This window comes from Saccharopolyspora flava (assembly GCF_900116135.1).
Classification (GTDB): Bacteria; Actinomycetota; Actinomycetes; order Mycobacteriales; family Pseudonocardiaceae; genus Saccharopolyspora; species Saccharopolyspora flava.
Map to the genome: position 1 here is coordinate 227,785 of NZ_FOZX01000007.1, position 99,180 is coordinate 326,964.

Sequence of the window (99,180 nt, forward strand, 5' to 3'; positions counted from 1 at the left end):
GGGCCGCGGCCTGCGACGTCGCGGATCGGGACGCGCTCGCCGAGATTCTGTCCTCAGTGGACGTCTCGGTTGTCGTGCACGCAGCCGGGACGTTGGACGACGCGACCGTGGAATCGCTGACTCCGCAGCGGCTGGCGGATGTCCTGTCCGCGAAGGTCGCGGGAGCCTGGAACCTCCACGAGCTGACGCTGCAGCACGACGTCCGCCGATTCGTGCTGTTCTCCTCCGCCGCCGGGGTGCTCGGCGGCGCGGGACAGGCGAACTACGCCGCGGGCAACGCCTTCCTCGACGGCCTGGCGGCCCTCCGCCGGTCGCACGGGCTGCCCGGCGTGTCCGTCGCCTGGGGCCTGTGGGAGCAGCGCTCGGCGATGACCGGAGGACTCGGCGACACCGACCTCGCCCGCATCGCCCGCACCGGAACGACACCGCTGTCCACACAGGACGGACTGGCGCTGCTCGACCGCGCGATCGACTCCCCCGAAGACCTCCTCCTCGCCGCGCGCCTCGACCCCCGCGCCGACCCGAACGCCCCGGTGCACCCGCTGCTGCGCGGGCTCGTCCGGCACCCGGCCGCCCCGCGCCGACGCGCGCTCGCCGCCTCCGGCACCGACGGGACCGAGGCGCTGCGGCAGCGGCTGCTCGCCCAGCGGGAAGAGGACCGCCGGACCACGCTCCGGGACCTCGTGCGCACCCAGGTCGCCGCCGTCCTCGGCCACGCCGACCCGACGGCCGTCGCGGCCGACACCGCGTTCAAGGACCTCGGCCTCGACTCCTTGACGGCCGTCGACCTGCGCAACCGGCTCGGCACCGCCACCGGGCTGCGGCTGCCCGCCACCCTCGCGTTCGACCACCCCAACACCGCGGCCCTCGCCGCCCACCTGCTCGGCGCGATCCTCGGCGAGAGCACGACCGGCACCGCCGAGCCGCAGCGGTCCGGCACCACCGACGACCCGATCGCCATCGTCGGCATGGCCTGCCGCTACCCGGGCGGCGTCAGCACCCCCGAGGAGCTGTGGCGGCTCGTCGCCTCCGGCGGCGACGCCATCGGCGGGCTGCCCGCCGACCGGGGCTGGGACCTCGACGCGCTCTACGACCCCGACCCGGACGCGCCCGGCCGGATCACCGTGCGCGAAGGCGGATTCCTCCACGACGCGGGCCGTTTCGACGCCGAGTTCTTCGGCATCTCACCCGTCGAGGCGTTGAGCATGGACCCCCAGCAGCGGCTCCTGCTGGAGACGAGCTGGGAAGCCGTCGAACGCGCCGGAATCGTGCCCGCCGCGCTGCGCGGCAGCAGGACCGGCGTGTTCGTCGGCGCCCACTACCAGGAGTACGGGCCCCGGCTGCACGAGGCGGGCGACGGCGCCGAAGGCCACCTGCTCACCGGCACCGCCGGCAGCGTCGTGTCCGGGCGCGTCGCCTACGTCCTCGGGCTCGAAGGCCCCGCGGTCACCGTCGACACCGCGTGCTCCTCGTCGCTGGTGTCGCTGCACATGGCCGTGCGCTCGCTGCGCAGCGGCGAGAGCGACCTCGCGCTGGCCGGCGGCGTTGCCGTCATGCCGGGACCGGGTGCGCTCATGGGTTTCAGCAGGCAGCGCGGGCTGGCCGCCGACGCCCGCTGCAAGTCCTTCTCCGACGACGCCGACGGCACCTCGCTGGCCGAAGGCGCCGGTGTCGTGCTCGTCGAGCGGCTCTCCGACGCCCGCCACAACGGGCACCGCGTCCTCGGCGTCGTGCGCGGCACGGCGACCAACCAGGACGGCGCCTCCAACGGCCTGTCCGCCCCGAACGGGCCGTCGCAGCAGCGCGTCATCCGCGCCGCCCTCGCCGACGCCCGGCTGGATCCGTCCGATGTGGACGCCGTGGAGGCGCACGGCACCGGCACCACCCTCGGCGACCCGATCGAGGCCCAGGCGGTGCTGGCGACCTACGGCCAGGACCGCGGCGAGACGGGCCCGCTGCGCCTCGGCTCGATCAAGTCCAACATCGGGCACACCCAGGCCGCGGCCGGCGTGGCCGGGGTGATCAAGATCGTGAAGGCGCTGGAGCACGGCGTGCTGCCCGCCTCGCTGCACCTCGGGACGCCCTCGACGCGCGTCGACTGGTCCGACGGCGACGTCGAGCTGCTGCGCGAGCCCGCGGCCTGGCCGGAGTCGGACCGGCCGCGCCGGGCCGGTGTGTCCTCGTTCGGGATCAGCGGCACCAACGCGCACGTCATTGTCGAAGAGGCCCCGCCGCAGGACGAACCGGCCGCACCCCGGGCCGGGACAACCCTGCCGTGGCTGGTGTCGGCGCGCTCGGCGGTCGCGCTGCGGGAGCAGGCCGCCCGCCTGCGCGACTCCGCGCTGGCGGCCGATCCGGCGGAGGTCGCCGCCGCGCTGGCGACCCGGCGGACCGCGTTCGAGCACCGCGCCGTCGTGCTCGGCGAGCGGCGCGAGGACTTCGACGCCGGGCTCGCGGCGCTCGCCGAGGGCAGGACCGCGCCCGGCCTGGTGACCGGCAGCCCCACCACCGGCAGGACGGCCGTGCTGTTCACCGGCCAGGGCAGCCAGCGCGTCGGCATGGGACGCGCGCTGCACGCCGCGCACCCGGTCTTCGCCGCCGCCTTCGACACCGCGTGCGAGCACTTCGACGCGCTGCTGCCCGGAATCCCGCCCGTGCGGGAGGTCGTGCTGGGCGAGCACGAGGACGCCGAACGCGAGCTGTCGCGCACCCTGCACACCCAGTGCGGGCTGTTCGCCGTGGAAACCGCGCTCTACCGGCTCGTCGAGTCCTGGGGCGTGCGGCCCGATGCCGTGGCGGGGCACTCGATCGGCGAGATCGTCGCCGCCCACGTCGCCGGGGTGCTCTCGCTCGGCGACGCCTGCGCGCTGGTCGCCGCGCGCGGCAGGCTCATGCAGGAGCTCCCGGACGGCGGCGTGATGGTGGCCGTGCGGGCGGCCGAGGTCGACGTGCTGCCGCTGCTGGACGGCCACGAGGCCGAGGTCGGCGTGGCCGCCGTGAACGGTCCGGAGGCTGTCGTGCTCTCCGGCACCCGCGACGGGGTCGAGGAGATCGTCGCCGTGCTGCGCGCACGCGGCGTCGAGACCAAGCGGCTCGACGTGTCGCACGCCTTCCACTCGCCGCTGGTGGAACCCGTGCTCGCCGCGTTCCGCGACGAGGTGGGCAAGCTGGACTTCGCCGCGCCCGAGCTGGAAGTCCTGTCCACCCTGACCGGCGAGCCGCTGCCCGAGGACCGGCCGTGCGACGTCGAGCACTGGGTGCGGCACGTGCGGGAACCCGTCCGCTTCGCCGACGGCGTGGCCGCGCTCGCCGCGCGGGGCATCACCACGTTCCTCGAACTCGGCCCCGACGGGGTGCTCTCGGCCCTCGGCCAGGACTCCGCACCCGAGGCCGAGTTCGTGCCCGCGATGCGCGCGGGCACCGACGAAACCGCCTGCCTGACCGAAGCGTTGGCGCAGCTGTTCGTCCGCGGCACCAACCCGGACTGGTCCGCCGTAGCACCGGGGACCGGGAGCGTGGCGCTGCCGACCTACGCCTTCCAGCGCGGGGACTACTGGCTGCGCGCCGAGGACACCGCCGAGGACGAGCTGCCCGACGTGGCGGGCTTCGCCGCCGAACTGGCCCTCGGCGACGAGGCGAAGGCGGCCGAGCTGCTGCCGCTGCTGGACGCCTACCGGCAGCGCCGCCGCGACGACGCCCGCGTCGACGGCTGGCGCCACCGCGCGGCCTGGACCCCGGTCACCGTCCCCGACGCCGCACCTGCGGGAACCTGGCTCGTGGTCCTGCCGGAGGCGGCCTCCGACGACCCGTGGGTCACCGGCATCACCGAGGCCCTGACCGCCGGAGGTGCCACGACCACGCTCCTGCCCGTGGCCGAACCCAGCGAGATCGCCACCGGAATCGCCGGAGCCGGAACGGTTTCCGGAGTCCTGTCGCTGCTGGCGCTCGCCGACGGGGACGACCCCGACCACGACGCGGTGCCGAGGGGCGTGAGCCTCGCGCTGGCGTTGACCCGCGCGCTCGACGAGGCCGGGGTGCGCGCACCCGTGTGGCACGTGACCAGGGAGGCCGAGGCCGTCAGCACCGCCGAACGGGTGCGCGGACGGTCCGGGGTGCGCGGGCTCGGCCGCGTCGCCGTGCTGGAAGAACCCGAGCGGTGGGCGGGCAGCGTCGACCTGCCCGCCGAACTCGACGGCTGGGTCGGCCACCGGCTCGCCGCCGTGCTCGCGCGCGGAGTCGGGGAGACCGAACTCGCCGTGCGCGGCTCCGGGGTCTTCGCCCGCCGCGTCGTCGCCGCCCCCGGCGCTCGGCCCCAGCCCGGAGCCGCCGCGTGGCCGACCACCGGAACCGTGCTGATCACCGGCGGCACCGGTGCTCTCGGCGCGCAGGTGGCCCGGCGGCTCGCCCGCGCCGGGACGCCACACCTGCTGCTGGTGTCCCGGCGCGGACCCGACGCCGACGGGGCGGAGGTGCTGCGCGAGGAGCTCACCGCGCTCGGCACCGAGGTCACCCTCGCCGCCTGCGACGTCGGCGACCGCGACGCGCTCGCGGCCCTGCTCGACGACATCCCCGCCGACCGGCCGCTGACCGCTGTCGTGCACGCGGCCGGCGTCACCGACCCCGGTGGGTTCTCCGAGACGACCCCGGCGCGGGTGCAGGCGGTCGCGCGCGCCACGTCGCGCGCCGCCCGGCACCTGCACGAGCTCACCCGCGACACCGACCTCGCCGCGTTCGTGCTGGTCACGTCGTTCGCCGCGGCCGTCGGAGCCCCCGGACGCGCCGCCGAGGCCGTCGCGACCGCCCTGCTGCACGACCTCGCCGACCAGCGGGCCGCCGAAGGACTGCCGGTGACCTGCGTCGCCTGGGGTCCGTGGGCGGGCGCCGAACCGGCGGGTGACGGCCTCACCCCGATGGAACCCGGCCTCGCCCTGCTGGCGCTGGAACGCGCCCTCACCAGCGGCGACAGCCGGATCGCCGTCGTCGACGCCGACTGGCCGCGCGTCGCCGGACACCTCGCCGACGACCCGAAGGCCCGCCCGCTGGCCCGGCTCCTCTCCGGCATCACCGGCGTCCGGCCGGCGAACCCGGCGACCGAGAACCCGCACGACGTCGAGGAATTCACGACCCGGCTCCGCTCGCTGGCCCCGGCCGAACGCGAAGCCGAACTGCTGGGCGTCGTGCGGACCCACGCCGCGATCGTCCTCGGCCACGACACCGCCGAGGCCATCAGCCCCGAGCGGGGATTCGTCGACATGGGCTTCGACTCGCTGACCGCCACCCGGCTGCGCAACCGGCTCGCCACCGCGACCGGCCTGCACCTCAGCGCCGCCACCGTCTTCGAATGCCCCACCCCGCAGGAGCTGTCCGCCCGGCTGGCCGAGATGTGCGCGGCCCCGCGAGCCCGGCCGCGCCCGGCGCTGCGACCCCGCGAGAGGGGATGAAGGCCCCGTAACGGCGGCGAGCACTGGTGTCACGCGGGGCCCGCTCGGAAAGAATTTCCCGGTCGCCGAGATGAGGCGGAGGACGGAGGACGAAGTGCGAGCAGCCACGACACCGGAACCGCACGCCCCGAACCTCGTCGGAGTCGGCACCGCCGTGCCACCGGACTCCTACACCCAGCACGAACTCCTCAGCACCTTCGGCATCACCGACCGCAAGATCCGCTCCGCGTTCCTCAGCGGCTCGATCGAACGGCGCAACCTCACCCTGCCGCCGATCGGACCCGACGGGACACCGGGCTTCGAGACCCAGGGCGACCTGCTGCGCAAGCACACCGAGACCGGGCTGCGGATGGGGCGCGAGGCCGTCGAGCGCTGCCTGGCCGACATCGGCGCCGACGTCGGCGACATCGGCTACCTGTGCTGCGTCACCTCCACCGGGTTCGTCACCCCGGGTTTCTCGGCGCTGCTCATCAAGGATTTGGGCATCGACCCGTCGTGCCAGCGGCTCGACGTGGTCGGCATGGGCTGCAACGCCGGGCTCAACGGGCTCAACGCCGTCTCCGGCTGGGCCTCCGGGCACCCCGGCGAGCTGGCGCTCATGGTGTGCGTCGAAGCGTGCTCGGCCGCCTACGTCTTCGACGGCACGATGCGCTCGGCGATCGTCAACAGCCTGTTCGGCGACGGGGCCGCCGCCGTGGCCGTGCGCGCCGGATCCGATGCCGCCGAACGCGGACCGGCCCTGCTGCGCTTCACCAGCCACATCATCCCCGAAGCGGTCGGCGCGATGCGTTACGACTGGGACGACGACCACGGCAAGTTCAGCTTCTACCTCGACCCCGAGGTCCCCTACGTCGTCGGCGCCAACGCCGAGACCGCCGTGGCGCGGCTGCTCGAGGGCACGGGGGTGCGCGCGGGCGAGATCGCGCACTGGGTGGTGCATTCCGGCGGCAAGAAGGTCATCGACGCGGTGCGGGTGAACCTCGGTCTGTCCCGGCACGACGTGCGGCACACCACCGGCGTGCTGCGGGACCACGGGAACCTCTCCAGCGGCTCGTTCCTGTTCTCCTACGAGCGGCTGCGAGCCGAGAAGGTCGCCGCGCCAGGCGATCTCGGTGTGCTGATGACGATGGGGCCGGGCTCGACCCTCGAGACGGCCCTGGTGCGGTGGTGACGGAAGGGGTGGCTGCGGACATGGACGCGGACGCGGGGATCGAGCTGACCGACGCGCTGGGCATCACGGTCCGGCTGGACGCCGGGATGCCGCTTCCCGAGCTGACCGCGGCGGTCAACGAGGTGTGCGAGCGGGTGGAGGACTCGCGGGAGCGGATGGTCGCCGTCCTGCGGTTCCCGCCCACCCCCGCCCACCCGCGCGAGTGGCCGGGCGACGTCTCCATCCAGGAGGTCAACCGCTGGGAACGCGCCGTGCGGCGGCTGGAACGGCTCGACGCCGTCAACATCGCCGTCGCCGAGGGCACCTGCGGCGGGCCGGTGCTGGACCTGATGCTCACCGCGGACTTCCGCATCGGCACCCCCGACCTGACGCTGATGCTGCCGGTCAACGACGGCCACTACTGGCCGGGCATGTCGCTGTACCGCCTGGTGCACCACATCGGCCTGGCGCGGGCGCGCCGGATCGTCATGTGGGGCACCGACATCCCGGCGTCCGAAGCCCTGGAGCTCGGCATCGTCGACCAGCTCAGCGAGGACCTCGCGGAGGCGGTGCAGGCCGCCGTCGTGCTGCGCGGGCGGCTGTCCGACCACGAGACCCGCATCCGGCGGCGCCTGCTGGAGGAAGCCGCCTCCGCCGAGTACGACGACGCGCTCGGCGCGCACCTCGCCGCCTGCGACCGCGAACTGCGACGGCTGCGGACGGTCGCCGCCGCCGACGACGCGGAGAGCGAGGACGGATGACCGGCTCGCTCGACCAGGACGCCGCCGGGCTCGCCGCGCTCACCGAGGAGGGGGAGCGGCGGCTCGCCGCGCTGCCCGCCCGGCCCGACCGCACCCCGGATCAGCAGCAGCGGGCCGATCGCATCCACGCCGACGCCCGCCGGGCCCGCCGGGACTTCCTCGCCCGCCACGTCGAGACGGTCTACGACCTGCTCACCGACGGCAGGACCCGCGAGGTCCGGCTGCCGGAGCTCGTCGAAGCCGCAGCCGAGCGCTTCCCCGGACTGGTGCCGACCCGCGAGCAGATGGCCGCCGAACGCGCCGTCGTCCAGGCGCACAAGGAAGGCCGCGAGATCGACCAGGGCCTGTTCTGCGGCGCCGTGCTGCGCTCGCCCACCGCCGGCCGCCACCTCGTCGAGACGATGCTGCGGCCCACACCGCGCGCCCTCGACCTCCTCGACACCTTCCGCGCCGACGGCCGGGTCGAGCTCGACACCGTGACCGTGACCCGCCAGGGCACCACCGCTCACGTCGAGTTCCGCAACACCGCGCGGCTCAACGCCGAGGACGAGACCCTGATCGCCGACCTCGACACGGCCGTCGACCTGGTGCTGCTCGACGACGCCGTCGCCGTCGGCGTGCTGCGCGGCGGGCCCGTCGAGCACCCGAAGTACCGGGGGCGGCGGGTGTTCAGCGCCGGCATCAACCTCACCGACCTGCGCGACGGGAAGATCCCGTTCGTCGACTTCCTGCTCGGCCGCGAGCTCGGCTACCTGAACAAGATGCTGCGCGGCCTGCTCACCGACCCCGCGCCCGGCGCGGGCACCCAGCGGTTCACCGGCAAACCCTGGATCGGGGCCGTCGACACCTTCGCCATCGGCGGCGGGATGCAGATCCTGCTCGTCCTCGACCACGTGATCGCGGCCGAGGACTCCTACGTCAGCCTGCCCGCCGCCGAGGAGGGCATCGTGCCCGGACTCGGCAACCTCCGGCTCACCCGGCACACCGGCGCCCGCCTCGCCCGCCAGGTGCTGCTCGGCGGTCGGCGGATCGCGGCGGCCGACCCCGAGGCGCGGCTCGTCTGCGACGAGGTCGTCCCGCCCGAGGAGATGGACGAGACCGTCGACCGCGCCGCGAAAGCACTTGCCGCACCGGCGGTCTCGGTCAACCGGCACATGCTCGCCCTCGCGGAGGAACCCCTCGACCTGTTCCGCGACTACCTCGCGGAATTCGCCGTCGCCCAGTCCGAGCGCGCCTACGCACCGGACGTGCTGGAGAAGGTCGAACGCAGGTGGCGGGAACGGGAGCGGCGCCGCGCCGCGGAACGGAGCGCATCATGACCGGCACACCCGACCTGCTGGCCGAGGACCTGCACGGCGCCGCCCGGGACCCCGCCCTGGGCGCCATCGGCTTCCTCAACGAGGTGATGAGCCGGTACCCCGAGGCCATCTCCTTCGCACCCGGCGCCCCGCACCCGGAGTTCATGCGCGACATCGACACCCGCGCCCTGACCGACCGGTTCGTCGACCACCTCGTTGCCGAACGCGGCTTCACGCCGGACGCCGCGCAGCGCGCCCTCTACGAGTACGGGCCCGCGCAAGGCCTGATCAACGACCTCGTCGCCGAGGCGCTCGGCACCGACCAGGGCATCCGCGCCGACCCGCGCGAGATCGTCATCACCGTCGGCGCCCAGGAGGCGCTGCTGCTGGCGCTGCGGTCGCTGTACCCGCGCTCCGGCGGCGACGACCTGTTCGCCATCGCCGACCCCTGCTACGCCGGCATCACCGGTGCCGCGCGGCTGCTCGACATCCCCGTCGTGCCGCTCCGCGAAGGGGAATCCGGGCTCGACCTCGACCACCTCGCCGCCCGCTGCCGCGAGGCCCGCGAGCAGGGCCGCCGGATCCGGGCCTGCTACGTCGCCCCCGATTTCTCCAACCCCGGCGGCGCCCGGATGCCGCTCGCCGCCCGGCACGCGCTGCTCGACCTGGCCGAGCGCGAGGACCTGCTGCTCGTCGAGGACAACGCCTACGGGTTCACCGCCCCGGAGGACGACGGCCTGCCCTGCCTCAAGGCCCTGGACCGGCATCGCCGCGTGGTGCACGTCGGCACGTTCGCCAAGGTCGGGTTCCCCGGCGCCCGCGTCGGGTACGCCGTCGCCGACCAGCGCGTCCAGAACGGCGCCGAGCAGCGGACTCTGGCCGAGGAACTGGCCGTGCTCAAGACCATGACGACCGTGAACACCCCGCCGCTGGCCCAAGCGGTGATCGGCGGTCTGCTGCTGGAGCACGGGCGTTCGCTGACCGCGCTCGGGCGCCCCAAGGCGCAGCGCTACCGGCGCAACCTGGACCACCTGCTGGAGGCGCTGGACAAGCACCTCGGCGACGACCTGCCGCCCGGCATCACCGTGCAGCGGCCCGCCGGTGGCTTCTTCGTCCGCATCGACCTCCCGGTCCCGGCCGACCTGGCGCTGCTGGAGGTCTCGGCCGCCGAGCACGGCGTGCTGTGGACGCCGATGAGCCAGTTCTCCCTCACCGACCGCTGCGACCGCCAGCTCCGGCTCTCGTGCAGCTACCTCGACCCCGACCAGATCGAGCAGGGCGTCAAGCGGCTCGCCGCCTTCCTCCGCGAGGAGGCCGTCGCATGACCCGGCTCGCAGCCTCCCGGACCGTCGCGAAAGGACACCGCCGATGCGCCTGAACTGCTACGACGACTTCACCCCGCTCAAAGAGGTCGTCGTCGGCTCCGCCGAGGGCTACCTCGACCGCGTGCGGGACATGTCCTTCGACATGTTCATCAGCGACAACGTCTCCGGCGCCCGCGGCTACTACCCGTCGCTGTCGACCTGGCGCGACAGCGAGGAACGCCGCGAGCGCAACTCCCCGCACCGGCTGGAGATGAAGCAGCGGTTCCTCGCCGAACTCGTCGAGGACGTCGAGGGCGTCGCCGAGCAGCTCGCGGCGCTCGGCGTCACCGTGCACCGCCCGATGCCGCTCGACGCCGGCCTCACCCGGGTCGCCACCCCGGCCTTCGAAGCCACGGTCACGCCGCCGCTCAACATCCGCGACAACACGCTGATCCTCGGCGACGAGATCGTCGAGTGCCCGCCGATGCTGCGCGACCGCTACTTCGAGACGCAGTTCCTCAAACCGGTCTTCCAGGACTACTTCCGGCAGGGCGCCCGCTGGACGACCATGCCGCGCCCGATGATGACCGACCACTCCTTCGACCCGGAGAACGTGGCCCACGCCGCCCCGAACATCGAGGTCCCGCTCGACCCGCAGGACTCGCCCTACGACGTCGGCGCGGAGCTGATGATCGACGGCGCGAACTGCCTGCGCCTCGGCCGCGACCTCATTGTCAACGTCTCCAACCGCAACCACGCGCTGGCCTACGACTGGCTGGAGCGGCACCTGCGCGGGCGCTTCCGGGTGCACCGGATGGACCGGCTCACCCAGAGCCACATCGACAGCGTCGTCGTCCCGCTGCGCCCCGGCACCCTGCTGCTGCGCGACCCCGCCGTCGCCGACTACCTGCCGGAAGCGCTGCGCAGCTGGGACGTCGTGGTGCCGCCGCCGCCCGGCATCGACGACTACCCGCAGTACGAGAACGGCGACCCGATCCCGGCCAGCCCCTACATCGACCTCAACGTCCTGTCCGTCGACGAGAACACCGTTCTGGTCAACGACGCGTGCAAGACGCTCATCACCACCTTGGAAGAGCACGGCTTCGACGCGGTGCCGATCCGGCACCGGCACCGGCGGCTCTTCGGCGGCGGTTTCCACTGCTTCACCTTGGACACCGTGCGCACCGGCGGTGCCGAGGACTACCTCGGCTGATCCAGCGCGAATCGGGCCGACCCGACCAAACCAGAGGAGTGTCCGTGATTCCTGCGTCGTACGCGCAGCGTCGGCTGTGGTTCCTGGACCAGTTGGACGGGGCCGGGGCCCTCTACACCATTCCGCTGGTCCTGCGGCTGCGCGGCCCGCTGGACGTCGCCGCGCTGCGGGCGGCGCTGACCGACGTGCTCGTCCGGCACGAGAGCCTGCGCACCCGCTTCCGGCAGCACGACGGCGAACCGGTCCAGGAGATCGTGGACCCGGCCGAGCTCGGCGACCCGCTGCAGGTCGCCGAGGTGCCCGCGGACCGGCTGGAGGCCGAGATCGCGGCCACCGCGCGGCACGTCTTCGACCTGGCCCGCGACCTGCCGTGCCACGCCCGGCTGCTGACCACCGGTGGCGACGAGGCCGTGCTCGTGCTGGTGCTGCACCACATCGCCGCCGACGGCTGGTCGGCCGACCCGCTGTGGCGGGACCTGTCGGCCGCCTACGCCGCCCGCAGGGCCGGGCGCGCACCGGAGCGGGAACCGCTGCCGGTGCAGTACGCCGACTACGCGCTCTGGCAGCGCGAACTGCTCGGCGAGGCGAGCGATCCGGACAGCGTGCTGGCCACCCAGCTCTCGTACTGGCGCGCGGCGCTGGCGGGCGCGCCGGGGGAGCTGTCGCTGCCCACCGACCGGCCCCGCCCGGCGACCTCCGACCGCGCGGGCGGCACGGTGAACCTCGCCGTGCCCGCAGGCCTGCGGGACCGGCTGGCGGACCTGGCGCGCGCCGCGAACGCCACGCCGTTCATGGTGTGGCAGGCCGCGATCGCCGTCCTGCTGTCGAAACTCGGTGCGGGTCAGGACATCCCGGTCGGCACTCCCGTCGCGGGCCGGGACGAGGCCGGGCTGGAAGAGCTCGTCGGGTTCTTCGTCAACACCCTCGTGCTGCGCACCGACCTCAGCGGCGACCCGGCCTTCACCGACGTCGTGGGCCGCGTGCGGGAGACCACCGTCGAGGCGCTGCGGAACCAGGACGTGCCCTTCGAACGGCTCGTGGCCGAGCTCGACCCGAACCGCTCCCTGACCCGGCACCCGCTGTTCCAGGTCAACCTGACGCTGCACAACGCCCCCGAAACCCCCGTCGAGCTGGACGGATTGACCGCCACCGCGCACGTCGCCGACCTGCCGCTGGCCAAGTTCGACCTCGACTTCCAGGTCTGGGAGCGCCGCGGCGCCGAGGGCGGCGACGACGTCGAGATCATCTACTCCGCCGACCTGTTCGACCGGGCCACCGTCGAGTCGTTCGCCGCCCGCCTGCTGCGGGTGCTGGAGACCGTCGCCGCCGAGCCCGGCACCCGGCTGCACGCCGTCGACGTGCTCGACCCGGCCGAGCACCGCGCGATCGCCGAGACCGCCGGACCCACCCGGTCGCTGCCACCGGCGACCGTTCCCGACCTCTTCGCCGAGCAGGCCGCGTCCCACCCGGACGACCCCGCCCTCACCGGGAGCCTCGGCTACGGCGACCTCGACGCCGCCGCCAACCGGCTCGCCCGCCACCTCATCGGCCGGGGCGTCGGCCCCGAGACGCGGGTCGCCGTCGCGATGGAGCGCACCCCCGACCTCGTCGTCGCGCTGCTCGCGGTGCTGAAGGCCGGTGGCGCCTACGTGCCGATCGATCCCGCGCACCCGGACGCCCGGATCGCCGCCCTGCTCGCCGACGCCGAACCCGCCGTCCTGCTCACCACCACCGGCCTCGCCGACCGCCTGCCCGCCGACACCGGCCGCGTCGTGCTCGACGACGTGGCCGTGCAGGCCGCCGTCGCCGCCTGCCGTCCTGAGCCGATCGCGCAGGACGAGCGGTGCCGCCCGCTGCTGGCCGACCACCCGGCCTACGTCATCCACACCTCCGGCTCCACCGGTGCCCCGAAGGGCGTCGTCGTCACCCACGCGCAGGTGACGGCCCTGCTGCGGAACGCGGCCGCGCGCTACGAGTTCGGCAGCGGCGACGTGTGGACCTGGTTCCACTCGCACGCCTTCGACTTCTCGGTGTGGGAGCTGTGGGGCTGCCTGCTCACCGGTGGCCGTCTCGTCGTCGTCGACCACGACACCTCCCGCTCGCCCAACGACTTCCGGCGGCTGCTCGTCGACGAGGGCGTCACCGTCCTCAGCCAGACCCCGTCGGCGTTCCACCAGCTGGAGCACGCCGACGCGCGCGAGCCCGGCACCGCCCTCGACGCCCCGCTGCGGCTGGTCGTCCTCGGCGGCGAGGCGCTCGACCCGGACCGGCTCGTCCGCCGGGACGGCCCGGCGCTGGTGAACATGTACGGCATCACCGAAACCACCGTGCACGTCACGCATCTCGACGTCGACGCCGCCACGCGGCCCGGCGCGCACGGTGCCAGCCCGATCGGCCTGCCGCTGGACGACACCCGCGTGCACGTCCTCGACGCCCACCTGCGGCCCGTGCCGCCCGGCGTCGTCGGCGAGATGTACGTCGCGGGCTCCGGTGTCGCGCGCGGCTACCTCGGGATGCCCGGGCTGACCGCGAACCGGTTCGTGGCCTGTCCTTTCGAGCCCGGCGGCGCCCGCATGTACCGCACCGGCGACCTCGCGCGGTGGGGGAGCGACGGCACCCTGGAGTACCTGGGCCGTGCCGACGACCAGGTGTCGCTGCGGGGCTTCCGCATCGAACCCGGCGAGGTCGAGGCTGCGCTGCTCACCGACGAGCGCGTCGCGCAGGCCGCGGTCGTGCTGCGCGAGGACACCCCGGGAGATCAGCGGCTGATCGCCCACGTCGTGCCCCGCGACCCCGCCGACGCGGGGGAGGCCTTCGCCCGGTCGGTCCGCGACGCCGTCACCGGGCTGCTGCCCGCCCACATGGTGCCCGCGGCGGTCGTCCCGCTGGAGCGGTTGCCGCTCACCGTCAACGGCAAGCTCGACCGCGCCGCCCTGCCCGCGCCCGAGTTCACCTCCTCCGGGGGCCGCGGCCCTGCGACGGAGCGCGAGGAGAGCATCTGCGCGGCCTTCGCCGAGGTGCTCGACGTGGACCGGGTGGGCGTCGACGACGACTTCTTCGCCCTCGGCGGGCATTCGCTGCTCGCGGTGCGGCTCGTCGAGCGGCTGCGCGCCGCCGGGGTGCGGGTCGACGTGCGCACCCTGTTCACCGCGGCCACCCCGGCCGGGCTGGCCGCCGTCGCCGGTCGCGCACCCGTGGAGATCCCGGAGGGCACCCCGCCTGCCGGAGCCACCCGGATCACCCCGGAGATGGTGCCGCTGGCCGATCTCACCGCCGCCGAACTCGACACCGTCACCGCCGCCGTTCCCGGCGGCGCGGCCAACGTCGCCGACGTCTACCGGCTCGGCCCGCTGCAGGAAGGCCTGTTCTTCCACCACCGGCTGCACGCCGAGAACGGCACCGACGACCCGTACCTCGTGCGCTACGCCCTGCGGTTCGACTCCCGCGCGCTGCTGGACGAGTTCCTCGCGGCCTGGCCGCGCGTCATCGAACGCCACGAGGTGCTGCGCACCGGCCTCGCCTGGGAGGGGCTGCCGCACCCGGTGCAGGTCGTGCACCGGCACGTCGACCTGCCGGTGACCGAGGTCGAACTCGACCCCACCGACGACGCCGACGAGGTGGAGCGGTTCCTGGCGCTGGCCGACGGCCCGATGGACCTGCGCCGCGCCCCGCTGATGGACGTGGCCGTCGCGGCCGAACCCGGCACCGAGCGCTGGCTGCTGGCGATCCGGATGCACCACATCACCCAGGACCACACCACCCTCGAACTCGTCCTGCGCGAGGTCACCGCCTTCCTCGGCGGACGCGGCGGCGACCTGCCGGAACCGCTGCCGTACCGCACCTTCGTCGGCCAGGCCCTGCTCGGCACCTCCGCCGCGGAGCACGAGGAGCACTTCGCGCGGCTGCTCGGCGACGTCACCGAACCGACCGCGCCGTTCGGGGTGCTGGAGGTTCGCGGGGACGGCCGCGACGTCACCGAACGCCGCGCCGTCCTGGACCCGCAGGTCACCGCCCGGCTCGGGGAGCAGGCCCGGCGCGCCGGGGCGAGCCCCGCCACCGTGCTGCACGTCGTGTGGTCCCGGGTGCTGGCCGCGCTGTGCGGCGGCGACGACGTCGTGTTCGGAACGCTGCTGCTCGGGCGCGTGCAGGCGGGTGCCGACCACGTGCCCGGCATGTTCATCAACACGCTGCCGGTGCGGGCCGCGATCGGTGACGCCGGTGTGGCCGAGGCGGTGCGGGACATGCACGCCCAGCTGGCCGAACTGCTGGTGCACGAGCACGCCTCGCTCGCCGACGCCCAGCGCGCCAGCGGCGTGCCGGTGCCCGCTCCGCTGTTCACCGCCGTCCTCAACTACCGGCACAACGTCGCCGGTGACGAGCGCGCGCACGTCCTGCCGCCGGGAGCCGACGTGCTGGCCGCGCGGGAGCGCACCAACTACCCGCTGCTGGTGTCGGTCGACGACGACGGCCGCGAGATCGCCTTCGACGTGCAGGCCGCCGCCGGGATCGACCCCGACGTCGTCATCGGGCTGCTGCGGGCCACCACCGAGCGCGTCGTGGCCGCGCTCGACGAGGACCCGCTGACCCCGCTCGCCGGCATCGACGTGCTGCCGCCCGCCGAGCGGGACCGCGTCCTCGTCGAGTTCAACGACACCGGTGCTCCCGCGAGCACCGGCACCCTGGTCGAGGTGTTCGCCGAGCGTGCCGCCGCCAGCCCGGGTGCCGACGCGATCGCCTCCGGCACCGAGCGCCTCAGCTACGCCGAGCTCGACGAGCGGTCGAACCGGCTGGCGCGCCACCTGATCGCACGCGGCGTCGGCGCCGAAGGCCGGGTCGTGCTCCTCATGGAGCGCTCGCCGGAGACGATCGTCGCGCTGCTGGCCGTGCTCAAGTCCGGTGCCGCCTACGTGCCGATCGACCCCGACCAGCCCGCCGACCGCATCGCCCACCTGTGCGCCGACGCCGACCCGGTGGCGGTGCTGACCACCGCCTCGATCGCCGGGTCCGTTCCGCTGCCCGGGCCGGATCCGATCGTCGTGGACGATGCCTCGGTCCGCGCCGCCGTCGCCGCCCTGCCCGGCGGCCCGGTCGCCCAGGCCGACCGGGTGGTGCCGCTGCGTCCCGAGCACCCGGCGTACGTCATCTACACCTCCGGTTCCACCGGAACCCCCAAGGGCGTCGTGGTGCCGCACGCGGGCGCGGTGAACCTGCTGGCCTTCCGCTGGCCCGGGCTGGAACCCGGCAGCAGGCTGCTCCAGTTCGCCTCGCTCGGGTTCGACGTCGCGACCTGGGAGATCATGACGGCGTTCGCCGCGGGCGCCTGCCTCGTCGTGGCCCCGGCCGCCGAACTCCTGCCCGGCGCCGGCCTGGAGGACGTGGTCGAAGAGCAGGGCGTCACGCACTTGCAGCTGCCGCCCACGGTTCTGGGCATGGTCGAGGACCCGCAGCGGCTCGCCGGCGTGGAGACCGTGCTCGTGGCGGGCGAGGCGCTGGGATCCGCGCTCGTCGACCGCTGGGGCGGCGAGGTCTGGTTCGGCAACGCCTACGGGCCGACCGAGATCACCGTCATCGCGGCCGCCGACGGCCCGCTGCGGCCCGGTGACGCCCCGACCATCGGCCGCCCGCTTCCCGGTGTGCGCCTCTACGTCCTCGACTCCCGCCTGCGGCCGGTGCCGGACGGCGTCGACGGCGACCTGTACGTGGCGGGTGGCGGTGTGGCCCGCGGCTACCTGGACCGGCACGGGCTCACCGCCGAGCGGTTCGTCGCGGACCCGTTCGGGCCCAAGGGTTCCCGCATGTACCGCACCGGCGACACCGTGCGCCGCACCGCCGACGGCCGCCTGCTCTACGTCGGCCGCTCCGACGACCAGGTCAAGATCCGCGGTTTCCGCATCGAACCGGGCGAGGTGGAGGCGCAGCTCGCCGACGACGCCCGGGTGGCGCAGGTCGCGGTCGTCGTCCGCGAGGACGCACCCGGCGACAAGCGGCTCACGGCCTACGTCGTGCCCGCCGGGCCGCAGCGGGACGAGCTGCCCGCCGCGCTGCGCGGCGAGCTGGAGACCCGGCTGCCCGCGCACCTGGTGCCGTCGGCCTTCGTGCTGCTCGACCGGCTGCCGCTGTCGGTCAACGGCAAGCTCGACCGCGCGGCCCTGCCCGCACCGGAGCGCGACACCGCCACCACCGCCCGCCCGGCGGGCCTGCGCGAGGAACTGCTGTGCTCGGTGTTCGCCCAGGTGCTCGGCGTGGACCGGGTGGGCGTCGACGACGACTTCTTCACCCTCGGCGGGCATTCGCTGCTGGCCGTGCGCCTGGTCAGCCGGGTGCGCGCAGTGCTCGGCGTCGAGATCCCGGTGCGCGCCGTCTTCGAGGACTCCACGGTGGCGGCGCTGGCGGCACGGCTCGCCGAGTCGGAAAGCGCTGTGCGCGAACCGGTTTCGGCCGGTGCGCGGCCGGAGCGGTTGCCGCTGTCGTTCGCGCAGCGCCGCCTGTGGTTCGTCGACCGGATGGACGGGGCGAGCGCGCTCTACAACATCCCCCTGGTGCTGCGGCTGACCGGGAAGGTCGACGTCGCCGCGCTGCGGGCGGCGCTGGGTGATCTGGTGGCCCGCCACGAGACGCTGCGGACCCGGTTCCCGGAGGTCGACGGCGAACCGCACCAGGACGTCGTCCCGGCCGGCGCCGCGACCGTGGAGCTGCCGGTGCTGGAGGCCGACGGCGACCACGACCCGCGCATCGCCGGGGCGGCCGGGCACGTCTTCGACCTGGCCACCGAAATCCCGTTCCGCGCAACCCTGTTCACCACCGGACCGGACACCTCGGTGCTGGTGCTCGTGCTGCACCACATCGCCGGGGACGACTGGTCGATGAGCCCGCTGTGGCGCGATCTCTCCGAGGCCTACGCGGCGCGCCGCGACGGCCGGACCCCCGACTGGGGTCCGCTGCCGGTGCAGTACGCGGATTACGCGCTGTGGCAACGCGAACTGCTCGGCGAGGCCGACGACCCGGACAGCCTGCTCGCCGGGGAGCTCGCCCACTGGCGCGCGGAACTGGCCGGTGCGCCCGAAGAGCTCGCGCTGCCGCTCGACCGGCCGCGGACCGCCGACACCGGCCGCGACGGCGGCTGGGTGGACGTCGAGGTGCCCGCCGAGCTGCACGCGCGGCTGGCGGAGCTGGCGCGGTCCGAGGGCGTCACGATGTTCATGGTGTGGCAGGCCGCTCTGGCCGTGCTGCTGTCGAGGCTCGGTGCGGGACAGGACGTTCCGCTGGGCAGCCCGGTCGCCGGGCGCACCGACGAGGCGGTCGAGGACCTGGTCGGGTTCTTCGTCAACACCGTCGTGCTGCGCGTCGACCTGTCCGGCGACCCGGACTTCACCGAGGTGCTGGGCCGGGTTCGCCGGACCGCGCTGGGGGCGCTGGAGCACCAGGACGTCCCGTTCGAACGGCTCGTGGAAGAGCTCGCCCCCACTCGCCACACCGGCCGCCACCCGCTGTTCCAGGTGATCGCGGAAGTGCAGTCCACCCCGCGCACCGAGCCGGAACTGGCGGGCGTCGAGGTCGCCCCGCTGCGGTCGGCGACCGGCGACGCGAAGTTCGACCTGGACCTGCAAGTCGCCGAGCGCTTCGTCGCGGGCCTGCCGGACGGCATGACCGGTGCCCTCGGCTTCGCCACCGACCTGTTCGACCGCGACACCGCGGAAGCGCTGGTGGCGCGGCTGCTGCGCGTCCTCGACGACCTCGCGCGCGAACCCGCCCGCCCGGTGCACCGGCTCGACGTGCTCGACCCCGCCGAACGGCAGCGGGTCGTGGCCGAGTGGCCGCACCGGCAGCCGCAGCACGACGGCGCCGTCTACGTCCTGGACGCGGGCCTGGCTCCCGTCGCCCCGGGCGTCGTCGGCGAGCTGCACGTCGTCGACGCCGCGGCCCGCGACGACGCCGCCTCCGTTCCCTGCCCCTTCACCGACGACGGGAGCCCCATGCGCCCGACCGGACGCCGCGCCCGCTGGGACCGCGAGGGGCGGCTGCACCTCGTCGATCCCGACCCCGACGACACCCCCGCGACCGCGCCCGAGCGGCGCCCGGCGGGCCTGCGCGAAGAGCTGCTGTGCACGGTGTTCGCCCAGGTCCTCGGCGTGCCTCGGGTGGGCGTCGACGACGACTTCTTCGCCCTCGGCGGGCACTCGCTGCAAGCGGTCCGGCTCGCCAGCCGGATCCGCACCGTGCTCGGCGCCGAACTGCCCATCCGCACCCTGTTCGAGGCGCCGACCGCGGCGCAGCTGGCCGCGCGGCTCGCCGAGTCGGAAAGCGGTGTGCGACCGGCGGTCTCGGCAGGGGAGCGCCCGGACCGGCTGCCGCTGTCGTTCGCGCAGCGCCGCCTGTGGTTCATGGACCAGCTCGAAGGCGCGGGCGCGCTCTACAACATCCCGCTGGTGCTGCGGCTGACCGGACGCCTCGACGTCGACGCGATGCGGGCCGCCCTCGGCGACGTGCTCGCGCGGCACGAGACGCTGCGCACCCGGTTCCCCGAGATCGACGGCGAGCCGCACCAGGAGATCACCCCCGCCGACCAGGCCGCCGTGGAGCTGGAGGTCGTGGAGGTGGACGCGGCCGAGCTGGACGCGCGGATCACCGAGACCTCCGCGCACGTCTTCGACCTGGCCCGTGAACTCCCGCTGCGGGCGGTGCTGTTCACCACCGGACCGGACACCTCCGCGCTGGTGCTGGTGGTGCACCACATCGCCGGTGACGGCTGGTCGATGGCCCCGCTGTGGCGGGACCTGTCGGTGGCCTACGCGGCCCGGTGCGACGGCCGGGCGCCAGAGTGGGGTCCGCTGCCGGTGCAGTACGCGGATTACGCGCTGTGGCAGCGAGAACTGCTCGGCGACCCGGACGACCCCGGCAGCCTCCTGCACGGCCAGGTCTCCTACTGGCGGAAGGCCCTCGACGGCGCGCCCGAGGAACTGGCGCTGCCCGCCGACCGGCCCCGGCCGGAGGTCGAGAGCCGCACCGCGGGCTGGGCCGACATCGAGGTGCCCGCCGAGCTGCACGCGCGGCTGGCGGAGCTGGCGCGGTCCGAGGGCGTCACGATGTTCATGGTGTGGCAGGCGGCCCTGGCCGTGCTGCTGTCCAGGCTCGGTGCGGGTGAGGACATCCCGCTGGGCAGCCCGGTCGCCGGGCGCACCGACGAAGCCGTCGAGGACCTCGTCGGGTTCTTCGTCAACACCATCGTCCTGCGCACCGACCTGTCCGGCGACCCCGACTTCACCGAGGTGCTGGCCCGGGTGCGGCAGAACGCGCTCGGCGCGCTGGAGCACCAGGACATCCCCTTCGAACGGCTCGTGGAAGAGCTGGCGCCGTCCCGTTCCAAGGGCCGCCACCCGCTGTTCCAGGTGCTGCTGGCCGTGCAGAACATCCCGCAGCAGGACGTCACGCTGCCCGGCCTCGACGTCGACTCCCGCCCCGACGCCCCCGCGATGGCCAAGTTCGACCTGGACTTCCAGGTCGTCGAACTCGTCGACGACGCGGGCGAACCGGACGGCATGATCGGCGGACTCACCTACGCCGCCGACCTGTTCGACCGCTCCACCGCCGAAACCCTGGTGGCGCGGCTGGTTCGCGTGCTCGACGCCGTCACCGAGGACCCGCACCGCCCCGTCGCCCGCGTCGACCTGCTCGACCGGACCGAGCGGCGACGGCTGCTCACCGAGTGGAACAACACCCACAGCGACACCCTGGCGCTGACCGTCCCCGAGCTGTTCGCGATCCGCGCCTCCCGCGCCCCCAAGGCCGTCGCGCTGACCACCGTGCTCACCGACGACCCCGTGCAGCTCACCTACGCCGAGCTGGACCAGCGCTCCAACCGGCTGGCCCACCACCTCATCGAGCTCGGCGTGGTGCCGGAGACACCCGTCGGCGTCGTCATGGACCGCTCCATCGACGTCGTGGTCGTGCTGCTGGCGATCCTCAAGGCGGGCGGCGCCTACGTCACCGTCTCCCCGGACCAGCCCGCCGGCCGCATCGCCGAGGTGCTGCACCGCGCCGGAACCTCGCTGTGCCTCGCGGACGACCGCTACGCCGAGGACCTGCGCGGGCAGGTCGCCACCGTGGTCCGCGCGGGCGATCCCACTGCGTGGGCCGAGCAGCCCGCCACCGCGGTGACCGGCCGCAGCCTGCCCGATCAGCTCGCCTACGTCATGTTCACCTCCGGCTCCACCGGCGAGCCGAAGGGCATCGCGACCACCCACCGCGACATCGTCGACCTGGCCGGCGACGACTGCTGGCGGTTCCGCGGCCAGGCGCGCGGGATGTTCGCCGCACCGCACACCTTCGACGGGTCCACGGTGGAGCTGTGGGTGCGGCTGCTCACCGGCGGCGAGATCCTCGTCGTCCCCCCGGGCCGCATGGACGCCGCGCGGCTGCGGGCCCTGATCACCGAGCACGGGCTGACCCACGTGCACCTCACGGCCGGTCTGTTCCGCGTCATCGCCGACGAGGACCCCGAGGCCTTCAACGGCGCGAGCGACGTGCTCACCGGCGCCGACGTGGTCCCGAAGAACGCCGTGCAGCGGGTGCTCGACGCCGCCCCCGGCATCGTCGTGCGCAGCAGCTACGGCCCGACCGAGATCACCGTCATCGGCACCCAGATCCCGCTGACCGACCCGGACGAGATCGGCGAGGTCGTCCCCATCGGCAGGCCGATGGACAACACCCGCTGCTACGTGCTGGACAGCGCGCTGGACCCGGTCCCGCCGGGGGTCTCCGGCGAGCTGTACCTGGCCGGGGCCGGGCTGGCGCGCGGCTACGCCGGGCGCAGCGGGCTCACCGCCGAGCGCTTCGTGGCCTGCCCGTTCGAGGACGGCGGCTCGCGGATGTACCGCACCGGTGACGTGGTGCGGTGGCGGGCCGACGGCGTGCTGGAGTTCGTCGGCCGCGTCGACGACCAGGTCAAGATCCGCGGTTTCCGGGTGGAGCCCGCCGAAGCCGAATCGGCGCTGGCCGCCCACCCCGACGTGACGCAGGCGGTGGTCACCGTCCGCGAGGACGTCCCCGGCGACAAGCGCCTCGTGGCCTACGTGGTGTGGACCGGCGGTGACGACACCGAGCCGCTGCGCGAGCACGCCGCCGCCCGGCTGCCCGAGTACCTGGTGCCCAGCGCCGTGGTGAGCCTCGACCGGCTGCCGCTGACCGGCAACGGCAAGGTCGACCGGGCGGCCCTGCCCGCCCCGGAGGCGCTGGTCGCCGGTGAGCTGCGCAGGCCGCCGTCGCTGCGGGAAGAGCTGCTGTGCGCCGTGTTCGCGCACGTCCTCGGTGTCCCGCGAGTGGGCGTCGACGACGACTTCTTCGCGCTCGGCGGGCATTCCCTGCTCGCCGTCCGCCTCGTCAGCAGGGTCCGCACCGTGCTCGGCGCGGAAATCCCGGTGGAGGCGGTGTTCGAGACGCCGAGCGTGGCCGGGCTGGCCGCGGCGATCGGCGAGACCGGCGACGCGCCGGTCCGGCCCGCCCTCACCGCCCGGCCGAGGCCGGAGCTGCTGCCGCTGTCCTACGCCCAGCGCCGCCTGTGGTTCGTCGACAGCTTCGAAGGCGCCAGCGCGCTCTACAACATCCCGCTCGCGGTGCGGATGACCGGCGATCTCGACGTCGCCGCGCTGGACGCCGCGCTGGGCGACGTGGTCGCCCGGCACGAGAGCCTGCGGACCCGCTTCCCGCAGCACGAGGGGCAGCCCGTCCAGCAGATCGTCCCCGCCGAGCACGCCGACGTGCGGGTGCGCGTCGAGACGGTGGCGCGCGGGGACCTCGACGAGCGGATCGCCGAGGAGTCCCGCTACGTCTTCGACCTCGCGGGCGAACTCCCGCTGCGCGCAACCCTTCTCGACGTCGAGGGGGAACCGGGCGAGTGGGTGCTGGTGCTGGTCACCCACCACATCGCCTCCGACGGCTGGTCGATGGCCCCGATGCTGCGCGACCTCTCCGCCGCCTACATCGCGCGCCGCGCCGGCAGCGCCCCGCGCTTCGAACCGCTGCCCGTGCAGTACGCCGACCACGCGCTGTGGCAGCGCGACCTGCTCGGCGACGCCGACGACCCGGACAGCCCGCTCAACCAGCAGGTCGCCTACTGGCGGGAGGCGCTGGAGGGCATCCCGGAGGAGCTGTCGCTGCCCACGGACCGGCCCCGGCCCGCCGTCGCGAGCAACGACGGCGCCTGGGTGCCGCTGCACGTGCCCGCCGACCTGCACGGCGCGCTGGCCGAACTGGCCGCCGCGCAGGGCGTCACGATGTTCATGGTGTGGCAGGCGGCCCTGTCGGTGCTGCTGTCGCGGCTCGGCGCGGGCGAGGACGTCCCGCTGGGCAGCCCCATCGCCGGCCGCACCGACGAGGCCGCAGACGACCTGGTCGGGTTCTTCGTCAACACCCTGGTGCTGCGCACCGACCTGTCCGGTGACCCCACGTTCGCCGAGGTGCTCGGCCGCGTGCGCAAGTCGGCGCTGGGCGCGCTGGGCCACCAGGAGGTGCCGTTCGAGCGGCTCGTCGAGGAGCTCGCGCCCGCCCGGTCCACGGCCCGCCACCCGCTGTTCCAGGTCATCCTGTCGGTGCAGAACGTGCCCGCCGCCGAGGTGGACCTGCCCGGCGTGCACCTGGAACGGCTCGACACTGAGGTGCCCGGCGCGAAGTTCGACCTGGACTTCCAGGCCGCCGAGCAGTTCGACGAGCAGGGCGTCCCGGCCGGCGTCGACGGCGGACTCACCTACGCCACCGACCTGTTCGACCGCGCCACCGCCGAGGCCCTGGTGACCCGGCTGCTGCACGTGCTGAGCACCGTCGCCGCCGATCCCCGGCAGCGGGTGCACGGCATCGACCCGCTCGACGCCGCCGAACGCGACCGCGTGGTGGGGGAGTGGAACGCGACCGACCGGCCCGAACCGGCCGAGACCGTGACCGCCGGGTTCCGCGCGCAGGTCGCCCGCGTCCCGGACACCCCGGCGCTGGTCGCCGACGGATTCCGCCTGACCTACGCCGAACTCGACGCCCGCTCCGACCGGCTCGCCCGGTACCTGCTGCGCCACGGCGCCGGGCCGGAGGAGACCGTCGCGGTCGTCATGGAGCGGTCGCCGGAGATGGTCATCGCGCTGCTGGCCGTCCTGAAGACCGGCGGCGCGTACCTGCCGGTGGACACCGAGTACCCGTCGGCCCGCATCGAGATGATGCTCGACGACGCCGCCCCGGTTCTCGTGCTCACCACCACCGACGTGGCCTCGCGAGTGCCCGGCTCGGGGGTGCGCGTCGTGCTGGACGACCCGGCGACGCGCGCCGCCGTGGACGCCGAGGACGCCACGCCGCCGGAACCCGAGCCGCACCTGGAATCGGCCGCCTACACGATCTACACCTCCGGTTCCACCGGAAAGCCCAAGGGCGTCACCGTGACCCATCGCGCCATCGACCGCCTGGCCCGGCCTGCCGCCTACGCCGACGTGCGCGCCGGGGACGTGGTGTCGCACGTCGGGTCGGTGTCGTTCGACGCCGCCACCTTCGAGATCTGGGCGGCCCTGCTCAACGGAGCGACGCTGGCCGTCGGCCCTCCGGGGTCGCCGTCGGTGGCGTCGCTGCGCGAGTTCTTCACCGCGCACGCGGTCACGGTCGCTCTGCTGCCCACCGGGTTGCTGCACCAGGTCATCGACACCGACGTCCAGGCGCTGAGCGGGGTGCGCTCGCTGCTGACGGGTGGCGACAAGCTCTCCGTCGAGCATTCCCGCACCGTGGTCGACGCGCTGCCCGGCACCGTGCTGTCCAACGGCTACGGCCCGACCGAGAGCACCACCTACACCCACACCCACGCGGTCGGTCGCGCCGATGTCGACAGCGGCCGGGAGATCCCGCTCGGGCGCCTGCTGGACCGCACCCGCTGCTACGTCCTCGACAGCTCCTTGCGCCCGGTTCCGGTCGGCGTGCCGGGTGAGCTCTACGTCGCCGGTGACGGTCTGGCCCGCGGGTACGCACGACGGCCCGCGATGACGGCGGAACGCTTCGTGGCCTGCCCGTTCGAGGGCGGGGGATCCCGCATGTACCGCGTCGGCGACGTGGTGCGGTGGCGGGCCGACGGGGTGCTGGAGTTCGTCGGCCGCGCCGACGACCAGGTCAAGATCGCCGGATTCCGCGTCGAACCCGGCGAGGTGGAGGCCGTCGTGTCCGCCCACGACGACGTGGCGCAGGCCGTGGTCACCGTCCGCGAGCACGGCGAGAACGACAAGCGCCTCGCCGCCTACGTGGTGCCCTCCGGCCCCGGTGACGACCTGGCCGCCAGGGTGCGGGAGTTCGTGGCCGAGCGGGTGCCGAGCCACCTGGTGCCCTCGTACGTGACGGTGCTCGACCGGCTGCCGGTGACCGTCAACGGCAAGGTCGACCGCGCTGCCCTGCCCGACCCCGAACCGGTCACGTCCACCGATCTGGTGCGCGCCCCCGCCTCGCCGCGCGAGGAACTGCTGTGCACCCTGTTCGCCGAGGTCCTCGGCGTGCCCCGGGTCGGTCCCGACGACGACTTCTTCGCGCTGGGCGGGCATTCCCTGCTCGCCGTGAAGCTCGTCAGCCGCATCCGGGCGGTCCTGGGCGCGGAGATCTCCGTGCGGGCGGTGTTCGAGGAACCCGTCGTGTCCGGGCTCGCCGCGAAGCTCGCCCAGTCCGACGGCCCGGTCCGGCCGCCGGTGGTGCCGATGCCCCGGCCCGAGGTGCTGCCGGTGTCCTACGGCCAGAGCCGCCTGTGGTTCCTGGACCGCCTGGAAGGCCCCAACCACCTCTACAACATCTGCCTGCTGCTGCGGCTGTCCGGGCCGCTGGACACCGCGGCGCTGCGGGCCGCGCTCACCGACGTGATCGCCCGGCACGAGAGCCTGCGGACCACCTTCCCGCAGGTGGGCGACCAGCCGTCGCAGTTCGTCCACCCCGCCGACGAGGTGACCGTGGACCTGCCGATGACGACCGTCACGGCGGAGGAGCTGGTGCGGCGCCGCGAGGTGCTGGCCGCCCACACCTTCGACCTGGCCGTCGAACTGCCGGTGAAGGCCGACCTGTTCCGCGTCACCGACGGGGAAGCCCAGGAGTGGGCGCTGTCGCTGGTGGTGCACCACATCGCCGGTGACGGCTGGTCGATGGGCCCGCTGTGGCGGGACCTCTCCGACGCCTACGCCGCGCGCCGCGCGGGCCGCGCACCCGGCTGGGAGCCGCTGCCGCTGCAGTACGCCGACTACACCTTGTGGCAGCGGGAACTGCTCGGCGACACCGACCAGCCGGACAGCCTGCTCGCCCGGCAGATCGACTACTGGAAGGACAAGCTCAGCGGCGCCCCGCAGGAACTCGCCCTGCCCGTGGACCGGACGCGCCCGACCGTGTCCGACCGGGAGGCCGGGTGGGCCGCGCTGCGGGTCCCGGCGGAACTGCACGCGCGGCTGGCCGAACTCGCCCTGGCCGAGGGCGTCACGATGTTCATGCTGCTGCACACGGCGGTCTCGGTGCTGCTGTCCAAGAGCGGCGCGGGACGCGACGTCGTGCTCGGCAGCCCCGTCGCCGGGCGCATGGACCAGGGACTCGACGGGCTCGTCGGGTACTTCTCCAACACCCTCGTGCTGCGCACCGACCTGTCGGGCGAGCCGGACTTCACCGAACTGCTGCACCGGGTGCGCGCCGCCGTCCTGGAGGCCTTCGAGCACCAGGACGTGCCCTTCGAGCGGCTCGTGGAGGAGCTGGCGCCGGCCCGGTCGATGTCCCGGCACCCGCTGTTCCAGGTCATGCTCGCCGTGCAGAACAACGCGCGGTCCACGCCGCAGCTGCCGGGCGTGCGGGTGACCGAGGACCCCACCGGGCTGCTGTCGGCGCGGTTCGACCTCGACATCGAGGTCAACGAGCGGTTCGACGAGACGGGCGCGCCCGCCGGCATGGACGGCGGCGTGGTGTTCGCGGCCGAGCTGTTCGACAAGTCCACCGTGGACACCCTGATGGACCGGCTCGTCCGCGTCCTGGAGGCTATCGCCGACAACCCCGCCGCCCCGGCGCACACCGTCGACCTGCTCGGCCCCGCCGAGCAGCAGCGGGTCCTGCGCGACTGGAACGACACCGCGCACCCGGTGCCGGACCGCACGCTGGCCGACCTGCTGCACCACCAGGCCGAACGCAGCCCGGAGGCCCTGGCGCTGCTGGCCGGTGCGGAGCGGATCACCTACGCGGAGCTGGCGGACCGGACCACCAGGCTCGCCCGGTACCTGATCACCCGCGGGGTGGGACCGGACTCGGTCGTCGGCGTGGCGATGGACCGCTCGGTCGAGCAGGTCGTGGCGCTGCTGGCGGTCGTCAAGGCCGGTGGCGCCTACCTGATCATCGACTCCGACCAGCCGCTGGAACGCGTCGACCACATGCTCTCCGACGCCGCACCGGTGGCCGTGCTGACCACGGCGAGCGCCGCGTCCTGGCTCGGGCGGCCCCGATCGCCGGAAACCGCGCCGTGGGACGCCGGACCGGAGTGGATCAGCCTGGACGACAACGCCGTTCGCGCGGCGGTGGCCTCGGCGGACAGCCGGGAGATCACCGACGCCGACCGGACGGCGCCGCTGCGCTCGGCGCACCCGGTCTACGTCATGTACACCTCCGGATCCACCGGCACCCCCAAGGGCGTGGTCGTGCCGCACCGCGGCGTGGTCAACCAGCTGGCGTGGATGCAGCAGGAGTACCGCCTCGAACCGCGGGACCGCGTGCTGCAGAAGGCCTCCTTCGGGTTCGACGCCTCGGTGTGGGAGCTGTTCTGGCCGCTGCTCAACGGCGCCGGGACGGTGCTCGCGCGCCAGGGCGGGCACTGGGATCCCCGCTACCTGGTCGAGCTGATCGAGCGGGAGCAGGTCACGGTCATGCAGCTCGTGCCGTCGGTGCTGCGGACGCTGCTGGAGGAGGCCGCCCTGGAGCGGTGCACCAGCCTGCGCGCGGTCCTGTGCCTCGGCGAGGCGCTGCCGGCGTCGGTGCGGGACCGCTGCCGGGACGCGCTCGGCGTGCCGCTGCACAACCTCTACGGGCCCACCGAGGCCTCGATCGCCGTCACCGCCTGGGAATGCGATCCGGAGCGGGACGGCCCGACCGTGCCGATCGGCGCGCCGCTGTGGAACGTGCGGGCCTACGTGCTCGACGACGGTTTCCGGCCGGTGCCGCCCGGCGTGGCGGGCGAGCTGTACCTGGCCGGTGACGGGCTGGCCCGGGGCTATCTGGGACGTCCGACGCTCACCGCCGAGCGGTTCATCGCCTGCCCCTTCGGGGCGCCGGGCGAGCGCATGTACCGCACCGGCGACGTGGCGCGCTGGAACGACGACGGGCAGCTGGAGTTCGTCGGCCGGGTCGACGACCAGGTCAAGCTGCGCGGTTTCCGCATCGAACCCGGTGAGATCGAGGCGGCGGTGGCCGGGCACGAGCGCGTGGCGCAGGCCGCGGTCGTGGTCCGCGAGGACGTGCCGGGCTCGCCGCGGCTGCTGGCCTACGTCGTCGGCGACCCGGGAACGGCCGACGACCGGGCGCACCTGGCGGCGTCGGTGCGGGAGTTCGCGGCGGGCAAGCTGCCGGAGTACATGGTGCCCTCGGCGGTGGTCGTGCTCGACGAACTCCCGCTGAACGCCAACGGCAAGCTGGATCGCGCGACGCTGCCCGCCCCCGACGAGTCCGCGAGCCCCGGGGCGGGCGGGCGCCGCCCGGTCACCCTGCGGGAGCAGCTGCTGTGCTCGATCTTCGAGCAGGTGCTGGAGGTGCCCTCGATCGGCGTTGAGGAGAGCTTCTTCGAGCGGGGCGGCAACTCGCTGCTGGCGGTGCGCCTGGTCAACCGCATCAGGGCGGTCCTCGACGCCGAGGTGCCGATCCGCGCGGTGTTCCAGGCGCCGACCGTCGCCGGGCTGCTCGAGCGGATCGCGCGCGGCGGGCAGCGCAAGTCCGCCGACGTGCTGGTGCCGATGCGCTCCAGCGGCGACCGCACGCCGATCTTCTGCGCTCACACCGTCCTGGGACTCGGGTGGGAGTACGGCTGGCTCGCCAACCGCGTCTCGGACCGCTACCCGCTCTACGCCCTGCGCCCCAGGGGTGCGGACTCGGTCACCAGCGACCTGCCGGAGTCGCTGACCCGGATGGCCGCCGACTACGTCGCGCAGATCCGCGCGGTGCAGCCCAGCGGCCCCTACCAGCTGCTCGGCTGGTCGTTCGGCGGCAACGTCGTCCAGGAGATGGCCGCGCAGCTGCGGGACGCGGGGGAGGAGGTCTCGCTGCTGGTGGTCCTCGACGCCAGTCCGATGGACGGCGGTCCCACCGACGAGCAGCGGGCCGGTTTCGCCGAGCAGGAGGAGACGGTGGCCGGGGTGCTCACCGGCGAGGAGCACGACGCCTACGTCCGGATCGTGCGCAACAACACCAAGATCCTGCTGGAGCACCGGACGCGGAAGTCCGACGGCGACCTGCTGCTGATCTCGGCCGACTCGACCTCGAAGGCCGACCTGTGGCGGCCGTTCGTGGCGGGCGAGGTCCGCGAGCACCAGCTCGACTGCTCCCACCGCGAGATGTTGATCAATCCTGACGTCGCCGGGCTGATCTGGGACGTCCTGGCCGCCGAGCTGGGCGAGACGCCCGCGCAGTAGCCGGGACCGCCCACCGCGTCACGAGCGAGGAAGAGGAGAACCCATGCGGGACACCGCATCCGCCGCCGAGCCGGTCCGCTCCCGCGGCGCCGACGAGGACGCCGTGCTGCGCGCCGCGCGGCTCAAGGTCGCCTCGGTGGTCGTGGGAGCACCGGTGCTGCCGGCCGAGGCGACGTGGCAGGACCTCGTCCTGCGCGTGTCCACAGCGGACGGACGCGCGGAGGCCGACGAGGCGTGGGAGGCCGCCGGGGCGCAACCGCACGTCGCCGCCGACCGCCTGGAGCGCTACGTCCGCCGCGCCCGGCAGCAGGCCACCGACGCGCCCGACGCGGCGCACACCCGCGAGGGGCTGCTCTCGGCGGAGGAGGTCGAGGAGGTCATCGCCGCCGGTTCCGGTCCCGTCCGGCCGCTTCCCGGACGTCGCCTCCACGAGTTGTTCGAGGAGCGGGTGCGGCGGCACCCCGACGCGGTCGCCGTCGTGCACGGCGCCACCACCCGCAGCTACCGCGAGGTCAACGAGGACGCCAACAGGATCGCCTGGGCGCTGCACCGGCAGGGGCTGCGCGCGGAGGACGTGGTCGCCGTCGTCACCGAGCGCACGCCGGACTGGCTGGCCTCGGTGCTGGGGGTGTTCAAGGCCGGCGGCTGCTACCTGCCGCTGGAACCGCACTTCCCCGCGGGCCGGATGGCCAGGACGCTGACCCGCGCGGAGTGCCGCTGGGCGCTGGCCGACCGCGACGTGCCGCCGCTGGACGAGGCGCTCGCCGGGATCGACGCCGTCCACCGCCTGGACGTGCGCGACCTGCTCGACGGCGACGCGCCCACCCACGACCCGGCGATCACCGTCGCCGGTGACCAGCTGGCCTACGTCTACTTCACCTCGGGCTCCACCGGCGAGCCCAAGGGCGCGCTGTGCGAGCACGACGGCTTCCTCAACCACGTCTACGCCAAGATCGAGGACCTGGGCATCCGGGAGGGCGACACCGTCGCGCAGACCGCGCCGCAGTGCTTCGACATCTCGCTGTGGCAGCTGGTGGCCCCGCTGCTGCTGGGCGGTCGCACCCTGCTGGTCGAGCAGGAGGTGGTGGTCGACGTGCACCGGTTCGTCGACCTGCTGGCCCGCCACCGCGTCGAGGTCGCCCAGCTCGTGCCGACCTACCTCGAACTCCTGCTGGCGGAGCGGCCCGACGCCGCGGCCGCGCTGCCGGACCTGCGGGTGATGGCGGTGACCGGGGAGGCGTTGAAGAAGGAGCTGGTGCGCCGCTGGTTCGGCGTGTTCCCCGGCGTCCCGCTGGTCAACTGCTACGGGCTCACCGAGGTCAGCGACGACTCCAATCACGGTGTCATGCGCGAAGTTCCCGGCCACCGGTCGATCCCGCTGGGCGAGACGATCCGCAACTGCCGGGTGCACGTGGTCGACGAGCAGCTGCACCTGGTGCCCATCGGCGCGCCGGGCGAGATCGTGATGGCCGGGGTGTGCGTCGGCCGGGGCTACGTCAACGACCCCGACCGCACGGCCGCGGTCTACGGGCAGGACCCGTACCGGCCCGGCGACCGCCTCTACCGCTCGGGCGACTTCGGCCGCCGGTTGCCCTCCGGTGACTTCGAGTACCTGGGGCGGCGCGATTCCCAGGTGAAGATCAGCGGGTTCCGCATCGAGATCGGCGAGATCGAGGACCGGCTGCTGCAGGTACCCGGGGTGCGCGCGGGCGCGGTCGTGGTCGCCGGGACCCAGGACGATCCCCAGCTCGTCGCCTACTACACCGGCGACGACGCCCCCGAGGGCGCCGAGGTGGCGCGGTCCTTGGGCACCGCCCTGCCCGACTACATGGTGCCGCCCCGCCTGTACCGGGTCCTCGAACTCCCGCTGTCCAGCAACGGCAAGGTCGACAAGATCACCCTCGCGGCCCGCGCCGGCGACACCGAGGACGCGGCGGGAGACACCGGCGCGCCGGAGCTGGCCACCGACACCGAGCGGCGCGTCGCCGACCTGTGGTCGAGCCTGCTGCACGTGCCGGTGGAGCGCATCGGCCGGGAGTCCCGCTTCGCCGAGCTCGGCGGCACCTCGCTGTCGGCCATCCGGCTGTCGATGGCGCTCGACCGCGTGGTGAGCGTCGCCGACCTCAAGGACACCCCCACGGTCGCCGAGGTCGCCGCCCTGGTCGACAGCAAGTCGGGCGCGCCAGTCCCGAACCCCGCACCGGCGCAGGACGTTCGACCCCGGGCGGTGGCGACCGAACCCGACCGGCTGCGCGTCCTCGACACCGCCGACGGACCCGATCCCGCCGCGCGCGCCACCGCGGCCCGGTCGGCGGCGCGGGCCGCACTGGCCGAGTCCGGTGCCGTCCTGCTGCGCGGCCTCGGCGTCGGCACGCACGACGACGTCGCCGACGTCGCCGCCGCGCTCGGCGTCGAGGCGATGGCCGAGCGCGAGAGCTTCGCGCCCCGCACCGCCCACCCGCGCCACGTCTACTCCGGCAGCCACTGGCCCGCCGACGAGCCGATGTGCATGCACCACGAGCTCAGCTACGCCGACACCGTCCCCGGCACCCTCGTGTTCGGCTGCCTCACCGCGCCCGGCAGCGGCGGGCGCACCACCGTCGCCGACTCCCAGCAGGTCCTCGCCGCCCTGCCGCCGGAGCTCGTCGACCCCTTCGAGCACCACGGCTGGCTGCTGCGCCGCAACTACCACGACGTGGGCGTGGCCTGGCCGGACGCGTTCGGCACCGGTGACCGCGCGGCCGTGGACGCCTACTGCGCCGCCGTCGGCATCGAGAACACCTGGCTGTCCGAGGACCGGCTCGTCACCCGGCAGCGCCGCGCCGCGGTCGTGCGCCACCCCGACACCGGGGAGCGGTGCTGGTTCAACCAGATCGCCTTCCTCAACGGGCTCACCGTGGACCCGGCCGTGCGCGAGTACCTCACCGACGTCTACGGCCCCGACGGTCTTCCCTTCGACACCGCCGCCGGTGACGGCACCCCCGTCACGGCCGAGGTGGTGGAGGGCATCAACGCCGTCTACGACCGGTTCACCGTCGGCGAGCCGTGGCGCGAGGGCGACGTGCTGCTCGTCGACAACATCCGCACGGCCCACGCCCGCGAACCCCACGACGGACGGCGCGACATCGCCGTCGTCCTCGGCGACCCCGTCGCGCTGCCCGGCCACGTGCTGCCGGTCGGCGAGGCATCCACCCCCGCTCGAAAGGCCGATCTGCCATGACACATCCCGCCGAGGAGTACGACGTGCTGGTCGCCGGAGGTGGTCCGGGCGGGGCGTCCGCGGCGACCTTCGTGGCGATGCAGGGCCACCGGGTCCTGCTGCTGGAGAAGGAGGAGTTCCCCCGCTACCAGATCGGGGAATCGCTGCTGCCGTCCACCGTGCACGGGATCTGCCGCCTGCTGGGCGTCGCCGACCAGGTCCACGAGGCCGGGTTCGTGCGCAAGCGCGGCGGCACCTTCGCCTGGGGCTCCGGTTCCGAGCCGTGGTCGTTCGACTTCGCGCTGTCGGAGAAGTTCGCCGGGCCGACGTCCTTCGCCTACCAGGTCGAGCGGGCGAAGTTCGACCAGCTGCTGCTGGACAACGCCCGCAGCAAGGGCGTCGAGGTGCGGGAGCGGTGCGCGGTGAGCGAGGCCGTCGAGGAGGACGGCCGGGTGTGCGGCGTCCGCTACACCGACGCCGACGGCGTCGAGCGCACGGCTCGCGCCCGCTACGTCGTGGACGCCACCGGCAACTCGAGCAGGCTGCAGCGGGCCGTCGGCGGCGAGCGCCGCTACTCCGAGCACTTCCAGAACCTTGCGCTGTTCGGCTACTTCGAGGGCGGCAGGCGGCTTCCCGAGCCCAACAGCGGCAACATCACGTGCGTGGCCTTCCCCTCGGGGTGGTTCTGGTACATCCCGCTGAGCGACACGCTCACCTCGGTCGGCGCCGTCCTCCGCAAGGACTGCGCGGACCGGGTGCGCGGCGACCGGGCCGAGGCCCTGGGCTCGCTGATCGACGAGTGCCCGATCATCGCCGACTACCTCTCCGACGCCCAGCGGATCACCGAGGGCCGCTACGGCGAGGTCCGCGTCCGCAAGGACTGGTCGTACCTGCACGACACGTTCTGGCGGCCCGGCCTGGTGCTGGTCGGCGATGCGGTGGGCTTCATCGACCCGCTGTTCTCCTCGGGCGTGCACATGTCCACCTACAGCGCGCTGCTGGCCGCGCGGTCCCTCAACACCGCGCTGCGGGGCGAGCTCGACGAGCGGGAGTGCTTCGCCGAGTACGAGGCCCGGTACCGCAAGGAGTACCAGACCTTCCACGACTTCCTGGTCACCTTCTACGACGTCAACCGCGACGAGCAGCAGTACTTCGAGGAGGCCAGGCGCGTCACCGGCGATGCCGCGCCCGGCGCGCAGGCGTTCGTCGGCCTGGTCGGCGGCGGCGCCTCCGACGAGTCGGCGCTGACCTCGGAGTCCTACCGGGACAAGCGCAAGCAGCAGCTGCACGAGCTGTCGCGCGGCGTGCACTGGGAGGGGCACCGGATCCAGCTGCAGGCGGCCTTCGGCGAGGCCGCCGACGACGTTCCGGTCACCGACGGCGGGCTGATCGCCAGCCTCGACGGCATGCACTGGGAGCGCAGCGCCGAGCCGGTGTAACGGCGGGCAGCGCGGATGCCGGGCGGTGGGCCCGGTCCCTAGCCTCGCGCCGACGGCGCACGCATCCCACGGAGGTACCCGCATGGCGTCCCACGTTCGTTACCGCAAGGACGGTCACGTCGCGCGGGTCACCCTCGACCGGCCCGAGGTCCTCAACGCGATGGACCTGCAGATGCACGCCGAGCTCGGCGAGGTGTGGGACGACGTGGAGGACGACGACGACGTCCGCGTCGTGGTGCTGGCCGGGGCCGGCGACCGCGCCTTCTCCGTGGGTCAGGACCTGCGGGAACGCGCCGCGCTCGACGCCGACGGCGCGCAGCGGACGTCCTTCGGCAGCCGCGGCCTGCCGGGCTGGCCGCGGCTGACCGAGCGGTTCGACCTCACCAAGCCGGTGGTCGCGGCCGCGCGCGGGTACGCGCTCGGGGGCGGGTTCGAGCTGCTGCTGGCGTGCGACATCGTGGTCGCGGCCGACGACGCGGTCTTCGGCCTGCCCGAGGTGCGGCTGGGGCTGGTTCCCGGTGCGGGCGGTGCTTTCCGGCTGGCGCGCCAGCTGCCGTTGCGCAAGGCGATGGGGCACCTGCTGACCGGCAGGCGGATGTCGGCGGCCGAGGCGCACGGGTTCGGCCTGGTGAACGACGTGGTGCCCGCCGAGGAGGTGGACGCGTGCGTGGAGGGCTGGGTGGCCGACCTGCTGGCGGCGGCCCCGCTGGCGGTGCGCGCGGTCAAGCAGGCCGTGCTGCGGTCGGTGGACATGCCGATCGAGGACGCCTTCGTCGCCGAGTACCCGGAGGAGACCCGCAGGCGGGCGAGCCGCGACGCCGTGGAGGGACCGCGCGCCTTCGCGGAGAAGCGCGATCCCGCCTGGCGCGGTGAATAGCGCGACCCCGCGCAATCGGGTCCCGTTCTCCTCGATTTACCATTGTCGCAACGCGATGTGTGAATTCGCGTCGCGCGCTGAATCGCGGAAGCGCCGATGGTTTCCATCGCATTGCGCGAATGTGAGTTCTCGCGTCCGAGAATCGATCTTATACCCGCGATCGATTCCGAGGAAGAGGGAAACCATTAGACGTGCGCGGCTTCAAGGGTCGTGCGCTGGTCCTTCGGGTCGGGTTGGCCTGCGGTTCTCCATTTGATGAACGAGGCGATTACTTTGGGTGATCGAGCGTGCACAATATCGTTTAGCCGCTTTAGTTCAATGAAAGTACTAGTTTTGCGGCGTTGACTCGACCAGTGGTGTGCGGGTTCGATCGTCATGTCATCCGGAAGTTCCCGACAACCTCTCGAATCCGCTTGAATCCGCTCGGTTGGGCGTGAAAGAGGCGCAGGCATGGCGTGGTCCCCTGAAACATCGCTCGGCTCCCCGACGCCGCCGACCGGCGGCGCTCCCGAGAGGTGCGACCGGTGAGGGGCGCGCCGGAAGCCACCGGCGGAGTCCAGACCTGCCGCGCCTGCGGGGGCGAGATCGCCGCGCACTCGGCGGGCGGACGACGTGAGGCGAAGTTCTGCTCCAACGCCTGCCGGCAGCGCGCCTACCGGCAGCGGGTGTCGGAGAGCAGAGCCGGTGCGGCCTCGACCGTCGGACTGCTGGAGCAGCTCGGCAGCTTCGTCGGCCGCGAGGACGAACTCCTCGCGCTGAGCCGCTACATCCGCGACGACCGGCTGGTCACCGTCACCGGCGCCCCCGGCGCGGGCAAGACCCGCCTGGCCGTGGAGGCCGCCGCGGTCGAGCAGCGCCGCGCGCGGCACCACGTCATCTACGTCGAACTCGCCTCGATCAGCGACCCGGACAAGGTGATGTCCCGAGTCGAAGCGGAGCTCAAGGGCACCGAGCGCGACGGCGACGCCCGGCTGCTGGTGCTGGACAACTGCGAGCACGTGCTGAGCGGGTGCAGCCGCACCGTCAACGCGATCCTGTCCCGCCACCCCGACCTGCGGGTGCTGGCCACGAGCCGGGAACCGCTGCGCCTGCCCGGCGAGGTCGTGCACGTCGTGGACGGCCTGCCGTGCGAGGACGCCGACGACGCCGCGGTGCGGCTGTTCGTCGAGCGCGCGGCCGCGGTGGTGCCGGGCTTCGAGCTCACCGACGACAACGCCGCCGACGTGCGGGAGATCTGCGCCCGCCTCGACGGGCTGCCGCTGATGGTGGAGCTGGCGGCGCTGCGGGTGCGCGCGTTCCCCGTCGCCGAGATCGTCCGCAGGCTCGGCGACAGCGCCAACCTGCTCACCACCGGCTGGGCGACCGCCCCTCCGCGGCACCAGAGCCTGCGCGCCGCCGTCGGCTGGAGCTACGACCGGCTCGCCGAACCGGAACGCGCCCTGGCGCGCACGACCTCGGCGCTGCGCGGCGAGTTCGGCGTGACGGCCGCCGCCACGGTCGCCGCCGCAGCAGGTATCGACGCGGCGGAGGTGCCGGAACTGCTGGCCTCCCTCGAATCGAAGTCGCTGATCGCGGCCGTGCCCGGTTCCGACGAGGCCCGCTTCCGGATGTCCGGCAGCGTCCGGCACGTCGCCCGCGAGCACCTCGCCGACCGCGACGAGGCCGAACGCGCCCGCGAGCTGCTGGCCGACTGGATCGTCGCCGCGACCGGTGATTTCGCGCAGCACGGCGTGATGGACGGCGAGACCGCGGACTTCGTCCGGATCGAGCGCGGCCACGTCGAGCAGGTCCTGGGATGGCTGCGCTCGCGCGGCGACGACCGCGAGCTGCTGCTCGCCGCGGCGGCCGACGCCGCCGACCTGATGAAGGGCAAGCGCCCGACCGCCTCCGGCCGCGCCGCCGAAGCCCTCGAGTCCGCCAGCGCCGCGAACCTCTACCGGGGCGTCGCGCTGGCCACGGCCGCTGTGGTGTCGGGCGCGGCATCGGATTTCGAGCGGGCTGAGTGCTTCGCCCGCCAGGCGATCGCGACGTCCTCGGCCGCACCCCACGACTTCCTCACCAGCCGCATGTCGGTGATGGAGTACTTCCTGTCGGCGTCCTCGACGGACCTGGCCGACCTGCGGGCGCGGCTGCGCGTGAGCACCCAGCTCGGCGACACGATGATCACGGTGCTGTGCCTGTACGCGGCGATGCGCAGCGTGGTGGCCGACCTGGACCTGCTGGCCCGCCGCTCCTCGGCGGTGCTCGCCGTCCTGGAGCTCGTTCGCGAGTCCGGGCTCACCGGCCCGGCGCGCTGCGCCGAGTTCGTGCACGGCCTGCTGCTGTGCGAGCAGGAGCGCTACGAGGAGGCCGAGGAGCGGTTCTCCGCGCTGCTCGACGAGAGCGTGACCAGCGTGTTCGTCGGGTTCGTGTTCACCGCGCTGGGGCGCGCCGAGTACGCCCGCGCGCTGAGCCTGCTGGTGATCGTCGAGGCCAACGGGATCGACGAGTCGGTGACCGGCATCGAGTGGCTCTCGGAACGGCTGGCCAAGGCGGAAGTCGCCGCGCGCAACGCCCTCTCGGAATCCGCCGCCGAGCAGGCCCTGGCCGCGGGCGAGGCCCTGAGCGGCGTCGACGCCGTCCGGTTCGCCCGGCGGGAGGCGGCAGGCGACGCGGCCCAGCCGAAGCGGGAGGGCAGGCCGCTGAGCGACCGGGAGCAGAAGATCGCGAGCCTGGTGGCGAAGGGGCTGACGAACCGGCAGATCGCCGCGCAGATGTACCTGTCGGTGCGGACGGTGGAAACGCACCTGCGCAACATCCGGACGGCTCGGGGGCTGAACACGCGAGCGCACCTGGCCGCCTGGTACTCCCGCCACTACAAGCAGCAGCGCGTCTGATGCGTCCGGTGCGCTGCACTCAGGTGAGGTGGAACCGTCGTGCTTGACACAGCCGCAGGAGCCGAGGTCGTGCGCTCCTACTACGACATGGTGGACCTCGGCGACGTCGAGGGCCTGCTCCAGCTGTTCAGCGAGAGCGCCGTCTACCGCAGGCCGGGTTACGCGCCGCTGGTCGGCAGGGCGGAGCTGCGCGCGTTCTATGCCTCGCAGCGGGTGATCGACCACGGCAGGCACGAGCTGACCGAGCTGGTGTCGGAGCCGGGGAAGGTCGCGGTGCGCGGTACGTTCTCCGGCACGCTCAAGGACCGGAGCACCCTCGACGTGGACTTCGCGGACTTCTTCGTGCTCGAACCGTCGGGCCGGTTCTCGCGGCGCGACACCTTCTTCTACGTCCCCGCGGTGTGAGCGCGACCGCAGCGGCGGACCGGTCAGCCGGGCAGTTCCGCCTCGACCAGGTCCGCCGCGAGCCGGGACCCGTCGGCGGTCCCGGTCCGCTGCTGCTCGGCGGCGCAGCGGGCGGCCACCTCCGGGTCGTCGGCGAGCCGGGCAACGGCGGCGCGCAGCGCCTCCGCGGTCGCCTCGGCGGTGTCGAGGCGTTCGGCGACGCCGAGCCCGACCAGCAGGTTGGCGTTGTCGAACTGGTCGGCGGCCTGCGGGACGCAGAGCATCGGGGTGCCGGTGGCCAGGCCTTCCTGGGCGCCGCCGGCCCCGGCGTGGGTGATGAACAGGTCGGCCTGCCGCAGCACGTCCAGCTGCGGGACCCAGGAGTGCACCTCGACGTTGTCCGGTACCGGGCCGAGTTCCCGCTCGGTGACCTGCCTGCCGACCTGGAGCACCAGGTGCCAGTCGGGCAGCGCGCCGAAGGCGGCGGCGCAGGCCCGGTAGAAACCGGGCTGCTTGGTGAAGTTGGAGCCGAGCGAGACCAGCGCGATCCGCTTGCCCTCGGCCCCGGCGGGACGCTGCCACGTGCCCTGGTCGGCCCGGTCGTCCTGGCAGGCTCCGACGAAGCTGTACCGGCGGGTGTCGACGCGGTCGGCGAAGGGCTGGAGGGCCTGGGGGATGAGCACGAGCGTGCGCGGGGGATGGGACGAGAACTCGTCGGGATCGGTTCCGGCGAGCCCGTTCTCGGCGAGCCAGGAGTCCCACCGCGCGTAGTGCGCGCGGCCTTCGGGGGAGGCCTTCATCTCCTGCACCAGCTGCGCCCCGATCTCGTCCTGGTAGCCCTCCCAGGGCACCAGGTTGGGGCAGAACTGCACGTAGGGCACGTCCCAGCGGTGCGCGAGAACCCGTGCGGCCCAACCGGAGATGTCGCTGAGCACCAGGTCGGGAACGTCGTCGCGGAACAGCGCGTCCAGCTGCGGCAGCGCCTGGATCGCGTCGGTCAGGAACAGCTCGGCGAGTTCGATCCGGGAGCTGCCCCACGCCTCGGGCGGGTCCCCGGCGGCGGGCAGCGTGGATGTCCACACGCGCGGTTCGGCCCCGGTGGCGCGCACTTTCGCGACGAAGTCCCCTTCGTCCGGGATGGCGTAGCTGACCCGGTGGCCGCGCGCGGCCAGCTCCCGCACCGCCCCCAGGCTCGGATTCACATGACCGTGGTGGGCGATGCTCACCATCGCGAGATGGCTCATGCCAGCGACGTTAAGCGAACCGGCGAGCGCCGAACAACTGGCCGTTTCACTAGTTCACGCGCCCGCACGCTGGGAGAACAGGTCGAGGAGGACATCATGGCAGAAATCAGGCAGGTCCAGGTCGCCGGCGGTTTCGAGGTCTCGGTGCCGCAGCCGGAGGAGGTGCTGCTCGACGAGATCCAGTTCATCTACAACGAGATCTTCGTCGAACGCACCTACCTCCGGCACGGGATCCGGCTCTCCGAGTCGGCGCGGGTCGTGGACGTGGGCGCGAACGTGGGGATGTTCTGCCTGTTCGTCGCGAAGGAGTTCCCGGGCACCCGGATCCTGGCCTTCGAACCGATCCCCGCGACCCACCGCGCGCTTCGGGAGAACCTGGACCGCCACGGCGTGAGCGGTGCGGAGGTGGTGCGCGCCGCGCTCGGCAGCCGGCCCGAGGAGCGGGTGACCTTCACGTTCTACCCGGCGCTGCACGGCAATTCGACCCGCTACCCGGAGCAGAAGAAGATCAACCAGGACCTGATCGTCGAGCAGATCGGCCCGGACGCGGTGGAGCGCATCATGGGCGCCGTCGAGGTGGAGGCCGAGGTCCGGCGCCTGTCCGACGTCCTGCGCGACTGGGAACCCGAGGGCCGCATCGACCTGCTCAAGGTCGACGTGGAGGGCGCGGAACTGGAGGTCCTGCAAGGCCTCGACGAACCGGACTGGCAGCGGATCCAGCAGTGCGTCCTCGAAGTCCAGGACTTCGACGACCGCCTCAACACGATCCTCGAACTCCTCCACACCCACGGCTTCACCACCACGGTCGAACCCGCCCCCGACATCCCCGAAACCCTCCGCCAATCCATGGTCTACGCGATCCGGTAGAGCTGCTTCCAGCAGCGCGACATCAGTGCACCTCCGGCGTACGGCCGGAGCCGGTCAGGTGCGCGGTAGGTCCCAGACCACTCGTTTCGTGCGCGGGCCCCTCAGGAGTCCGCGGGTTTGGGCGGCGATCGCGGCCAGGGCGTTGATGGTCCAGTACGCCAGCGGGTAGAGGGGGAGCAGCGCGCACGCGTAGCCGAGTCGTGGATCGAGGCGCAGGTCGATGGCGGTGGCGACGGCGAGCTGCAGCATGGCGATCACCGCTATGCCCATGCCCCAGGCCAGCATCCACCGGAACTTGGTGTCGCCGGGGTGCAGGATCCAGTGCGTGACCCCGTACGCGGTCGACAGCAGCATGGTCAGCACCCAGATGTAGGACAGCAGGGCTTCGAGGGCGATCGGCCACAGGGCGACGTTGCGGAGTCGGAGCACGGTGCGGGCGTGGGAGCGCAGCACCTCTCCCTGGCCGCGGGCCCAGCGGGTGCGCTGCGCCCAGATCGCGCGGACCGTCTCCGGCACCTGCATGCCGACCAGGGCGTTGGGCGCGAATCCGGTGAGGTAGCCGGCTTCCAGGAGACGCCAGGTGAGCTCGATGTCCTCGGTGGCCATGCGCGGGTCGTAACCGCCCACGGCGAGCGCCGCGTCGCGGCGGAAGAGGCCGAGCACACCGGCCACCGTCCCGACGTGACCGGACAGTGCGTGGGTGCGGCGCATGAGCCCGATCAGCGACGCGGTTTCGAGGATCTGCATGGCCGTGATCACGCGGCCCCGGTTGGTCACGCGCGGGCTGCCCGCGATGGCCGCGTTGCGCGGAGAACGCAGCATCCGGATCACGAGGTGCTTCACCGCATCCGGGTGGAGGTGCGTGTCGGCGTCGGTGACCAGCACGAGGTCGTGCTCGGCGCGGCGCATCCCGTCGTTGAGCCGGTCGGCCTTGCCCAGGTTGACGCCGTCGTCGACCACCGCGATGCGGGGATCGCCGTCCGCTGCCGCGCGGGCCTCGGCCACGGTCCGGTCGCTGGAGCCGTCGTTGAGGACCAGCACCTCCAAGGAGGGGTAGTCCAGCTCGCGCAGCGCGGCGACGCAGCGGCTGATCACCGCTTCCTCGTTGTAGGCCGGGACGAGCACGGTCACCCCCGGCCAGCCCTCGGGCGGCCGGACGAGCGGGACGCGCTCGTCGAGCAAGCGGAACAAGGTCCCTACGACCATCCACGCCGCGCTCGTCACGACCGGGTAGAAGGCGAGGAACACCAGCAGGAGATCAACGGCCCGCACGGCGTTCCCCTCGGCGCTTCACGGCGTGGGCGCACAGCAGCGAGATGCCGAAGACGACGCACGACGCGGCGGTGACCAGGAGGAGCGTGCGCACGATGTAGGTGTGCCCGAGGAGAACGATGCCCACTCAGAAGGCCGCCACCCACAACACGGTGCCGAGCAGGAATCCCGCCAGGGCGCGCGCGGCGGAAGCGGGTCTGGTCGGGTCGAACCGGATCCGCGGGAAGTCGTCCCCTGCTCCCATGAACAGCCCCCGTCGTGCCGTGGCGGCCCGGTGCGGGCCTGGCGTTGGGGAAAGGGTAGGAGAACGCGCCGGGGTCCGCTGCGGCCGGCGGCGGGGCCCGGGTGAGGTGGAGATCGGCTGTTTGACGAAGCGCGCTGGTCGGTAACCGGGGTCTGTTGGCTTTCGACGAGAGGGGACCACGTGTTCTACCGAACCGGAAGCGCCGCACGCCGCTTCCCCGAACGAGCTACGGGAGACGCCGGATGGGCATGACGACCGCCGCGGTGAGCGGGCTGGTGACGTATGTCCGGAGCGTGACCAGCGGGTTGGGGGAGTTCACCACGGTCGACTTCGAGGTCGAGGAGTCCCCGGCGACCGTGCTGATCCTGCTGTCCTCCCGCGTGCCGACGCTGCCGGACTGCCCGCTGCTGCTGACCTGGGACGAGGTGAGCGGCTGGGCGCTGCGCGTCGAGACCGACGGCGAGGGCGAGACGACCCCGGTCTCCTACCTCGGCGAAGACGTCCTCCCACGACCGACCACCGTGCAGCAGTTCCTCCGAGCAGCCCTCCGAGGAGAAAGCCCGGGCTCGATCCAACCCCACGCCTTCCGCCGCCCCAACGCCCCAGACGACCTGGAGAACCGCCTCGAACACTTCCAGGACGCAGAACACCACTAGACCAACGGACTTCCGGACCCCTGACGTCGTGGGCGAACCCGGCGGTATGGGGGGAAGTTTTCATGAAAACTTCCCCCCTCCCCCACGTCGTGGAGCGCGTTCAACACCTTCACCGTCGCAGTGGGGACAGGGTCATCGGTGTCAGGCGCCCATCGAGCCTCGAGCGCGGAGGTCGGCGGCGACGCGCAGGAGCAGGGCTTCGAGCTCTGGTCCGGTGACGGCCGCTTCGCGGAGCTGGTCGAAGTAGCTCTCGTAGTTCTTGACGTCGTCGCGGGAGTCGAGGCGCTGTTGAGCGGTGATGGATTCGATCAGAACGTGGTCGTCGTAGAGCAGGAAGTTGGTCAGCGGGAAGACCGGCATCGCCGCGGTGAAGGGGATGACGCCGATCTCGACCTGGGTGTAGCCCGTGAGGGCGAGCAGCCGGTCGAGTTGGCCGACGAGCGTTTCCACGGTGCCGAACCGGGTGCGCAAAGCGGCTTCGCCCATGACGATCTGGATCTGCTGCTGCGGTTGGTAGAGGATCTGCTGGCGTTCCATGCGTTTCCCGACGATCTGCTCGGTCTCGTCTGAGCCGATGCCGTGGGACGCGGGACCGCAGGGCCGGGTGAGGACGTCACGGGCGTACGCGGCGGTCTGCAGCAAGCCGGGGATCATCGCGGGCTGGAACTCGGCGATGCGCGCGGAAGCCGCGTCCTCGTGGGCCGTGGTTTCCTGTTCGGCGACCGCGCCGCCGTGCCGACGGTAGCGCTGTCCGAAGGTCGCGTATTCGATCCGCGCGGCGCTGGCGAGTTCGTAGAGCTCGTCGAGCTGGGCCTGTGTGGCTCCGACGGCGTCGGCCCAGTCGCGGAGGTCGTCGTCGGTGGGGCGTTGGTTGCCCTGCTCGAGTTTCGAGACTCGCGTCTGGTGCCAGCCGAGGTGGCGCGCCAGAGCGCTTCCCGAGGTGAACGCAGCAGCGCGCAGCTCGCGAAGACGTTGGGCGAGCAGGGCTCGTTGTGGCGTGTTCGGGACCGGCACGGTGCTGCGAACTCCTCATGATCAGCGTGGGCGGTACTCACGCCAGAGCGAACACGGACTCGGACATAGTCGCTTAGATCAGGAATAGGCGTCTATTAGTTCCACCCATAAGCATGAGCTAACCGTGAACTAACCTGGTCGGCGATCGGTGTGCTGTGAGCTCAGAAGGCCGATCGGGTGGGGGAAGTTTTCATGAAAACTTCCCCCACGTCGTGGAGAGCGCTCCACAGCCTTCACCGTCGCAGTGAGGGCAGGGCTGGTAGCCGGGCGGTGGTTCGCCGTGCGCGAGGAAGCCGATAGCACCGCAGGCGCAGAGGACCGCGTCGCGTCCCTCGAAGTGGGTCGTCACGGGATTGGTTGCGAGTCGGTGTCGCACGCGTTCGCCGCGGAGGCCGATGGCGTACGGAGGGCCTTCGACGGTCGGAGGAGGCGCCGGCGGCAGAATCGCGTTGGCTGCGTCGCCGGGGAACAGATCGGCAGGAAGGGCCGCCAGGCACAGTTCGCAGCCCATTCCGGAGATCTCCGCGACGGGAACGAGAAGTGTTGCGGGAGCGGAGAATCCGCAGAGCGCTCGTCGTCGGTCGCACGTGTGGTGCTGCCCAGCCGGAAACGCGTGGATGACCTGGCGCGTTTGCGCGAAGAACTCGGGCCTCGGCCGGGCGAGGATGATCGGGCTCATCGCCCCTCCTCGGTGGGTGTGCGGGTGGACATGGCCTGCCCGCCCCGGTCGAGGGGGAGTGGGTCCGGGGCGGGCAGGTGTTCGCTCGCGCAGGTCGGTCGCGCTTCGGGGTGTCGCGCCCAGATCCAGCGAGTCGTGCGCCGCGCGCGGTGCACGAGCCGCCACTGCCGAACGAACCGGAGATCGGCGACCACCGCAGCCCACGGCATGACCACGAGCAGACCGAACAGGACGTAGAAGGTGGTCATGCCGCACCTCGTGCGGGAGGAGTGCCGGTGGGCGTGTCGAATTGCGCTGGTGGCAAGAGAATTCCGGCCAGTTCGTGCGCGCGGGTGTTGCAGGTCGTGCACGTGGGTGAGAACCAGGCTTCGGCGTTGCGGTTCGCGACCGGAGACTCTCCGCAGAGCGCCCTGAAGGTGTTCCCGTCGTTGGGGGTCACCTCGGTCGTCGCATGGCGGGCGCCAGTGCTCGGGCACCAGGTGAACGGGTGCGGGCGATAAGTCATGGATCCCCCGAGTGGTCAAAGGCGTGGGCGTGAGCCGGGCGGCCCCATTGCGCGACGTGGTCCCGTGATCACACTGCGTGTCCGATGGAGTACGGTCGCGACTTGTGTACTCGCAACTGTGAGGACCGAGGTGTTTGGAGAGCGGGTCACGCGTTGCCGTTGACTGTAACTTGTGTACTCAGATTAAGTGCACTCACAAACGGGTGAAATGCTGATCTAGCGTGGTTGCACGCGCGGGAGTTCGGAGGTGGGCGTGGCTCAGCATCAGCTGCCACCAGCGGTGATGAAGATCGTGTTGGGAAACGAGCTGGCGCGGCAGCGCGTCGAAGCGGGGCTGACGCAGGACGACGCCGCCTCGGTCTTGCGTTGTACTCAGCAGAAGATCGCGCACATCGAAAGAGGCAGCGGCATCCGGGCGATAGAGCTGGACGCGCTGCTGGAGCGCTACGGCGCCAGCGAGGATGACAGCGCCTACGCACGTGACCTTCAGGCGGAAGGCAACCGCCGCGCCAAGCGGGGAGCGTTCAGCTCCCGGTTTCGGCAGCACATGCGTCTCTTCGTTGATATGGAGCCGAGTTGTCAGCGAATCTTCGCGTATCGCGCGTTGGTGCTGCCCGGGTTGTTGCAGACCGAGCGCTACATGCATGTGCTGTCCCGGGCCTGGCGGCCGTCGTTGGGACGAGATCAGATCGAGCGCGATATCGCTGACAGGCTTGCTCGCCAAGAGGCGCTGGACAACACGGATCAGCAGTTCTGGTTCGTCATCGACGAGGCAGCACTCCACCGGATCACCGGGACCCCGGAAGTTGTCAAGGAGCAGGTCATGGCACTCGTTGCTGCCCTGGACCGGCCCAACGTCGATATTCAGGTCGTTCCCTTCGCGGCCGGTTACTACATGGGCCAAGGTCACGATTACTCGATCTTCGGTTACGACACCAAGCCAGCCGTGAGTATCGTTTACCTCGAACAACACGATGGTGGAACGTACGTCGACGACGCCAAGCGGACTTCTGGATACCTGACGTTGTGGGACCAGCAGAAGGCGGCGGCGTCGGGGCCGGAGCAGACGCGCCGCTTCTTGCTTGAACTCGTCGACGGCCTCTAGCCATCGGGCATGACCGCGATGCACGAGGGGTGACAGCAAGATGATCAGCAATAACTCGAACATGGAACGTGGCGGTGCGCCGGTCGGTGTTTGGTTCAAGAGTTCGCTGAGTCATCCCAACGGCAACGACTGCGTCGAGGTCTTCTTCGAGGTCGGGCGGGCGCACATCCGGGACAGCAAGGACGGTGGTGTTGGACCGTCGGTCGTGGTGCCCGCTGAGCTGTGGCAGTCGTTCCTCGACGAGGTCGTCGGCGACGGTGGGGCGAATTCCGCGATCCGGGTCGATGTTGAGTCCAGCGGTGGAGCCACGATTCGTTCGCGTGACGACGACCAGGTGGCTCTGTCCTACACGCCGGGGGAGTGGACGGCCTTCGTCGCCGGTGTCCGCAACGGCGAGTTCACCCTCCCGGACGCGGCGAGGCTCGCGGCCTGAAACCGGGCCCTGCCCGCAAGCGCCGTGCCGAATCCTCCGGGCTAGCGCCCGATTTGGGGCATGGGGACGTGGGCTTGGGTGGATTGGTCGTGGAAGGTGCCGAAGATCGGGTCCCACTCGGTGATGCTGAGGTCGGCGACCTGGTCCTCGATCATGAACGGGTCGGTGTCCAGGATCGCCCGAACCGCGTCGCGATCCGTTCCTCGAAACAGCAGCAGTGCTGAGCGGGTGCCGGTGTCGACCGCGGGGCCGGAGGCGACGAGGGAGCCGTCGTCGACGCGGGCGAGCAGCCAGTCGAGATGAGGTTCGAGGTACCGCTTCCACCCCTGCTCGTCCGGATGGCTGTAGTGCACGAGGAAGAACGCCATGATCATCCCCTCCGCTGAACCTGTCCACCGACAAGAACGCTCCCGAGCGAATCCTATTCCCGCGCAGGCACTGCCGACCCGGGCTTCAGCTGTTCGGACGGAGCCGGCGCAGTCTCGAACCGGCTAGGGGTGCGCGGTCGGTGCTCACGCCCGGGATGGTCAGGGGCCCCGAAGAGCGATCTTGGGTACTCGCGTTGGTGATGTCCTGGGCAGGGGGCAGTTTTAGTGAAAACTGTCCGGACATAACGGACATCGAGACCCGACAGTTATGGCTAAAACTGTCCCCTCCCGAACGCAAACGCGGAAGAGTGACCAGCTTCCCGGGAGCCGTCACCCACATCCGCGACAACCGGGAGGGCGAAGGCCGGGGTGCGGCGGCCGGGAGCGGCCGGGCCGTGGTTGCGACTGGTCGAGAACCGGATTGACACTGCTCGGCAGGTCGAAGTGCCCGATCGTGCAGGCGCATCCGACGGAGAGGCGGCGGAGGAGACCATGGTGCGTTCGCCAGGCGAAGAACATGCCCCGGTCGCCGCGACGGCGAGGTTGACGGGCGGAGCGCTGGTGGCCGGCGCTTCGATCGTCGCCGCGCTGGGTGGCCTGCTGTTCGGCTACGACACGGGCGTGGTCGCGGCGGCCCTGCCCTACATCAGCGACGCGTTCCGGCTCGGCGAGACGATGAAGCAGGTGGTGACCGCTTCGCTGCTGGCGGGCGCGGTGGTCGGTGTGATCGTCGGTGGCAGGGTGGCGGACCGGTTCGGCCGCAAGCGGACCCTGTTCGGCGTGACCGTCCTGTACGCGCTGGCGACGCTGGGTTCGGCGATCTCTCCCGGTTCCGGGGGGCTCATCGCGTCGCGGGTGTTCCTGGGCGTGGCGATCGGCATTTCCTCGCTGGTCGTACCGACCTACATCGCCGAGCTCGCACCGCCCCGGAACCGGGGCAGGCTCGTGTCGCTGCACCAGTTCATGGTGACCGTCGGGATCCTGCTGGCATACCTCGTCGGCTACGGCCTGTCCGAATCCGCCTCGTGGCGCTGGATGATCGGGGTCGGCGTGCTGCCCGCGGTGCTGATGTCGGTGGGGTTGCTGGCACTCCCGGAATCACCGCGCTGGCTGCTCTCCCACGGAAGGGAAGCCGAAGCGCGCGACGTGCTCACCCGGACCCGGCGAGCCGGCGAGGTCGAATCGGAGGTCGCGGAGATCCGCGAAGCGGTCCGCGCGGAGGGGCGCATCACCGTCCGCGAACTGCTCGGTCCGCGCTACCGCCGGTGGATCTCGGTGGGCGTCGTGGCCGCCGGGGCGAGCCAGGTCGTCGGCGTGAACGCGATCATCTACTACGTGCCGACGATCCTGGAGGACGAGGGCTTCGGCAAGACCGCGGCGATCGGCGTGTCGGTCGCGATCGGGGTCGTCAACGTGCTGTTCACGGTGCCCGCCCTGCTGTGGATCGACCGAGCGGGCCGCCGCCCCTGGATCCTGGGCGGCACGGCGCTGATCGTCCTCGCGCTCGTGGCGATCGGGATCGTGTTCCTGTTCCCGATCCAGGGCGCGACCGTGGCCTGGCTGATCGTCGTGCTCATGATCTACGAGTCGGCGTTCGCGTGCAGCCTCGGGATTGCGATCTGGCTGGTCAACAGCGAGATCTTCCCCAACAACGTGCGAGGCCAGGCGGCGTCGTTCGGCATCGTCACCCACTGGGCGATGAACCTCGTCGTGTCGCTGACCGTCCTCACCCTGATCACCGCGCTCGGCGCCTCGGTGGTGTTCTGGATCTACGCGCTGCTCGGCGCCCTGTGCCTGGGATACCTCTACCGCTGGCTCCCGGAGACCAAGAACCGCAGTCTGGAGGAGATCGAAGCCGCCCTCACCCCGGACCGCACCCACGAGCGCTGACCGGGTTCGGCCGTGGTGCTACTGCGGTTCGTCCGGGGTGATTCGGCGGAGTCGGGAGTTCTGCAGGTCGTCGCGGTTGCTGTAGGTCACGGCCGGGATCTTCAGCAGGTCCGACAAGCCGGGGAAGGTTCCGGGGATCTCGGAACCGTGCACCCTGATCGGGTTCCCGTCACGGCTCCGGTGCGTCGTGGCGTGCGAGGGTCCCGACTCCACCAGGTACTTGCCCTGCTTGCCTCTGCCCTTGCGGTCCTTCCCGACGACCTGGTCGGCGTAGGTGTTCATGGTCGCGGCCCGGCGGTGGTAGGTGTCCGGGTCGGAGTCCTCGTCGCGCGCCGGACGGCCGTCGATGCCCCGGACCCGGATGTTCTCCTTCCGCGCCGCCGCGAGGAACGCCGTCAGTCCGGGCCTGGTGGTGAAACCTCGGATCCTGTCGTAGTTCGAGGTGAACTCCTTCAACCCGTCGGACATGACTCCCGACGCCAGGTACTTGTCGACGTCCACTTGATAGGAGTCGTCGCGCAGGCTCTCCAGGTACACGGTTTTGACTCCGGCCGTCTTGAGCCGGGACAGGTTGGTGACCAGCAATTCCCAGGTGGGGCTGCCGGTGTGCTCCTCCCCGATGAGGACGCCGTCGTGCGGCCCCGCGAGCAGGCCCTCCACGCCCGCGATCACGCTGTCCGCTTCCTTGAGGACGTCGTCGGTCCCTGTGGTCCGGGCGGTGACCGAGCTCGGATCCTCGTTCTGCGCCCGGTGTCGTGCGGCCAGTCGTGCCGCGTCGGCGGCGAGTTTCCGATCGCGCGCGTCCTGCTGGGCCCAGTACGGGGCGGTTCGCGAGTCCCGGCGCCCCATGTGTTCCAGCATCTCGTTGTGCGTGGTTCGGCCGTCCTCGAAGTACTCGTGGTTGAACGCGGCGTCGCTCAGCGCGCTGCGCAGGAAGGGTCTCTGCTCGTTGAGGGTCTGCGGGTCCTGGCGGATCGACAGGCGCTGCTTCTCGCGGTCCAGGTTCGGGTCGCCCTGCGCCCTGTCCTCGATCCTCCTCCAGTTCGCCTCGTCGGTGATCTTGTTCGGCGACTTTCGCTCCGGCTGCCTGCGGCTCTCCCGCTTCAACTCGCCTTCGGTCGTGCGAGGCCCGCGGACGTGCAGCGCGTCTGAGCCGGGGTGCTGGTGCAGCTGTTCCTCGGTGAGGTCGCGCTGCCACCCGGAGCGGAGGCCGGAGCGGAGGCCGGACCGGCCCGCGAGCATCCGCGAGACCGCGATGTTGCCGATGCGCCCCTGGAGAGCTCGGGCGGTCTGCGGTGTGACGTGGCCGGGATCGGGGACGGCGGGGGATTCCACCGGAGTCCGGGCCGAGCCGGCCTGCGGCGGCGGGTGGGTGTGACCCGCCGGCTCTTCGTCCCGGGTTCGCATGGCGGCTCCGCCTTCCTCGCGCGTTCGTCGGCTCCCACGCTCCGCGATCCCGTCGCTCGGGGACAGGGCTGGAGGGGCAACGTACGGGGGACGAACGGGAACAATCCGGCGCGCGGGGGCGCTCAGGCGGGTGTTGTGGTGGAGTCGCGGACGATGAGCTGGGACGGCATGTGGACGTCGTCGTGGCGTGGGGGTCCGTCGATCTGGCCGAGGACCAGATCGACCGCGAGGGTGCCGCCGTCGGTGATGCCGACGTGGACCGACGTCAGGCCCGGGTCGGAGACGGAGGCGACGTCGAGGTCGTCGATGCCGATGATGCTGAGGTCGTCGGGGCAGTGGCGGCCGAGTTTCCGGGCGCCCGCGCGGACTCCGAGCGCCACCAGGTCGTTGTAGGCGACGACGGCCGTGGCGCCGCTGGCCACCACCGAGGCCGCGGCGGCCAGACCGCCCGCGACCGAGGCCGACTGGGGGCCGACGACCGTGAGCCGGAGTCCCTGCTCGGCGCAGTGCTCCGACAGCGCGGCGTGACGGGTGCGGTCGGCCCACGAGTTCTGCGGGCCGGGCACGTAGACGACGTGCCGGTGGCCGAGGGCGCGCAGGTGCTCCGCTGCCTGGCGGAGGCCGTCGTCGGCGGCGATGAGCACGCTCGGCGCGTGGTCGGTCGTGGCGTTGATCGTCACCACCGGGGCCTTGGCCGCGATCTCGTCGAGGCGTTCCTGCGGGGAGCGGGGCGAGCAGACGATGATGCCGTCGGTGGAGGTCGCGAAGCGGTCGAGGGCTTCGCGCTCGCGGTCGCCGTCCTCGTTGGTGTGGGCGACCACCAGCTGGTGCCTGCCGTGCCACGCCTGGTCGTGGATCGAGCGCAGCAGCGAGGCGAACACCGCGTTGGCCAGGTCCGGGACCACCACGCCCAGCGTGCGGCAGGCCGGGGACGGGGTCTCGTAGCCGAGCTCGGCCGCGGCGGCCCGCACCCGCTGGAGCGTGGCCGGTGCCAGCCGGTCGGGATCGTTGAACGCCCGGGACGCCGTGGCGGGCGAGACCCGCGCCCGCGCGGCGACGTCGGTGAGGGTGGCGGACACGTGCGCTCCTTCATCGCGACGGCGGCGGGCGGACTCATTGTGCAAGATCGCCGCCGCCGAGTTGATCGCCGCCGGAGCGGCCTGACACCAGTGTGAAATAGTTGTGCAAACTTTGGCAAACATCTTGCAGCGGCTTCGTCGCCTCGCTTAGCCTCGTCGCCAACACCGTCGGCGAGGCGCCACCCCGGGCTGGCGCACGTCGCCGACGCACGCGAGTCACCAGGAGCTGATCACCGATGAAGGCCCTGTTCATCCACGGTGCCGAGGACATGCGCCTCGAAGAGGCCGCCGTTCCGGAACCCGGTGCGGGCGAGGTGCTGCTGCGGGTGCGCTACGTGGGGATCTGCGGTTCCGACCTGCACTACTACTTCCACGGCAAGAACGGCGAGAACCTGGTGCGCGAGCCCTTCGCCCCGGGCCACGAGTTCTCCGCGACCGTCGAGCACGACCCGAGCGGCGAGTGGGCCACCGGCACCCCGGTGACCGCCCACCCCGCGCGCTTCGGCACCCCGGTCGAGGGGATCGAGGACAAGCCGCACCTGTGGCCCGGCGGCGACTACCTCGGCAGCGCCGCCGACTTCCCGCACCGCCAGGGCGCGTCGGCCGACCTCGTCGTGGTCGAGAAGCACATGCTGCGCCGGCTGCCCGACGGGCTGTCGCTGAAGGACGCGGCGCTGGCCGAACCCCTCGGCGTCGCGCTGCACGCCCTGACCGTCGCCGGTGACGAGCTGGGCTCCCGCGCCCTGGTCCTCGGCGCCGGGCCGATCGGCCTGCTGGTCGTCGCGGCGCTGCGCGCCCGCGGGGTCGAGCACGTCGCGGTCGGCGACACCCAGGAGTCCGCGCTGGCCCGGGCCCGCCAGGTCGGCGCGCACGAGACGTTCCTCGTCGGCACCGACGAGGTCCCGGCGACGGCCTACCCGGTGGTGTTCGAGTGCTCGGCGGCGCCCGCGTCGCTGAGCCAGGCTGTCGTCTCGGCGAGCCGCGCCGGCGTGGTCGTGCAGGTGGGCATGCTCGCCGACGCCGCGATCGGGGTGAACCTCGCGCCGCTGGTGTCGAAGGAAGTGCAGCTGCGCGGCACGTTCCGCTTCGCCACCGAGATCGACGAGGCCGTCGAGATGCTCGCCGCCCACCCCTCCATCGCCGGGGTCGTGACCCACGTGCTGCCCGCGACCGAGGCGGTCGCGGCGTTCACCACGGCGAAGGACTCCGCCGCCTCCGGCAAGGTCCTCCTCGAGTTCTGACACCCCTCCGTGCCAGACGGCATCACCCACTGCTGAAGGAACAACGATGTCCACTTCACCACAGCCGCCCGCGAACACCGGAGCGACGACGGCGCCCCCTGCTCAGCGCAAGACCAGCGATCTGGTGCGAGCGGCGATGTCGGGCTGGCTGGGCACCGCGCTGGAGTTCATGGACTTCCAGCTGTACTCGCTGGCGGCCGGGCTGGTGTTCAGCCAGCTGTTCTTCATCGGCGAGAGCCCCGCGCTGGCGGTCGTGTCGGCCATGGCCACCTACGCGGTCGGCTACCTGGCCCGGCCGGTCGGCGCCTGGTACTTCGGGCGGCTCGGCGACCGCGTCGGCCGCACCAAGGTCCTGTTCATCACCATCGCCCTGATGGGCGGTGCGACGACGCTCATCGGTGCGCTGCCCACCGCGCACACGATCGGCATCTTCGCCCCGATCCTGCTCGCGGTGCTGCGGCTGGTGCAGGGCTTCGGCGCCGGTGCGGAGATCTCCGGGGCGGGCGTCATGCTCGCCGAGTACGCGCCGACGAACCGGCGCGGCATCATCGCCTCGCTGGTGGCCCTGGGCACCAACTGCGGCACGCTCGGCGCCTCGGCGATCTGGGGCGTGCTGGTGGCCGTGCTCTCCGAGGAGCAGCTGCTGGCCTGGGGCTGGCGCGTCCCGTTCCTGGGCAGCGCGGTGATCCTGCTGTTCGCGGTGTGGGTCCGGTTCCGGCTCAAGGAGAGCCCGGTGTTCGAGGAGAGCGCCCACGTCAGCGACGGCGTCGCGCTGACCACCGCCGAGATCCGGGAGAAGGCCGAGCGGGAGAACGACGAGCCGATGCTCGAAGCGCTCGGCCAGAACCGCTGGCGCGCCATGATTCCCGCGTTCCTGCTGCGCTTCGGCCAGGCGGGCAACTCCGGTCTGCTGCAGACCTACATGGTCTCGTTCATCACCGTCACCCTGGCCATGTCGGCCTCGGTCGGCACCAGCGTCGTGATCGTGTCCTCGCTGGTCGCGTTCGTCACCGTGCCGATCGTCGGGGCGCTCGGCGACAAGTTCGGCCGCCGCCGCATGTACCAGGTCATGAGCGTCATCTCGCTGGTGCTCATCGTGCCGACGGTGATGGCGATCGCCGGCGCGCAGGTGCCGCAGCTGTTCCTCGGCTACATCGTCATGCACAACGTGTCGGTGATGGCCCTGGCCTCGCTGGAGAACCTCACGCTGCCGGAGATCTTCGGCTCCCGGCACCGCTACGCCGCCACCGGCGTCATCCGCGAGATCGCCGCGATGGTGGCCACCGGCATCGGCCCGGTCGTCGTGGCCGCCTGGGTCGCCGCCGCCAGCGGCTCGTGGATCCCGATCGCGATCATGCTCGCGCTGTTCACGATCTGCCCGCTCATCGGCACCTTCCTGATGCCCGAGGTCGCCGGCCGCGACCTCAAGGACCCGCGCAACGCGGTCTGACCGCCCGGCGGCGCCTCAGCCACCAGAGGCGCCGCCGGGATCCCACCACCCACGCCGCGACACCGCGGCCCGAGAACGGAAAGCCCGCACCGTGAGCATCTCCACCGCCGACGTCATCGTCACCAGCCCCGGACGCAACTTCGTCACCCTCAAGCTCGTCACCTCCGACGGCGTCGTCGGCTGGGGAGACGCCACGCTCAACGGGCGCGAGCTCGCCGCCGCGGCCTACCTCCGCGACCACCTCGTCGACACCCTGATCGGCCGGGACGAGGACCGCATCGAGGACACCTGGCAGTACCTGTACCGGGGCGCCTACTGGCGCCGCGGCCCGGTGACGATGGCCGCGATCGCCGCGGTCGACATGGCGCTGTGGGACATCAAGGCCAAGAAGGCGGGCGTGCCGCTCTACCAGCTGCTCGGCGGCGCCAGCCGGGAGAAGCTGCGCGTCTACGCCCACGCCTCCGGCAACGACTACGCGGCCCTGTCGCAGGCGATCCGCGGCTACGTCGAGGAGGGCTACACCGCGGTCCGCATCCAGACCGGCGTGCCCGGGCTCGACTCCGTCTACGGGGTGTCGGCGACGGCGAAGCCGGGGGAGAAGTACGACTACGAGCCCGCGCACCGCTCCGCCCGCCCCGACGAGGAGGAGTGGGACACCCCGGCCTACCTCCGGCACGTCCCCACGATCTTCGAGAAGGTCCGCGAGGAGTTCGGCCCCGAGCTGCGGCTGCTGCACGACGGCCACCACCGCATGTCGCCGATCGAAGCCGCCCGCTTGGCGAAATCCCTGGAGCCGCACGACCTCCTGTGGCTGGAGGACGCGACCCCGGGCGAGGACCAGGACGCGTTCCGGCTGATCCGCCAGCACAGCACCACACCGCTGGCCACCGGCGAGGTCTTCAACTCGGTGTACGACTACCAGACGCTGATCACCGAGCGCCTCATCGACTACGTCCGCTCGGCACCGACCCACACCGGCGGCGTGACGGGCATGAAGAAGCTCCTCGACTTCGCCGGCATCTACGGCATCCGCTCCGGCCTGCACGGCCCCACCGACGTCTCGCCGATCGGCATGGCCGCCGCCCTGCACATCGACCTGGCGATCCACAACTTCGGCATCCAGGAGTACATGCCGCACAGCGACCTCACCCTGGAGACCTTCCGCACCTCCTACACCTTCGACCGCGGCTTCCTGCACCCCGGCGACACCCCGGGCCTCGGCGCCGAACTCGACGAAACCCTCGCCGCCCAACACCCCTACACCCCGGCCTACCTCCCCGTGAACCGCCTCCTCGACGGCACCCTCCACGACTGGTGAGCCGCTGCGGAAGGGACAGTTTTTCCTTGAATCACCCATGATCAAAGTCCGTTTTGCCCGGACAATTCAAGGAAAAACTGTCCCCTGGTGACGCTCACGCGCCACGGATCAGCTCGACGTGCTCGATGCGACGGTCGCTAGCTGCGCAGGTCTTTGAGCAGGACGTCGTAGATCGGGGAGCCGGGGAGGGGGTTGCGCTTCTGCGTGACTTTTCGCCAGCCCCATGTGGTGTAGGCGTGTTGGGCCGGTTCTGCGTCGGGGCGGACCGTCAGCGTCGCCCGTTGCTCGGTTCGATCCTCCAGGAGGAGATCGTGCAGTCGGGCGGCGAGACCGTGGCCTCGCCACGGGCGGCGGACGAGCAGCTCGATCAGCACGAAGGTGCGTCCCGGTGGTTCGTCGGTGACGGAGGTGTCGACGTCGGTGGTGAGCTCCGTCCACCACGGCGCCGAAGGCGGCATCGGGAGCCCGAAGGCGAAACCGGCCATCTCCCCGGCGGAATCGCGAGCGATGACCAGTCCGGCTCTGGGGCGTTGGGACTGCTTCTCGAAGCGATCCGTGAACAGCCGAACGTGCTCCTCGCCGTGCTCGTAGGGCGGCTCCGCGAACACCTCGCGGTACAACTCGCCGAGCTCGTCCGGTCCGATGGGTGATCGGCGGCATTCGTTCATGATCGCGTGAACCTGCCGCGCCGGGTGACCGCCGAGCTGCGCCGCGTGGGCTCGATGGTTCGCGGCGTGATCATATCGTTCGAGCTCGCCGTCGACGACTTGGAAGCGGGGCACTACGACGCCGAAGACCGCGAGCGGTTGGCTTCCTACCTCGACAACGTCGCCGCTGCGCTGAGGGAACGCGCGGAGGTCGTGGACGGCGAGGTCGTGGTGTCGTGAGGGGTCGGGTTGTGGGCGGCTTGAGGGTGAAATCCTGGATTTGGGTGAGAATTCCTGCGGTGGGGGTGTCCCTATGTCGGTGTCAAGCCGTTGCGGTGCATTTGGGTGAGGTTTGTGGCGTCGTGGCGGCTTCCTTCGTGGCAAGGCAGAAGGGATGGCCAGCGGGGTCGAGCAACACCCGGAACCGGTGCCCTCCGGGTTGGAACTCTGGACGGACCGCACCCAGGTCCACTAGATACACCTCAGCCTGCTCGAGGTCATCGACGCGGAAGTCGAGATGAACCCGTAGTGGGGCGGCAGGGTCGGGCCATGGGGGCGCCTTGTGATTGGTAGTCCGCTGGAAGTCAAGCCGGATGTTGTCATCACCGGCCAAGACGACGAAGTTCTCGTTACTAGCGAACAGCTTCCAGCCGGTGATCTTCTGGTAGAAGCGAGCCAGTCGTAGCGGGTCGGGGCAGTCCAAGGTGATGGCGAACAGGCTGCCAAGGGTGGCCATCGGCGCTCCTTGTGTGAGCTGATGTGTCGAGTGTTGCGCACCAGGATGGTGTCCTCGATCGGGCGGAAGCCGAGGATTGCAAGGGGCGCGCAGGTCGACCCGGGTGTCTCCATGGATCTTGTCAAGCGGGTTGAGGCTGTGGGTTCTGCAGAGGGCTTTGTCGCGGAGCATGGCGAACAGTACGTCGCAGCGGCGGCGTGCGAGGCAGATCAGGGCGGCGTTGTGCTTCTCTCCTTCGTCGTGTTTTCGCTGATAGTAGGCCCTGCTGGTGGCGTCGGAGAGCGCGGCGAAGGCGGAGAGGAAGAACGCGCGTTTGAGTTTGCGGTTGCCGGTGCGGGCGGGGTGTTCGCCGCGGATGCTGGTGCCGGAGCGGTGGGTGACCGGGGCGATGCCGGCGTAAGCGGCCAGGTGCGCGGAGCGACCGCCGCGGTCGTCACGATCACCGCGACGACCGAGCTGACGCTGCTGGCCATCCCGTGCGACATGCTCGACGAGCTGGTCCGCGACAAGCCGACGGTCACCCGCGAGATCGGCAGGCAGATCGAGCAGTGGAACCGCGAAGCCACCGGCCGGAGCGCGGGAGATCAGGGTTCGACGATGGCGAAGTCCGGGTCCGGTTCGGCGAGGTAGCCGAACAGCTCGCCGAGGCGACCCGCGTCGCCGGTGATCTCGGCGGCGCCGCGTTCGGCGAGGTCGGCGGGCGTGGTGAGGCCGAGCAGGACGCGGCGCAGGTCCGCCTCGTCGAGGGTGACCGTCACGTCGGGCGTGCCCGCCGCCGGTCCGTCGCCGACGACGTGGACCAGGACTCCGTTGCGCAGGCGCTGGGTGTGCGGACGGCTCCCGGTGAGGTTCCAGCGCACGGTGATCTCGGCGTTCCAGCAGCGCGGCCCGTCGAGGCGGATCGCGACGGCGTCGAAGAGCTGGTCCAGCGTCAGGGCTCCCAGCACGTCCGGCGACGTGGGGGTGGTCGGGGTGCCGACCGGGCCGTGCCGGAGTTCGTGAGCGCCCATCAGGTAGAAGTTGCGCCAGGGCCCGTTCTCGCAGCCGTAGCCGAGCTGCTCCAGCGCCTCGGCCTGCAACGTGCGAGCCGCCGCGTGACCGGGTTCGGCGAACAGCACGTGGTTGAGGACCTGCGCGACCCACCGGAAATCGCCCGCCTCGAAGTACTCGCGGGCGCGTCGGACGACCTCGTCGGCGCCGCCCATGAACTCCACGTAGCGCTCGGCGGCCTCGGCAGGCGGGTGCTCCCAGAGGTGGGCCGGGTTGCCGTCGAACCACCCGAGGTACTTCTGGTACACGGCCTTGGTGTTGTGGCTGACCGAGCCGTAGTAGCCGCGGGCGTGCCAGGCGCGTTCCAGCTTCGGCGGCAGCTCGATCCGCTCGGCGATCTCCAGCGGCGTCAGCCCCCGGTTGAGCATCCGCAGCGTCTGGTCGTGCAGGTAGGCGTAGAGGTCGCGCTGCTCGGACAGGAACGCGACCACCCGGTCGTGGCCCCAGGTCGGCCAGTGGTGCGAGGCGAACGCGACGTCGGTCCCCTCGGCGAACAGGTCGACGGTCTCGGTGAGGTGCTCGGCCCACGCGTGCGGGTCCCGTACCTCGGCGCCGCGCAGCGTCACCAGGTTGTGGAGGTTGTGGGTGGCGTTCTCGGCCGTGCACAGCGCCGCGTGGTCCGGGAAGTGCACGTTGAGCTCGGCGGGCGCCTCGGTGCCCGGGGTGAGCTGGAAGACCATGCGGATCCCGTCGATCGTCTCGGCCTGCCCGGTCCGGGTGATGTCCAGCGTCGGCGGGACCAGGCCGATCGCTCCGGTCGAGGTGGTCGGGCCGAGCCCGGCACCGATCTGCCCCCGCGGTCCCTTGGCCAGGGCCGCGCCGTACATGTAGGCGGAGCGGCGGGCCATCGCGGTTCCGGCGTAGATGTTCTCGCTGACCGCGTGCGCCAGGAAGCCCTCCGGGGCGATCACCGGCAGCTCCCCGGCCAGGTCGTCGTCGGTGACCACGCCGCGCACGCCGCCGAAGTGGTCTACGTGGCTGTGGGTGTAGAGCACGCCGGTCACCTGGCGATCGCCCCGGTGACGGCGGTAGAGCGCGAGCGCCGCCGCGGCGGTCTCGGCCGACAGCAGCGGGTCGATCACCAGGACACCGCGCGTGCCCTCCACGAGGGTCATGTTCGACAGGTCGAAACCGCGGACCTGGTAGATGCCGTCGACGACCTCGAACAGGCCGTGCTCGGCGGCCAGCCGGCTCTGCCGCCACAGGCTCGGGTTGGCCGTGTCCGGGCAGTCCTGGGACAGGAACCCGTAGCCCTCCACGTCCCACACGGCATCGCCGTCGGCGTTGCGGATGACCGGATCGTCGATCGTGCCGAGGAAACCCCGCCGGACGTCGTCGAAGTCCTGGACGTCGTCGAACGGGAGGCGGTCCCGCACCACCCGGTTGGCGGTGGCGACACCCGGTCGTGCGGGTTGCGGTCCGGGGTTGTCGGACATCACGCCTCCTGTTCGGGACCGGCACGAGCGCTGCGCCCGCCATCGTCACCGCCCCCGACAACCCCCGCCACCGCGACCACCGCCCGCAGAACCGAACCCGCCCGTCGTCTCACCGGGTGGTGAGACGACGGGACGGGGGTCAGCGGTCTTTGTCGGTGATGGCTCGCCAGGCGAGGGCCACCGGGGAGCGGCCTTCGGTGGTGTCGGTGGGGGTTCCGCCGTTGTGGACGTGGCGGAGGTTGAAGTGGTGGTCGCCGCGGACCTCGGTGCGGATCGTGCCGTGGGTGACCTCGAGCTGGTTGCCGCCGAGGTAGAGGTACTTGTGGTTGGCGCGGTAGTCGATGTCGATGGCGGATTCGCCCTTGACGGTCTGGTCCTCGTTCGAACCGGCGAAACTCCAGTCGACGCTGCGGGCCCACGGTTGGCTGAGGCGGTTCTCCGGCAGGTGCAGCACGCGCATGAACTCCGAGTCCGGCAGCATCGACTTCCACTGCGTGTCGTCGCGGCCCTCCTTGGGGATCACGCCCTGGTGCGGGGTGCCGAGGGTGATCACGTCGTCGACGTGGAGGTCCGCGGGGCTGCCGTCGGAGTTCTTCGGGAACCCGTCCCAGCCCTGCGCGGTGCCCAGCAGCGCGACCCGGGTGACCAGGCCGCCCATCGAGTGCGCGACGATGTCGATCTTCTCGCCGTCGTGGCTCGCGAGCTGGTGGGCGAAGGCGGCGGCGACGTGCTTGATGCGGGTGTTGCGGGTCCCGTCGTTGTTGCCGTCGTCGCTGATGTCGGGGTAGTGGACGCCGTCGCGGCAGTTCTTCGACTCGTAGTCGCCGTCGTAGTAGCGCAGCAGGTAGAGCTTGCTCGGCTGCATCCCCTGCTCGTCGACGAAGTGGTCGACGGCGTTGCCCCAGGTCTCGTCGCAGTCCTTCGGGCCGCCCCAGCCGTGCACGAAGTAGACCGGATTCTGGTCCGTCGCAACGGGTTGCGCGGTGGAGGTGCCGGTCAGCGTCGCGCCGATGATCCCGGCGACGACGGTGACGACGGCCGTGCGAGCGATGCGTTTCATGTTCCCCAGTCCTTCTCTCTTCGGCGACGGATCACGTCGAGGAATTGATCAGGATGGTAGGGCGCACCGATTCCGGCCATGTGCACTTCGCCCAGATTTCCGGCCCACTCGTGCACGGTGCTCAGCGCTGCGGGGTCAGGCGAGCGAGGCGGTCAGCGAGATCGTCGTGCCGGTCAGCGCCTGGCTGACCGGGCAGTTGGCCTTGGCGTCCTCGGCCGCGGCCCGGAAGCCGTCCTCGTCGATGCCGGGGACCTGGGCCTCGACGGTGAGGTGGATTCCGGTGATGCCCTGGCCCGGTTTGAAGGTGACCTCGGCCTTCGTGTTGAGCTCGGTGGGCGGCGTGCCGGCCTGGGACAGGCCGTTGGACAGCGCCATCGAGTAGCAGCTCGAGTGGGCGGCGGCGATGAGCTCCTCGGGCGAGGTCTTGCCGTTCGGGTCCTCCGCGCGCGACGGCCAGGACACCGCGTACTGCCCGACCTGGGAGGAGTCCAGGGACACGGTCCCGGAACCCTCCATGAGAGTGCCCTTCCACACGGTGTGCGCACTGCGCGTCGTGCTCATCCCAGTCCTCCCTGCTCAACGACGAATCCCGGCCCGGTGCCTCTCACCGGCCCTGCTCCAGGATCCGCCCGAGCCCGGCCTCTCGCACACCGTCCCCTCAGCGCGGGAGGCTGGTCGCGTTCAGCAGGACCCAGCCGACGCAGATGATGAGGGCGATGAGGGACAGAGTGATCCCCACCTTCGCGGTCGTGGGGTTGGAGGCCTTGCCCACGTGCGCCCGCAGCACGCCGACCGCTCCCAGACCGATGCCGATGATCCCGCCGAACAACATCGTCAGCCACGCGACGGGACCGGAGAACAGCAGGATCTCGGGCACGGGGAAGAGGCTCGTCAGCGGGAAGAGCGCCGCGACGCAGGCCACGATCCCCACGACCAGTGCGGCGATGCCGAAGCCGTTCCCGGACTTCCGCCCGTCCGCCGCATCGTGCGAAGCCGATGACAACGTTTCGCTCATGCCCGCGAGGCTAGAACCTCCACCCGCACCTCAACTCGGATTCACCTGATCCCGCCCGAAACATCCCCAGGTGTCGAAAACCCCGGTTTTCACACGACGAAAACCGGGGTTTTCGACGCGAGTGGACACGTTCTGGATGAGCAATGGGTTCAGTGAAGAGTGAAATCAATGGGTATGCTGCTGATCGGGGAAGGCGCCGGGAGGTGTGCGGGGTCAGCCGGGAAGGTCGAGGCGGATGCCCGCGAGTTGGGTGGAGTGGGCGACTAGGCGGTCTCGGCTGTCCCAGATGAAGCAGCTTTCGTCGACCCGGTCCAGGATCGGCGGGCCGAGTTCGCCGGTGACGGGAACGCAGTCCGCCTGCGCGCAGTCGACCGGTTCGGGCACACCGCCGTCCCACTGCGGCGCGGCGCCCGGATCGAGGGCTCCGAGGGTGTATCGCCGCACCTTTCGGGTTCGGGGGATCAGTCGAGCGTGTAGAGGTCGTAGGCGACGGCGTCGGGGTGGCGGGCCGCGTAGGCGACGAAGACGGCGCGGTTGATCCAGTAGTAGCGGGGGTCGCCGGTCTCCAGCCGGACGGTGACGCGGAAGTAGTACTCGCGCGGGTCCACCTCGTCCCCGGCGGCCAGGCGCTCCAGCACCTCCGGCGGGCCGTGGCGGACGCCGGAAGTGGCGAGGTAGATCAGGGCGCCGTCGTGGGTGCGCGCGGTGTAGCGGGTGTCGATGGTGGCGGCGCCGTCGTCGTGCACGAGCTGCCAGTCCGCGCCGCCGGGCAGGATCTCGCCGCTGAGCCGCTCCCCGGTGATGCTGCCGCCGGTGATCGGGATGATGCGGCGCAGGCCGTGCGGGGTCTGCCCGAGGGTCTGGACCGGGTCCAGGAGCACGTGGACGTGGGCGATCTTGGTCAGCGTCGGTTCCGGGAGTCCCATGGCCTCAGCTTCCCTCCGGCATCCCCGCCCGCGCTTCTCCGGGGGTCAGCGGGCGGATCGTGAGGGTGTTGTCGTAGCCGATGTCGGGCCGCACCTGGTAGCGCTCGCGAACCGGGTTGGGGGTGCCGCCGACGCCGGTGACGGCGTGGTCGGCGTGCAGGGTGGTCCAGCCGTCGTTGCGGTGCAGCTGGAACGGGTAGGCGGCGCGGTCGAGGTCGTCGTAGGAGCTCACGCCGACGTTCGGCGCGCCCGCGACCAGCAGGCCGCCGGTGTCGCCGTCGGTGAGCAGCGCCCAGCGGGCGTCGGTGTGGTTGCCGTGGTCCTGCGGCCGGTGGTACTCGACGTACTGCTCGTCCACGGTGGAGGAGTGGACCCCGATGGGGCTGCCGTTCTTGCGGTCGTTGTAGCTCTCGGCCTCCCGCCCGTACCAGCTGAAGCGCTCGAAGCGGTCCGGGATCGCCAGCGAGACCCCGATGCGCGGCAGGTAGGGCAGCTCCCGCATCCCGCCTTGCGGCGTGACCCGGTGGCCGAGTCGCAGGGTGCCGTCCCGGCCGATCGTGTAGGTCAGGGTCTGGTCGAACCAGGAGCCGGCCACGTCGGGCGCGGCGACGCGGCTGTCGACGACGATCCGGGCCGCGCCGTCGGGAGCGGCCTCGACGCGCTGTCCGGTGGTGGTCGTGACGAGGCGGTCGAGCCCGGCGTCGCGCCAGGCCTCGCCTTCCGCATCGCCCCAGGCGAAGGTCTCGTTGCTGATCGGGGCGCGCCACGCGTCGAGCTTCGGGCCGCCGGTGATCAGCTCCTGCTCGCCGGACAGGATCGACGACAGCGCGCCCTCGTCGAACCGGTAGGTCACGCCCGCCGCCGAGGCGGTCACGGTCGAGCCGTCCTCGCGGACCTGCACCGGCGGCCCGTCGGCCGGGTGCGGTGCGAGTCCCGGAACGGTGCCGCCGCCGAGCGGGAACTGGTCGTGGGCGAGCACGTGCCCGGCGGGGAGCCCGGGCCGGGCGCCGGTGGTGACGGCCTCGACGGTGAGGAACCGCTCGCGGTCGTCCGGATTCGGCGGTACCGCAACGGGTTTCGTCCACGTCGAGTCGGGGTCCACGCGCAGCGGCTGCCGCTGCTCGGCCACGACCCGGGAGCCCTCGACGACCTTCCAGCGCAGGTCGAGGTCGTCGGTGCCGGTGAACTGCCGCTCGTTGGTCACCGACAACGTCCCGTCGTCGAAGGCGAAGCGCAGCGGCTGATGCGCCCACGCCAGCTCCGCGGTCTCCGGCTGAGGCCGGCGGTCGGCGCCGACCAGGCCGTCGATGCCGGACAGGCTGGAGCCGTAGGACAGGTGGGTGCCCTCGTCGTCGACGCGGTCGAAGTCCAGCGCCAGCAGCGCCCCGCCTGCCGGTTCGGGTGCGGCGAGCTCATCGGGGGACAGGGCGCGGTCGTAGATGCGGGCGTCGTCGATGGCGCCGCGGCCCATCCAGCCGACGTCCGACGGGTCGTTCCAGGAGGTTTCGAAGTCCCGGCCGATGTTGACCTCGGCCGAGGAGCGGTCGATGGCGCCGGTGAACGGCGTGCTGCCGACCTCCTTCCCGTCGATGAACAGGCGCAGCGCGGTGCCGTCGTAGGTGCCGCTGACCCGGTGCCAGGCGCCGTAGAAGTCCGCGGGCACCTCGGCCCGCACCGTGCGCCACGTGCCGCTGTGGATGTGGAACTCGAGCGTGTTCTCCGAGGCCATCTTCAGCGCGTACTGGTGGTCGCCCTTGCCGAGGATGCGGAAATCCCCGGTCCAGTCACCGGGTTTGACCCAGGCGTCCAGCGTCAGCGCCGTGCCGGTGATGTCCAGCTTGCGATCGCGGTAGACCTCCACGAAGTCGTCCAGGCCCGACAGGTTCAGCGCCTTGCCGCGATGTCCGTCGACGAGCTCGGGCTTGCCGGTCAGGTGCGCGGAGATGTCGTTGCCGGAGGAATCCGGTGTGGTGCGCGTGGGTTGGCGGATGTTCTGCTCGGCCCAGTCCCAGATGAACCCGCCCTGGGTCTGCGGGTGGGCGCGGATGATGTCCCAGAACTCGTCGAAGTTGCCGAGGCTGTTGCCCATCGCGTGCGCGTACTCGCCGAAGATGAGCGGTTTGGTGGTGGTCTGCGCCTGCTCGGCGAACTTCTCCGGCGACGGGTACCGCGGACCCCACACGTCGGCGAAGGGCGCGTCGCCGTCGGGGTCGTTGGACTGGTGGTAGACCAGCCGCGTCGGGTCGTTGCGCTTGACCCAGTCGGCCATCTCGTAGTGGTGGGCGCCGAGCCCGGCCTCGTTGCCGGTGTCCCACAGGAAGATGCTCGGGTGGTTCTTGTCCCGCTCGACCATGCCGATCATCCGGTCCAGGAAGGCCTTTCGCCATTCCGGTTGATCGGCCTGGCACCAGTCGGTGCAGTCCTCGTGGTTGTGGGTCTCGATGTCGACCTCGTCGTCGATCCACAGCCCGCGCCGATCGGCCAGCTCGTAGAAGTGCGGGTCGGCCGGGTAGTGCGAGGTGCGCACGGCGTTGACGTTGAGCTGCTTCATCAGGTCGACGTCGCGTTCCTGCGCCGCGCGGGGCACGTGCCTGCCGTGGTCGGGGTCGGTCTCGGCGCGGTTGACGCCCTTGAACAGGGTGCGCTGGCCGTTGACGAGCAGTTGCCGGTCGCGGATCTCGATCTCGCGGAAGCCGACCGTCTCGCTGGTGATGTGGCCGACCGCGCCGTCCGGACCGGTGAGGGTGAGCACCACGGTGTAGAGGTTCGGGGTCTCGTCGGTCCACTTGGCGGGGTCGCGCACCGGCATGTCCAGCCGAACCTGCGCGTCCGGGCCGGTCACCTCGACGTCCCGGCTGACCGTCCCGACTTCGGCGCCGCCGGGATCGCGCAGCGAGGCCGTGACGCGGTGCGGGCCGGTCGTGCCGCCCGGGCGGTGCCCGAGGTCGACGGCGGCCGAGAGGGTCGCGTCGGTGTAGGTGTCGTCGAGGTCGGTCCGCAGCGTCACGTCGCGCACGTGCGTCGCGGGCGCGGACTGGAGCTCGACGGAGCGGAAGATGCCCGAGTACCGCCACTGGTCGACGTCCTCCAGGTAGGAGCCGGCGCTCCAGCGGTGCACCTGCACGGCGATGCGGTTGGTGCCCGGGTGCAGGGCGCGGGAGATGTCGAACTCGGCCGGGGTGTACCCGCCCTGGTCGTAGCCGATGTAGCGGCCGTTGACCCACACGAAGAACCCGGAGGTGACGCCGTCGAAGCGCACCGTGGTGCGGCGCGGTTCCCAGTCGGCGGGCAGGTCGAAGTCGCGGGTGTAGGCCGCGGTCGGGTTGACGTCCCGGGGCACGCGCGGCGGGTCGTCGGGCTGGACCTCGGTGGCGATGTTGCGGAACATCGGGTGGTCGAGCCCGTCGGTCTGCCAGGTGTGCGGGACCGTCACCGCGCGCCAGCCCGAGGTGTCGTAGCCCTCGGCGTAGAAGCCGGGCGGCACGTCCTCGGGGCGGTCGGCCATCGCGATCCGCCACTGGCCGTCGAGGGACTGAGTGAAGGGCGTGCGCTCCTCGCCGCGCGCCGCCGCCTCGACGTCGTCGTAGGGGCGCAGCAGCGCGTGCGGTGCCTCCTGCCCCTCGCCGACCTGCTGCGGATCGTCGAGGTAGGCGTGCACGTCACCACCGGGAATCCCGGGCCCGGGTGGCTCGGCGGCGGCCGCACCGCTCGCACCGAGGAAGACCAGCAGGGTTGACACGAGAGCGCACACGCGACGCACGTTGAACCTCCACGGTCAAACAGAACCGAACAAGAGAACACAGGCTCGGTCGTCGACCGTCAATGGTTCCTTCGGGGCATCTCGCCGCATTCGGCGCTTTTCGGGCCCCGGAGGTCAGGACATGCCGGACTCGCGCAGCGTGATGTTGAGCCGCCCGCCGCTCATCCCCAGACCCGGATCGGCGCTTCCCGGCAGGGTCCGCGGCACACCGTGGTAGGCCATCCGCGACGGCCCGCCGAAGACGAACAGATCGCCCGAGCGCAGCGGGACGTCGGTGTAGGGCTGCGCGCGGTTCTCGGTGTTGCCGAAGCGGAACACGCACTCATCACCCAGGCTCAGCGACACCACGGGGCTGCGGCTGAGCTCGTCGCGGTCCTGGTGCATCCCCATGCGCGCGTGCGCGTCGTAGAAGTTCACCAGCGCGACGTCCGGGTCGAACGGCGGCTCGTCCGGCAGGGTTTCGGCGACGGCCCGCGCACCCAGCTCGGCCAGCCAGCCCGGCAGCGGCTTGACCGGTGACCCGTCGCCGTCGTCGACCGTCCGGGAGTAGCGGTACGGGTACCAGTGCCAGCCCAGGCACACCGTGCGCACCGACATCCGGCCACCGCTGGGCAACCGCGCCGAGCGCAACCCCGCCGGCGGTCGCGCCCACTCGCGGCAGGCCTCCACCAGCCGCCGCTGCCACTCCGGCGACAGCCACTCGGGGACGTGCACCGCCCCCGGGGCGATCTCGGTGCGCGGACGCGGGAACAGCTCCATCACCGGCGAGGATACCGCCGGTCAGGACGTCACGAAGGGGAGCACGATCGCGGCGGTGACCAGCGAGATGCCGCTGAGCAGGTCGGCCCGGACGGGGATCAGCCGCGCGGCGTAGCGCCCGAGGCACATCCCCGCCAGCGACATGACCGCCGTGATGGCGCCGAAGAGGAGCGCGGCCAGCACCGGGGAGAAACCGAGGATGCCCAGGCCGGTGCCCGCGAGCAGGTTGTCCACGCTCAGCGCCAGCGGGATCCCGAACAGCGTCACCCACGGCTGGTCGATCTCGTCGGGTTCGGGATGGCGGATCGCCCCGATCAGCAGGTACAGCCCGTAGACGCCCAGCAGCACCGGCCCCAGGTAGTCGGCGACCTCGCCCGTCGCTTCCCCGATGAACCGCCCGAGCACCCCGCCGATCAGCGGCGCCACCGTGTCCCAGATGCCGAACACGAGGGCGATCTGCACCGCGCGGCGGAAGGTGAACGGAATCGTCCCGATCGCGATGGACGAGCGGAAGTTGTCCAGGCTGAGGAAGAAACCGAGAGCGATGATCTCAAACATGCGGGAACCATTCAGGAGTGGGACGTCGAGTCATCGAACTTCGCGCGTGCAGGGGAGTGTCGGGGGCCGATGACCGGTGGGCAATTCCTGCGGTGTCCGGGAAGTCTAGGCAGCTCACGGGCTTGCGGGAAGGATCTTCCGCTGAGGCGGGATTCGGCTCCGCTCCGGCGTCGGAAGCTACCGCTCACTCCGATTTCCGCCCGCTCGGGAACGGCCTGTTCGGGGAATCCGCTGCCGCCGGGGTGCTTCCGGTGGTAGGCAGGAAGGCATGGGCGGCGAGTACCTGTTCGAGCAGGACGAGAACGAGGACGCGCGGCTGCGCGCGCAGGGCGACAAGCTCGACGAGCTGACCGCCGCGCTGTTCGACGAGATCGGCCTCCGGCCGGGCGCGCGCGTGCTGGACCTGGGCAGCGGCGCGGGCAACGTATCGCTGCTCGCCGCCGAACGCGTCGGCCCGCAGGGCTCGGTGCTCGGCATCGACCGCGACGAGTCCACAGTGGAACGCGCGAGGGCGGAGCTGGCCCGGCGCGGGGTGACCAACGTGGAGTACCAGGTCGCCGACGTTCAGACACTCGACGGCGTGGACGGCGAGTTCGACGCGGTCGTCGGCCGCCTGATCTACCTCTACGTGCCCGACCCGGCGGCCTCACTGCGCCAGGCCTACGCCCGGCTGCGCCCGGGCGGCGTGGTGGCCGTGCAGGAGATGGACCTGACCGACCGCTGGGCCCACCCGATGACCCCGCTGTGGCAGCAGGTGCGGGGCTGGACGCTGCGCACCCTCGAACTCGTCGGCGTCGACGCGCAGGCCGGCTACAACCTGTTCGCCGCGTTCCGCGCCGGCGGCCTGCCCGACCCCCGGCTGGGCGCGCAGTGGGTCGTGCGCGGCGCGGGCGAGCTGCCCGACTACACCTGGGCCGACATCGTCGGCGGAATGCTGCCGCTGATGGAACGCCTGGGCGTGACCACCCGCGAGGAGTTCGGCCCCGACACCCTGGCCGAACGCATGAAAGCCGACCTCATCGCCCACGACGGCATCATGCTCCTGGGCCCCTGCTTACACGCCTGGACCCGAAAGCCGGGGTAGAACTGAGAGGCCGCCTTGCTCGGCGGTGCCAGTGCCTCGCTACCGCCTACTCGTCCTCGGTCTTGTCGAGGACTCGGCGGCCGAGCCCCGGGGCGACCCTGCGGGCGGTCTCGCGGATCTGGTCGGCGATGGCGTCGAGGCGGTCCTCGGTGAGGCGGATCGTGGGGCCCTGGACGGCGATGGCGGCCACGGCCGTGTCGTCGCGCAGCACCGGGACGGCGATCGCGCGGACGCCGGGGTTGCGCTCCTCGTCGTTGAGCGCCCAGCCGCGTTCGCGCACCAGCTCCAGCTCGTCCTTGAGCTTCGTGCGCTGGGTGATCGTGCGGTCGGTGACGCGGGTGAGGTCGCCGAGGCTGTCGACCTGCTCCTCGATCTCGCCGACGAACGCCAGCAGGCACTTGCCCATCGCCGAGACGTGCAGCGGCACCGTCGTCCCGGACGGCTGGTCGAAGCGCAGCGGCTGCGGCGAGGGCACGTGCAGCGCGACGTGGACGTCGTTGCCGGTCCGGATGCCCAGGTTGATCGACTCGCCGGTGGCCGCGGCCAGCTCGCGCAGCATCGGCAGCGCCTGGTCGTAGCCGAGTCGCGCCGCGGCCTTCTCGCCGAGGGCGACCAGGGTCGGGCCGAGCTGGTAGCGCTCGGTGATGGGGTCCTGGGCGAGCAGGCCGCTGTAGGTGAGGGTGCGGGCCAGGCGGTGCGCGGTGCTGAGGGTGAGCCCGGTCTGGCGAGCCAGCTCGGTGACGCCGAGGGGGTCTTCGCTGTCCTCGATGGCGCGCAGCACGGTCAGTGCCCGTTCAACGGCTTGCGCTCCGGTCCTGCTCGGGTTCGACGACTCACTCACGCCGGGAATCCTCGCACACGCGCCCCGGACGGGCGCCGCCACGCTGGTCCGGTGGGGGTGTCACGGCGCGGTCACGCGGGGGAGTCGCCCGAGGCGGGCGGGGGAGCGGCCGGGAGCATCCGGCAAGATCAGGCGGTGAAGGTCTGATCGTCGCTCGACCCGGAGGAGCCCATGACCGACCGCGCCCACGACATCGTCCTGTTCGGCGCCACCGGATTCACCGGTGGCCTGACCGCGGAATACCTGGTCCGGAACCTGCCGGAGGGCGCGAGGTGGGCGCTGGCCGGGCGCAGCGAGGCCAAGCTGCGCGCGGTGCGGGACCGGCTCACCGCCGCGCACCCGGACGCCGTCGAACCCGGACTGCTGGTGGCCGACGCCTCCGACGCGAACTCGCTGCGCGAGGTCGCCGAATCGGCGCGGGTCGTGATCACGACCGTCGGGCCCTACCTGGAACACGGGGAACCGCTGGTCGCCGCCTGCGCCGCCGCCGGCACCGACTACGTCGATCTCACCGGCGAGCCCGAGTTCGTCGACCGGATGTACCTGGCCCACCACGCCACCGCCGAGCGGACCGGGGCGCGGCTGGTGCACGCCTGCGGGTTCGACTCCATCCCGCACGACCTGGGCGCGCTGTTCACCGTCGGTCAGCTGCCCGACGACGTGCCGGTGACCCTGCGCGGGGTGGTGCGCAGCAACGCGACCCTGTCCGGCGGCACCTTCCACTCCGCGCTCGGGCAGTTCGCGCGCGCCAAGCAGATGCGCCAGGCGATGGTCGAGCGCAAGCGCGCCGAACCGCGGCCGGAGGGGCGTCGCGCGCGGGCCCGCTCCGACAAGCCGCGCCGCGACGCCGACCTGGGCGTCTGGCTGGTGCCGCTGCCCACCATCGACCCGTTCGTGGTGCAGCGCTCCGCCGCCGCGCGGGCCGACTACGGCCCCGACTTCACCTACTCGCACTTCGCGGGCGTGAAGAACCCGGCCACGATCGCCGTCGCCGGTGCCGGGCTCGGTGCGCTGTTCGGAGCCGCGCAGGTCCCGCCGCTGCGGCGGCTCATCGCCTCCCGCATCCCGCAGGGCGAAGGCCCCTCGCCGCAGCGCCGCGCCCGCTCCTGGTTCACCGTCGACTTCCTCGGCGAAGCCGGTGGCCGCACGGTGCACACCCGCGTCAGCGGCGGCGACCCCGGCTACGGCGAGACCTCCAAGATGCTCGCCGAATCGGCCCTGTGCCTGGCCTTCGACGACAACCCGACCACCGCAGGCCAGGTCACCACCGCCGCGGCCATGGGCGACAACCTCATCCCCCGCCTCACCAAAGCAGGCCTCACCTTCGAAGTCATCACCTCCAAGTGACCCGACCCCGACCCGAGGTAACCCGACCCGAGATGACCCGACCCGAGGTGAGGTGCCCCGAGGTGAGGTGACCCGATTTCAATGGAACCCGGGAACCGGATTTCAACGGAAATCGGGGACATGAGGTCGAGGGACGTCCGGTTCGTGGTGGGTGGGGGAAGTTTTCATGAAAACTTCCCCCACCCACCAGAGGTGACGACTCCAGGAGAACCTTCTGACCTCGGACGAGTGCAGGGAGATCGCAGTTTTCATGAAAACGTCCCGTTCTCCAGAGGAGGGAAGTTTTCATGAAAACTGCGATCTCCCACCACAGGTCGGGTCGTCACCAGTGGAGGGGTGCGAGGTGCAGACCGCCCTGGCCCCAGCCCGCGCTGGTGATGGACGTGTCCCCGTCAGGTTCGGTGACGACCTCGGCGGCGTGAGCGTCGATGCGCCCGACCTGGGAGTCGGGGGAGAAGTGGAACGGGCTGGCGCTGCGGTACACCCGCGTGTCGGTGTAGCCGGAGTCGCAGCAGACGAACAGGTACCAGCCGTCGGGGCGCCGGACCACGAACGGGGACTCGGTGGGGCCGCCGACGTCGCCGGTGCGCGGGTGCTCGAAGGCGACGTGCTTGCCGCTCCAGCTCCGCAGATCGGTGCTGACCCGGTAGGCGACCTGGTGGTTGCCGCCCTTGGGCGTGCTGGTGGCCGTGTAGTACAGCACCCACAGTGGGCCGACCCGGGTGACCATCGGGTCGCGGGCGTCGAATCCGTCGGTGAACAGCGGATTCGCGTCGCTGCGGGTCCAGTGCCACAGGTCGGTCGAGGTCGCCACGTGCATCCGGTAGGCCGCGTGATCGGGCGTTCCCGCCGCGTAGAACAGGTGGTAGACGCCGTCGGCGCGCACCACGTGGGGCGCCCAGATGTGGCTCTCACCGGCATCCGGATCGGCGCTGAGCGCGAACGGCTGCTTCGTCCACGGTCCCCAGGGTGAGGGAGCGGTGGCGTGCCCGAAGTGCTTCTCGTCCAACGGGTTCGCCGGTTCGGCGTGGGTGATGGCGAAGACGTGCCACAACCCCGACTCGTCGTGGATCAGCGTGTGGTCGTTGTAGTACCACTGCTCGTCCTCGCCGACCGACGGGTCGTAGACGCGCGCGAACTCCCCGGCGGACACCTCGGATTCGGCCGAGGCCGTGCCGGAGGCGGCGAGCTGGAGCGCGACGAGCAGAGCCATCACCGAGCGGATCATCGTCGACTCCCGCCTCGAAACCGGACCTCCTCCCGGTATACGCGGTGATGACCTCGCCCGACAGCCGTGGAACGGGTGAAAGCGGTCAGATCCCGAACAACCCGGCGGCGTTGCCGGACTCCGATCGCGATCAACACCACGCCGGCCTCTCCTCGTGTCGAAAACCCCGGTTTTCACGCGACGAAAACCGGGGTTTTCGACACGACGTTTGTTGCAGTTCTTGACGCTGAGAGCGGTGGGTCAGGGGACGCGGGCGACGGCGCCGTAGCCGAGCGGGGCGGCGACGTCGAAGGCCTCCGCCGGGTCGTCGCAGCGCCACTCGGGGAGCGTGACCAGGCCCGGCTCCACCAGGTCCAGGCCGTCGAACCAGGGAAGGATGTCGGCGTGATCGCGCGGGTGAACGGGCTCGCCGGCCTCGGCGTAGGCCGCGCGCAGCCGCTGGACCTCCTCGCGCAGCGCGGTCCCGGCGGGCTCGTCGGTCAGCGTGCTCACCGCGAGGAGGCTGCCCGGCGCCAGGTGCTCCCGGTAACCGCGGATCAGCTCGGCCGGTTCGGGATCCGGCAGGTACAGCAGCACGCCGATGACCAGCAGCGCGACCGGCTCGTCGAAGTCCAGCAGCCGCCGGGTCTCGGGGTGGGAGAGCACGTGCTCCCGGTCGCGCATGTCGGCCTGGATGATGGTGGCGTCCGGGTGCTCCTCCAGCAGCCCGCGGCTGTGGTGGAAGGCGACCGGCTCGTTGTCGACGTAGACCACGCGCGCGTCGGCGTGGGCGTCGGCGGCGATCTGGTGGGTGTTGCCGACGGTCGGGATGCCCGAGCCGAGGTCGAGGAACTGCCGGATCCCCTGGTCGAGGCAGTACCGCACGGCCCGGCGCAGGAAGTTGCGGTTGAGCCGGGCCACGTTCGGCACGCTCGGCGCGATGGCCTTGACCTGGTCGGCGAACTCCCGGTCGGCGGCGAAGTTGCTGTGCCCGCCGAGGAAGTAGTCGTACGCGCGCGCCGCGCTGGGCCGCGAGGTGTCCAGAGACATCGCATCACGCTCCCACGAGGTCATACCCGCAGGCTACCGACGATCCGCGGCCAGGGTGGACAACCGAACGCATCGGAGGCGCAGGTGACCGGAACGACCCTCGACGAGCTCATGGCGGAACTCGCCGATCTCGACGACCCGAAGCGGCGCGAGGTCAACGCCAGGCACGGCGACGACCACGGCGTCAACCTCACGCCGAAGGGCTGCACCTCGCCGTACGCCCCGGCTTGGATCACCGAGATCGTCCGCCGCAACGAGGGCTGAGTGTCGAGTGTTGACATCCAACAGTCAGCATCTCCATAGTAGGCATCGCAGACGAGCCGGAACCGTCCTGCGCGGTGGTCCGGCGCAGCTCAGTGAGGAGTTGACGATGCGCCCGGACGACATCCCGATCATCGATGCCCACCAGCACCTGTGGGATCTCGATGCGAACTACCACCCGTGGCTCAGCGACCAGGTCGGCCCCGCCGCGTGGGGCGGCTACGACGCGCTGCTGCGCAATTACACGATCGACGACTTCCTGCGCGACGCCGAGGGCCAGAACCTCGTCAAGGCCGTGCACCTCGACGTCGGCTGGGACCCGCGCGACCCGGTGGGGGAGACGCGCTGGCTGCAGAACATCGCCGACGAGCGCGGATTCCCGCACGGCATCGTCGGGTACGCCGACCTGTCCCGCCCCGACGTGGCCGACGTCCTCGACGCCCACGGCGAGCACGCGAACTTCCGCGGCATCCGGCAGTCGATGAACTACCACCCGGACAAGGCCAAGACCTACCTGGACAGACCCGAGGTCAGCCGCACGCCCGGGTGGCGCCGGGGATTCGAGGAGTTGCGCAAGCGCGAGCTGTCGTTCGACCTGCAGCTGTACTACCCGCAGATGCGGGAGTTCTTCGAGCTCGCCTCGGACTTCCCGGACGTGCAGATCATCCTCAACCACACGGGGATGCAGGTCGACGGGCCGGACCACTTCGAGCCGTGGCGCGACGGCATGAGCCGCTCGCCCAGGCCCCGAACGTCGCCTGCAAGATCTCCGGGCTGGGCATGGGTGACCACGACTGGACCACCGAGTCGATTCGCCCCTACGTGGAGCACGCGATCGAGGTCTTCGGCGTCGAGCGGTGCATGTTCGCCTCGAACTTCCCCGTCGACAGCCTCTTCTCCGGCTACGGCGAGATCTTCGACGCCTTCCGCGAGATCACCCGCGACTACTCGCGCGACGAGCGGCTGGCGCTGTTCCACGACAACGCCGAGAAGTTCTACCGGCTCTGATCTTGACCTCCACCGCACTGGAGGTTCGAGACTCGACGGGCCTCGGCGTCGCCCGGCCGTCCCGCTCCGACCGGTCGGCGGCGCCGGGGAACCCCCTCAGCGGCACCGCCCCACGGCGGCGTAGCAGGCGGAGCGCTCCGGGTGCTCGTCCGGCGGGCCCTCGGCGTTCCACTCGACGGTGAACACCACCCCGGGCTCGACCAGGTCGAAGTCCTCCAGCAGCGCCTCGATCTCGTCCCTGCTGCGCAGCGTCATCGGGTTGCGGCTGTCGTCGAAGAACGGGGCCGCGGCCCGCATCTCGGGAAGATCGCTGGTCAGGTGCGAGGTGACGAGGTAGGAGCCCGGCGCCATGCGGGCCCGGTAGTCGCTGAGCAGCCGCTGCGGGTCGGAGGCGTCGTTGACGTAGTGCAGCATCCCGACCATCAGCACCGCCGTGGGCTGCTCGAAGTCGAGGAGCCTGGTGGTGCCCGGGTGTTCCAGGATGCGGTGCGGGGCGCGGATGTCCTCGTGCAGGAACGCCGTGCGCGGATCGTCGGCGAGCATGCTGCGCGCGTGGGTCACCGCGACGGGGTCGTGGTCGACGTAGACGACGCGCGCCTCGGGATCGATGTCCTGCGCCACCTCGTGCACGTTGCCGACCGTGGGGACGCCCGACCCCAGGTCCAGGAACTGCCGAACGCCCTGGTCGAGGCAGAACCGCACCGCCCGGTGCAGGAACGCGCGGTTGGCCCGCGCCGCGTCGCTGAGGTACGGGAACACTTCCAGCGCCGCGTCCTGCGCCCGACGGTCGGCCTCGAAGTTGTGGGCGCCGCCGAGGGCGTAGTCGTAGATCCGCGCCACGCTGGGCTGGTTCCAGTCGATCTGCGAAGGAACCCAGTCCGGAACTCCCGCCACCGCTTCACCCCTCGCCGCGACTGCTGTTCGAGCAGCGGAGTATGGCACGCCGGATGGTCCCGGGACCACGGTTCAGCGGTCGACGATGGCGGTGATGATGAGGCCGTCCTCGGCGAGCCAGCGGCCGTTGAAGGAGGTCAGCGGGCTGCCCTGGGGGTCGTGGCCCTGCTTGAGGAGGCGGGCGTGGAACGTGCCGTCGGGGGAGAGGGTGAGCTCGGCCTCCTCGAAGTCGAGCCACTCGCGGGTCAGCGGGAACCAGGACTTGTAGACCGATTCCTTGGCGCTGAACAGGATCCGGTCCCAGTGCCTTCCCGCGGGCAGGCCGGCGAGCACGGCCTGCTCGGCGGGCAGGGACACCGCGTCGAGGACTCCGTCGGGCAGCGGCTCGTGCGGTTCGGCGTCGATGCCGATCGTGCGCACGTTCTTGTCCCACGCGACCGCGGCGGCCCGGTAGCCCGCGCAGTGCGTCATGCTGCCCACCACCCCGGGCGGCCAGCCCGGAGCGCCCCGCTCACCGGGCAGCAGCGGGCCGACGGGTGCACCGATCTCGGCCAGGGCGGTGCGGGCGCAGTGCCGCACCGTGGTGAATTCGCGGCGGCGCTTGTCGACCGCGCGGGCGATCACCGCGGTCTCCTCGGCGAACAGCCGCACCTCCGGCGGGTCGGTGAACAGCTCGTGCCGCGCGAGGTCGTCGGGCAGGATCTTCTCGAGCATCACGACTCCTCCGGGAACACCCGGCGCAGCAGCTCGTCGGGCAGGCCCCGGCGCTTCCACTCGCGCGGGTAGCCGATCGAGACCTCCTGGAAGCGAACCCCGTCGTAGAAGGTCGTGCGCGGGATGTGCAGGTGGCCGTAGATGACGGCCGCGGCGCGGTGGCGCAGGTGCCAGTCGGCGGTGTGCGTGGTGCCGCACCACTGCGCGAACTGCGGGTACCACAGCACGTCGGTGGGTTGGCGGACCAGCGGGTAGTGGTTGACCAGCACCGTCGGCAGGTCCGGATCGCAGTCGGCGAGCCGCTTCTCGCTGTAGTCCAGCCGGGCCCGGCACCACGCGTCGCGCGAGGGGTAGGGGTCGGGGTGCAGCAGGAACTCGTCGGTGCACACCACCCCGGAGTCGTGGGCGACGGCCAGCGCTTCCTCCTTGGTGGAGGTGCCCGCCGGGCGGAAGGTGTAGTCGTAGCCGACGAACAGCGGCGCGATCGTGACCGGACCGCCCCGGCCGGTCCACACCGGGAAGTCGTCCTCGGGCGTGACGACGCCGAGTTCGCGGCAGCGGCGCACCAGTTCGAGGTAGCGGGCCTCGCCGCGCAGCTGCAGCGGGTCCTGCTTCGGAGTCCACAGCTCGTGGTTGCCGGGAACCCACACGACCTTCTCGAAGCGCCCGGCCAGCATCTCCAGAGTCCCGGTGATGTCGTCGGAGAGCTCCCCGACGTCCCCGGCGACCAGCAGCCAGTCGTGGTCGGAACCGGGGCGGAGCTCGCGCGCAATGTCCTTGTTCTCGCCCGCAGCGACGTGCAGATCGCTGACGGCCAGCAGTTCACCAGAACCCATGATCTCCCCAGCCTACCCACCCAAAACCAGCACATCACCAGCATTGATGTGCTAAAGGCGGGCGGTGCCCGGTGCCGGGAGCGACACCGGGCACCGGGCCCTCAGGCGTCCAGGCGGGCGGCGATGTGCTCCGGGAAGGGCACCGAGCGGCCCTGCGCGCCGTCGACGTGCAGGGCGACGATCTCCTCGGTGGCGACCACGGTGCCGTCCACGGTCATCTCGTGGGCGACCCGCAGCTTCTTCGCTCCGCGCTCGACGATGCTGGTCGTCACCACCATCTCCGCGTCCGGCCCGACCTCGCGGAGGTACTTGATGTGGGCCTCGACGGTGTAGAGCGAGCAGCCGGACTCGGTGCGGTAGGCCTCGTCCATGCCGGTGCGCTCCATGAGCGCGTCGGTGGCGAAGCCGAACACCAGCACGTAGTAGGCCTCGCTGAGGTGACCGTTGTAGTCGATCCACTCCGGCCGGACCTTCTGCCGGAACTCGCTCATCGCGTCCCCCGGACCTGCTGCATCGCGCGCATGACGGCGATGACCGCCTGATCCCGCTCGGCGACGAGCTCCGGGATGGGCCGGCCGCCGGAGGCCTCCTCGCAGCCGTCGACCATGCGATCGCGCAGCTCGGAGGTCAGCTCCGGCGCCTCCAGGCGGGTCCACGGCGCCTTCAGCGACGGGCCGAAGTGGTCGAGCATGTGCGCCATGCCGCCCTCGCCGCCGGCGAGGTGGAAGGTCAGGCACGGGCCGAACAGCGGCCAGCGCAGGCCCGGTCCCTCGGTGATCGAGGCGTCGATCTGCTCGACCGTGGCCTCCCCGTTGGCGACCATGTGCAGCGCCTCGCGCCAGATCGCCTCCTGCAGGCGGTTGGCGATGAACCCGGGGACCTCGCGGTCCATCGTGATCACCGACTTGCCGGCGACCTCGAAGAACTCCGAGGCCCACCGCACGGCCCAGTCCTCGGTGCTCTCGCCGCCGACGACCTCGACCAGCGGGATGAGATAGGGCGGGTTGAACGGGTGGCCGACCACCAGGCGCTGCGGGGTGGGGCAGCGGTCCTGCATCTCGGTCATGGTGAAACCCGAGGTCGACGAGCTGATCACCACACCGGCCGGGGTGGCGGCGTCGATCCGGGCGAGCAGGTCGCGCTTGAGGTCGAGGTCCTCGGGCGCGCTCTCCTGCACGAACTCCGCCTCGGCGACGGCGTCCTCCAGGGTGGCGGCGACGGTGAGGTTCTCGCGCGAGGCTCCCTCGGCGAGGCCGAGCTCGGTCAGCGCGGGCCAGGCGAGTTCGACCAGCCGGTGCAGCTTCTCGGCGGCGTCGTCGGCCGGGTCCCAGGCGGTGACCCGGTAGCCGCGCGCCAGGAAGTGCGCGACCCAGCCGCCGCCGATGACGCCCGCGCCGATGCAGGCGACGTGGCCGACCTCGGCCGGTGCGATCGTGGATTCGGTCATGTCAGGACCTCCGCTTCAGGCCGAGCTTCTCGCGCGCCTGGTCCGGGGTGGCGACCTTGGCGCCGAGGGCCTCGACGATCGTCACCGCGCGCTCCACCAGCTGGGCGTTGGTGGCCTTCACCCCGCGGCTGAGGTAGAGGTTGTCCTCCAGCCCGACGCGGACCTGGCCGCCGAGGATCGCCGACTGGGCGACCCAGGGCATCTGGTTGCGGCCGATGGCGAAGCTCGCCCAGTTCGCGCCTTCGGGCAGCATGTTCACCATCGACTGCAGCACGCCCGGGTCGGCCGGAGCGCCGTAGGGGATGCCCATGCACAGCTGGAACAGCGGCGGGGCGTCGATGAGGCCTTCCTCGATCATCTTGGTGGCGAACCACAGCTGACCGGTGTCGAAGATCTCCAGCTCCGGCTTCACGCCGAGCTCCTGGATGCGCTTGGCGCCGGCGCGCAGCATGTCCGGGGTGGAGATGTAGAGCTGGCTGCCCTCGCCGAAGTTCAGCGAACCGCAGTCCATCGTGCAGATGTCCGGCAGCAGCTCCTCGACGTGCGGCAGCCGCTCCAGGCCGTTGACCAGGTCGGTTCCGTCGACCGGCTTGAGCGGGTCGTCCTGGTCGATGACCAGGTCGCCGCCCATGCCCGCGGTGAGGTTGATGATGACGTCCACACCGGACTCGCGGACCCGCCGCACCGTCTCCCGGTACAGCTCGACGTCGCGAGACCCCTTGCCGTCGTCGATGTTGCGCACGTGGATGTGCACGACGGCGGCCCCCGCGTTGGCGGCTTCCACGGCCGAGCGGGCGATCTGCTCCGGGGTCACCGGCACGTGCTCGCTCTTGCCGACGGTGTCACCGGCGCCGGTGAGCGCCGCGGTGATGATCACTTCGTTGTTCAACGCGATTCCTTTCTCGAACCACCAGGGGTTTTCCAGGGTTTTCCGGGCAGCGCGCAGCGCGCCGGACACGCGGGTGCCGACGACTGCGGGAATGCGGGTGAGTGCGGGTTAGTGCCGGACGATGTCTCGGTTGACGTAGTCGTGCAGGACCTGGCGCATGCGCTCGACCGAGCGGCCGGGTCTGTCGGTGAGGACCTGGATGCCGAGGCCGTCGATGAGCGCGGTCAGCGACAGGGCGAGGTCGTCGGGGTCGGTGTCGGCGACGAACACGCCCTGCTGCTGGCCCTCGCGGATGGTGCGGGCGATGGTGTCGTGCCAGCGGGTGTAGGAATCCGAGTGCAGCACACCCATCTTCGGGTTGCGGGCGCTCTCGTTCCACACCTGCAACCAGATGGACCACTCCAGCCGCAGCAGCCCGGGTTTGGGCAGTTGCAGCTCGACGAGCCGCAGCAGGCGCTCGTGGGCGTCGTCGATGCTGTGCAGCTCGGCGACCTGCCGGTCGAAGGCCTGCCGCACCGAGTGCCGCAGCGCCTCGGTGAGCAGGTCGTCGCGACCGGGGAAGTGGTAGTGGATGGTGGCGGCGCTGACGCCGCACTGCTGGGCGACGTCGGAGACGCGCACGGCGTGGTAGCCGCGCTCGGCGATGAGGTGCCAGGCGGCGTCGAGGATCTGCTGGTGCCGTCCGGCTTCCTGCGCGTCGCCGGTGCGGGAGAGCACGGCGGAGCGCTGCGGTGCGGCGGCGACCGTTTCGGCCTCGTCGCTGCCGTTGATCAGCCAGTTCACCGTCACGTTGCCGGTCTCGGCGATGCGGGTGAGCTCGGCGGGGGTGAAGCGCCGGGTGCCGGCCAGCGACTTGGACAGCTTGGTGGCGTCCAGGCCGATCTGCTCGGCGAACGCCCGCTGGCTGCCCGGGTGCGCTCGCAGCACCTCGCGCACTCGGTCGCGCAGCGCCGACTCCGTGTCCTCCACGAGCCACACGCTAACAGTGCATTGCGACAATCGCAACGGTCGGGGGTCATCGCAACGCCACCTCGGGGGAGGCAGCCCGACGACGGCAGGCGATAAGTGGCTATTTACCTGGGGATATGTGGTTCGGCTCTTGACGATCGCCGGAGGTGGCTTCAAGGTGTACGCCGTTGCGCAACTGACTCATCAGTAGAATCGCAACGCAATCGGCTCCGCTGCCCGGCCGCGGACAACACCGCGGGCCGCTGCGGCGCGGACGCCGACGTGACGCCGCACGGCCGGCGCGAACCGGCCCCGACACTGTGGAGGTGCTTCCGTCATCCCTGCGACAGGCGGAAAAGTTCGGATCGACAGACGGATCTTCGGTTTCTCGGTGCTGCTCGTGGCCGCCATCTGCGTTCCGGTGATGATCGCCCCGGAACGCGGTCAGCAGGCCCTCGACGCCCTGCTCAGCGTGCTCACCGGGAAGTTCGGATGGGTGTATCTCTGGTTCGCCGCCGCGGTCGCGGCCTTCCTCGGGTGGCTGGCGCTGAGCCGCTACGGCCGGGTGAAGTTCGGCGGACGCGACGACAAACCAGAGTTCTCCACGCACAGCTGGCTGGCCATGATCTTCACCTCCGGCATCGGCGGCGGGATCATCTACTGGGGCGTGATCGAGTGGTCCTACTACTACGTCGATCCGCCGAGGCACCTCCAGCCCCGCAGCGTCGAGGCCGCCGACTGGGCCGCGACCTACCCGCTGTTCCACTGGGGTTTCACCGCGTGGGGCCTGTTCTGCTTACCGGCGCTGGCCCTGGCCTACGTCTACCACGTGCGCAAGCAGCGGACCCTGCGGCTCAGCGACGCCTGCCGCGGGATCATCGGTGACCGGGCCGACGGCTGGCTGGGCCGGCTCATCGACGTGCTGTTCATCTTCGGCCTGATCGGCGCCGCGGGAACCTCGCTGGGCCTGGAGGTCCCGCTGGTGTCCGAGGGCATCGCCGCGATGACCCCGCTGGAGAAGGGCACCCCGCTCAACATCGGCATCGTCCTGGTGTGGACGGCGCTGTTCGGCGTGAGCGTGTTCCTGGGCATGCAGAAGGGGCTCAAGCGCCTCGCCGACGTCAACGTGTGGCTGGCGCTCGCGCTGGGCGTGTTCATCCTGGTGGTGGGCCCGACGGTGTTCCTCGTCGACACCTTCACCCAGAGCTTCGGCATCCTGCTGCAGAACTTCGTCGAGATGAGCTTCTACACCGACCCGGTGGGCCAGTCGGGCTTCGAGGAGACCTGGACGATCTTCTACTGGGGCTGGTGGATCGCCTACGCCCCGTTCGTCGGCCTGTTCACCGCGAAGATCTCCAAGGGGCGCACGATCCGCGGCATGATCGGCGCGATGTGCCTGGCCGGCAGCGCCGGGTGCTGGCTGGCGTTCATGCTGCTGGGCAACACGTCGCTGTGGATGGAGATCAACAAGATCGTACCGGTGGCCGACATCGTGCAGAACCAGGGCGACACGGCCGGCATCATCGCCACCCTGGCCCACCTGCCGCTCGGCTCGATCGCCGTGGTGGCGTTCCTGCTGCTGATGGTGGTCTTCCTGGCCACGACCCTGGACTCCTCGGCCTACACGATGGCCGCCACCGCCTCGAAGGACCTGCCGCAGGACGCCGAACCGGCCCGCTGGCACCGCGTGTTCTGGGCGATCGTGCTCGCCGCGGTCTCGGTGATCCTGATGTACACCGGCGGCCTGGAAGCGCTGCAAACCCTGTCCATCATCACCGCCTTCCCACTCATCTTCGTCCTGATCCTCGTCGCCCTCTCCCTGGCCAAGTGGCTCCGAGAGGACTTCGGCACCAACAACTCCCAACCCCCGCTGGTGGTCGACGAGCCGCGTGCGGAAGAACCCGAGAAAGAACCCGCGACGACCTGACCTCACCCACCGAATCGGGGCCGACTCCCACCCGGAGCCGGCCCCGATCCGCTCGTCGGCGACTCCCCGTGACCGGGGGTGGGACAGTTTTCATGAAAACTGTCCTGTTGATCACGACGGGAGGTTTTCATGAAAACTGTCCTCTCGAAACGGGACAGAGGCTCCCAAAACCCTCGGTTTCCCTCGGGGTGAGGGAAGTTTTCATGAAAACTGTCCTGTTCGTGGGGTGGGGAAGTTTTCATGAAAACTGTCGTCGCTCCGACACGCGGGTGTGTGTTGGGGTGGGCTGGGGGCGTTGGGGGAGGGAGAATCCCGGGTCATGATCGAGACCGCCGTGGATTCGACCTCGCTGCTCCGTGCGCTCGCCGAAGTGGGGGTGCAGGCCGACGCCTCGACGCGACGGCGTGCCGAGTACGCCTACGACGCGTCCAACTACCGCGTCGTGCCCGTGGCCGTGGTGTTCCCGCGCAGTCCCGACGACGTCGTGGCCGCCGTGCGGGTGTGCCGCGAGACCGGGACGCCGATCATCGCTCGGGGTGGTGGCACGTCGATGGCGGGCAACGCCGTGGGCCCCGGTCTGGTGCTGGACTTCTCGCGGTACATGAACCGGGTGCGGGCCATCGACGAGGAGGCCGCGACCGTCGACGTCGAACCCGGTGTGGTGCTCGCCGACCTGTCGGCCGCCGTGGAACGCGCCACCGAGGGGCGGCGGACGTTCGCGCCCGACCCGTCGTCGAAGAACCGGGCCACCGTCGGCGGGGCGATCGGCAACGACGCGTGCGGCAACCACTCCGTGCGCTACGGCCGGACCTCCGACCACGTCGCCGAGATCGACCTGGTGACCTCCGACGGCGCGCGGCTGACCGCCACCGAGACCGAGCTGCGCGCCACCGACCCCGCCGACGCGGCCTCGGCCGCGCGAGCCGAGGAGCTGACCGCGTCGCTGACGCGCCTGGCGCAGGAGCACTTGAGCGCGCTGCGGCTCGAACTCGGCCGCATTCCCCGCCAGGTGTCGGGCTACCACCTCGAAAACCTGCTGCCCGAGCGCAAGTTCAACATCGCGCGGGCCGTCGTGGGTTCCGAGGGGACGTGGGCGGTGGTGGTCGGGGCGCGCATGAAGCTGGTGCCGAAACCGGCCAGCGCGTTGTTGGTCTGCCTCGGCTACCGCGACGTCGTCGACGCGGCGCGTGACGTCACCACGATCCTGGAGTTCTCCCCGGCGGCGGTCGAGGGCACCGACGCCGCGATCGTGGCCACCATGCGCCACCGGCGCGGTCCCGACGCCGTGCTGGGACTGCCCGACGGGCAGGCGTGGCTGTTCGTCGACCTCGACGGCGACGACCCGGAGTCGGTCAGCGCCCAGGCCGACCGGCTGCTGGAACGGCTCGGTGACAACGGCCGTCTCGTGCAGGGCCGCAAGGCCGCCGACCCCGCCGAACGCGCCTCGCTGTGGCGGGTCCGCGAGGACGGCGCGGGCCTGTCCTCCCGGCTGGCCTCCGGCGGCGAGTCCTGGCCCGGCTGGGAGGACGCGGCCGTGGCGCCCGAGCGGCTGGCCGACTACCTCGCCGACCTGCGCGAGCTGCTCGACTCGCACGGGCTCACCGGTGTCATGTACGGGCACTTCGGGGCCGGGTGCATGCACATCCGCATCACCTACGACCTGCGCACCGAGCAGGGCCGGGCGGTGTTCCGCGAGTTCACCCGCCAGGCCGCCGAACTCGTCGTCCACCACGGCGGGTCGCTGTCCGGCGAGCACGGCGACGGCCGCGCGCGGTCGGAGATGCTGGCGATCATGTACTCGCCGGAGGTGATGGCCGCCTTCGCCGAGTCCCGCCGCATCTGGGACACCGTCGGCATCCTCAACCCCGGCTCCATGACCGACCCCGACCCGATCGACGCCCACCTCGCGCTGGCCGGGGTGCCCGAGCGGGAGTGGCGCACCAGCTTCGAGCTGAGCCCGACCTCCGGCCGCGACCCGTGGGTGCACGCGGTGCAGGGCTGCATCGGCGTCGGCCGCTGCCGGGCCGACGGCGGTGGGGTGATGTGCCCGAGCTACCGCGCCACCCGCGACGAGAAGGACTCCACGCGCGGGCGCGCCCGCGTCCTGCAGGAAGTCGTGCGCGGCGCCCGCACCGTCGAGGAGGGCTGGAAGTCCGAGGAGGCGCGGGAGGTGCTGGACCTGTGCCTGTCGTGCAAGGCCTGCGCCACCGACTGCCCGGCCGGGGTCGACATGGCGACCTACAAGTCGGAGTTCTACGACCACTACTACCGCCGGCGCCTGCGCCCCCGTTCGCACTACTCGCTGGGCTGGCTGCCGCGCTGGCTCAAGGTCACCGGCAGGGTGTCCGGCGTGGTCAACGCCGTGCTGGCGAGTCGACTGGGCAAGGCGATCTCGGCCGCCGGCGGGCTCACCACGAAACGCGCCCTGCCGCGCTTCGCCGACGCGGGGGAGTGGCGGAAGGAGGTCGCCGACGCCGGGGCCGAGGGCTCGGTGGTGCTGTTCGTCGACACCTTCACCCGGGGTTTCCGGCCCGAAGTGGCCGGTGCCGCCTCCCGGGTGCTGGGCGATGCGGGCGAGTTGGTGGCCTGCTCGGCCGACGCCTGCTGCGGCCTGACCTGGATCTCCACCGGTCAGCTGAGCACCGCCAAGCGCAAGCTCGCCCACGCGGCCCGGGCGCTCGACGACGGCACCGACCGGCCGATCGTCGTCGTCGAACCCAGCTGCGCGGCCGCGCTGCGCAAGGACCTGCCCGAACTCGTCCACACCGACCAGGCCCGCAGGGTGGCCACGCGCGTGCGCAGCTTCGCCACCCACGTCGCCGACCGCGTCTCGGCGGGCTGGACGCCGTCCCCGGCGCGACCACCGCGGAAGGCCGTGCTGCAGACGCACTGCCACGAGCACTCGGTGTTCGGCGCCGCCGCCCAGCGCACGGCGCTGCGGGCCGCCGGGGTCGAGGAGATCGTCGACGCGACCGGGTGCTGCGGCGTGGCGGGCAACTTCGGCTTCGAAGCCGAGCACTACGAGGTGAGCATGCAGGTCGCCGAGAACGCGCTGGCCCCTGCCCTGCGCGAATCCGGTTCCGATGCCACGGTGCTCACCGACGGCTTCTCCTGCGCCAGGCAGGTTGACCAGCTCGACCCCACCCGCCCCGGACAGCACCTCGCGCAGGTGCTCGACCCGGGCCACCACCGCTGAGAGATTGGACGAAACCCATGCGCACGGTTCCGCTCGGAACGACCGGCACCCAGGTCCCGAACGTCGTCGCCGGGATGATGCGGATCGCCGACAAGACCGATGAGCAGATCCGCGAGCTCTACACCACCGCCCGCGAGGCCGGCATCGACTTCTTCGACCACGCCGACCTCTACGGGTTCCGGCACCCGGGTGGCGGCACGCACTTCTGCGAACGCCGCTTCAGCGAGGCCCTGGGCCTGAGCAGCGCGGACCGGGACGAGATCACGCTGCAGACCAAGACCAGCATCGTCGACGGCGAGCACTGGCACTACGACTCCTCCTACGAGCACATCGTGTCGTCGGTGGAGGAGTCGCTGCGCGCGCTGGGCACCGACCGCATCGACGTGCTGCTGCTGCACCGCCCCGACGCGCTGATCGAGCCGGAGGAGGTGGCGCGGGCCTTCGACGAGCTCGAATCCTCCGGCAAGGTGCGCGGTTTCGGTGTCTCCAACTACACGCCGCGCCAGATCGACCTGCTCAAGACCGCCGTGCGCCAGCCCATCGTGACCAACCAGGTGCAGCTGTCGGTGACGCACTCGACGATCGTCGCCCAGGGCGTGGCGGCGAACATGGCCGAGGACGACGCGGTGACCCGCGACGGCGGTGGCCTCGTCGAGTACTCGCGCATCAACCGGATCACGCTGCAGGCGTGGTCGCCGTTCCAGAAGGGCGGCGGGCAGGGCGGGGTGTTCCTCGGTGACGCGGAGTACCCGGACCTCAACGCGATGCTGGACAAGCTCGCGGCCAAGTACGGGGTCACGCCGATGGCCATCGCCACGGCCTGGATCACCCGCCACCCGGCGGGAATGCAGGTCGTTTTGGGTACCACCACCCCGCAGCGCGTCACCGACGCCGCGGCCGGATCGGACATCCACCTGACCCGCTCGGAGTGGTACGGGCTCCTCCAGGCCGCAGGTCACCGCGTCCCGTGATCCGGGGCGGTCGGCCGGGCGGTGTCGACCGGCGCCGCCCGGCCCACCACCCGTTCTGGACCCGCGGTGTCCGCACGGCTTGACTCGGGGGAGAGCACCCGGCCGCCGCAGGGAGGGACCCGATGTCCGAGCAGCGCACCTTCTCCATCGCCGCCATCCCCGCCGACGGCGTGGGCACCGAGGTCGTGGCCGCCGGGCGGGCCGTGCTGGACGCGCTGGCGGCCGGCTCGGGCGGGCGGTTTGCCTTCGAGTGGACCGAATTCCCCTGGGGCTGCGGGTATTACGAGAAGACCGGCCGCATGATGGCCGAGGACGGGCTGGAGACGCTGCGGGACTTCGACGCCCTGTACTTCGGGGCCGTCGGCTGGCCGTCGGTGCCCGACCACATCAGCCTGTGGGGGCTGCGGCTGCGGATCTGCCAAACTTCGACCAGTGGGCCAACGTGCGTCCCGTGCACTTCCACCCGGGCATCACCTCGCCGCTGCGCAAGGCCGACGACACCCCGCTGGACTGGGTCGTGGTGCGCGAGAACAGCGAGGGCGAGTACGCGGGCCTGGGCGGGCGCAACCTCGCCGGTCGCGGGCCCGGCAACGAGATGGCGCTGCAGACCTCGCTGTTCACCGAGAAGGGCTGCGAGCGCATCATGCGCTTCGCCTTCGACCTCGCCCGGCAGCGCGACCGCAAGAAGGTCTCCTCGGTCACCAAGAGCAACGCCCAGCAGTACGGGATGGTGCTGTGGGACGAGGTCTTCCAGCGGGTGGCCGCCGACTACCCGGACGTGGAGACCGAGAGCGTGCTGGTCGACGCGATGTCGGCGAAGTTCGTGCTGCACCCCGAAGACCTGTCGGTCGTGGTGGCCTCGAACCTCAACGCCGACATCCTCTCCGACCTCGGCTCCGCCCTGGCGGGCAGTCTCGGCCTGGCGGCGAGCGCGAACCTCAACCCGGACCGCCGGTTCCCGTCGATGTTCGAGCCGGTCCACGGCTCGGCCCCCGACATCGCAGGTCAGGGCCTGGCCAACCCGATCGGTGCGATCGGCAGCGCCGCGCTCATGCTCGACCACTTCGGGCTCGCCGACGAGGCCACCCGGGTTCGCGAGGCCATCGAGGCGACCACCGCCGCGGGTCTGCTCACCCCCGACGTCGGCGGCACCGCCAGGACCGGCCAGGTCGTCGAGTCGGTCCTGGCCCACCTCTGAACGATCAGCGCAGCGCCGGGGCGAGCCAGCGCTGCAGGTAGGCGCGCAGTTCCGGGCCCGACCGGGGCGGGTCGCCGGGGTCGAGGACCAGCGATTGCAGCGTGCGCAGCAGGTGCTCGACGAGTTCGCGCCGCTGCCGGGAGTCCCAGCCCCGGGCCTCCCAGTCGATGCCGAACTCGGTGATGAGGTCGCGGCCGATCTCGATCGAGGCCGAGGAGGTCAGGTTCGCGACGGTGCCGCTCATCCGGCCGGGCGCCAGCAGTCGGTTGAGCGCCGGGTCGTCGCGCAGGTGCTCGAAGACGTAGGCCACGACCTCGACGGCGGCATCGCCCGCGTCACCGCCGGTGGCGGCCAGGTGGGTGCGCACGTGCTCGACCAGATCGGCGGTCAGGTCCGCGACGGCCTGGTTCGCCGCCGCGTTGAGCAGCCCCTCGGTGGTGGGGAAGTAGCGGTACACGGTCTGGCGGGTGATGCCGACCCGCTCGGCGACCTCGGCGGTGCTGGTCGTGCCCGCCTCGGCCAGGCGTTCCCGGGTCGCGGTGAGGATCCGGGAACGCGCCTCCGAGGCGTCGGCCGGGGGCGAACCGGCCCATCCGTGCGCGCGCATACCTGCAGTATCCCATTCCATACACTTTTCAAAATCTGTATGGTCCTGGGGTATGGCGAATCCGCTGCCCTCAGGTTTCGACTTCACCGACCCCGACCTCAACCTCGCCGGAATCCCGCACGAAGAGTTCGCCGCCCTGCGCCGGACCGCGCCGATCTGCTGGGTCGAGCAGACGCCGGAGGCGCGCGCCGGCATGTCGGAGGAGTCCGGCACCGGCTACTGGGCCCTGACCAAGCACGCCGACGTCGCCGCGGTCTCCCGCAACACCAAGGTGTTCAGCAGCCACGAGAACGCCGTGATCATCCGCAACCCGGAGACCGCCACCCGCGAATCGGTGGAACCGTCCAAGGTCGTCATCATCAACCAGGACGCTCCCGAGCACACCCAGCTCCGCAAGATCATCAGCCGGGGTTTCACCCCGCGCGCCATCGGTGCTCTGGAGGAGGCGCTGGAGGAGCGGGCGCGCCGGATCGTCCGCGAGGCCGTCGACACCGGTGGCGGCAACTTCGTCGACCAGATCGCCTCGCAGTTCCCGCTGGAGGTCATCGGCGACATGCTCGGCATCCCCGCCGAGGACCGCCGCAAGATCTTCGACTGGACCAACCAGATGACCGGCGCCGAAGACCCGGACCTGGCCCGCGAGGACAACGATCCCGTGGCCGCGGCCGCCGAAGTGCTCATGTACTCGATGGGTCTGGCCGCCGAGCGGCGCGAGAACCCGCGCGACGACATCGTCACCAAGCTCGTCAACGCCGACGTCGACGGGCGCGGGCTCACCGACGACGAGTTCGGCTTCTTCGTCATCGCCCTGGCCGTCGCGGGCAACGAGACCACCCGCAACGCCACCTCGCACGGCATGAACGCCTTCTTCGAGCACCCCGAGCAGTGGGAGCTGTGGAAGCGGGAGCGCCCGGCGACGATGATGGACGAGGTGATCCGCTGGGCCACCCCGGTCACCTCCTTCCAGCGCACCGCCTTGGAGGACGTCGAGGTGGGCGGCGTGGAGATCAAGCGCGGTCAGCGCGTGGGGTTGTTCTACGCCAGCGCCAACCACGACGACGAGGTCTTCACCGACCCGTTCACCTTCGACATCACCCGAGACCCCAACCCGCACTTGGCCTTCGGCGGCCACGGCGCCCACTACTGCATCGGCGCCAACCTCGCCCGCATGGAAGTCCGCCAGATCTTCGACGCCGTCGCCGACATGGCCCCCGACCTGCACCGCACGGGAGAACCCCAACGCCTCCGCTCAGGCTGGCTCAACGGCATCAAAGACCTCCCCGTCCAGTACGCCTGACCCAGCGGAACGTTCCTCGCGCCCCTCCGACGCCTCCGGCGCGTCGGGACGGGGCGCGTGGTCCGGTGGGGTTCGTTGCTCACCAGGGGACAGTTTTAGTGAAAACTGTCGGGGTGTGGTGTCTGAAATGTCCGGACAGTTTTCACTAAAACTGTCCCCTGCCCACGAACGCACCTCACCTGACCCGTCGAAGACTCCGGGTTTCAGCCCTGGGAGTGCTGGTAGGCGAGGAAGGCGTCGAGGGTGGCTGTGCGGTGGCGGCGGGCGGCGAGCTCGATGTCGAGGGGGTCGGCGCCGGATTCGATGAGGTCGATCAGGGCGTCGTGCTCGGCTACGGACTGGACCGCGCGGCCGGGGACGAAGCTGAAGGTGGAGTTGCGCAGCATCCGCAGCCGGCCCCAGCCGCGGTGCACCAGGTCGATGAGGTGGGCGTTGGGGCAGTGCAGGAACAGCGCCGAGTGGAACTCCTCGTTGAGCTCGGTGAACCGGCGCGGGTCGAAGTGCTCGAGGGTGTCGCGCATCCGGCCGTTGATGGCGCGCGCCTTGGCCAGATCGGCCGCGGTGAGCAGGGGTGCGGAGAAACCCGTCGCGGCGCCCTCGACGACCGCGAGGGTCTGCATCGTGGTCACGTACTCGTCCTCGTCGACCAGGGCGACCTGCGCTCCGACGTTCTTCTCGTAGGTGACCAGCCCCTCGGCCTCCAGCCTGCGGATGGCCTCGCGGACCGGCACGGTGCTCACGCCCAGCTCGGCGGCGAGCTGGCTGAGCACGAGCCGGTAGCCGGGGGTGAAGCGGTGCGAGACGATCCGGTCGCGGAGCCACTCGTAAGCCTGCTGGGACTTGCTGGTGGCGGCCGGTGCGTCGCTGGTCATGGTTCCCCGTTTCGGTGACGTGGCGGCTCATTCTGCCGGACGGGTGATCTGCTCCGGCGAAGCGCGGTGGTCATCCCGTTGTGATCGCATACGGCATCATATACGATCCTGCGTCATGACGACCGATGCCGTTCGTTCTCCGGCTGACGGCCTCGCACACCACCCGCTCGTCGGGCGGCCGGGCAAGGTCATCGCGCTGCACCTCAACTACCCGTCCCGCATCGCCCAGCGGGGACGTGCGCCCGCCAAGCCGTCCTACTTCCTCAAGCCCGTCACCTCGCTGGCCGCCGACGGCGGCAGCGTGGAGCGCCCGCCGGGAGTCGAGCTGCTGGCGTTCGAGGGCGAGATCGCGCTGGTCATCGGGCGCACCGCGCGGCGGGTGTCCCGGGAGGACGCCTGGGCGCACGTCTCGGCCGTCACCGCCGCCAACGACCTCGGCGTCTACGACCTGCGCGCCGCCGACAAGGGCTCCAACCTTCGTTCCAAGGGCGGCGACGGGTTCACCCCGCTGGGCCCCGAACTGCTCCCGGCCGCCGAGCTCGACCCGGCGGGACTGCGGGTGCGGACCTGGGTCAACGGCGAGCAGGTCCAGGACGACAGCTCGGGCACCGTGGTGTTCCCGTTCGCCGAGCTCGTCTCGGACCTCTCCCAGCTGATCACCCTCGAACCCGGCGACGTCGTGCTCACCGGCACCCCGGCGGGATCCTCGGTGGTCGGGCCCGGTGACGTGGTCGAGGTCGAGGTGGACGAGCCCGGCAGCGGACGCAGCACCGGCCGGCTACGCACGAGAGTCACCGAAGGTGCCGAGCCGCTGCCGGAGTTCAGCGCGCAGCCGGCCGTCGACGACCACCAGCGCGCCGAGGCCTGGGGCAGCCGCGAGGCGGCGGGACTCCCGGAACCGTTCGAGCTCACCGACGAGATCCGGGCCAAGCTGGAGAAGGTCGCGGTCGCGACGCTGTCGGCGCAGCTGCGCAAGCACGGCTACAACGAGCTGTCCATCGACGGCGTGCGCACCAACAAGCCGGGCAGCAAGCTCATCGGCCGCGCCCGCACGCTGCGGTTCGTGCCCGGCCGCGAGGACCTGTTCCGCAGCCACGGCGGCGGGTACAACGCGCAGAAGCGCACCTTCGACTCCCTCGGGCCCGGTGACGTGCTGGTCGTCGAGGCGCGCGGCGAGCGTGGCAGCGGCACCGTCGGCGACATCCTCGCGCTGCGCGCGCAGGTCCAGGGCGCCACCGGCATCGTCACCGACGGGGGAGTGCGCGATTACAGCGCCGTCGCCGAGCTGGAGATCCCGACGTTCTCGAACGGCCCGCACCCGGCGGTGCTCGGCCGCAAGCACGTGCCCTGGGACAACGACATCACCGTGGCCTGCGGCGGAGCCACCGTGCAGCCGGGCGACGTCATCGTCGGCGACGACGACGGGGTGCTGGTCATCCCGCCGCCGCTGCTCGATCAGATCCTCGACGCCGCGATCGAGCAGGAGGCCGAGGAGGAGTGGATCGCCGCCCGCGTCGCCGAAGGCGCGGCGGTCGACGGGCTCTACCCGCTGTCCGGCGAATGGCGCCGCCGCTACGAAGCCGAGCGAGCCGAGGAAGGGTCTCAATGAACCACGGTGCACCAACTGCAGTTCCACTCAACCGCACCTCAGGGGAACGTGACGCGACTCAGCCACAAGAAACCTCGGCGACCGCAGGGATTCCTCGAGGCGGGACCACCACTGAAAATCGCGGAGAGGCGGTACAGCGACGATGAGCAACTGGCGTACTCGCCCCGAGGCGTTGACCGGATCGATCGCGCCGGTGATCACGCCGTTCACCGACGACGGCGCGGTGGACCACGCGTCCCTGGCGAATCTGGTGAACTGGCAGCTCAAGCAGGGCTCCGACGGGGTCTCGATCGGCGGCTCCACCGGGGAGCCCAGCGCGCAGACCGTCGACGAGCGGGCCGAGGCCATCCGCACCGTGGTCAAGACCGTCGACGGCCGCGCCCCGGTCGTGCCGGGCACCGGCTCGGCGAAGCTCGACGAGACGATCGCGCTCACCGGCGCCGCGCACGACGCGGGCGTGGACGCGGCGCTGATCATCACGCCCTACTACGCGCGGCCCACCCAGGATGCGCTCTACGTCTGGTACAAGACGGTGGCCGAGGAGTACCCGGACCTGCCGATCATCGCCTATAACGTGCCGAGCCGGACCGCGGTGGAGATCGCCCCGGAGACGGTCGCCCGGCTGCACCGGGACGTGCCGAACTTCGTGGGCATCAAGGAGACCACCAAGGACTTCGAGCACTTCTCCCGCGTCATCAAGGCGGCGGGCCGGGACCTGCTGGTGTGGTCCGGGATCGAGCTGCTGTGCCTGCCGCTGCTGGCGCTCGGCGGCACCGGGTTCGTCAGCGCCACCGCCAACATCGCGCCCGCGGCCACGAAGAGGATGTACGAGGCGTTCCACGCCGGGCGGATGGACGAGGCGCTCGACATCCACTACGGCCTGCACCCGCTGGTCGACCTGATCTTCGTGGAGACCAACCCGGCACCGGTCAAGTGGGTGCTCTCCGAGCGCGGCCTGATCCGTTCCGGGCACGTGCGGCCGCCGCTGATCACGCCGACCGACGCCGGCAAGGACAAGATCCGCGCGCTGCTGGCCGAGGGCGCCGAGCACCTATCGCCGGTCGAGGACACCGACACGATCTCTGGAGGGAACTGAACTCATGCAGCACGTTCCGGAGAACCTGCCCAAGCGCATCCAGCACTACATCGGCGGCGAGTTCGTCGACAGCCTCGACGGCGACACCTTCGAAGTCCTCGACCCGGTGTCCAACCAGAACTACCTGGAGGCCTCGGCGGGCAAGCAGGCCGACATCGACCGGGCGGTCGCGGTCGCCAAGAAGGCCTTCGACGAGGGGCCGTGGCCGGGGATGCTGCCGCGCGAGCGAGCCCGGATCCTCAACCGGATCGCCGACATCGTCGAGACCCGCAACGAGCGGCTGGCCGAGCTGGAGACCTTCGACACCGGCCTGCCGATCACCCAGGCGCTCGGGCAGGCGAAGCGGGCGGCCGAGAACTTCCGGTTCTTCGCCGACCTCATCGTCGCCCAGGCCGATGACACCTACAAGGTGCCCGGCAAGCAGGTCAACTACGTCAACCGCAAGCCCAAGGGCGTGGCCGGGCTGATCACGCCGTGGAACACGCCGTTCATGCTGGAGAGCTGGAAGTTGGCCCCCGCCTTGGCCTCCGGGTGCACGGTGGTGCTCAAGCCGGCCGAGTTCACGCCGCTGTCGGCGGGGCTGTGGCCGGAGATCTTCCGCGAGGCCGGAGTGCCCGACGGGGTGTTCAACATCGTCAACGGCATCGGCGAGGAAGCCGGGGACGCGCTGGTCAAGCACCGCGACGTGCGGCTGATCTCGTTCACCGGCGAATCCGCCACCGGCAGCCTGATCTTCGCCAACGCCGCGCCGACGCTCAAGGGCCTGTCGATGGAGCTCGGCGGCAAGAGCCCGGCCGTGGTGTTCGCCGACGCCGACTTGGACGCGGCGATCGACTCGACGGTGTTCGGGGTGTTCTCGCTCAACGGCGAGCGCTGCACCGCGGGCAGCCGAATCCTGGTGGAGCGGCCGATCTACGACGAGTTCGTGCGCCGTTACGTCGAGCGCGCGAAGAACGTCAAGGTCGGCGACCCGCACGACCCGGCCACCGAGGTCGGCGCGCTGGTGCACCCGGAGCACCACGCGAAGGTCACCGAGTACATCGAGATCGGCAAGACCGAGGCGACCCTCGCCGCCGGGGGCGGGCGGCCCGAGGGCCTGGAATCGGGCAACTACGTGCAGCCCACGGTGTTCATCGACGTGCCGCCCACGGCGCGGATCTTCCAGGAGGAGATCTTCGGCCCGGTCGTGGCGATCACCCCGTTCGACAGCGACGAGGAGGCCGTGCGGCTGGCCAACGACGTCAAGTACGGGCTCGCGGCGTACGTGTGGACCTCGAACCTGGAACGCGCGCACAACGTCGGGCAGCGCATCGACGCCGGCATGGTCTGGCTGAACTCGCACAACGTCCGCGACCTGCGCACCCCGTTCGGCGGTGTCAAGGCCTCCGGCCTGGGCCACGAGGGCGGGTACCGGTCGCTGGACTTCTACTCCGACCAGCAGGCGATGCACATCTCGCTGGCCCCCGTGCACACCCCGAAGTTCGGTGCCTGACGCCCCACGCATGCGAAGGAGCTCTCAACGATGAGTGCCACCACCCCTCCGGACATCGTGCGCTGCGCCTACCTGGACCTGGTCGTCACCGACCTGGCCAGGGCGCGGGAGTTCTACGTCGACGTGCTCGGTCTGGTCGTCACCGAGGAGGACGACGAGACGATCCACCTGCGGACCCTCGAGGAGTTCATCCACCACAACCTCGTCCTGCGCAAGGGGCCGGTGGCCGCGGCGGCGGCCTTCGCCTACCGGGTGCGCACGCCCGAGGACGTCGACCGGGCCGAGGAGTGGTTCGCCGCGCGCGGCTGCCGCACCGAACGCCGCAAGGAGGGCTTCGTCAAGGGCATCGGGGATTCCGTCCGGGTGACCGACCCGCTCGGCTTCCCGTACGAGTTCTTCTACGAGGTCGAGCACGTCGAGCGGCTGGCGTGGCGCTACGACCTCCACACCCCGGGCGCGCTGGTGCGGCTGGATCACTTCAACCAGGTCACCCCCGACGTGCCCAAGGGCCGGGAATACCTGGAGGACTTGGGTTTCCGGGTCACCGAGGACATCTGCGACGACGAGGGCACCACCTACGCGGCGTGGCTGCGGCGCAAGGACACCGTGCACGACACCGCCCTGACCGGGGGTGACGGACCCCGGCTGCACCACATCGCCTTCGCCACGCACGAGAAGCACAACGTGCTGTCGATCTGCGACAAGCTCGGCGCCCTGCGCATGTCGGACGTCATCGAGCGCGGGCCCGGCAGGCACGGCGTGTCCAACGCCTTCTACCTCTACATCCGCGACCCCGACGGGCACCGGGTGGAGATCTACACCCAGGACTACTACACCGGCGACCCGGACAACCCGACGGTGACCTGGGACGTCCACGACAACCAGCGCCGCGACTGGTGGGGCAACCCGGTGGTGCCGTCCTGGTACACCGAGGCCTCCCCGGTCCTGGACCTCGACGGCAACCCGCAGCCGCTCGAGGAGCGCACCGACAGCAGCGAAATGGCCGTCACCGTCGGGGCCGACGGCTTCTCCTACACCCGCAAGGGAGACGAGGAGCAGGGCTTCAAGTTGGGGTCTTCGCTCTGAGGTGACGGTTTTAGCCAAAACTGTCCATGATCGAAGTCCGTTTTGTTCGGTCAATTATGGCTAAAACCGTCCACTGCAGAGCTCACGATGACGTGAGGAGCAATCGTGCAGTTCCACCACCACGGCTACGTCTCCGGTGATCCCCGCGTCCAACCGGCCGCCGGGACCGGCATCGACCGCCCGGCGGAGCTCCCCGACGAGGTCGACGTGCTCATCGTGGGCAGCGGCCCCGCCGGCATGATCGCCGCCGCGCAGCTCGCCCAGTTCCCGAACATCGTCACCCGCGTGGTCGAACGCCGCGGCGGGCGGCTGGAGATCGGGCAGGCCGACGGCATCCAGGCGCGCAGCGTGGAGACCTTCCAGGCGTTCGGGTTCGCCAACCGGATCATCGAGGAGGCCTACCGGATCACCGAGATGTGCTTCTGGGGGCCCGATCCCGAGCACCCGGAGAACATCGTCCGGACCTCCCGCGCCCCCGACGACCCGACGGGGATCAGCGAGTTCCCGCACCTGATCGTCAACCAGGCCCGGGTGCTCGACTACTTCGCCGAGGCCGCCCGCAACGCGCCCGCCCGCCTGGAACCGGACTACGGCTGGGAGTTCGTCACCCTCGACGTCGCCGAGCGGGGCGAGCACCCGGTCGCCGTCGCGCTGCGGCGCGAGGGCGAGCAGCGGACCGTTCGCGCGAAGTACGTGATCGGCTGCGACGGGGCGCGCAGCCGGGTGCGCGAGGCGATCGGCCGGGAACTGGTCGGCGACCAGGCCAATCACGCCTGGGGCGTGATGGACGTGCTGGCCGAGACCGACTTCCCCGACATCCGCACCAAGTGCGCCATCCAGTCCCACGACGGCGGCAGCATCCTGCACATCCCGCGCGAGGGCAACCACCTGTTCCGGATGTACGTCGACCTCGGCGAGGTCTCCGCCGACGACCACGGCAAGGTCCGCGAGACCACGCAGGAGGAGGTGGAGGCCCGCGCCAACCGCATCCTGCACCCCTACACGCTGACCGTGAAGCACGTGGGCTGGCGCAGCGTCTACGAGGTCGGGCACCGGCTGGCCGACAAGTTCGACGACGTCCCGGCCGAGCTGGTGGGCACCCGCACGCCGCGGGTGTTCATCACCGGCGACGCCTGCCACACCCACAGCGCCAAGGCCGGCCAGGGCATGAACGTGTCCATCCAGGACGGCTGGAACATCGCCTGGAAGCTGGGGCACGTCCTCGACGGCCGCGCCCCGGAGTCGCTGCTGGACACCTACTCGGCCGAGCGGCAGGTCATCGCCCAGAACCTGATCGACTTCGACCGCGAGTGGTCGAGCATGATGGCCGCCAAACCGGAGGAACTGGGCGATCCGACGGCCCTGGCGGACTTCTACGTCAAGACCGCCGAGTTCCCGGCCGGGCTGATGACGCGCTACGAGCCGTCGCTGATCACCGGCGAGACCGCGCACCAGGGCCGGGCTTCCGGGTTCCCGATCGGCAAGCGCTTCAAGTCCCACCCGGTCATCCGGGTGTGCGACGCGAACCCGGTGCACCTCGGACACCACCACCGGGCCGACGGCCGCTGGCGGATCTACGTCTTCGCCGACCGACCCGCTCCCGGAAGTCCTTCTCGGACAGCTGATTTCGCCGAGTGGATCATCACCTCGCCGCAGTCGCCGGTGGTGGCCCACACGCCCGAGGGACTCGACGTGGACGCCTGGTTCGACGTGAAGGTGATCTACCAGCAGGACCACGCCGAGTTCGACCTCGGCTCGGTCCCGCGCGCCTTCCTGCCGAAGGTCGGCCCGTACCAGTGCGTCGACTACGAGAAGGTCTACGCCACCGACCCGGCTGACGACGTCTTCGACGCCCGCGGCATCGACCGCGACGGCGCCCTCGTCGTCGTCCGCCCCGACCACTACGTCTCCCACGTGCTGCCGCTGGAGGACACCGACGAGCTGGCGGCGTTCTTCGACCGGATCATGGGCGCCTCCAGCCGAGTGGCGGTCTGAACGCACCGTTCGGTCTGCCAGGGTCGGCCGTCGTGGGGATTCCAGACGCGGGAGTGCGCACCGACTCGTTCCGACGACTGCTGGCGGCCTGGGGCGCGTCCTCGGTCGGCGACGGGGTGCTCACGGCGGCGTTGCCGCTGTTCACCGCCGTGAGCACGCGCGATCCCGTGTCCGTGTCGGTGGTGGCGGTCGCCTCCGTCCTGCCGTGGCTGCTGGTGGCCCTGCCCGCCGGGGCCCTGGTGGATCGCTGGCCGCCGCGCGCGGTGCTGATCGGCAGCCTCGTGATGCGGGCCGCGCTCACCCCGGCGCTGGCCGCGCTGATCGCGGCCGGTGCCGCCGGGGTGGCGGTGCTGGCCGGATGCGCGTTCCTGCTCAGCAGCGCGGAGACGTTCTCCGACTCGGCGGGCCAGACGCTGCTGGTCACCCTCGCCGGGACGGACCTGGAGCGGGCCAACGGGCGCGTGGTCAGCACCGAGACCACGGGTGTCGAGATCGCGGGTCCCCTGGCTGCGGCCGGGCTGTTCGCCTGGCGGCCGGAATTCTGCTTCCTGGCAGTGGGTTTCGCCTTCGCCGCCGCGGCGATCCTGGCCTCGGCGGTGACCGCCCACGGACCGGTTCCGCGCGAACCGACCGATCTGCGCACGGAGGTGTTCGAAGGGTTGCGGTTCCTCGTGCACCAGCCCTCGCTGCGGACCGTGGTGGGCGTGGTCGGGCTGACCGCGCTGGTCACCAGCGGGGTCAACGCCGTCGCCTTCCTGCACGCGATCGAATCGCTGCACCTGCCCGCGGCGTCGGTGCCCACGCTCCTCGTCTGTACCGCCGTCGGCACGCTCGCCGCCGCACCGCTCGCGTCCCGCGCGTCCCAGCGGTGGGGGAGCGGACCGGTCATGATCACCGCCCTGATTGTGCTGGCGGCGGGGATCGCGACCCTGGCCGTCGGAACCGCGCAGTGGGCGGCATGGCTGGCCTACCTCGTCATGGGACTCGGCGCGGGCGCCTGGAACGTCCTGTCGGCGGCCAACCGCCAGCGCCTGACGCCCCGCCCGCTCATGGGACGCGTCACCAGCGCCCACCGCGTGCTGGCCTGGGGCCTGATGCCCCTCGGCGCCGCCCTGGCAGGACCGCTGGCCGAAGCCACCTCGCTGCGCGCGGTCCTGATGGGCGCGGCGGTGCTCGTCGCGGCCATCACCCTGCTCGCGGCTCCCCGGTTGCGCGGGTTGGTGCGGAGCTAGAACACGGGTGGCCGGGCGGTTTTTCCGCTCGGCCACCCGTGCGTGGCGGGGTCAGGAAGCCGTGTTGAGGCCTCGGGAGATGAGGTCCATGACCGAGGAGTCGGCCAGGGTGGTGACGTCGCCGACTTCCCGGTTCTCGGCGACGTCGCGGAGCAGGCGGCGCATGATCTTGCCGGAGCGGGTCTTGGGCAGCTCCGGGACGACCATGATCTGCCGGGGCTTGGCGATCGGTCCGATCTCCGACGAGACGTGGTTGCGCAGCTCGGCGAGCGCCGCCTCGCCACCTGCCCCATCCCCGGCGCTGCCGCGCAGGATCACGAACGCGACGATGCCCTGTCCCGTGGTCGGGTCGCTGGCGCCCACCACTGCCGCCTCGGCGACGTTCGGGTGCGACACCAGCGCGGACTCGACCTCGGCCGTCGAGATCCGGTGCCCCGACACGTTCATCACGTCGTCCACCCGCCCGAGCAGCCAGAGATCGCCGTCGGCGTCGTGCTTCGCCCCGTCGCCAGCGAAGTAGAAGCCCTGGTCGGCGAACCGCGACCAGTAGGTGTCCTTGAACCGCTCCGGATCGCCCCAGATGCCGCGCAGCATGGAGGGCCACGGCTTGTCCAGGACCAGCAATCCGCTGTCGACTTCCTCGCCCTGCTCGTCGACGACCTTGGCCGAGACACCGGGCAGCGGGGTCTGGGCCGAGCCCGGTTTGGTGGCGGTGACGCCGGGCAGGGGGGAGATCATGATGGCGCCGGTTTCGGTTTGCCACCAGGTGTCGACGATGGG

The 99,180-nt window shown here is 71.5% G+C and carries 69 protein-coding genes and 3 pseudogenes (1 of these 72 only partly in view); 37 read left to right on the forward strand and 35 right to left on the reverse strand.

Annotation, left to right across the window (positions count from 1 at the left end; all coding sequences use genetic code 11):
* From BM424_RS29535 to BM424_RS20480, 12 genes are all read left to right on the forward strand, one after another.
* Positions 1 to 5,441, forward strand: the 3' portion of a protein-coding gene (locus tag BM424_RS29535; protein WP_093420511.1) for a type I polyketide synthase. The gene continues 5,260 nt to the left of window position 1, outside the view; the window shows 5,441 of its 10,701 coding nt (coding positions 5,261–10,701); the start codon falls outside the window, past its left edge; the stop codon is at positions 5,439 to 5,441.
* Between the two features lie 94 nt (positions 5,442 to 5,535).
* On the forward strand, positions 5,536 to 6,612 hold the full coding sequence (dpgA, locus tag BM424_RS20430) for a 3,5-dihydroxyphenylacetyl-CoA synthase DpgA (RefSeq protein WP_245776005.1): 1,077 nt from the start codon (positions 5,536 to 5,538) through the stop codon (positions 6,610 to 6,612).
* 20 nt (positions 6,613 to 6,632) lie between these two features.
* Complete coding sequence (gene dpgB / locus BM424_RS20435; protein ID WP_093420517.1) at positions 6,633 to 7,352, forward strand: enoyl-CoA-hydratase DpgB; 720 nt, start codon at positions 6,633 to 6,635, stop codon at positions 7,350 to 7,352.
* Entirely contained in the window at positions 7,349 to 8,671 is a 1,323-nt protein-coding gene (gene dpgC, locus BM424_RS20440) for a (3,5-dihydroxyphenyl)acetyl-CoA 1,2-dioxygenase DpgC (protein ID WP_093420519.1), read from the forward strand. The genes dpgB and dpgC overlap by 4 nt, the downstream gene beginning before the upstream one ends.
* Positions 8,668 to 9,975 carry an aminotransferase-like domain-containing protein gene (locus BM424_RS20445; RefSeq protein ID WP_093420707.1) on the forward strand — a complete coding sequence of 436 codons (1,308 nt, stop codon included), beginning with the start codon at positions 8,668 to 8,670 and terminating at the stop codon, positions 9,973 to 9,975. Before dpgC ends, BM424_RS20445 begins: the two co-directional genes overlap by 4 nt.
* A gap of 43 nt (positions 9,976 to 10,018) precedes the next feature.
* Complete coding sequence (locus tag BM424_RS20450; RefSeq protein WP_093420522.1) at positions 10,019 to 11,167, forward strand: glycine amidinotransferase; 1,149 nt, start codon at positions 10,019 to 10,021, stop codon at positions 11,165 to 11,167.
* 44 nt (positions 11,168 to 11,211) lie between these two features.
* Positions 11,212 to 29,802, forward strand: a complete 18,591-nt coding sequence (locus BM424_RS20455; protein ID WP_175548188.1) for a non-ribosomal peptide synthase/polyketide synthase — start codon at positions 11,212 to 11,214, stop codon at positions 29,800 to 29,802.
* A gap of 43 nt (positions 29,803 to 29,845) precedes the next feature.
* Positions 29,846 to 33,022, forward strand: coding sequence for a non-ribosomal peptide synthetase (locus BM424_RS20460; protein ID WP_217649775.1), 3,177 nt, complete (start codon positions 29,846 to 29,848; stop codon positions 33,020 to 33,022).
* Positions 33,019 to 34,440 (forward strand): FAD-dependent oxidoreductase, encoded by a 1,422-nt coding sequence (locus BM424_RS20465; protein ID WP_093420526.1) that lies wholly within the window; start codon positions 33,019 to 33,021, stop codon positions 34,438 to 34,440. Before BM424_RS20460 ends, BM424_RS20465 begins: the two co-directional genes overlap by 4 nt.
* Before the next feature lie 82 nt (positions 34,441 to 34,522).
* The gene (gene dpgD / locus BM424_RS20470; protein ID WP_093420528.1) at positions 34,523 to 35,317 is read left to right on the forward strand and encodes an enoyl-CoA-hydratase DpgD; all 795 of its coding nucleotides are present in this window, start codon (positions 34,523 to 34,525) and stop codon (positions 35,315 to 35,317) included.
* A gap of 524 nt (positions 35,318 to 35,841) precedes the next feature.
* Positions 35,842 to 38,193 carry an ATP-binding protein gene (locus BM424_RS20475; protein WP_093420530.1) on the forward strand — a complete coding sequence of 784 codons (2,352 nt, stop codon included), beginning with the start codon at positions 35,842 to 35,844 and terminating at the stop codon, positions 38,191 to 38,193.
* Between the two features lie 39 nt (positions 38,194 to 38,232).
* On the forward strand, positions 38,233 to 38,598 hold the full coding sequence (locus BM424_RS20480) for a nuclear transport factor 2 family protein (protein ID WP_217649776.1): 366 nt from the start codon (positions 38,233 to 38,235) through the stop codon (positions 38,596 to 38,598).
* A 23-nt stretch (positions 38,599 to 38,621) separates the two neighbouring features.
* On the opposite strand, the gene BM424_RS20485 is transcribed toward BM424_RS20480, so the two are convergent.
* Positions 38,622 to 39,821 (reverse strand): macrolide family glycosyltransferase, encoded by a 1,200-nt coding sequence (locus tag BM424_RS20485; RefSeq protein WP_245776006.1) that lies wholly within the window; start codon positions 39,819 to 39,821, stop codon positions 38,622 to 38,624.
* 96 nt (positions 39,822 to 39,917) lie between these two features.
* Between BM424_RS20485 and BM424_RS20490 the strand changes: the two genes are divergently transcribed.
* A complete protein-coding gene (locus BM424_RS20490; RefSeq protein WP_175548189.1) occupies positions 39,918 to 40,688 on the forward strand; it encodes an FkbM family methyltransferase in 771 nt (256 codons plus the stop codon).
* 54 nt (positions 40,689 to 40,742) lie between these two features.
* Here BM424_RS20490 and BM424_RS20500 read toward each other — a convergent pair whose 3' ends face one another.
* Positions 40,743 to 41,960 carry a glycosyltransferase family 2 protein gene (locus BM424_RS20500; RefSeq protein ID WP_217649777.1) on the reverse strand — a complete coding sequence of 406 codons (1,218 nt, stop codon included), beginning with the start codon at positions 41,958 to 41,960 and terminating at the stop codon, positions 40,743 to 40,745.
* On the reverse strand, positions 41,947 to 42,087 hold the full coding sequence (locus tag BM424_RS28955) for a hypothetical protein (protein WP_175548190.1): 141 nt from the start codon (positions 42,085 to 42,087) through the stop codon (positions 41,947 to 41,949). The genes BM424_RS20500 and BM424_RS28955 overlap by 14 nt, the downstream gene beginning before the upstream one ends.
* A 359-nt stretch (positions 42,088 to 42,446) precedes the next feature.
* On the opposite strand from BM424_RS28955, the gene BM424_RS20505 reads away from it, so the two are divergent.
* A complete protein-coding gene (locus BM424_RS20505) occupies positions 42,447 to 42,860 on the forward strand; it encodes a DUF6292 family protein (RefSeq protein WP_093420539.1) in 414 nt (137 codons plus the stop codon).
* A gap of 141 nt (positions 42,861 to 43,001) precedes the next feature.
* Here the strand turns inward: BM424_RS20505 and BM424_RS20510 are convergent, their stop codons facing one another.
* The 4 genes from BM424_RS20510 to BM424_RS29890 all read right to left on the reverse strand — a co-directional run bounded on the left by BM424_RS20510 (position 43,002) and on the right by BM424_RS29890 (position 45,058).
* Positions 43,002 to 43,874 (reverse strand): helix-turn-helix domain-containing protein, encoded by an 873-nt coding sequence (locus BM424_RS20510; protein WP_093420541.1) that lies wholly within the window; start codon positions 43,872 to 43,874, stop codon positions 43,002 to 43,004.
* A gap of 190 nt (positions 43,875 to 44,064) precedes the next feature.
* Entirely contained in the window at positions 44,065 to 44,553 is a 489-nt protein-coding gene (locus BM424_RS28490; RefSeq protein WP_139274114.1) for a hypothetical protein, read from the reverse strand.
* Positions 44,550 to 44,801, reverse strand: coding sequence for a hypothetical protein (locus tag BM424_RS20515; protein WP_093420543.1), 252 nt, complete (start codon positions 44,799 to 44,801; stop codon positions 44,550 to 44,552). Before BM424_RS20515 ends, BM424_RS28490 begins: the two co-directional genes overlap by 4 nt.
* On the reverse strand, positions 44,798 to 45,058 hold the full coding sequence (locus BM424_RS29890; protein WP_139274115.1) for an HC3 family zinc finger protein: 261 nt from the start codon (positions 45,056 to 45,058) through the stop codon (positions 44,798 to 44,800). The genes BM424_RS20515 and BM424_RS29890 overlap by 4 nt, the downstream gene beginning before the upstream one ends.
* 253 nt (positions 45,059 to 45,311) lie before the next feature.
* On the opposite strand from BM424_RS29890, the gene BM424_RS20520 reads away from it, so the two are divergent.
* Both BM424_RS20520 and BM424_RS20525 read left to right on the forward strand, forming a co-directional pair.
* On the forward strand, positions 45,312 to 46,163 hold the full coding sequence (locus BM424_RS20520; RefSeq protein ID WP_093420712.1) for a helix-turn-helix domain-containing protein: 852 nt from the start codon (positions 45,312 to 45,314) through the stop codon (positions 46,161 to 46,163).
* A 40-nt stretch (positions 46,164 to 46,203) separates the two neighbouring features.
* The gene (locus BM424_RS20525; RefSeq protein WP_093420545.1) at positions 46,204 to 46,596 is read left to right on the forward strand and encodes a DUF397 domain-containing protein; all 393 of its coding nucleotides are present in this window, start codon (positions 46,204 to 46,206) and stop codon (positions 46,594 to 46,596) included.
* Between the two features lie 41 nt (positions 46,597 to 46,637).
* Here the strand turns inward: BM424_RS20525 and BM424_RS20530 are convergent, their stop codons facing one another.
* Positions 46,638 to 46,964: a YciI family protein gene (locus BM424_RS20530; protein WP_175548191.1), complete on the reverse strand. Its 327-nt coding sequence runs from the start codon at positions 46,962 to 46,964 to the stop codon at positions 46,638 to 46,640.
* Between the two features lie 561 nt (positions 46,965 to 47,525).
* On the opposite strand from BM424_RS20530, the gene BM424_RS20535 reads away from it, so the two are divergent.
* Complete coding sequence (locus tag BM424_RS20535; protein ID WP_245776007.1) at positions 47,526 to 48,854, forward strand: sugar porter family MFS transporter; 1,329 nt, start codon at positions 47,526 to 47,528, stop codon at positions 48,852 to 48,854.
* Between the two features lie 18 nt (positions 48,855 to 48,872).
* Here the strand turns inward: BM424_RS20535 and BM424_RS20540 are convergent, their stop codons facing one another.
* On the reverse strand, positions 48,873 to 50,261 hold the full coding sequence (locus tag BM424_RS20540) for a hypothetical protein (RefSeq protein WP_093420552.1): 1,389 nt from the start codon (positions 50,259 to 50,261) through the stop codon (positions 48,873 to 48,875).
* Positions 50,262 to 50,383: 122 nt separating this feature from the next.
* Complete coding sequence (locus BM424_RS20545; RefSeq protein ID WP_093420554.1) at positions 50,384 to 51,340, reverse strand: LacI family DNA-binding transcriptional regulator; 957 nt, start codon at positions 51,338 to 51,340, stop codon at positions 50,384 to 50,386.
* A gap of 236 nt (positions 51,341 to 51,576) precedes the next feature.
* Here BM424_RS20545 and BM424_RS20550 point away from each other — a divergent pair, with 236 nt between their 5' ends.
* The 3 genes from BM424_RS20550 to manD all read left to right on the forward strand — a co-directional run bounded on the left by BM424_RS20550 (position 51,577) and on the right by manD (position 55,349).
* The gene (locus tag BM424_RS20550) at positions 51,577 to 52,581 is read left to right on the forward strand and encodes an L-idonate 5-dehydrogenase (RefSeq protein WP_093420556.1); all 1,005 of its coding nucleotides are present in this window, start codon (positions 51,577 to 51,579) and stop codon (positions 52,579 to 52,581) included.
* Positions 52,582 to 52,627: 46 nt separating this feature from the next.
* Positions 52,628 to 54,031: an MFS transporter gene (locus BM424_RS20555; protein WP_093420559.1), complete on the forward strand. Its 1,404-nt coding sequence runs from the start codon at positions 52,628 to 52,630 to the stop codon at positions 54,029 to 54,031.
* 91 nt (positions 54,032 to 54,122) lie between these two features.
* Positions 54,123 to 55,349, forward strand: coding sequence for a D-mannonate dehydratase ManD (gene manD / locus BM424_RS20560; RefSeq protein WP_093420561.1), 1,227 nt, complete (start codon positions 54,123 to 54,125; stop codon positions 55,347 to 55,349).
* Between the two features lie 137 nt (positions 55,350 to 55,486).
* On the opposite strand, the gene BM424_RS20565 is transcribed toward manD, so the two are convergent.
* Positions 55,487 to 56,017: a GNAT family N-acetyltransferase gene (locus BM424_RS20565; RefSeq protein ID WP_093420564.1), complete on the reverse strand. Its 531-nt coding sequence runs from the start codon at positions 56,015 to 56,017 to the stop codon at positions 55,487 to 55,489.
* Between the two features lie 6 nt (positions 56,018 to 56,023).
* On the opposite strand from BM424_RS20565, the gene BM424_RS20570 reads away from it, so the two are divergent.
* Positions 56,024 to 56,236: a hypothetical protein gene (locus tag BM424_RS20570; protein WP_093420566.1), complete on the forward strand. Its 213-nt coding sequence runs from the start codon at positions 56,024 to 56,026 to the stop codon at positions 56,234 to 56,236.
* Between the two features lie 82 nt (positions 56,237 to 56,318).
* Here the strand turns inward: BM424_RS20570 and BM424_RS20575 are convergent, their stop codons facing one another.
* From BM424_RS20575 to BM424_RS20630, 11 genes and pseudogenes are all read right to left on the reverse strand, one after another.
* Complete coding sequence (locus BM424_RS20575) at positions 56,319 to 56,732, reverse strand: VOC family protein (RefSeq protein WP_175548196.1); 414 nt, start codon at positions 56,730 to 56,732, stop codon at positions 56,319 to 56,321.
* Between the two features lie 121 nt (positions 56,733 to 56,853).
* Positions 56,854 to 57,149: pseudogene (locus BM424_RS20580) on the reverse strand (transposase); the annotation flags it as partial.
* Positions 57,150 to 57,316: 167 nt separating this feature from the next.
* Positions 57,317 to 59,218, reverse strand: coding sequence for an alkyl/aryl-sulfatase (locus tag BM424_RS20590; protein ID WP_093420570.1), 1,902 nt, complete (start codon positions 59,216 to 59,218; stop codon positions 57,317 to 57,319).
* 139 nt (positions 59,219 to 59,357) lie between these two features.
* A complete protein-coding gene (locus BM424_RS20595; protein WP_093420573.1) occupies positions 59,358 to 60,278 on the reverse strand; it encodes an esterase/lipase family protein in 921 nt (306 codons plus the stop codon).
* Positions 60,279 to 60,413: 135 nt separating this feature from the next.
* The gene (locus BM424_RS20600) at positions 60,414 to 60,839 is read right to left on the reverse strand and encodes an OsmC family protein (protein WP_093420575.1); all 426 of its coding nucleotides are present in this window, start codon (positions 60,837 to 60,839) and stop codon (positions 60,414 to 60,416) included.
* Between the two features lie 97 nt (positions 60,840 to 60,936).
* A complete protein-coding gene (locus tag BM424_RS20605; RefSeq protein WP_093420578.1) occupies positions 60,937 to 61,293 on the reverse strand; it encodes a hypothetical protein in 357 nt (118 codons plus the stop codon).
* A 213-nt stretch (positions 61,294 to 61,506) separates the two neighbouring features.
* The gene (locus BM424_RS20610; RefSeq protein ID WP_093420580.1) at positions 61,507 to 61,737 is read right to left on the reverse strand and encodes a hypothetical protein; all 231 of its coding nucleotides are present in this window, start codon (positions 61,735 to 61,737) and stop codon (positions 61,507 to 61,509) included.
* A gap of 17 nt (positions 61,738 to 61,754) precedes the next feature.
* On the reverse strand, positions 61,755 to 62,219 hold the full coding sequence (locus BM424_RS20615) for a DUF3237 domain-containing protein (protein ID WP_093420582.1): 465 nt from the start codon (positions 62,217 to 62,219) through the stop codon (positions 61,755 to 61,757).
* A gap of 4 nt (positions 62,220 to 62,223) precedes the next feature.
* A complete protein-coding gene (locus tag BM424_RS20620) occupies positions 62,224 to 65,970 on the reverse strand; it encodes a glycoside hydrolase family 2 TIM barrel-domain containing protein (RefSeq protein ID WP_093420584.1) in 3,747 nt (1,248 codons plus the stop codon).
* A 123-nt stretch (positions 65,971 to 66,093) separates the two neighbouring features.
* Complete coding sequence (locus BM424_RS20625) at positions 66,094 to 66,738, reverse strand: alpha-ketoglutarate-dependent dioxygenase AlkB family protein (RefSeq protein WP_093420587.1); 645 nt, start codon at positions 66,736 to 66,738, stop codon at positions 66,094 to 66,096.
* Between the two features lie 21 nt (positions 66,739 to 66,759).
* The gene (locus BM424_RS20630) at positions 66,760 to 67,296 is read right to left on the reverse strand and encodes a manganese efflux pump MntP (RefSeq protein WP_093420590.1); all 537 of its coding nucleotides are present in this window, start codon (positions 67,294 to 67,296) and stop codon (positions 66,760 to 66,762) included.
* A gap of 268 nt (positions 67,297 to 67,564) precedes the next feature.
* Between BM424_RS20630 and BM424_RS20635 the strand changes: the two genes are divergently transcribed.
* On the forward strand, positions 67,565 to 68,380 hold the full coding sequence (locus BM424_RS20635) for a class I SAM-dependent methyltransferase (RefSeq protein ID WP_093420592.1): 816 nt from the start codon (positions 67,565 to 67,567) through the stop codon (positions 68,378 to 68,380).
* Between the two features lie 46 nt (positions 68,381 to 68,426).
* Here BM424_RS20635 and BM424_RS20640 read toward each other — a convergent pair whose 3' ends face one another.
* Entirely contained in the window at positions 68,427 to 69,221 is a 795-nt protein-coding gene (locus BM424_RS20640) for an IclR family transcriptional regulator (protein WP_175548192.1), read from the reverse strand.
* Between the two features lie 171 nt (positions 69,222 to 69,392).
* Between BM424_RS20640 and BM424_RS20645 the strand changes: the two genes are divergently transcribed.
* The gene (locus BM424_RS20645; protein ID WP_093420597.1) at positions 69,393 to 70,568 is read left to right on the forward strand and encodes a saccharopine dehydrogenase family protein; all 1,176 of its coding nucleotides are present in this window, start codon (positions 69,393 to 69,395) and stop codon (positions 70,566 to 70,568) included.
* 322 nt (positions 70,569 to 70,890) lie between these two features.
* Here BM424_RS20645 and BM424_RS20650 read toward each other — a convergent pair whose 3' ends face one another.
* Together BM424_RS20650 and BM424_RS20655 are read right to left on the reverse strand one after the other, a co-directional pair.
* Positions 70,891 to 71,796 carry a glycoside hydrolase family protein gene (locus BM424_RS20650; protein WP_093420600.1) on the reverse strand — a complete coding sequence of 302 codons (906 nt, stop codon included), beginning with the start codon at positions 71,794 to 71,796 and terminating at the stop codon, positions 70,891 to 70,893.
* Between the two features lie 240 nt (positions 71,797 to 72,036).
* A complete protein-coding gene (locus tag BM424_RS20655) occupies positions 72,037 to 72,825 on the reverse strand; it encodes an SAM-dependent methyltransferase (RefSeq protein WP_245776008.1) in 789 nt (262 codons plus the stop codon).
* An 84-nt stretch (positions 72,826 to 72,909) separates the two neighbouring features.
* Here BM424_RS20655 and BM424_RS29825 point away from each other — a divergent pair, with 84 nt between their 5' ends.
* The 3 genes and pseudogenes from BM424_RS29825 to BM424_RS29545 all read left to right on the forward strand — a co-directional run bounded on the left by BM424_RS29825 (position 72,910) and on the right by BM424_RS29545 (position 74,094).
* A complete protein-coding gene (locus BM424_RS29825) occupies positions 72,910 to 73,089 on the forward strand; it encodes a hypothetical protein (protein WP_093420605.1) in 180 nt (59 codons plus the stop codon).
* A 106-nt stretch (positions 73,090 to 73,195) separates the two neighbouring features.
* Positions 73,196 to 73,744, forward strand: a pseudogene (locus BM424_RS29895) (amidohydrolase family protein); the annotation flags it as partial.
* A 56-nt stretch (positions 73,745 to 73,800) separates the two neighbouring features.
* Positions 73,801 to 74,094 carry an amidohydrolase family protein gene (locus tag BM424_RS29545; RefSeq protein WP_245776010.1) on the forward strand — a complete coding sequence of 98 codons (294 nt, stop codon included), beginning with the start codon at positions 73,801 to 73,803 and terminating at the stop codon, positions 74,092 to 74,094.
* Positions 74,095 to 74,190: 96 nt separating this feature from the next.
* Here BM424_RS29545 and BM424_RS20670 read toward each other — a convergent pair whose 3' ends face one another.
* The 7 genes from BM424_RS20670 to BM424_RS20700 form a co-directional block, all read right to left on the reverse strand.
* Complete coding sequence (locus tag BM424_RS20670; RefSeq protein ID WP_093420607.1) at positions 74,191 to 74,988, reverse strand: SAM-dependent methyltransferase; 798 nt, start codon at positions 74,986 to 74,988, stop codon at positions 74,191 to 74,193.
* Between the two features lie 72 nt (positions 74,989 to 75,060).
* Positions 75,061 to 75,702 (reverse strand): 4'-phosphopantetheinyl transferase family protein, encoded by a 642-nt coding sequence (locus BM424_RS20675; RefSeq protein ID WP_093420610.1) that lies wholly within the window; start codon positions 75,700 to 75,702, stop codon positions 75,061 to 75,063.
* Entirely contained in the window at positions 75,702 to 76,538 is an 837-nt protein-coding gene (locus BM424_RS20680; protein ID WP_093420613.1) for a metallophosphoesterase family protein, read from the reverse strand. The genes BM424_RS20675 and BM424_RS20680 overlap by 1 nt, the downstream gene beginning before the upstream one ends.
* 101 nt (positions 76,539 to 76,639) lie before the next feature.
* Positions 76,640 to 77,029, reverse strand: a complete 390-nt coding sequence (locus BM424_RS20685) for a thioesterase family protein (RefSeq protein WP_093420615.1) — start codon at positions 77,027 to 77,029, stop codon at positions 76,640 to 76,642.
* Positions 77,026 to 77,985, reverse strand: coding sequence for a 3-hydroxyacyl-CoA dehydrogenase NAD-binding domain-containing protein (locus tag BM424_RS20690; protein ID WP_093420618.1), 960 nt, complete (start codon positions 77,983 to 77,985; stop codon positions 77,026 to 77,028). The genes BM424_RS20685 and BM424_RS20690 overlap by 4 nt, the downstream gene beginning before the upstream one ends.
* Position 77,986: 1 nt before the next feature.
* Entirely contained in the window at positions 77,987 to 78,874 is an 888-nt protein-coding gene (locus BM424_RS20695) for a beta-keto acid cleavage family enzyme (RefSeq protein ID WP_093420620.1), read from the reverse strand.
* Between the two features lie 108 nt (positions 78,875 to 78,982).
* On the reverse strand, positions 78,983 to 79,843 hold the full coding sequence (locus BM424_RS20700) for a TetR/AcrR family transcriptional regulator (protein WP_093420717.1): 861 nt from the start codon (positions 79,841 to 79,843) through the stop codon (positions 78,983 to 78,985).
* Between the two features lie 355 nt (positions 79,844 to 80,198).
* On the opposite strand from BM424_RS20700, the gene BM424_RS20705 reads away from it, so the two are divergent.
* From BM424_RS20705 to BM424_RS20720, 4 genes and pseudogenes are all read left to right on the forward strand, one after another.
* Entirely contained in the window at positions 80,199 to 81,749 is a 1,551-nt protein-coding gene (locus BM424_RS20705) for a BCCT family transporter (protein WP_281248788.1), read from the forward strand.
* A 319-nt stretch (positions 81,750 to 82,068) separates the two neighbouring features.
* The gene (locus BM424_RS20710) at positions 82,069 to 84,945 is read left to right on the forward strand and encodes an FAD-binding and (Fe-S)-binding domain-containing protein (RefSeq protein WP_093420625.1); all 2,877 of its coding nucleotides are present in this window, start codon (positions 82,069 to 82,071) and stop codon (positions 84,943 to 84,945) included.
* Between the two features lie 17 nt (positions 84,946 to 84,962).
* On the forward strand, positions 84,963 to 85,916 hold the full coding sequence (locus BM424_RS20715; RefSeq protein WP_093420628.1) for an aldo/keto reductase: 954 nt from the start codon (positions 84,963 to 84,965) through the stop codon (positions 85,914 to 85,916).
* A 122-nt stretch (positions 85,917 to 86,038) separates the two neighbouring features.
* Positions 86,039 to 87,114 (forward strand): annotated as a pseudogene (locus BM424_RS20720) (tartrate dehydrogenase).
* A 4-nt stretch (positions 87,115 to 87,118) separates the two neighbouring features.
* Here BM424_RS20720 and BM424_RS20725 read toward each other — a convergent pair.
* Complete coding sequence (locus BM424_RS20725; protein ID WP_093420630.1) at positions 87,119 to 87,721, reverse strand: TetR/AcrR family transcriptional regulator; 603 nt, start codon at positions 87,719 to 87,721, stop codon at positions 87,119 to 87,121.
* A gap of 52 nt (positions 87,722 to 87,773) precedes the next feature.
* On the opposite strand from BM424_RS20725, the gene BM424_RS20730 reads away from it, so the two are divergent.
* Complete coding sequence (locus tag BM424_RS20730) at positions 87,774 to 89,018, forward strand: cytochrome P450 (RefSeq protein WP_093420633.1); 1,245 nt, start codon at positions 87,774 to 87,776, stop codon at positions 89,016 to 89,018.
* A 203-nt stretch (positions 89,019 to 89,221) separates the two neighbouring features.
* Here BM424_RS20730 and BM424_RS20735 read toward each other — a convergent pair whose 3' ends face one another.
* The gene (locus BM424_RS20735) at positions 89,222 to 89,890 is read right to left on the reverse strand and encodes a GntR family transcriptional regulator (RefSeq protein WP_093420635.1); all 669 of its coding nucleotides are present in this window, start codon (positions 89,888 to 89,890) and stop codon (positions 89,222 to 89,224) included.
* Between the two features lie 115 nt (positions 89,891 to 90,005).
* Between BM424_RS20735 and BM424_RS20740 the strand changes: the two genes are divergently transcribed.
* The 6 genes from BM424_RS20740 (at position 90,006) to BM424_RS20765 (ending at position 98,400) form a co-directional block, all read left to right on the forward strand.
* The gene (locus BM424_RS20740) at positions 90,006 to 91,499 is read left to right on the forward strand and encodes a fumarylacetoacetate hydrolase family protein (RefSeq protein ID WP_093420638.1); all 1,494 of its coding nucleotides are present in this window, start codon (positions 90,006 to 90,008) and stop codon (positions 91,497 to 91,499) included.
* A 142-nt stretch (positions 91,500 to 91,641) separates the two neighbouring features.
* The gene (gene dapA / locus BM424_RS20745) at positions 91,642 to 92,595 is read left to right on the forward strand and encodes a 4-hydroxy-tetrahydrodipicolinate synthase (protein WP_093420640.1); all 954 of its coding nucleotides are present in this window, start codon (positions 91,642 to 91,644) and stop codon (positions 92,593 to 92,595) included.
* Between the two features lie 4 nt (positions 92,596 to 92,599).
* Positions 92,600 to 94,087 carry a 5-carboxymethyl-2-hydroxymuconate semialdehyde dehydrogenase gene (gene hpaE / locus BM424_RS20750; protein ID WP_093420643.1) on the forward strand — a complete coding sequence of 496 codons (1,488 nt, stop codon included), beginning with the start codon at positions 92,600 to 92,602 and terminating at the stop codon, positions 94,085 to 94,087.
* A gap of 30 nt (positions 94,088 to 94,117) precedes the next feature.
* Positions 94,118 to 95,173, forward strand: a complete 1,056-nt coding sequence (hpaD, locus tag BM424_RS20755) for a 3,4-dihydroxyphenylacetate 2,3-dioxygenase (protein WP_093420645.1) — start codon at positions 94,118 to 94,120, stop codon at positions 95,171 to 95,173.
* Between the two features lie 105 nt (positions 95,174 to 95,278).
* Positions 95,279 to 97,168, forward strand: coding sequence for an FAD-binding monooxygenase (locus BM424_RS20760; RefSeq protein ID WP_093420647.1), 1,890 nt, complete (start codon positions 95,279 to 95,281; stop codon positions 97,166 to 97,168).
* 32 nt (positions 97,169 to 97,200) lie between these two features.
* The gene (locus BM424_RS20765; RefSeq protein ID WP_175548193.1) at positions 97,201 to 98,400 is read left to right on the forward strand and encodes an MFS transporter; all 1,200 of its coding nucleotides are present in this window, start codon (positions 97,201 to 97,203) and stop codon (positions 98,398 to 98,400) included.
* Between the two features lie 51 nt (positions 98,401 to 98,451).
* Here BM424_RS20765 and BM424_RS20770 read toward each other — a convergent pair.
* Positions 98,452 to 99,180, reverse strand: a 729-nt coding sequence (locus BM424_RS20770; RefSeq protein ID WP_139274116.1) for an AMP-binding enzyme, incomplete at its 5' end; no start/stop codon positions are given.

What these genes read in the sequence shown, in the direction of transcription:
- BM424_RS20690 (WP_093420618.1), bottom strand. Translation starts at nt 77,985, where the DNA reads ATGACCGAATCCACGATCGCACCGGCCGAGGTCGGCCACGTCGCCTGC.
- dpgD (WP_093420528.1), top strand. Translation starts at nt 34,523, where the DNA reads ATGGCGTCCCACGTTCGTTACCGCAAGGACGGTCACGTCGCGCGGGTC.
- BM424_RS20565 (WP_093420564.1), bottom strand. Translation starts at nt 56,017, where the DNA reads ATGAACGAATGCCGCCGATCACCCATCGGACCGGACGAGCTCGGCGAG.
- BM424_RS20650 (WP_093420600.1), bottom strand. Translation starts at nt 71,796, where the DNA reads ATGATCCGCTCGGTGATGGCTCTGCTCGTCGCGCTCCAGCTCGCCGCC.
- dapA (WP_093420640.1), top strand. Translation starts at nt 91,642, where the DNA reads ATGAGCAACTGGCGTACTCGCCCCGAGGCGTTGACCGGATCGATCGCG.
- BM424_RS20450 (WP_093420522.1), top strand. Translation starts at nt 10,019, where the DNA reads ATGCGCCTGAACTGCTACGACGACTTCACCCCGCTCAAAGAGGTCGTC.
- BM424_RS29890 (WP_139274115.1), bottom strand. Translation starts at nt 45,058, where the DNA reads ATGACTTATCGCCCGCACCCGTTCACCTGGTGCCCGAGCACTGGCGCC.
- BM424_RS20445 (WP_093420707.1), top strand. Translation starts at nt 8,668, where the DNA reads ATGACCGGCACACCCGACCTGCTGGCCGAGGACCTGCACGGCGCCGCC.
- BM424_RS20725 (WP_093420630.1), bottom strand. Translation starts at nt 87,721, where the DNA reads ATGCGCGCGCACGGATGGGCCGGTTCGCCCCCGGCCGACGCCTCGGAG.
- BM424_RS20655 (WP_245776008.1), bottom strand. Translation starts at nt 72,825, where the DNA reads ATGTCTCTGGACACCTCGCGGCCCAGCGCGGCGCGCGCGTACGACTAC.
- BM424_RS20555 (WP_093420559.1), top strand. Translation starts at nt 52,628, where the DNA reads ATGTCCACTTCACCACAGCCGCCCGCGAACACCGGAGCGACGACGGCG.
- BM424_RS20630 (WP_093420590.1), bottom strand. Translation starts at nt 67,296, where the DNA reads ATGTTTGAGATCATCGCTCTCGGTTTCTTCCTCAGCCTGGACAACTTC.
- BM424_RS20715 (WP_093420628.1), top strand. Translation starts at nt 84,963, where the DNA reads ATGCGCACGGTTCCGCTCGGAACGACCGGCACCCAGGTCCCGAACGTC.
- BM424_RS20595 (WP_093420573.1), bottom strand. Translation starts at nt 60,278, where the DNA reads ATGAAACGCATCGCTCGCACGGCCGTCGTCACCGTCGTCGCCGGGATC.
- hpaE (WP_093420643.1), top strand. Translation starts at nt 92,600, where the DNA reads ATGCAGCACGTTCCGGAGAACCTGCCCAAGCGCATCCAGCACTACATC.
- BM424_RS20540 (WP_093420552.1), bottom strand. Translation starts at nt 50,261, where the DNA reads ATGCGAACCCGGGACGAAGAGCCGGCGGGTCACACCCACCCGCCGCCG.
- BM424_RS20490 (WP_175548189.1), top strand. Translation starts at nt 39,918, where the DNA reads ATGGCAGAAATCAGGCAGGTCCAGGTCGCCGGCGGTTTCGAGGTCTCG.
- BM424_RS20675 (WP_093420610.1), bottom strand. Translation starts at nt 75,702, where the DNA reads ATGCTCGAGAAGATCCTGCCCGACGACCTCGCGCGGCACGAGCTGTTC.
- BM424_RS20530 (WP_175548191.1), bottom strand. Translation starts at nt 46,964, where the DNA reads ATGGCGTTCTTCCTCGTGCACTACAGCCATCCGGACGAGCAGGGGTGG.
- BM424_RS20515 (WP_093420543.1), bottom strand. Translation starts at nt 44,801, where the DNA reads ATGACCACCTTCTACGTCCTGTTCGGTCTGCTCGTGGTCATGCCGTGG.
- BM424_RS20685 (WP_093420615.1), bottom strand. Translation starts at nt 77,029, where the DNA reads ATGAGCGAGTTCCGGCAGAAGGTCCGGCCGGAGTGGATCGACTACAAC.
- BM424_RS20550 (WP_093420556.1), top strand. Translation starts at nt 51,577, where the DNA reads ATGAAGGCCCTGTTCATCCACGGTGCCGAGGACATGCGCCTCGAAGAG.
- dpgC (WP_093420519.1), top strand. Translation starts at nt 7,349, where the DNA reads ATGACCGGCTCGCTCGACCAGGACGCCGCCGGGCTCGCCGCGCTCACC.
- dpgB (WP_093420517.1), top strand. Translation starts at nt 6,633, where the DNA reads ATGGACGCGGACGCGGGGATCGAGCTGACCGACGCGCTGGGCATCACG.
- BM424_RS20645 (WP_093420597.1), top strand. Translation starts at nt 69,393, where the DNA reads ATGACCGACCGCGCCCACGACATCGTCCTGTTCGGCGCCACCGGATTC.
- hpaD (WP_093420645.1), top strand. Translation starts at nt 94,118, where the DNA reads ATGAGTGCCACCACCCCTCCGGACATCGTGCGCTGCGCCTACCTGGAC.
- BM424_RS20600 (WP_093420575.1), bottom strand. Translation starts at nt 60,839, where the DNA reads ATGAGCACGACGCGCAGTGCGCACACCGTGTGGAAGGGCACTCTCATG.
- BM424_RS20605 (WP_093420578.1), bottom strand. Translation starts at nt 61,293, where the DNA reads ATGAGCGAAACGTTGTCATCGGCTTCGCACGATGCGGCGGACGGGCGG.
- BM424_RS20635 (WP_093420592.1), top strand. Translation starts at nt 67,565, where the DNA reads ATGGGCGGCGAGTACCTGTTCGAGCAGGACGAGAACGAGGACGCGCGG.
- BM424_RS20740 (WP_093420638.1), top strand. Translation starts at nt 90,006, where the DNA reads ATGACGACCGATGCCGTTCGTTCTCCGGCTGACGGCCTCGCACACCAC.
- BM424_RS28490 (WP_139274114.1), bottom strand. Translation starts at nt 44,553, where the DNA reads ATGAGCCCGATCATCCTCGCCCGGCCGAGGCCCGAGTTCTTCGCGCAA.
- BM424_RS20615 (WP_093420582.1), bottom strand. Translation starts at nt 62,219, where the DNA reads ATGGGACTCCCGGAACCGACGCTGACCAAGATCGCCCACGTCCACGTG.
- BM424_RS20590 (WP_093420570.1), bottom strand. Translation starts at nt 59,218, where the DNA reads ATGTCCGACAACCCCGGACCGCAACCCGCACGACCGGGTGTCGCCACC.
- BM424_RS20460 (WP_217649775.1), top strand. Translation starts at nt 29,846, where the DNA reads ATGCGGGACACCGCATCCGCCGCCGAGCCGGTCCGCTCCCGCGGCGCC.
- BM424_RS20730 (WP_093420633.1), top strand. Translation starts at nt 87,774, where the DNA reads ATGGCGAATCCGCTGCCCTCAGGTTTCGACTTCACCGACCCCGACCTC.
- BM424_RS20575 (WP_175548196.1), bottom strand. Translation starts at nt 56,732, where the DNA reads ATGGCCACCCTTGGCAGCCTGTTCGCCATCACCTTGGACTGCCCCGAC.
- BM424_RS20735 (WP_093420635.1), bottom strand. Translation starts at nt 89,890, where the DNA reads ATGACCAGCGACGCACCGGCCGCCACCAGCAAGTCCCAGCAGGCTTAC.
- BM424_RS20710 (WP_093420625.1), top strand. Translation starts at nt 82,069, where the DNA reads ATGATCGAGACCGCCGTGGATTCGACCTCGCTGCTCCGTGCGCTCGCC.
- BM424_RS20525 (WP_093420545.1), top strand. Translation starts at nt 46,204, where the DNA reads ATGATCAGCAATAACTCGAACATGGAACGTGGCGGTGCGCCGGTCGGT.
- BM424_RS20485 (WP_245776006.1), bottom strand. Translation starts at nt 39,821, where the DNA reads ATGAGCCATCTCGCGATGGTGAGCATCGCCCACCACGGTCATGTGAAT.
- BM424_RS20465 (WP_093420526.1), top strand. Translation starts at nt 33,019, where the DNA reads ATGACACATCCCGCCGAGGAGTACGACGTGCTGGTCGCCGGAGGTGGT.
- BM424_RS20625 (WP_093420587.1), bottom strand. Translation starts at nt 66,738, where the DNA reads ATGGAGCTGTTCCCGCGTCCGCGCACCGAGATCGCCCCGGGGGCGGTG.
- BM424_RS20680 (WP_093420613.1), bottom strand. Translation starts at nt 76,538, where the DNA reads ATGGGTTCTGGTGAACTGCTGGCCGTCAGCGATCTGCACGTCGCTGCG.
- BM424_RS20505 (WP_093420539.1), top strand. Translation starts at nt 42,447, where the DNA reads ATGGGCATGACGACCGCCGCGGTGAGCGGGCTGGTGACGTATGTCCGG.